The organism is Salinivibrio sp. KP-1 (assembly GCF_000968645.1).
Taxonomy (GTDB): Bacteria; Pseudomonadota; Gammaproteobacteria; order Enterobacterales; family Vibrionaceae; genus Salinivibrio; species Salinivibrio siamensis.
On sequence record NZ_LAQR01000038.1, the window covers coordinates 1 to 115,343 of the forward strand.

The 115,343-nt window shown below is 51.3% G+C and carries 108 protein-coding genes, 1 tRNA gene and 2 pseudogenes (1 of these 111 running past the window's edge); 20 read left to right on the forward strand and 91 right to left on the reverse strand.

Annotated features, from left to right (window positions below; all coding sequences use genetic code 11):
* From WN56_RS16570 to fabB, 4 genes are all read right to left on the reverse strand, one after another.
* A partial coding sequence (locus tag WN56_RS16570; RefSeq protein WP_304413463.1) for a FimV/HubP family polar landmark protein occupies positions 1–2,605 on the reverse strand: 2,605 nt, incomplete at its 3' end.
* 283 nt (positions 2,606–2,888) lie between these two features.
* Positions 2,889–3,902: an aspartate-semialdehyde dehydrogenase gene (locus WN56_RS10185; RefSeq protein ID WP_046074897.1), complete on the reverse strand. Its 1,014-nt coding sequence runs from the start codon at positions 3,900–3,902 to the stop codon at positions 2,889–2,891.
* Positions 3,899–5,053: a 4-phosphoerythronate dehydrogenase gene (locus tag WN56_RS10190; RefSeq protein ID WP_046074898.1), complete on the reverse strand. Its 1,155-nt coding sequence runs from the start codon at positions 5,051–5,053 to the stop codon at positions 3,899–3,901. Before WN56_RS10190 ends, WN56_RS10185 begins: the two co-directional genes overlap by 4 nt.
* A gap of 253 nt (positions 5,054–5,306) precedes the next feature.
* A complete protein-coding gene (gene fabB / locus WN56_RS10195) occupies positions 5,307–6,521 on the reverse strand; it encodes a beta-ketoacyl-ACP synthase I (RefSeq protein WP_046074899.1) in 1,215 nt (404 codons plus the stop codon).
* Between the two features lie 118 nt (positions 6,522–6,639).
* Here fabB and mnmC point away from each other — a divergent pair, with 118 nt between their 5' ends.
* A complete protein-coding gene (mnmC, locus tag WN56_RS10200; protein ID WP_046074900.1) occupies positions 6,640–8,640 on the forward strand; it encodes a bifunctional tRNA (5-methylaminomethyl-2-thiouridine)(34)-methyltransferase MnmD/FAD-dependent 5-carboxymethylaminomethyl-2-thiouridine(34) oxidoreductase MnmC in 2,001 nt (666 codons plus the stop codon).
* Positions 8,641–8,746: 106 nt separating this feature from the next.
* Here the strand turns inward: mnmC and WN56_RS10205 are convergent, their stop codons facing one another.
* Both WN56_RS10205 and WN56_RS10210 read right to left on the reverse strand, forming a co-directional pair.
* Positions 8,747–9,025, reverse strand: coding sequence for a YfcL family protein (locus WN56_RS10205; protein WP_046074901.1), 279 nt, complete (start codon positions 9,023–9,025; stop codon positions 8,747–8,749).
* 4 nt (positions 9,026–9,029) lie between these two features.
* A complete protein-coding gene (locus tag WN56_RS10210; RefSeq protein ID WP_046074902.1) occupies positions 9,030–9,581 on the reverse strand; it encodes an elongation factor P hydroxylase in 552 nt (183 codons plus the stop codon).
* Positions 9,582–9,782: 201 nt separating this feature from the next.
* On the opposite strand from WN56_RS10210, the gene WN56_RS10215 reads away from it, so the two are divergent.
* A complete protein-coding gene (locus tag WN56_RS10215) occupies positions 9,783–10,406 on the forward strand; it encodes a trimeric intracellular cation channel family protein (protein WP_046074903.1) in 624 nt (207 codons plus the stop codon).
* 57 nt (positions 10,407–10,463) lie between these two features.
* Here the strand turns inward: WN56_RS10215 and aroC are convergent, their stop codons facing one another.
* Together aroC and prmB are read right to left on the reverse strand one after the other, a co-directional pair.
* Entirely contained in the window at positions 10,464–11,537 is a 1,074-nt protein-coding gene (gene aroC / locus WN56_RS10220; protein WP_046074904.1) for a chorismate synthase, read from the reverse strand.
* Between the two features lie 176 nt (positions 11,538–11,713).
* Positions 11,714–12,646: a 50S ribosomal protein L3 N(5)-glutamine methyltransferase gene (gene prmB, locus WN56_RS10225; protein WP_046075040.1), complete on the reverse strand. Its 933-nt coding sequence runs from the start codon at positions 12,644–12,646 to the stop codon at positions 11,714–11,716.
* 120 nt (positions 12,647–12,766) lie between these two features.
* Between prmB and smrB the strand changes: the two genes are divergently transcribed.
* Positions 12,767–13,297 carry an endonuclease SmrB gene (gene smrB / locus WN56_RS10230; RefSeq protein ID WP_046074905.1) on the forward strand — a complete coding sequence of 177 codons (531 nt, stop codon included), beginning with the start codon at positions 12,767–12,769 and terminating at the stop codon, positions 13,295–13,297.
* A 48-nt stretch (positions 13,298–13,345) separates the two neighbouring features.
* On the opposite strand, the gene sixA is transcribed toward smrB, so the two are convergent.
* Positions 13,346–13,834 carry a phosphohistidine phosphatase SixA gene (gene sixA / locus WN56_RS10235; RefSeq protein WP_046074906.1) on the reverse strand — a complete coding sequence of 163 codons (489 nt, stop codon included), beginning with the start codon at positions 13,832–13,834 and terminating at the stop codon, positions 13,346–13,348.
* 142 nt (positions 13,835–13,976) lie between these two features.
* On the opposite strand from sixA, the gene WN56_RS10240 reads away from it, so the two are divergent.
* Positions 13,977–16,754: an insulinase family protein gene (locus WN56_RS10240; RefSeq protein WP_046075041.1), complete on the forward strand. Its 2,778-nt coding sequence runs from the start codon at positions 13,977–13,979 to the stop codon at positions 16,752–16,754.
* 61 nt (positions 16,755–16,815) lie between these two features.
* Here WN56_RS10240 and fadJ read toward each other — a convergent pair whose 3' ends face one another.
* Together fadJ and fadI are read right to left on the reverse strand one after the other, a co-directional pair.
* A complete protein-coding gene (fadJ, locus tag WN56_RS10245; protein ID WP_046074907.1) occupies positions 16,816–18,951 on the reverse strand; it encodes a fatty acid oxidation complex subunit alpha FadJ in 2,136 nt (711 codons plus the stop codon).
* Positions 18,951–20,261 (reverse strand): acetyl-CoA C-acyltransferase FadI, encoded by a 1,311-nt coding sequence (fadI, locus tag WN56_RS10250; RefSeq protein ID WP_046074908.1) that lies wholly within the window; start codon positions 20,259–20,261, stop codon positions 18,951–18,953. The genes fadJ and fadI overlap by 1 nt, the downstream gene beginning before the upstream one ends.
* Positions 20,262–20,745: 484 nt before the next feature.
* On the opposite strand from fadI, the gene WN56_RS10260 reads away from it, so the two are divergent.
* The 3 genes from WN56_RS10260 to WN56_RS10270 all read left to right on the forward strand — a co-directional run bounded on the left by WN56_RS10260 (position 20,746) and on the right by WN56_RS10270 (position 23,558).
* Complete coding sequence (locus WN56_RS10260; RefSeq protein WP_046074910.1) at positions 20,746–21,264, forward strand: sigma-70 family RNA polymerase sigma factor; 519 nt, start codon at positions 20,746–20,748, stop codon at positions 21,262–21,264.
* Positions 21,251–21,955, forward strand: a complete 705-nt coding sequence (locus tag WN56_RS10265; protein WP_046074911.1) for a DUF3379 family protein — start codon at positions 21,251–21,253, stop codon at positions 21,953–21,955. The genes WN56_RS10260 and WN56_RS10265 overlap by 14 nt, the downstream gene beginning before the upstream one ends.
* 274 nt (positions 21,956–22,229) lie before the next feature.
* The gene (locus WN56_RS10270; RefSeq protein WP_046074912.1) at positions 22,230–23,558 is read left to right on the forward strand and encodes an outer membrane protein transport protein; all 1,329 of its coding nucleotides are present in this window, start codon (positions 22,230–22,232) and stop codon (positions 23,556–23,558) included.
* A gap of 83 nt (positions 23,559–23,641) precedes the next feature.
* Here WN56_RS10270 and WN56_RS10275 read toward each other — a convergent pair whose 3' ends face one another.
* The 10 genes from WN56_RS10275 to ccmA all read right to left on the reverse strand — a co-directional run bounded on the left by WN56_RS10275 (position 23,642) and on the right by ccmA (position 31,492).
* On the reverse strand, positions 23,642–24,400 hold the full coding sequence (locus WN56_RS10275; RefSeq protein WP_046074913.1) for a VacJ family lipoprotein: 759 nt from the start codon (positions 24,398–24,400) through the stop codon (positions 23,642–23,644).
* Between the two features lie 75 nt (positions 24,401–24,475).
* Entirely contained in the window at positions 24,476–25,687 is a 1,212-nt protein-coding gene (gene ccmI, locus WN56_RS10280) for a c-type cytochrome biogenesis protein CcmI (protein ID WP_046074914.1), read from the reverse strand.
* The gene (locus WN56_RS10285; protein WP_046074915.1) at positions 25,684–26,250 is read right to left on the reverse strand and encodes a cytochrome c-type biogenesis protein; all 567 of its coding nucleotides are present in this window, start codon (positions 26,248–26,250) and stop codon (positions 25,684–25,686) included. The genes ccmI and WN56_RS10285 overlap by 4 nt, the downstream gene beginning before the upstream one ends.
* On the reverse strand, positions 26,247–26,798 hold the full coding sequence (locus tag WN56_RS10290) for a DsbE family thiol:disulfide interchange protein (protein WP_046074916.1): 552 nt from the start codon (positions 26,796–26,798) through the stop codon (positions 26,247–26,249). Before WN56_RS10290 ends, WN56_RS10285 begins: the two co-directional genes overlap by 4 nt.
* On the reverse strand, positions 26,795–28,759 hold the full coding sequence (locus WN56_RS10295) for a heme lyase CcmF/NrfE family subunit (protein ID WP_046074917.1): 1,965 nt from the start codon (positions 28,757–28,759) through the stop codon (positions 26,795–26,797). The genes WN56_RS10290 and WN56_RS10295 overlap by 4 nt, the downstream gene beginning before the upstream one ends.
* On the reverse strand, positions 28,756–29,241 hold the full coding sequence (gene ccmE / locus WN56_RS10300) for a cytochrome c maturation protein CcmE (protein WP_046074918.1): 486 nt from the start codon (positions 29,239–29,241) through the stop codon (positions 28,756–28,758). The genes WN56_RS10295 and ccmE overlap by 4 nt, the downstream gene beginning before the upstream one ends.
* Positions 29,238–29,444 carry a heme exporter protein CcmD gene (gene ccmD, locus WN56_RS10305; protein ID WP_046074919.1) on the reverse strand — a complete coding sequence of 69 codons (207 nt, stop codon included), beginning with the start codon at positions 29,442–29,444 and terminating at the stop codon, positions 29,238–29,240. The genes ccmE and ccmD overlap by 4 nt, the downstream gene beginning before the upstream one ends.
* Positions 29,444–30,181 (reverse strand): heme ABC transporter permease, encoded by a 738-nt coding sequence (locus WN56_RS10310; protein WP_046074920.1) that lies wholly within the window; start codon positions 30,179–30,181, stop codon positions 29,444–29,446. The genes ccmD and WN56_RS10310 overlap by 1 nt, the downstream gene beginning before the upstream one ends.
* Before the next feature lie 28 nt (positions 30,182–30,209).
* Positions 30,210–30,878, reverse strand: a complete 669-nt coding sequence (gene ccmB / locus WN56_RS10315; protein ID WP_046074921.1) for a heme exporter protein CcmB — start codon at positions 30,876–30,878, stop codon at positions 30,210–30,212.
* Positions 30,875–31,492, reverse strand: coding sequence for a cytochrome c biogenesis heme-transporting ATPase CcmA (gene ccmA / locus WN56_RS10320; protein ID WP_046074922.1), 618 nt, complete (start codon positions 31,490–31,492; stop codon positions 30,875–30,877). The genes ccmB and ccmA overlap by 4 nt, the downstream gene beginning before the upstream one ends.
* A gap of 120 nt (positions 31,493–31,612) precedes the next feature.
* Between ccmA and WN56_RS10325 the strand changes: the two genes are divergently transcribed.
* Both WN56_RS10325 and WN56_RS10330 read left to right on the forward strand, forming a co-directional pair.
* The gene (locus WN56_RS10325) at positions 31,613–32,422 is read left to right on the forward strand and encodes a hypothetical protein (protein ID WP_046074923.1); all 810 of its coding nucleotides are present in this window, start codon (positions 31,613–31,615) and stop codon (positions 32,420–32,422) included.
* Positions 32,422–32,721 carry an EscU/YscU/HrcU family type III secretion system export apparatus switch protein gene (locus WN56_RS10330; RefSeq protein ID WP_327294534.1) on the forward strand — a complete coding sequence of 100 codons (300 nt, stop codon included), beginning with the start codon at positions 32,422–32,424 and terminating at the stop codon, positions 32,719–32,721. Before WN56_RS10325 ends, WN56_RS10330 begins: the two co-directional genes overlap by 1 nt.
* Before the next feature lie 21 nt (positions 32,722–32,742).
* Here the strand turns inward: WN56_RS10330 and WN56_RS10335 are convergent, their stop codons facing one another.
* From WN56_RS10335 to WN56_RS10510, 37 genes and pseudogenes are all read right to left on the reverse strand, one after another.
* A complete protein-coding gene (locus WN56_RS10335; RefSeq protein WP_046074924.1) occupies positions 32,743–33,177 on the reverse strand; it encodes a DUF2802 domain-containing protein in 435 nt (144 codons plus the stop codon).
* The gene (locus WN56_RS10340; protein WP_046074925.1) at positions 33,177–33,665 is read right to left on the reverse strand and encodes a chemotaxis protein CheW; all 489 of its coding nucleotides are present in this window, start codon (positions 33,663–33,665) and stop codon (positions 33,177–33,179) included. Before WN56_RS10340 ends, WN56_RS10335 begins: the two co-directional genes overlap by 1 nt.
* 34 nt (positions 33,666–33,699) lie before the next feature.
* On the reverse strand, positions 33,700–34,869 hold the full coding sequence (locus WN56_RS10345) for a chemotaxis protein CheW (RefSeq protein ID WP_046074926.1): 1,170 nt from the start codon (positions 34,867–34,869) through the stop codon (positions 33,700–33,702).
* Entirely contained in the window at positions 34,856–35,638 is a 783-nt protein-coding gene (locus tag WN56_RS10350) for a ParA family protein (RefSeq protein WP_046074927.1), read from the reverse strand. The genes WN56_RS10345 and WN56_RS10350 overlap by 14 nt, the downstream gene beginning before the upstream one ends.
* A 10-nt stretch (positions 35,639–35,648) precedes the next feature.
* Positions 35,649–36,785 carry a chemotaxis response regulator protein-glutamate methylesterase gene (locus WN56_RS10355; protein WP_046074928.1) on the reverse strand — a complete coding sequence of 379 codons (1,137 nt, stop codon included), beginning with the start codon at positions 36,783–36,785 and terminating at the stop codon, positions 35,649–35,651.
* Positions 36,786–36,803: 18 nt separating this feature from the next.
* Complete coding sequence (locus tag WN56_RS10360) at positions 36,804–39,038, reverse strand: chemotaxis protein CheA (protein WP_046074929.1); 2,235 nt, start codon at positions 39,036–39,038, stop codon at positions 36,804–36,806.
* 9 nt (positions 39,039–39,047) lie between these two features.
* Positions 39,048–39,782: a protein phosphatase CheZ gene (locus tag WN56_RS10365; protein ID WP_046074930.1), complete on the reverse strand. Its 735-nt coding sequence runs from the start codon at positions 39,780–39,782 to the stop codon at positions 39,048–39,050.
* 30 nt (positions 39,783–39,812) lie between these two features.
* On the reverse strand, positions 39,813–40,181 hold the full coding sequence (gene cheY, locus WN56_RS10370; RefSeq protein ID WP_046074931.1) for a chemotaxis response regulator CheY: 369 nt from the start codon (positions 40,179–40,181) through the stop codon (positions 39,813–39,815).
* 55 nt (positions 40,182–40,236) lie between these two features.
* Complete coding sequence (locus WN56_RS10375; protein ID WP_046074932.1) at positions 40,237–40,962, reverse strand: RNA polymerase sigma factor FliA; 726 nt, start codon at positions 40,960–40,962, stop codon at positions 40,237–40,239.
* A complete protein-coding gene (locus WN56_RS10380) occupies positions 40,955–41,842 on the reverse strand; it encodes a MinD/ParA family protein (RefSeq protein ID WP_046074933.1) in 888 nt (295 codons plus the stop codon). The genes WN56_RS10375 and WN56_RS10380 overlap by 8 nt, the downstream gene beginning before the upstream one ends.
* Complete coding sequence (flhF, locus tag WN56_RS10385; RefSeq protein WP_046074934.1) at positions 41,835–43,385, reverse strand: flagellar biosynthesis protein FlhF; 1,551 nt, start codon at positions 43,383–43,385, stop codon at positions 41,835–41,837. The genes WN56_RS10380 and flhF overlap by 8 nt, the downstream gene beginning before the upstream one ends.
* Positions 43,386–43,410: 25 nt before the next feature.
* On the reverse strand, positions 43,411–45,516 hold the full coding sequence (gene flhA / locus WN56_RS10390) for a flagellar biosynthesis protein FlhA (protein WP_046074935.1): 2,106 nt from the start codon (positions 45,514–45,516) through the stop codon (positions 43,411–43,413).
* Between the two features lie 151 nt (positions 45,517–45,667).
* Complete coding sequence (flhB, locus tag WN56_RS10395) at positions 45,668–46,804, reverse strand: flagellar biosynthesis protein FlhB (protein WP_046074936.1); 1,137 nt, start codon at positions 46,802–46,804, stop codon at positions 45,668–45,670.
* Positions 46,805–46,810: 6 nt separating this feature from the next.
* Positions 46,811–47,593 carry a flagellar biosynthetic protein FliR gene (gene fliR / locus WN56_RS10400; RefSeq protein ID WP_046074937.1) on the reverse strand — a complete coding sequence of 261 codons (783 nt, stop codon included), beginning with the start codon at positions 47,591–47,593 and terminating at the stop codon, positions 46,811–46,813.
* An 11-nt stretch (positions 47,594–47,604) separates the two neighbouring features.
* The gene (gene fliQ / locus WN56_RS10405; protein ID WP_046074938.1) at positions 47,605–47,874 is read right to left on the reverse strand and encodes a flagellar biosynthesis protein FliQ; all 270 of its coding nucleotides are present in this window, start codon (positions 47,872–47,874) and stop codon (positions 47,605–47,607) included.
* Positions 47,875–47,885: 11 nt separating this feature from the next.
* The gene (gene fliP / locus WN56_RS10410) at positions 47,886–48,725 is read right to left on the reverse strand and encodes a flagellar type III secretion system pore protein FliP (protein ID WP_046074939.1); all 840 of its coding nucleotides are present in this window, start codon (positions 48,723–48,725) and stop codon (positions 47,886–47,888) included.
* A complete protein-coding gene (gene fliO / locus WN56_RS10415) occupies positions 48,722–49,105 on the reverse strand; it encodes a flagellar biosynthetic protein FliO (protein ID WP_197075748.1) in 384 nt (127 codons plus the stop codon). Before fliO ends, fliP begins: the two co-directional genes overlap by 4 nt.
* A gap of 8 nt (positions 49,106–49,113) precedes the next feature.
* A complete protein-coding gene (fliN, locus tag WN56_RS10420; protein WP_046074940.1) occupies positions 49,114–49,512 on the reverse strand; it encodes a flagellar motor switch protein FliN in 399 nt (132 codons plus the stop codon).
* A gap of 29 nt (positions 49,513–49,541) precedes the next feature.
* Positions 49,542–50,612, reverse strand: a complete 1,071-nt coding sequence (gene fliM / locus WN56_RS10425; protein ID WP_046074941.1) for a flagellar motor switch protein FliM — start codon at positions 50,610–50,612, stop codon at positions 49,542–49,544.
* 8 nt (positions 50,613–50,620) lie between these two features.
* A complete protein-coding gene (gene fliL / locus WN56_RS10430) occupies positions 50,621–51,112 on the reverse strand; it encodes a flagellar basal body-associated protein FliL (RefSeq protein ID WP_046074942.1) in 492 nt (163 codons plus the stop codon).
* A gap of 22 nt (positions 51,113–51,134) precedes the next feature.
* Entirely contained in the window at positions 51,135–52,763 is a 1,629-nt protein-coding gene (locus tag WN56_RS10435; protein ID WP_046074943.1) for a flagellar hook-length control protein FliK, read from the reverse strand.
* Positions 52,764–52,851: 88 nt separating this feature from the next.
* Positions 52,852–53,307, reverse strand: coding sequence for a flagellar export protein FliJ (fliJ, locus tag WN56_RS10440; RefSeq protein ID WP_046074944.1), 456 nt, complete (start codon positions 53,305–53,307; stop codon positions 52,852–52,854).
* Positions 53,308–53,310: 3 nt separating this feature from the next.
* Positions 53,311–54,630, reverse strand: a complete 1,320-nt coding sequence (fliI, locus tag WN56_RS10445; RefSeq protein WP_046074945.1) for a flagellar protein export ATPase FliI — start codon at positions 54,628–54,630, stop codon at positions 53,311–53,313.
* The gene (locus WN56_RS10450; RefSeq protein WP_046074946.1) at positions 54,630–55,592 is read right to left on the reverse strand and encodes a flagellar assembly protein FliH; all 963 of its coding nucleotides are present in this window, start codon (positions 55,590–55,592) and stop codon (positions 54,630–54,632) included. Before WN56_RS10450 ends, fliI begins: the two co-directional genes overlap by 1 nt.
* A 22-nt stretch (positions 55,593–55,614) precedes the next feature.
* Positions 55,615–56,670, reverse strand: a complete 1,056-nt coding sequence (gene fliG / locus WN56_RS10455) for a flagellar motor switch protein FliG (protein ID WP_046074947.1) — start codon at positions 56,668–56,670, stop codon at positions 55,615–55,617.
* Positions 56,660–58,435 carry a flagellar basal-body MS-ring/collar protein FliF gene (gene fliF / locus WN56_RS10460; protein WP_046074948.1) on the reverse strand — a complete coding sequence of 592 codons (1,776 nt, stop codon included), beginning with the start codon at positions 58,433–58,435 and terminating at the stop codon, positions 56,660–56,662. Before fliF ends, fliG begins: the two co-directional genes overlap by 11 nt.
* A gap of 15 nt (positions 58,436–58,450) precedes the next feature.
* Positions 58,451–58,762, reverse strand: coding sequence for a flagellar hook-basal body complex protein FliE (fliE, locus tag WN56_RS10465; protein ID WP_046074949.1), 312 nt, complete (start codon positions 58,760–58,762; stop codon positions 58,451–58,453).
* A 110-nt stretch (positions 58,763–58,872) separates the two neighbouring features.
* Positions 58,873–59,046, reverse strand: a pseudogene (locus WN56_RS17205) (helix-turn-helix domain-containing protein); the annotation flags it as partial.
* Positions 59,047–59,124: 78 nt separating this feature from the next.
* A pseudogene (locus tag WN56_RS10470) lies at positions 59,125–60,282 on the reverse strand (sigma-54-dependent transcriptional regulator); the annotation flags it as partial.
* Entirely contained in the window at positions 60,279–61,328 is a 1,050-nt protein-coding gene (locus tag WN56_RS10475) for a PAS domain-containing sensor histidine kinase (RefSeq protein WP_046074951.1), read from the reverse strand. The gene WN56_RS10475 and the pseudogene WN56_RS10470, both read right to left, overlap by 4 nt.
* A gap of 138 nt (positions 61,329–61,466) precedes the next feature.
* Positions 61,467–62,951 (reverse strand): sigma-54 dependent transcriptional regulator, encoded by a 1,485-nt coding sequence (locus WN56_RS10480; protein ID WP_046074952.1) that lies wholly within the window; start codon positions 62,949–62,951, stop codon positions 61,467–61,469.
* Between the two features lie 163 nt (positions 62,952–63,114).
* Complete coding sequence (gene fliS / locus WN56_RS10485; protein ID WP_046074953.1) at positions 63,115–63,519, reverse strand: flagellar export chaperone FliS; 405 nt, start codon at positions 63,517–63,519, stop codon at positions 63,115–63,117.
* A gap of 12 nt (positions 63,520–63,531) precedes the next feature.
* The gene (locus WN56_RS10490) at positions 63,532–63,837 is read right to left on the reverse strand and encodes a hypothetical protein (RefSeq protein WP_052708064.1); all 306 of its coding nucleotides are present in this window, start codon (positions 63,835–63,837) and stop codon (positions 63,532–63,534) included.
* Positions 63,837–65,195 carry a flagellar filament capping protein FliD gene (fliD, locus tag WN56_RS10495; protein WP_046074954.1) on the reverse strand — a complete coding sequence of 453 codons (1,359 nt, stop codon included), beginning with the start codon at positions 65,193–65,195 and terminating at the stop codon, positions 63,837–63,839. The genes WN56_RS10490 and fliD overlap by 1 nt, the downstream gene beginning before the upstream one ends.
* Positions 65,196–65,213: 18 nt before the next feature.
* On the reverse strand, positions 65,214–65,642 hold the full coding sequence (locus WN56_RS10500; protein ID WP_046074955.1) for a flagellar protein FlaG: 429 nt from the start codon (positions 65,640–65,642) through the stop codon (positions 65,214–65,216).
* Positions 65,643–65,698: 56 nt separating this feature from the next.
* Positions 65,699–66,823 (reverse strand): flagellin, encoded by a 1,125-nt coding sequence (locus WN56_RS10505; protein WP_046074956.1) that lies wholly within the window; start codon positions 66,821–66,823, stop codon positions 65,699–65,701.
* Between the two features lie 268 nt (positions 66,824–67,091).
* Positions 67,092–68,234 (reverse strand): flagellin, encoded by a 1,143-nt coding sequence (locus WN56_RS10510; RefSeq protein WP_046074957.1) that lies wholly within the window; start codon positions 68,232–68,234, stop codon positions 67,092–67,094.
* Between the two features lie 445 nt (positions 68,235–68,679).
* Between WN56_RS10510 and WN56_RS10515 the strand changes: the two genes are divergently transcribed.
* On the forward strand, positions 68,680–70,782 hold the full coding sequence (locus WN56_RS10515; protein ID WP_046074958.1) for a tetratricopeptide repeat protein: 2,103 nt from the start codon (positions 68,680–68,682) through the stop codon (positions 70,780–70,782).
* A gap of 106 nt (positions 70,783–70,888) precedes the next feature.
* On the opposite strand, the gene flgL is transcribed toward WN56_RS10515, so the two are convergent.
* The 13 genes from flgL to WN56_RS10580 all read right to left on the reverse strand — a co-directional run bounded on the left by flgL (position 70,889) and on the right by WN56_RS10580 (position 83,636).
* Entirely contained in the window at positions 70,889–72,082 is a 1,194-nt protein-coding gene (gene flgL / locus WN56_RS10520; protein ID WP_046074959.1) for a flagellar hook-associated protein FlgL, read from the reverse strand.
* Between the two features lie 11 nt (positions 72,083–72,093).
* Positions 72,094–73,971, reverse strand: a complete 1,878-nt coding sequence (flgK, locus tag WN56_RS10525) for a flagellar hook-associated protein FlgK (protein WP_046074960.1) — start codon at positions 73,969–73,971, stop codon at positions 72,094–72,096.
* A 169-nt stretch (positions 73,972–74,140) separates the two neighbouring features.
* Positions 74,141–75,091, reverse strand: a complete 951-nt coding sequence (gene flgJ, locus WN56_RS10530; RefSeq protein WP_046074961.1) for a flagellar assembly peptidoglycan hydrolase FlgJ — start codon at positions 75,089–75,091, stop codon at positions 74,141–74,143.
* Positions 75,092–75,099: 8 nt separating this feature from the next.
* Entirely contained in the window at positions 75,100–76,155 is a 1,056-nt protein-coding gene (locus WN56_RS10535) for a flagellar basal body P-ring protein FlgI (protein WP_369795706.1), read from the reverse strand.
* Positions 76,156–76,213: 58 nt separating this feature from the next.
* A complete protein-coding gene (locus WN56_RS10540) occupies positions 76,214–77,008 on the reverse strand; it encodes a flagellar basal body L-ring protein FlgH (RefSeq protein ID WP_101494468.1) in 795 nt (264 codons plus the stop codon).
* 20 nt (positions 77,009–77,028) lie between these two features.
* Complete coding sequence (gene flgG, locus WN56_RS10545; RefSeq protein WP_046074963.1) at positions 77,029–77,817, reverse strand: flagellar basal-body rod protein FlgG; 789 nt, start codon at positions 77,815–77,817, stop codon at positions 77,029–77,031.
* Between the two features lie 22 nt (positions 77,818–77,839).
* Positions 77,840–78,589, reverse strand: coding sequence for a flagellar basal-body rod protein FlgF (flgF, locus tag WN56_RS10550; protein ID WP_046074964.1), 750 nt, complete (start codon positions 78,587–78,589; stop codon positions 77,840–77,842).
* Between the two features lie 174 nt (positions 78,590–78,763).
* Positions 78,764–80,077 carry a flagellar hook protein FlgE gene (gene flgE, locus WN56_RS10555; protein ID WP_046074965.1) on the reverse strand — a complete coding sequence of 438 codons (1,314 nt, stop codon included), beginning with the start codon at positions 80,075–80,077 and terminating at the stop codon, positions 78,764–78,766.
* A 24-nt stretch (positions 80,078–80,101) separates the two neighbouring features.
* Positions 80,102–80,845 carry a flagellar hook assembly protein FlgD gene (gene flgD / locus WN56_RS10560; RefSeq protein ID WP_046074966.1) on the reverse strand — a complete coding sequence of 248 codons (744 nt, stop codon included), beginning with the start codon at positions 80,843–80,845 and terminating at the stop codon, positions 80,102–80,104.
* 14 nt (positions 80,846–80,859) lie between these two features.
* Complete coding sequence (gene flgC, locus WN56_RS10565) at positions 80,860–81,273, reverse strand: flagellar basal body rod protein FlgC (protein ID WP_046074967.1); 414 nt, start codon at positions 81,271–81,273, stop codon at positions 80,860–80,862.
* A 3-nt stretch (positions 81,274–81,276) separates the two neighbouring features.
* A complete protein-coding gene (flgB, locus tag WN56_RS10570) occupies positions 81,277–81,672 on the reverse strand; it encodes a flagellar basal body rod protein FlgB (protein ID WP_046074968.1) in 396 nt (131 codons plus the stop codon).
* A gap of 186 nt (positions 81,673–81,858) precedes the next feature.
* Entirely contained in the window at positions 81,859–82,686 is an 828-nt protein-coding gene (locus WN56_RS10575; protein ID WP_046074969.1) for a protein-glutamate O-methyltransferase, read from the reverse strand.
* A 26-nt stretch (positions 82,687–82,712) separates the two neighbouring features.
* On the reverse strand, positions 82,713–83,636 hold the full coding sequence (locus WN56_RS10580) for a chemotaxis protein CheV (protein ID WP_046074970.1): 924 nt from the start codon (positions 83,634–83,636) through the stop codon (positions 82,713–82,715).
* Positions 83,637–83,761: 125 nt separating this feature from the next.
* On the opposite strand from WN56_RS10580, the gene flgA reads away from it, so the two are divergent.
* The 3 genes from flgA to WN56_RS10595 all read left to right on the forward strand — a co-directional run bounded on the left by flgA (position 83,762) and on the right by WN56_RS10595 (position 85,318).
* A complete protein-coding gene (flgA, locus tag WN56_RS10585) occupies positions 83,762–84,454 on the forward strand; it encodes a flagellar basal body P-ring formation chaperone FlgA (RefSeq protein WP_046074971.1) in 693 nt (230 codons plus the stop codon).
* Positions 84,455–84,543: 89 nt separating this feature from the next.
* On the forward strand, positions 84,544–84,867 hold the full coding sequence (gene flgM / locus WN56_RS10590; protein ID WP_046074972.1) for a flagellar biosynthesis anti-sigma factor FlgM: 324 nt from the start codon (positions 84,544–84,546) through the stop codon (positions 84,865–84,867).
* Between the two features lie 16 nt (positions 84,868–84,883).
* On the forward strand, positions 84,884–85,318 hold the full coding sequence (locus WN56_RS10595; RefSeq protein ID WP_046074973.1) for a flagella synthesis protein FlgN: 435 nt from the start codon (positions 84,884–84,886) through the stop codon (positions 85,316–85,318).
* A gap of 302 nt (positions 85,319–85,620) precedes the next feature.
* Here the strand turns inward: WN56_RS10595 and WN56_RS10600 are convergent, their stop codons facing one another.
* Both WN56_RS10600 and WN56_RS10605 read right to left on the reverse strand, forming a co-directional pair.
* Positions 85,621–86,055 (reverse strand): LPP20 family lipoprotein, encoded by a 435-nt coding sequence (locus WN56_RS10600; protein ID WP_046074974.1) that lies wholly within the window; start codon positions 86,053–86,055, stop codon positions 85,621–85,623.
* Positions 86,056–86,079: 24 nt separating this feature from the next.
* On the reverse strand, positions 86,080–86,715 hold the full coding sequence (locus tag WN56_RS10605) for a FlgO family outer membrane protein (RefSeq protein ID WP_046074975.1): 636 nt from the start codon (positions 86,713–86,715) through the stop codon (positions 86,080–86,082).
* A gap of 210 nt (positions 86,716–86,925) precedes the next feature.
* On the opposite strand from WN56_RS10605, the gene WN56_RS10610 reads away from it, so the two are divergent.
* The gene (locus WN56_RS10610) at positions 86,926–88,059 is read left to right on the forward strand and encodes a flagella assembly protein FlgT (RefSeq protein ID WP_046074976.1); all 1,134 of its coding nucleotides are present in this window, start codon (positions 86,926–86,928) and stop codon (positions 88,057–88,059) included.
* Positions 88,060–88,109: 50 nt separating this feature from the next.
* Positions 88,110–88,185 (forward strand) — tRNA-Arg (locus tag WN56_RS10615).
* A 15-nt stretch (positions 88,186–88,200) separates the two neighbouring features.
* Here the strand turns inward: WN56_RS10615 and pgpA are convergent.
* The 9 genes from pgpA to glyA all read right to left on the reverse strand — a co-directional run bounded on the left by pgpA (position 88,201) and on the right by glyA (position 95,597).
* Positions 88,201–88,701, reverse strand: coding sequence for a phosphatidylglycerophosphatase A (gene pgpA / locus WN56_RS10620; RefSeq protein WP_046074977.1), 501 nt, complete (start codon positions 88,699–88,701; stop codon positions 88,201–88,203).
* Complete coding sequence (gene thiL / locus WN56_RS10625) at positions 88,688–89,677, reverse strand: thiamine-phosphate kinase (protein ID WP_046074978.1); 990 nt, start codon at positions 89,675–89,677, stop codon at positions 88,688–88,690. Before thiL ends, pgpA begins: the two co-directional genes overlap by 14 nt.
* 63 nt (positions 89,678–89,740) lie before the next feature.
* Complete coding sequence (nusB, locus tag WN56_RS10630; RefSeq protein ID WP_046074979.1) at positions 89,741–90,205, reverse strand: transcription antitermination factor NusB; 465 nt, start codon at positions 90,203–90,205, stop codon at positions 89,741–89,743.
* Positions 90,206–90,676: a 6,7-dimethyl-8-ribityllumazine synthase gene (ribE, locus tag WN56_RS10635; protein ID WP_046074980.1), complete on the reverse strand. Its 471-nt coding sequence runs from the start codon at positions 90,674–90,676 to the stop codon at positions 90,206–90,208.
* A 123-nt stretch (positions 90,677–90,799) separates the two neighbouring features.
* Positions 90,800–91,909, reverse strand: a complete 1,110-nt coding sequence (ribBA, locus tag WN56_RS10640; RefSeq protein ID WP_046074981.1) for a bifunctional 3,4-dihydroxy-2-butanone-4-phosphate synthase/GTP cyclohydrolase II — start codon at positions 91,907–91,909, stop codon at positions 90,800–90,802.
* 10 nt (positions 91,910–91,919) lie between these two features.
* On the reverse strand, positions 91,920–92,582 hold the full coding sequence (locus WN56_RS10645) for a riboflavin synthase (protein ID WP_046074982.1): 663 nt from the start codon (positions 92,580–92,582) through the stop codon (positions 91,920–91,922).
* 5 nt (positions 92,583–92,587) lie between these two features.
* Positions 92,588–93,718 (reverse strand): bifunctional diaminohydroxyphosphoribosylaminopyrimidine deaminase/5-amino-6-(5-phosphoribosylamino)uracil reductase RibD, encoded by a 1,131-nt coding sequence (ribD, locus tag WN56_RS10650; protein WP_046074983.1) that lies wholly within the window; start codon positions 93,716–93,718, stop codon positions 92,588–92,590.
* Positions 93,715–94,164: a transcriptional regulator NrdR gene (gene nrdR, locus WN56_RS10655; RefSeq protein WP_046074984.1), complete on the reverse strand. Its 450-nt coding sequence runs from the start codon at positions 94,162–94,164 to the stop codon at positions 93,715–93,717. Before nrdR ends, ribD begins: the two co-directional genes overlap by 4 nt.
* A 182-nt stretch (positions 94,165–94,346) precedes the next feature.
* Complete coding sequence (gene glyA / locus WN56_RS10660) at positions 94,347–95,597, reverse strand: serine hydroxymethyltransferase (RefSeq protein ID WP_046074985.1); 1,251 nt, start codon at positions 95,595–95,597, stop codon at positions 94,347–94,349.
* Positions 95,598–96,119: 522 nt separating this feature from the next.
* Between glyA and WN56_RS10665 the strand changes: the two genes are divergently transcribed.
* Positions 96,120–96,737, forward strand: coding sequence for a YitT family protein (locus WN56_RS10665; RefSeq protein ID WP_046074986.1), 618 nt, complete (start codon positions 96,120–96,122; stop codon positions 96,735–96,737).
* Positions 96,738–96,841: 104 nt separating this feature from the next.
* On the opposite strand, the gene glnB is transcribed toward WN56_RS10665, so the two are convergent.
* Both glnB and purL read right to left on the reverse strand, forming a co-directional pair.
* A complete protein-coding gene (glnB, locus tag WN56_RS10670; protein WP_046074987.1) occupies positions 96,842–97,180 on the reverse strand; it encodes a nitrogen regulatory protein P-II in 339 nt (112 codons plus the stop codon).
* A 150-nt stretch (positions 97,181–97,330) separates the two neighbouring features.
* Entirely contained in the window at positions 97,331–101,221 is a 3,891-nt protein-coding gene (gene purL / locus WN56_RS10675; RefSeq protein ID WP_046074988.1) for a phosphoribosylformylglycinamidine synthase, read from the reverse strand.
* Positions 101,222–101,623: 402 nt separating this feature from the next.
* Between purL and mltF the strand changes: the two genes are divergently transcribed.
* The gene (gene mltF / locus WN56_RS10680; protein ID WP_046075046.1) at positions 101,624–103,144 is read left to right on the forward strand and encodes a membrane-bound lytic murein transglycosylase MltF; all 1,521 of its coding nucleotides are present in this window, start codon (positions 101,624–101,626) and stop codon (positions 103,142–103,144) included.
* Positions 103,145–103,151: 7 nt separating this feature from the next.
* Positions 103,152–103,313, forward strand: a complete 162-nt coding sequence (locus tag WN56_RS16960) for a hypothetical protein (RefSeq protein WP_167369481.1) — start codon at positions 103,152–103,154, stop codon at positions 103,311–103,313.
* Here the strand turns inward: WN56_RS16960 and tadA are convergent.
* Entirely contained in the window at positions 103,310–103,852 is a 543-nt protein-coding gene (gene tadA, locus WN56_RS10685) for a tRNA adenosine(34) deaminase TadA (protein WP_046074989.1), read from the reverse strand. The genes WN56_RS16960 and tadA overlap by 4 nt on opposite strands.
* A gap of 98 nt (positions 103,853–103,950) precedes the next feature.
* On the reverse strand, positions 103,951–105,465 hold the full coding sequence (locus WN56_RS10690) for an AbgT family transporter (protein WP_046075047.1): 1,515 nt from the start codon (positions 105,463–105,465) through the stop codon (positions 103,951–103,953).
* Positions 105,466–105,814: 349 nt separating this feature from the next.
* Here WN56_RS10690 and WN56_RS10695 point away from each other — a divergent pair, with 349 nt between their 5' ends.
* A complete protein-coding gene (locus WN56_RS10695; protein ID WP_046074990.1) occupies positions 105,815–106,675 on the forward strand; it encodes a pirin family protein in 861 nt (286 codons plus the stop codon).
* A gap of 82 nt (positions 106,676–106,757) precedes the next feature.
* Here the strand turns inward: WN56_RS10695 and WN56_RS10700 are convergent, their stop codons facing one another.
* The 5 genes from WN56_RS10700 to guaB form a co-directional block, all read right to left on the reverse strand.
* Positions 106,758–107,591, reverse strand: a complete 834-nt coding sequence (locus WN56_RS10700) for a nucleotidyl transferase AbiEii/AbiGii toxin family protein (RefSeq protein WP_052708065.1) — start codon at positions 107,589–107,591, stop codon at positions 106,758–106,760.
* Positions 107,545–108,543: a type IV toxin-antitoxin system AbiEi family antitoxin gene (locus WN56_RS10705; protein WP_046074991.1), complete on the reverse strand. Its 999-nt coding sequence runs from the start codon at positions 108,541–108,543 to the stop codon at positions 107,545–107,547. Before WN56_RS10705 ends, WN56_RS10700 begins: the two co-directional genes overlap by 47 nt.
* Before the next feature lie 601 nt (positions 108,544–109,144).
* Positions 109,145–111,118, reverse strand: a complete 1,974-nt coding sequence (locus tag WN56_RS10710; protein ID WP_156146671.1) for a tetratricopeptide repeat protein — start codon at positions 111,116–111,118, stop codon at positions 109,145–109,147.
* Between the two features lie 392 nt (positions 111,119–111,510).
* Positions 111,511–113,088, reverse strand: coding sequence for a glutamine-hydrolyzing GMP synthase (gene guaA, locus WN56_RS10715; protein ID WP_046074992.1), 1,578 nt, complete (start codon positions 113,086–113,088; stop codon positions 111,511–111,513).
* 75 nt (positions 113,089–113,163) lie between these two features.
* Complete coding sequence (gene guaB / locus WN56_RS10720; protein ID WP_046074993.1) at positions 113,164–114,627, reverse strand: IMP dehydrogenase; 1,464 nt, start codon at positions 114,625–114,627, stop codon at positions 113,164–113,166.
* A 214-nt stretch (positions 114,628–114,841) separates the two neighbouring features.
* Between guaB and xseA the strand changes: the two genes are divergently transcribed.
* Positions 114,842–115,343: the 5' portion of an exodeoxyribonuclease VII large subunit gene (gene xseA, locus WN56_RS10725; RefSeq protein ID WP_156146672.1), read on the forward strand. 887 nt of this gene lie beyond the right edge of the window; the window shows 502 of its 1,389 coding nt (coding positions 1–502); the start codon lies at positions 114,842–114,844; its stop codon lies off the right edge, out of view.

The window sequence follows — 115,343 nt, forward strand, 5'->3', positions numbered from 1 at the left end:
CGTCCTCGTCAGTCGTTTCATCTTCCTCGCCGCTAACTTCTGGCGTGCCCGATTCGTCCGCCGGTGCGTCGTCTTCGTTTAGCTCGGCTTGCGGTTCGTCGTCAGCGTCCTCGTCAGCCGTTTCATCTGCCTCGCTAGTCGCTTCTGGTGCAGCTGGCTCGTTCGCCGGTGCGTCGTCTTCGTTTAACTCAGCTTGCGGTTCGTCGTCAGCGTCCTCGTCAGCCGTTTCATCTACCTCGCCGGTAGCTTCTGGCTCAGCTGGCTCGTCCGCTGGAGCATCGTCTTCACTTAACTCGGCTTGCGGCTCGTCGTCATCGTCCTCGTCAGTCGTTTCATCTTCCTCGCCGCTAACTTCTGGCGTGCCCGATTCGTCCGCCGGTGCGTCGTCTTCGTTTAGCTCGGCTTGCGGTTCGTCGTCAGCGTCCTCGTCAGCCGTTTCATCTGCCTCGCTAGTCGCTTCTGGTGCAGCTGGCTCGTCCGCCGGTGCGTCATCTTCATTTAACTGTGCTTGCGGCTCGTCGTCGGCATCGTTGTCTTGCTCGACGCGCGTCTCTGAGCCTTGATCACTTGTAGGTGTTTCTTCTGCTTGCTCATCCGACGCGTAAAGAAGTTGCTCGAGCTCCGCTTCGTTCGGATCACTGTCATCTTCTTCTCCCCACAGTGCCGGATCGTCCTCATCAGCGAGTGGGTCTGGTTCATCGTCATCCCCCAACACTTCTTCTAGTAAAGCGTCAGAATCTTCTAGATGAGGATCATCATCTTTGTCTAAGACTTCATCCAGTAATGCATCACTACTTTCATCGAATTCGTCCTCGGTATCATCCCCTTCATTTAGCCAGCTGTCCTCGTCTTCTTCATCGCCGACAAGTTCATCAAGCAACTCTGTCGTGTTATCGAGAGAAACGGCATCGTCATCGTTATCATCATCTGATAAGTCAATATCTTGGCTTAAATCCAGCTCAGGCTCATCGTCCAGCACCGAGTCAAACAAGGCGTCATTAGGCGCTTGCTCGTCATTGTCTTCGCTCTCTTGTGAAGCCTGTTCTTTGGTCTCGGTATTTTCGTCCTCAGGCTCATCAGCAGCGGATACCTCATCGGCAGTCGTGTCTTCACCCGTTTCGCCTGCCAACAAGGCATCGATATCGTCGACATCACTGTCATTGCCTTCTTCGAGCGCTTTGGCCCACTCTGCGGCAAGTGCTTCATCAGCACTCATTTCCTCTTCAGGTTGCTCTGTCTCGCCCGTTTCTAATTCGCTGTCATCGTCGGATGATGTGTCATCGGCGGCGCTTTCCGTATCAGCCGGCGGCGCATCTGCCAACTCATCCAATGCGCGCTCCATGTCTTCAAGACCGATAGCATCATCGCTGGTGGGCGCGACACTCGATTCATTGCCAGCCATGTCATCGAGTTCGTCATCAAGATCCAGATCGTCCAGGTCGGTATCATCGCCAAACGCGACATCCTCGTATCCCTTACCGTCATCGGTGATTTCTAGCTCATCGTCATCTTGCGGATCGTCAACATCGCTTTCATCGTCATCCGGATCGGGCACCATGACCACAGGCATATCGTCCATATCATCATGATCCAGCGCCGCAGGCTCTTCCGCGTCTTCCTCTTGCTTTCTACGACGTGCGAGGAAGAAGAATATCGCGCCTGCAATCAAGGCCCCAGGAATGATGGCCAACATGGCAAGCAATAATGGGCTATCAAGTAAAGACTCAACCGCGGATGGGGGTTGGGTATCCTTTGCCACCTGTTGCTGACGCTGGGTTTCTAAAAATGCTCGGATCTCTTTATTAAGCTCGGCATCACCACTTACCTGTTCTTTTAACGCGCTCAACTCGTGCTGCACTTCAGACAGACGGACCTTGAGCACATGATTGCTCTCAACCAGGCGAGTCATCTCTTGATCAGAGGCTTGCAGCTGAGACTGTAGGTTTTGTACCACTTGTGGCTCTGGGGCGCTCGCTGTCGAGCTCTCACCACTAGGTTGGGCGTCTGACGCGTCTTCGCTATTTGGTGCTGGTTGGGTCTGCGCAGCTTGGTTATTATCGGCTTGTGCTGACTGTGGTTGTGGGCTCGGTTGCTCAACCTGTTCGCTCAGGGGCGTGGTATTTTGGGCTTGCTTACGCGCTTCATCAATTTCAAGCCGATTGATAACGTCTTGGGTGCTTTCTCGCTCAATTTGCGTCAGCGTCGGCATCACTAAGGTGCTACCCGGCTGCAAGCTATGAATATTGTTGTTGGTGAATGCGTCGGTATTAAGACGAAAAATCGCACCGAGCGTCTGATACACACTTACTTGCGTATTAGGACGCATTTGAGTCGCAATCGACCACAAGGTTTCGTTGGCCCCAGTTGGGCCATATTGTTGTGCCGATGCAACCGCTGGCGTCGGTTGGGGCGAGGCGGTTTCGGCCGCCATTTCATCTTGCGGACCAAGAATGCGTATTGCCGCTTCGACCGGCACCGTTGAAACACTGACAAGCGCAACCGCCAATACCCCTGCGACGGCAATGAGATGCCGCTTAACGCGATGCGGGGTTTTGGTCAATCGAGTTTGAGAAGAAGACTGTTCACTTTGCTGTGCGTTGGACACACCCGCACTCCCTTATGGCAAAAATGGCCTCACTAAATATCTAACTATATCGGAAGCCATGCTAAAAACTGTAGTTTGGTGATATAAAAGTGTGTTGCGCGATCAAACTGTGGGCGCTCTGCCTCAGTTTTGACTCGATGATAGCATCGTCACACGTCGCGTATCGTCCATCTTTGCAAATTTAATGCCTAAAAAAATACCCCATCAACGGATGGGGTATCAATCAACCTAGTGTGGTGATGGGCGGGCTATCACGCTCTTTTACGGATCATAGGCTTGTTGATTAAAGGTAATCGCGAACCAGTACTTCAGCAATTTGCACTGAGTTCGTCGCTGCGCCTTTACGCACATTGTCTGCCACCACCCAGAGGTTGAGTCCATTAGGGTGGCTGATATCATTGCGAATACGCCCGACGAGCACTTTATCTGAGCCAGTGCCTTCTTTCACCTGGGTGGGATAGTCTTCCCCTTCAAAGACCTCGATATGTTCATGCTGACTCAAGATTGCCACCGCTTCCGTCGCGTCAATCGGTTGACGGCACTCAAGGTGCACAGCTTCAGCATGACCGTAAAACACGGGCACTCTCACACAAGTAGGGTTAACCCCTATCATCTCATCGGCAAGAATTTTCTGGGTTTCCCACACCATTTTCATTTCTTCTTTGGTGTAGCCATTTTCCATAAACTGATCAATCTGGGGCAAACAATTAAAGGCAATTTGCTTGCTGTATAGTGCAGGCTCCGCATCTTGGCTATTAAGCAATTTAACCGTCTGTCCGGCAAGCTCATCGACGCCTGCTTTCCCTGACCCAGAGACCGATTGGTAGGTAGACACATTTAAGCGTTCGATACCGACGGCATCGTAAATAGGTTTTAATGCCACCAGCATCTGAATCGTCGAGCAATTTGGGTTAGCAATAATATTACGGTTACGAAAGTCACCAATCGCGGCGGCGTTCACCTCAGGCACCACCAAGGGTACGTCGAAGTCATAGCGGAACTGCGACGTGTTATCGATAACGACGACGCCCGCATCTGCTGCAATCGGCGCCCAGTGCGCAGAAGCCTGTGCGCCCGCCGAGAACAAGCCAAGCTGAACCTGTGTCCAATCAAACTTGTCGACATTTTGCACACGCAAGCTCTCACCTTTGAAGCTAATGGTTTCACCTGCACTTCGCTCACTGGCGAGGAGGTGTAGCGTGCCAATGGGAAAATCGCGCTCTTCTAAAATCTCGATCATGGTGCGCCCTACCGCACCGGTTGCGCCCAAAATGGCAACGTCAAATGCTTGTGTCATGCATGCTCCTCAATACTAAAGCCCAGCTTAGCCAGCGACTGTAACCCGAAATCAGCCTGTCCGGCTACCGTGATCGCACTGTACTCGCGTCGATCCCAGTAATTTTTTCGCAATTGGTCAAAGGCTGTACGCTGAGCCTGTTTGTCATCACCTGCGGTATGCATGGCACGACGAAAATCACTGTCATCTCGGCGAATATCGTAGACCAATTGGGTCAGTGCCATCAGATCGCTTTGTTGCCACGGCTGTGCCAAGGCAACCTGTGGAATCGGCGCCGTGGGCAGCAGCTCACTGGCATGCACACGATGAGGCAGGTCAAGGTGTTCACACAGTGCGTTAAAGACCATGGTGGTACCGCGGGCTTTTCCTTCCAGACCATAGCCTGCAATATGAGGTGTGGCAAACGTGAGCTGGTCCATAAGGGCAAGGTCGACCTCAGGCTCATGTTCATAAACATCCAACACCGCATCAATGTCGCCTCGTGCTAACCGCGCTTTAAGTGCATGGTTGTCAACAATCGGACCACGCGCAGCATTTATCAAAATGCTGCCTGACGCGAGCGCCTCTAACCGAGCTTGATTCATGAGGTGGTAAGTGGGGTGCTCACCAGTCGTGGTCAAAGGCGTATGGAAAGTGACCACGTCCGATTTTGCGATCAGAGTGTCAATGTCCACCATGTCAGCAAGGTTCTCTCGAGCCTGACGAGGTGGGTCGCAAAGTAAGGTTTTAATCCCAAGTGCCGCAAGCCGCGCAGCCAAGTAGTCCCCCACATGACCCACGCCAATAATACCGACTGTGCGGTCGGTCAATTTAAACCCTTGCTGTTGTGCCAATACCAATAAAGCACTGATCACATACTCCGCGACCCCAACCTTATTACAACCTGGCGCTGCCGTGCCATGGATGCCTTGTGCGTGCAAGGCGTTAAAATCAAGATGATCTTCACCAGCGGTGGCTGAACCGACAAAACGCAGACGGGTGGCACCGTCAATCAGCGCATGGTTCACTTGCGTGACGCTTCTCACCATTAATGCATCAGCATCGATTAAATCCGCGGCACGGATTGCGCGCCCGGGTAATGCAACCACCTCACCCAATTGACTAAACAAGGTTTGGGCATAAGGCATGTTTTCGTCTACGACAATTTTCACGTTCAACGTCCTATGTGAGTCGGTGCATCGCTTATCGGATGCTAAATGCGAGAAGGTTATTGTATCTGTCTCACGGTAAGAAAACACCCTTCAGCTGAGCGGGTTACCCCGCTTACCGGGTGGCCTCAGGCATAAAAAAACCCGGCCGAAGCCGGGTAAATCCAGGACCTGAAAAGACCATTAACGGCTCTCAACGATAATGATCCGTGTCTGATGGCAGAGTCTCTCTGCAAACCTGGAAACAGGCGCGGGATCAGCCGCGATACTTTTCAATCACCAAGGTGGCGTTGGTACCACCGAACCCAAAGCTGTTCGACATCACGCGCGTCAGTGCTTGCTCTCGCGGTTGGGTCACAATATCTAACCCTTCAGCCGCGGGATCCAAGTTCTCCACATTGATACTTGGCGCGACAAAGCCTTGTTCAAGCATCAAGGTTGAATAGATGGCTTCGTGCACACCAGCAGCACCGAGCGCGTGACCTGTCATTGACTTAGTCGCAGAAATGGCTGGGCTCTTACCGCCAAACACTTCTTGAATTGCGCCTAGCTCTTTCACATCACCCACAGGCGTTGATGTACCATGCGTATTGATGTAATCAACCTCACCATCCACATCTTGCATCGCCATATTCATACAGCGCACAGCGCCTTCACCCGACGGTGCCACCATGTCATACCCGTCAGACGTTGCACCGTAACCGACAATTTCACCGTAGATGGTCGCACCACGCGCCAACGCATGCTCCAGCTCTTCCACGACCAGCATGCCGCCGCCACCTGAAATGACGAAACCGTCCCGGTCCGCGTCATAGGTGCGTGATGCCTTTTGCGGATCATCATTGTATTTGGTTGAAAGGGCTCCCATCGCGTCAAACATCATGGTAAGCGACCAATCCAGCTCTTCACCGCCACCGGCAAACACCACATCTTGTTTACCCAGTTGAATCAGCTCTAGGGCATGGCCAATACAATGTGCCGAAGTCGCACATGCAGAGCTCATGGTGTAGTTCACCCCTTTGATTTGGAACGGAGTCGCCAAACACGCTGAAACAGTTGATGACATGGTGCGCGGCACCATGTAAGGGCCAACACGTTTAACCCCTTTCTCGCGCAATGTATCAACGGCGGTAACTTGGTTAACGGATGACGCGCCCCCCGACCCGGCAACTAAACCAGTTCGTGGGTTAGAAACCTGCTCAGGGGCTAAGCCCGAGTCTTCGATTGCCTGTTCCATCGCTAGGTAGGCAAAACCCGCCGCGTCACCCATAAAGCGCATTCTTTTGCGATCAATATGGTCGGCGGGGTTGAGTTTGAGATCACCCCAAACATTGCTGCGCAGCTTCATATCTGCAAACTGCTGAGAAAAGTTAATGCCAGATTTTCCCGCTTTGAGCGACTCCAGCACTTCTTTGACGTTGTTACCAATACTGGAAACAATCCCCATGCCTGTAATGACAGCTCGTTTCATGATTCTTTCCTAGACGTTAATTTCGCAGTGGATGATAGCGTTTTTAAAGCTGATAAGTGGTCAGCTTTCCTTAGAGCCAGTACAATTTGCTTTTTCCTTTCCTGTGTAAGAGGCATTTGTGAGCACTCCCTCGATCGACCACGCAAAAATCAGCTGGAATGATACGGGCACCCCCGTCGCGGAACAGTTTGATGACGTCTACTTTTCCAATCACGACGGTTTGGCCGAGACCCGCTATGTGTTCATCGAACAAAACCAACTTCCCGCACGTTGGCAAACCGCCACATCGTCCCGGTTTGTGATTGCGGAAACCGGCTTTGGCACTGGGCTCAACTTTCTGGCTACTTGGGCAGCTTTCGAGCAGTTCCGTCAAACCCATCCAAATGCACCTGTGACCCAGCTTCACTTTATCAGTTTTGAGAAGTACCCCCTGACAGTAGAGGATCTCGCCCGTGCACATCAAGCTTGGCCAGAGCTGGCAAGCTATGCTGAGCAATTACGTGCCTATTACCCCGTCCCGCTCTCGGGTTGTCAACGTATCGTCTTGGCTCAAGGTCAGATTACACTCGATTTGTGGTTTGGTGATATTAAAGATTGGTTACCACAAGTGCCAACGGGCCCTGAAGGGATCGTGGATGCTTGGTATTTAGACGGCTTTGCCCCAAGCAAAAACCCAGAGATGTGGAATCAAGCCTTGTTTAATGGCATGGCACGACTTGCGCGCGAGCAATGTACCTGCGCCACCTTCACAGCGGCGGGATTTGTGCGCCGTGGCCTTATCGAGGCCGGTTTTGAGATGAAAAAAGTAAAAGGCTTCGGCTTCAAACGCGACATGTTGTCCGGCACATTACCTGCTCGCCAAGCCGCTGCAAGCTACTCACCTTGGTATGCACGCTCCCCCGCCTCAACAGCGGACGACATCGCCATTATTGGCGGTGGCATTGCCAGTGCCGCCTTAATCACCGCATTGCTTCAACGGGGCAAGCAAGTCACGCTGTATTGCCAAGACCCGCGCCCTGCGGCTGGCGCATCTGGGAACCATCAAGGCGCCATTTATCCGCTTTTAAATGGCAATAACGATAATTTAAGCCAGTTTTTTGCCCCCGCCTTTTTGTTTTCTCGCCAATTTATCGATCAGCAACGCACGCGAGGTATCCCATTTGAACACGACTGGTGTGGCGTCACGCAACTCGGCTACGACGAAAAAAGTGCCGCTAAGCTCGCTAAGATGGTCGATGGTGCCTTTCCTGAAGCATTGGTCACACCGTTAAATGTCGATGGCGTGAGCGAGAAAGTCGGTTTAGAAACCGGACATGCCGGCGTGTTTTATCCGCTTGGCGGCTGGATGAGCCCGCAACAGTTTACCGCGGGCGTGATTGATGCAGCGATAGCCAGCGGGCAGCTTGATGCTTATTTTGGTTGTCATGTGAATGCGCTGACGCAATCGGACAATGGTTGGACACTCGATACCAGCATGGGTGAGGTTTGTCATCAAAATGTGGTGATCGCCAATGGCCACCAAGCAGATAGCTTCAGCCAAACACAGCCTATTCCGGTTTACCCCGTGCGCGGTCAAGTCAGCCATGTGCCCACCAATACCGAACTCAGTAAGCTCAACACTGTATTGTGTTTCGAGGGCTATTTAACACCGGCTAATCAGGGGGAGGAACATTGTCTAGGCGCCAGCTATCGTCGCAATAATGCTGACTTAGCGTTCCAAGCTGCCGATCAGCTAGAAAATCAACAACGCTTAACCGATTGTATCGACACTGAGTGGGCACGCGCGGTGCCACTGGCGGAAGAAGGACGCGTTGGGGTGCGCTGCGCCAGTCGCGACCATTTACCCTTTGTGGGCAACGTCTGTGATTACGACGCCTTGGTTTCCACCTACCAAACCTTGCAAAAAGACAAAGAAAAGGCGGACGCCGTTCCCGTTTACCCAGGACTATTTTGCTTACTGGGGCTCGGCTCTCGCGGCCTCACCTCAGCGCCATTGGCGGCAGAAGTGCTAGCAGCACAGCTGTGTGACGAGCCTTTACCTTTACCTCAGTCGGTCCTAGACACTCTGCATCCAGGGCGAATGTGGGTTCGTAAGCTGCTAAAAGGTAAAGCACTGTAGCCCCCTCGGATAAGGTCAACAAAAAAGCCATCGTCGAGGCGATGGCTTTCTTTTTTCAAGACGTATCGTTTGTGATACCGCTTAATGTTCCATTCAAAACAGCACGTTACGCGTCTTTTTCCACTTGCTGCTGCAATAGATCCCACAGCGCTCCGACGAGACGTTGGTCGCCGGGTGACAGCTCACTGGCATTGTCATTGAGACTGGCATCGACGCGCGCTTTCAATGCTGGCACCTCATCAACGCCTTCCAACTCACAGTCCGCTGCCGCTAAAGAAACGTGGCCACGTAAATAGCCACTGGCAAACAATTCATCGTCTGAGGCGGTTTCTACCATCTCATCGATTAACGCTAGAATGCGTGCTTCGTAGTCTTGAACTTTCATCTTTTTAACCTTGGCTTGGCAACGTAAAGGTATCTGGCGTCAACGGTGCAACACCATAAAAGTCTCGCAAGGTATCAGAAAACTGCTTGGCGCGCACGGGCAAAGCGGCGCTTGTCGATGCATCCGAGACATATTGTACGACTTGTTGCCGAACTTTATCAGTAAACGCGTGGCGATCGGGCTCAACACCACTTAAATTGTCGCAGCTCACTTGAAAGCGAAACCCACAGCTTGCAGAGAGGATCCATTCAATCGCTTGCGGCTTCACTTCGACCACCTCGAAGGCCGCTTGCGTGTCAGCGTCACGGCCATCCGGATGATACCAATAGCCATAGTCTTCCCATTGACGGCGCTGCTCACCGGCAATGGTCCAGTGTGCAATTTCGTGTAAGGCAGAGGCAAAAAATCCGCGGGCAAAGATCACGCGGTGATGCGGGTGCACCGCATCCGCAGGTAGGTAAATAGGTTCATCCCCGCCACGCACCAGCTCAGTATTGAAAGAGGCAAGAAAGGTTTGGTTAAAAAGTTGGATCAAGTCGTGATAATCGTGGGTCATACTGCTCTTTAATAAGATCAAATATCAATAAGAAAACAAAAACACGCTCTTAGCGATAAAAAGCCGCACATACCTCGGCTAAACCTTTCAATATACACATTCTTTTTAATGTATTTTTTACTACAAATTTGATTGTGAAAGGCAAATAAGGCCACTACAATGCGCGTCAATTTCTAATCTCAATGTAAGGTGTCGGGTTGTATGTTGTTATTGACGCTTTATGTCATAGGCATTACCGCGGAAGCCATGACAGGCGCGCTCAGTGCCGGGCGAAAACACATGGACTGGTTTGGGGTGATGTTTGTCGCTAGTGCCACCGCTATCGGAGGCGGGACAGTCCGCGATATTCTTTTTGGCCACTACCCTCTAACCTGGGTCGCTAACCCACACTTTCTCGTGATCACCTGCCTCGCCGGCTTGATCACGCCATGGATTGCCAGTTGGGTTGCTCGCAATTATAAACTCTTTGTTACCCTAGATGCACTGGGCCTTGCCGCTTTTAGTATTATCGGTTGCCGTGTGGCGATGGATATGGGGTTACACCCGTTAATTTGCATGGTTTCATCCTTGATTACCGGTATTTTTGGTGGGCTATTGCGCGACTTGATCTGTCGTCAATCGCCTATGGTATTGCACAAAGAGCTGTATGCCTTGGTCGCTTTTGTCACCGGTGCGCTCTACTTTAGTTTGATTCGACTTGATGTCGGTGAACTGATTGCAACCGTCGCCAGTTTAGTGATTGGTTTTGGATTCCGAATGGCGGCTGTTCGCTTTAGCTGGTCGTTACCGGTTTTCCGCTTTGAAGCCCCTTCCTCTCTACACTGATAAAAAAACCGCACAACGTAGTGCGGTTTTTGTCTGTCGCGTGAGAAGAACGCGCTGTTAAGTGCTGGGGTTTTCGCCCATTTGTCCACGATGACGCAGCAAGTGGTCCATCAACACAATCGCCACCATCGCTTCGGCAATCGGCACGGCACGGATACCCACACACGGGTCATGACGACCACGCGTCACCACATCCGCGGATTCACCGTGAACATCAATACTCTTGCCCGGCACGGTAATGCTCGAGGTGGGTTTGAGCGCTAAATGTGCCACCAATGGCTGGCCTGAAGAGATCCCACCGAGAATGCCACCAGCATGGTTTGAGGCAAACCCTTCAGGGTGAATTTCATCGCGATGTTCACTGCCACGCTGCTGCACCACATCAAAACCATCACCAATTTCGACCCCTTTTACCGCATTGATCCCCATTAGCGCATGGGCAATATCTGCATCTAAGCGATCAAATACCGGCTCACCTAGGCCTACCGGCAGATTCTCCGCCACCACGGTCAGTTTGGCACCAATTGAGTCGCCGTCTTTTTTGAGCTGACGGATAAGTGCATCTAACTCCTCGAGCTTATTTGCGTCCGGGCAGAAGAAGGGGTTTTGCTCGACTTGCGCCCAATCGACCGTGTCTATGGTCACCTCTCCCATCTGCGCCAAGTAAGCACGCACTTGAATGCCATGCACTTGCGCGAGGTATTTTTTAGCCACCGCGCCTGCAGCCACGCGCATCGCCGTTTCACGCGCTGACGAGCGACCACCGCCGCGGTAGTCGCGGATGCCGTATTTATGATGATAGGTAAAATCCGCATGACCGGGACGAAACACATCTTTGATTTTGGAGTAGTCTTTCGAGCGCTGGTCGGTGTTTTCGATCATCAACCCGATCGATGTCCCCGTGGTTTGGCCCTCAAAGACCCCAGAAAGGATTTTCACCGCATCCGGTTCACGGCGCTGTGTGGTGTATTTCGACGTGCCGGGACGACGGCGATCGAGATCATGCTGCATATCCGCTTCGCTCAGTGCTAACCCCGGCGGGCAGCCGTCAATAATCGCCCCCAACGCAACGCCGTGGCTTTCTCCAAAGGTCGTGACGCGAAATATCTGTCCTATCGTGTTGCCTGCCATGCCTTCCTCTATTTGCCTGTTCGGCATTGTTGTATTTTTGCGTACTTTGTTAGCAATTAACCATAAAGCAACCAAAGACGCAAAAAAAATCCAGGCGCATGAGGCAACGCTTGTCAGTGATAGAGAATAAAAAAGCCAGCTCGAGGCTGGCTTTATATCGAAAAGACGCCTTGCCGCTAATCGCGATAAAGCGCAAATTCATCGGCACACGCAACGAGGTCTTGGCGGCTGATCATAAACACGCCATGACCGCCGTTTTCGAACTCAATCCAGTGCAAAGGCAAATGACCATACTGCTCTTGCATATGCACGATCGAGTTGCCGACTTCACAGACCAATACGCCCTCTTCTGTGAGATAATCGGGGGCATTAGCAAGCATACGCCGTACTAACTTTAAGCCATCCGTGCCGGCGGCAAGCCCCAGCTCAGGTTCATGGCGAAACTCATCCGGTAAGTCGTCCATATCCTCCGCGTCAACATACGGTGGGTTGCTCACAATTAAGTCGTATTTATCGTGCGGGACATCTTTTAGTAAATCCGATCGCATCGGGATCACTTGTTCTTCCAAGCCATGATCCTGAATATTGATTTCAGCCACATCCAGCGCGTCGGTGGAAATATCCACCGCATCGATCTCTGCCTCTGGGAACGCATAAGCACACGCGATAGCGATACAACCACTGCCCGTGCACAAATCCATAATCCGGCGAGGCGGGTGAGGCAAGATGCCAGCGAATTCTTGCTGGATAAGCTCACCAATCGGTGAACGTGGAACGAGCACGCGCTCGTCGACAAAAAACTCTAAGCCACAGAAATACGCTTTGTTGGTCAGATAGGCAACCGGTGTTTTATCATTGATACGTGCAATGACACGCTCAACAATACGATGCTTTTCACTGGTGGTCAGACGCGAAAAGCGCGTTTCTGAGGGCACATCGATCGGCAAGTAGAGTGTCGGTAAGACCAGCTGTACCGCCTCATCCCACGCGTTATCGGTGCCGTGGCCATAAAACAAGCCTGCCGCATTGAAACGACTGACGGTCCAGCGCAGCATGTCTTGCAGCGTATGTAACTCGCTGACCACCTCTTCAGTAAAAATCGTATCCACATTGGCCTCCATCGGCTTCATGCAATTGGGGGTCGCCCTTTGACGCGAGGTCAGTACAATAAGCAGCATTTTGAGCTGGCTGAATGTACAATTCAGGTCATCACCTCGGGGACAGTTTTTATGAGCAAAAAACCATCGATGACGGAAGAGGACTTGGCGCTATTCCGTGATGCCGTCAAAGGCGCAAAAAAGTTGAAGCAGGATACCATAAACCCGCCACAACGCCAGACGACCAAAACGCGCAAACAACGTCAGTTTGAGCGACAGAGTAGCGATCATGCGTTTTACTTTTCCGATGAGTTCGAGCCGCTGCTCAGTGAATCGGGTCCGATGCAGTACGCTCGCCAGGATGTCTCTAAATACGAGGTCAAGCGGCTTCGCCGTGGTGTGTATGTGCCCGATATCTATCTCGATTTACACGGGATGACCCAAACAGAAGCCAAACGAGAGCTGGGGGCGATGCTCGCGGCCTGTGTGAAAGACGGTATTCGTTGCGCCAGCGTAATGCACGGGATTGGTAAACGCGTACTCAAAGACAAAATTCCACTGTGGCTAGCACAACACCCCAATGTGATGGCGTTTCACCAAGCCCCACGTGAGTTTGGTGGGGATGCCGCCTTGCTGGTGTTGATTGAAGTGCCTGAGCGCTAAAGCAACCTGTCGCTAAAGAAACAGGTCAGCATCAAGCCGCTTTATCTATTAACGATTCAAAAGCTGTCGTGGTGACATATGCGCACTCAGCGACGCCTGATGGGTCGTGACATCCACTTCTATCATGGCCATGGCTGAGGTTGCAAACATTGGCGGTTGCCCCTCTTGCACCCACTCGTTAGTGAGGTATCCGACTAAGGGCAGATGAGAGACCACCAAGACCACGTCGAGCGTCTCAACCTCTATCATTGCATTGACATAATCATAGACACGATCACTTTGCCCATAAGGGGTGATCTCTTCTTCCGTGATCACCTCTTTTGCATCGGGTAATAAAGGCGCACATACCTGCCATGTCTGTTGCGCACGTAAGTAAGGGCTCACCAACACTTTATCAATCATTTTTCCATCTAATTGCTGGTTCAGCCACGTCGCCATCTGTTTACTTTGTTGTTCACCATTGGCAGTTAGCGCGCGGTCGCTATCACTGGCCGCAAATGCTTGCGCTTCGCCATGACGCATTATGATTACTTTCATCGCCTTAATACCCACATTCATATGCCAAGATTGGCTGCATGCTATCAAGATGAACCGCAAAAGACCAAATAAGTGGTTTGCGACTCTGGTCACTGGTAGTCATACTTACTACTAACTTATTTACTCTGATAGTGAGATGCTTGTGCACGTTAGCCCTAACGACCATAAACACTACCGTTATATCACGCTTCCTAACGCATTACGTGTCTTATTGGTGAATGACCCATATGCGCATCGTAGTGCCGCAGCATTGTCAGTGAATGTCGGTCACTTCCACGATCCAGACGAGCGACAAGGGCTGGCCCACTTTCTTGAGCATATGCTTTTTTTGGGGACTGAGCAGTACCCCGTCATCGGTGACTTTCAGCGCTTTATTAGCCAGCATGGTGGCCACAATAACGCGTGGACAGGCACAGAACACACTACCTTCTTTTTCGATATTCGCCCCCGCCAGTTCGCCGCGAGCTTAGATCGCTTCAGCGCATTTTTCATTTCACCGCGTTTTGATGCTGATGCCGTGGATAAAGAGCGCCAATCGGTCGACGCCGAGTATCGCATGAAGCTCAATGACGACGTGCGACGTATCTATCAAGTTCATAAAGAAACCATCAACCCCAACCATCCATTTGCCAAGTTCTCCGTTGGCAGTGTCGAGACGCTCGCGGACCGCGATGATTCCAATGTGCGTGATGATCTCATCGCCTTTTACCAAGCTAACTACAGCGCCAATCTTATGACACTGGCATTGACCGGGCCACAGTCATTGGATGAGCTTGAGCGCTTCGCGAAACAATATTTTTCCGCCATTGCCAACCATCACTACCCCGAACTTGCCATCAATGCGCCCTTGGTCACCAAAAATGAGCAGCATCAATGGGTGAGTATTGAACCTTTAAAAGACGTTCGTAAGCTCACCTTGGCGTTTTCTGTCCCTGAAAGTCCCGAGCAATACCGCACTAAGCCTTTGTCTTACATTGCCCATTTATTGGGGTATGAGGGGCCAGGGAGTTTAATGTCACTATTAAAAAATAAGGGCTATATCAACACCTTGTCTGCAGGTGGTGGGATCAGCGGGCGAGATTTTCGTGAATTTACCCTCGGCTTTTCGTTGACGCCATTAGGGCTTAGCCATCTCGACGACATTATTGCCTATGTTTTTCAAGCCATTGCCCTCATTCGGCGCGATGGATTACAACCTTGGCGTTATCAAGAAAAACGACAAGTCCAAGAGCTGGCATTTCATTACCAAGACCCGCACCGACCCATTGATACCGTCAGTCATTTGGTGATGAACATGCAGCATTATGCGCCAGCCGATCTTCTGTATGGCGACTACATGATGACAGGGTTTGATCGCCACCAGATTCAAGCCATGCTACAACATATGAGCGTCGATAATCTTCGCGTGATGCTGGTTGCCAAAGGGCTAAGTTACGATCAGTGCGCCGATTGGTATCACACGCCCTACGCGGTGAAACGCTTTTCTACGCAACAAATTGCCAAATGGAAAACCGATTACATTTCACCGGCACTGACACTGCCTGACCCCAACCCTTATATTGCCGATGCCCTGCATCCACTGGCTATCGAGCAAGATGCCAGCGAGGTACCAAGCTTAATTGAAGCGCTACCTGGTTTCCGCCTTTGGCATGGCCAAGAACCCCACTTTCGCGTGCCTAAAGGCCACATCTATATCGCCATCGATAGCCCACATGCCGTGGCGACGGTGAAAAACATTGTCATGACCCGTTTAAGTGTTGAAATGTTGCTCGAAGCCCTAAATGAGCAAGCCTATCAGGCTGAAATTGCGGGAATAAATTACAATTTATACGCGCACCAAGGTGGGGTAACGCTGACACTCAGTGGCTTCAATGACAAGCAGCCGCTATTGCTCGAACTTATCTTGAAAACCTTCTCTCAGCGCAGTTTCAACCCTGAGCGCTTCGAGACCATAAAAGCGCAGCTGCAACGCAGCTGGGAAAACGCAGAAAAGAACAAGCCGTTGAGCCAATTATATAACAGCATGACCGGGCTGCTTCAGCCTAATAATCCACCGTATCACGCCCTTTTAGCGGCATTGGAAACGGTGACCCTGAGTGACTTACCTGACTTTGTCGATGCCATGCTCGCCACCTTGCATGTCGATATGTTTATGTATGGTAATTGGCACCGCCATCATGCCAAGGCCTTAGCAGAAACTGTCAAAGACAGTTTGCGCGTGAAAGGACAAGCGTATCAGGAGTCTGTGCGTCCGTTGACCTTACTCGAGGGCGTCGGTACCGTTAGTTTTGAGCGCCCTCTTGCGCATGCTGAGTCAGCGCTTTTAGTGTATTACCAAAGCCCATCGACCGACCCTCAAGCCGTGGCGACCTACACCTTGGCCAACCACCTGATGTCGGCGACTTTTTTCAACGAACTGCGCACAAAACAGCAATTAGGTTATATGGTTGGTGCTAATAACTTACCGCTAAACCGCCACCCTGGACTGATTTTTTATGTGCAGTCCCCCATGGCAGGCCCCAACCAGTTAATGGCAGCGATTGACGACTTTCTCAATGCTTTTTTCATGGTGCTGTTAGAAATGACGGAGGCAAGCTGGCAAAGCAGCAAGCAAAGCTTATTGGCACAAGTGAGAGAGCCGGATAATAACCTACGAGCTCGCGCTCAACGTTACTGGATCAGTATTGGCAACAAAGACTATCAATACCAACGTCGCGAGCAGGTTGCAGAGGCGATGGCGACACTCAGTCGCGCGGATATGGTGCGGTTTGTGGTCAATACACTCAAGCCGAGAACCGCAGATAGGTTAGTCATGCACAGTTGCGGGACAGAACATCAACAAGATGCACACCTAGACGGTGCCTATCCGATTGCGGATATCGCTGCCTTCCGCGCTTTATGTCAGCGTAGTGAGGACTAATCTCCCAATCAATAGAAAGGGCAGCCACTGGCTGCCCTTTCTATCATTGGCTGGCTAACGGTTAGCTTTCGGGGTAAAACACCTGCCCTTCTTTGGCCATCACGGTTAAGCGCTCACAAGGAGCAAATCGTTCACCGTAACGATTTTGATGCTCGTTGAGCAAGTTGACCACACGGTCAATGCCGATATGGTCCATATAGCGGAAAGGTCCGCCCAAGAACGGCGGGAAGCCGATACCAAAGATCGCACCGATGTCACCGTCACGTGCAGAACGAATCACGCCCTCATCGAGGCATCGTGCCGCTTCATTGAGCATCATCAATACGCAGCGCTGCGCCACCTCATGACCGGACAACTGGGCGTTAAGGGTAATATTGAGCAAGCTGTAGACTTTCTTGTCGGCCTGCTTAGCCTTGCTGCCTTTTTTGCTGGCATCGTAGCGATAGAAGCCCTTACCTGTTTTACGCCCTTTGCGGTCGTCATTCAGCAGCACATCGAAAACATCCGGCGCTTCAAAACGCTCCCCAAGCTCTTGCGTCAGGATAGGCGCTATCTTAGCGCCAATATCAATGCCCACCTCATCAAGTAAGGTGATAGGCCCAACAGGGAAGCCAAAGTCCAATAGCGCGGTGTCGATATGCTCAATGCTTTCTCCAGCCAACAACACGCGCGCGGCCTCATTCATATAAGGGGCAAGGATCCGGTTGACGTAAAAGCCTGCGCTATCACCGACCACAATCGGCGTTTTACCTTGCTGGCGCGCCAGCTTAACTACAGTCGAAATCGTCTTATCACTGGTGTTTTTATGGGGGATCACCTCCACCAGTGGCATTTTTTCTACCGGGCTAAAGTAGTGCAAGCCCACAATGTTTTCCGGGCGCTGGCTGCCTTCAGCGATTTGGTGGATAGGCAATGACGAGGTATTGGTAGCAAAAATCGCGTCCTTCTCGGTGATGGACTCCATCTCTTCCACCATGCGGTGTTTAAGCGATAAATCTTCAAATACCGCTTCGATCACCACATCCGAGTTAGAGAGGGTCGTCGCCTGTGTATCGCCCGATAGCTGCATCATCGTCGCTTGCAGCTCGGCCTTACTGAGCTGTTTACGCTTGCGTTTTTTGTCCAGCAGTTGGTAGCTATACCGCAGAGCATTCAAAATGCCATCTTCGCTCACATCTTTCACGCGTACGGGATAACCCGCTTTTGCGACCGAAACATGCGCAATTCCCGCGCCCATCAAGCCACCGCCAAGCACGCCAATACGACTGATATCGCTGGGCTCAGCATCGGCACCGTTTTCTTTTTTCATCGCGGTGGTCGCGAAGAAAATGCTACGAAGTGCTTTAGACTCCGACGTCATCACCAGCTCACCAAACTGGCGCGCTTCTTCCTCAAAGCCGGCTTTCAAACCTTTATCGAGGCCCTTTTTCACCACGGATAAAATGGCATCGGCGGCAGGGTAATTACCACGGGTTTTCGCTCGCGCTTTTTTGCCTGCTTGATCAAAGACGATGTTACGCCCAACCGCATTCCCACTCAGCATCCAGCTTTGCCAGCTGCGGTTGCGTTTTGGTTTCGATTTCTGCGCCAGCTGTTCGGCCACGTCGAGCAAAACGGTATCTGGCACACAGTCATCCACCACACCAAGCTTTTTCGCTTTTTTGGCGCGTAACTGTTTGCCCGTTAGCATCATATCGAGTGCGTCAGGCACACCGATAAGGCGAGGGAGTCGCTGTGTACCGCCCGAGCCTGGCAACAAGCCTAGTTGTACTTCTGGCAGGCCAAGGCGCGTTTTATCCCAATCTGTGGCCACACGGCTGTGACAGGCAAGCGCGAGCTCCAGCCCACCACCTAGGCAAGGGCCATGAATGGCTGCCACCACGTGAAATGGAAGCTTTTCAATGCGTGAAAACAGAGCCTGACCTTGCGCGGCAATATCGCGGGCTTCCTCGGCGCTGTCACAGGCTTCGAGCATGCGCACGTCTGCACCGGCCACAAAGTTATCTGGCTTACCCGAGTGAATCACTAGCCCTTTCACGCTTTTATCGTTTTCGAGTTGGTCTAATACCGCGGAAACGCCCTCAACAAAGCTTGCCTGCAGCGTATTCATGCTCTCGCCCGGCACATCAATGGTCAGCCAGGCTATTTGGTTATCAGCAACCGTTAAATGAAAGGCTTGATGGGTTTCTGTGGTCATTATTCTGCCTCCAAGATCATTGCTGCGCCTAGGCCACCTGCTGCACAGGCTGTGTTCAATGCTAAACCGCCGCCACGACGTTTTAATTCACGTAAGGTTTGGGTGATCATCCGCGCGCCTGTCGCGGCAAATGGATGGCCGTAGGCGATTGACCCCCCTAACACGTTGAATTTATCCATATCGATGTCACCAATCGCGCGGTCACGATTTAAATGCTCACGAGCAAAGGCGTCAGAGGCAAACATTTTAACATTGGATAAGGTTTGCGCAGCGAACGCCTCGTGCATATCAATCAAGGTTAAGTCCGTAAGAGAAATCCCCGCACGGTCAAGCGCAAGTGGTGTGGCGTAAGAAGGGCCCATTAGCATGTCTTTTTCCACCCCGATGGCGGAGAACGCATACGAGCGAATGTAACCGAGCACCTCAAGACCCAATGCTTTCGCGCGACTTTCTGGCATCATCAATACCGCAGCCGCACCATCAGTCAGCGGCGTGCTATTGGCCGCTGTGACCGAGCCATGCTTACGGTCGAATGCAGGACGCAACTTAGCGTAGTCCTCCAGCGTGGAGTCGGGGCGCAGGTTATTATCTTGTGCAATCCATGTTTTGTAAGGTTCGGGATAGGCCGTCATCACTTCATCGCTGAGCAAGCCTTCATCCCAAGCTTTGCTCGCCAGTTGATGGGAGCGCAGCGCTAGCGCATCTTGCTCTTTGCGTGGGATCTGATGCGACTTTGCCATTTGCTCGGCCGTTTGCCCCATGCTCAGCCCCGTCGAATATTCAGCCACGGCGGGCGGAACCGGTGCCAGATCTTTCACTGAAAGCTTACTGAGCAACTTTAATCGCTTGCTCATGGTTTTCGCCTTGCTCAAGTCTAGTAATGTCCGCGCCAGTTTTTTGCTAACGCCGATGGGCAGTACGGATGATGAATCTGCCCCGCCGGCAATACCCACTTGAATAGTGCCTGCAACCATACTCTCTGCCACATTGGCGACCGCCTGAAAGCTGGTGGCACAGGCACGCGTAACACTGTAGGCATCGGTGTGAATATCCATGCCAGTACCTAGCACGATTTCGCGAGCAATGTTTGGCGCTTCAGGCATTTGCACCACCTGACCAAACACCACTTGATCAATGTCTTTCGGGGAAATACTGCTTCGGTTGAGCATCTCTTGTACCACCATTTTGCCGAGATCAACCGCTGGCACGTCAGTATAAGCGGTTGATTGGCGGGCAAAGGGTGTGCGTAGCCCAGACACAATAGCAATGCGATCACCATTGCTGGTTTTGAGGTGTTGCTGAGACGTCATCACTGCTCCTTAGGATGTTCTACAGGTCTGACCACAAGTGTAACCAAATTGTTACCAGCTTAAAACATCCGTTTTAATTGATTGGTAAGATTGCCAACAGGCGCACAGATCCGCTACCAGTGTCACCACAATGGTTCATGGTAAACAAACGAAAAAGCAAAAAGAAAAATAAAAAAAGGGGCCTTGCGCGAACGCAGGCCCCAAAAATATTGGAAAGCAAAACGATAATCTGGGAAGTGTGCAGTGCTTTTCCCGCACCCAGATCCGAACAGAAAGTCATATCATTCAAAAAGGAAACGCCGTTCACTCAACCTCACGAGTGTCGACACATGGCCGATAACGACAGGAGTCACTTTACCGACTTGTCGGGTTCTAATATTGAAACAGATCAAACTTGTACCGATTTTTCACCTAAGATGAAATAAAATGACAAATCACTCGGTCTTTATAGGCTGACTAATCCTTGGATAAAGGCTCATCCGGTATGACCCGACAAGCACGATACGAGGCATTGGTGCGCGCATGGCATCGTGACCTCTACCGCTATGCCTACTGGTTAGCAAAAGACCCGCATATCGCGGAAGACTTGGTGCAAGAAACCTGCTTACGCGCTTGGCGCTCGTTAGACAGCTTGCAAGATGACAAGGCAGCCAAAGCCTGGCTAATCACCATTTTGCGCCGAGAGAATGCGAGGCGCTTCGAACGGAAGCAGTTTGACCATGTGGACATTGACGATGGCGAATTGGAAGACAAAACGCGACCCAGCGAAGAAGCGTCCATGGAACAACGCTGGCTACACCGGCAGATTGCCGCTTTATCACCGGAATATCGCGAGCCCTTGGTCTTACAGGTAATTGCCGGTTTTAGCGGCGACGAAATCGCCCAAATCTTGGATTTGAACAAAAACACAGTGATGACTCGTCTTTTTCGCGCTCGCGCCCAACTTAAAGAAGCACTGGATACCGCCGCAACCTCAGGAGGCCAACAGTATGGACGATCTTGAATTTCGCCGCCGCCTACTTGCAGACCCTTATGATACCGATCCTGAGTTGCAAGCTGCCAAAACTGAGTCCACCCACCATCAGCGTTATGCGGACGATATCGCGGAGTTGGACAGCAAAATCGACCAGGCACTTCGCGTTGAGGTGCCTGAAGATTTGCCCGATAAAATTTTGTTTTCACAAACCACCGATGTGGCGCAACAGGTAAAACGTCCTCGCTGGCACCTTGCCATCGCGGCCTCTATTGCGTTTGTGTTTGGCATCGCGCTCGGTCAATTTAACTGGGGCAGTGCCACGCTGGATCTTAATCAAACGGCATTGGCGCACTATTATCACGAGCATGCTTTTATCGAAGGCATTAACGAGGGGGCGACCATTGAGCAAGTCAATGCGAAGTTACAACCGTTTGGCAAGGCCTTTAATGCGCTACCAGGCCAAGTCACTTACATCAACCATTGTAGTTTCGGTGATCACCATGCGTTGCACATGGTGATGGAAACGGATGGACAAGCGTATACGGTGTTTGTGGTGCCGTCTGCCAGTCAGGCACCCGCGCAGAAAAATGATGGCAAAATGCAAGCCATCAGCCGTCCAGTGCAATCGGCGAGCGTGATCGTGGTCGGCGAGGCAACAAGCGCTGCCGCCCCCATTGCCGAGCAACTGCAACAACAACTCACCCCCAGAGCGATCTAATCGCGCATTGTACGCCCTCTCGGCAGGCAGAGAGGGCGCATGCTGTGATTTTCCCTTCCGCGCCAACGACTTTTCGCCTCCTAATGTGTAACAGGTGTGCGCTGAGTTCATCCTTCGTCGCTTAAATCCCCGCCAACACAGCAGATAAAAACACTAAAAACTCGTTTTTTGTTGTTTCATTATTTTGTTTTTACCCTTTATCGTAGCGATAAATTGATTTACGCACGCGAGCTTTTACTCTAGGCCTCCCTTTATACAGCGAACAAGTAAGCAGATGAAAAATAATAAGATCGTTTATCTTGCCGTCGCCACCGCGCTCGGCTCTCTTTCCACGACCGCACACAGTGCCGGTTTTCAGCTCGCAGAAACCTCAGCAACCGGCCTTGGCCGCGCTTTCGCAGGGGAAGCAGCAATGGCGGATAACGCCAGTGCGCAATTTCGTAACCCTGCGCTATTAAGCTACCTTGCCGACACGCAAGTATCAGCCGGTGGCATCTACGTGAACCCTAACGTTGATATTGATGGGACAAACACAAACATCTCGAATGATAAAAAGACTGCAACGTCAACCGATGATGTTGCCCATGATGCCGTGATCCCTAATTTCTATTTTGCCCATCAAATCGACGATCGCTTTACCGCGGGCTTAGCTCTGGCGACCAACTTTGGCATGGAAACCGATTTGGGCAATGACTTTACTGGGACCCAGTTTGGTAACGAAGCGGCGGTGACTACCTTTGAAATCAACCCTAATATCGCTTGGAAAGCCACCGAGCAATTACGCCTCGGCGCCGGTCTTCGTTATGTGCTGGGGGAAGGCAGTATTGGCGCGAAAACAAACACTGACGGCACTATGATTACCAAGCAGGGAAACCTACCCGTTAATGAAGGAACAACCCTTAAATACATGGAAGGCGATGACCGCGCATGGGGTTGGCAATTGGGTGCTGTGTACGACATCAATGACAAGCACCGGATCGGCGTTAACTATCGCTCAGAAGTTGACCTTACACTTGAGGGGCATGCCGAAGGGTTAAGCTACAACGCACAAGATCCTACACGTCACTATTCTGGAAGCATGGATCTCACCTTACCCGCGACCGCCGAGCTCTCTTCGTTGCATCAATTGACTGAACAGTGGGCAGTACACACCAGCATTAACTGGACCGAGTGGAGCAGCTTTGACAAACTCGAGGCGAACATTCCCTCCCTTTCTAGCGATCCAAAGATGGTGAAAGTAGAAAACTGGGAGGATAACTATCGCTTTGCCATCGGCACCACTTATCAGTGGGATCAACAGCTGACGTTGCGCTCAGGCGTTGCCTATGACACGTCGGCGGTAAGCGATAAAAACCGCACCCTGACCATCCCAGAAACTGACCGTACCTGGTTAAGCGTGGGTGCCGGCTATGACGTGACCCCCAAGCTCACGCTGGATGCGGCGTTTACCTATGTGTTTGCCAAAGATGCCCCGGTGAAAGAGCCGCGTGATGGAATTGACTCGCTATCCGAAGATGCAGCCGCCCAAGCTTTTGGAAGTTTTGAAGGCGAAACCACCGGTAATGTGTGGTTAGTCGGCGTGCAAGCCAGCTATCGTTTCTAAGCATCACGCCTTATCTAACAAAAACACCACGGCTTTGGCCGTGGTGTTTTTTATCGCGTTTTACCTAACTCGCTTACGCTGATTTACGGAGCGGCATCGATATCATCGATAAAATCATCGAGAAACTCATCATCCAAAGCAGGTTGTTGCTCAAGCGCTTCATCCCCTTTGGCGCGATAGCGGCGGTTTTGCAGGTAAGCCTCACGGGCAAACGCGTAAGGGTCCGGTGAGTTATCCAATTGCGACTCCTGAGACACTAACGCGGCGCGCGACTCCATCCCATCAAACATCCATTTTAAAACCGACTGCGGCAGCGTAAGTAACGCAAGCGGCGGATACAGGCCATCAACGACTTCGCCCGCGCCCTCTCTTACCGAGGTGGGGCCATAGCCAGGCAGCATAATGTACGCGCCCGTTCCCACATCATAGTGTCCGATCGCATCACCAAATTCGCGCTGATCATATTTTTGAATATCAGCCGCTGACGCGATATCAATCAAGCCACCCAAGCCAAAAAGAGTATTTATCCAAAAGCGGTTAAAGTGGGTCGCGGCTTTCTCACCTTCCAGCATGATCAAACTATTCAAAAAACTGGCAGGCTCTTCGAGGTTGCCCAAAAAGTTAGAAATCCCGGTACGCACGGGGCTCGGCACATAATCGACATATGCAATCGAGACGGGGCGCGCGACATAGGGATCCAAGTAATCGTAATTGACCGTCCACATCGCACGGTTAAAGCCTTCTAGCGGGTCTTCAGGGTGCGGCTCTGCCCCTGGTGGACGTGATACACAACCGGTTAGCAGGCCAAGTACCGCCACCATCAAACACAGACGTTTCCACATTAAATGGCATTCCTCTACATAATGAAAGGCTGGGAATGCCCAGCCTTGCTAACAATGATGACTATTCTGTCTTGGTTATTGCTGTTTGTCGATAACCAGTTCAGCCTGGCTGCCCACGCTTACCTCAGAACTCTGCCCAATCCAATCACCTTGCTTGGTGGCCACATTGCCGTCTTGGTCAATCCGCGCCCGAATCACCACCTTATCATACGAGGATAACGCCTGATTAGGATTTAAGCTGTCAGTGTCTGCTAAATCTACAGACAAGGGAAACTTCGATAAAGGCAGGCGCTTGGCCGCGATTGGCATCGGTGAGTTTGCCAATGCATGCGCGGAAATAATCACCACGCCGTCCTGGGGTAACTGCACTTGCTGACCCAGTGCCACTGTTACCGCGACTTTCGCACCATCGGCGCTGTTAAGCGCTAGCTTCGCACGTGCGATCGACTGATCTAAAGTCTGGTTACGCGGATCGTCACTGCCTATCAAGGTTTTCATCGCCTTCCACGTGGCAATGGCATCTTGATATCGCCCTTGCTCGAACGCTTGATAAGCGAGCAACGACATCGCCTGCAGATTAAAGGGATCCGCTTTCACCACGGATTTTAATAAATTCTGTGCCCGCACACTGTCTGCCTCATCACCGGCAAACAACAAGGCTTGCGCCAGCCCGACTTGAACATCAGGTTGTGAAGGCGCCAAAGCATAGGCTTTTTCCATTGCGCCTTTGGCTGTTTCACCGTCTCGATTAGCAAGGCCAATACGACCCAACAACAGCCACCCTGTACTATCGGTCGGCTCATGCTGCAAGCGTGTGCGCAGCGCCAAGGTTAAGTCTTGCATCTCTTGTTGCGTCAGCGGCTGTTCATTGTCCAGTAGACGCTTGGACAATGACGGTAACTGTTGGGCAGTTTGTTGCCACTGTGCCACTTGGTTGGCACTGCCCTCAATGCCATACAAGCCGAAGCTGACCACCGCTAGTACGACTAAGCCTGGCACCCACTGCATCGGCGTCAGGCGCAAATGACGCGCTTGTTTGGCTTTCTCCTTTTCTGGGATATCGTCCAGCAATGACTGCTGCAGATCCTGCCTCAGATCGCGTGCATTATCGATTAAGCCTTCAGCACTTTCCGCTTCAATTTCTTCCACACGGTCAAAGTAAAAGGCTTTATTGAGTGCATCACGGCTCCCCTGATGATCGTGCTCACTTTTTTGCCAAAGGGGCCACAAAAACATCACTGCGCCAAGGACAAAAAACACCAAGGTCGCGCCCCAAAACTCAATCATTTTGGCTCCTTATTTTGCTGGGTTGACGCATGCTCAGATGACGCCGGTTGTTCCGCTTGTCCATCGACGCTCGTTGCTGACGAGCCGTTTGACGACGCATCGGTTTCTTCTGTCGATGACAACAGCGCATCGAGCCGTTGCTGCTCCTCATCGCTCAACGCGTGATTGATGGTCTGCTTGGCACGTCGGCTGCGCACTATCATCACCCCCACGCCAGACATCAGCACCAGCGCAGGCGCCAGCCATAGAATTACAGTTGATGCGGTGACGGGCGGATTGTAAGTCACAAAGTTGCCGTAACGCGCGACCATAAAGCTGCGAATTTCCTCATCCGTCCGACCTTGCTGTAACATTTGGTGCACTTTTTGGCGTAAATCCTGCGCAAGCTCAGCGTTAGAATCGGCAATGCTGTTATTTTGACACTTGGGACAGCGTAACTCACTGGTGAGGGCACGAAACCGAGCCTCTTGCTCGGCCGAGTCGAATTGGTACACGTCAATCGCATTCGCTAACGCCAAGGTCGCGCTCAGCCACAGCACGCTGAGTAGGATCAGTCGCTTCATCCGTCAACCTCCTTCAATGCGTCGAACTTCGGCTTGAGGGTCTCCTGCCAATTACGAGCGTTCACATCACCCACGTGCCGGTACTGAATCACGCCGTTAGCATCAATCAAAAACGTTTCAGGCGCACCGTACACACCCAAATCAAGCCCTAACATCCCATCACCGTCGTACAAACTAATCTGATAGGGGTTGCCCAGGTTGTTCAGCCATTTGACCGCTTTTTGCCTATCATCTTTGTAATTAAGCCCAATGATTTTTACCCCTTGCGCCGCCAGTTTATTCAAAAACTGGTGTTCGGCATAACAGGTCGGGCACCAGGTGGCCCATACGTTCAGCAGCAGTGGCTCGCCCGTGAAAATGGCTTGGTCATACTCCTTGCTCGGGGTTTGTAGATCCTCAAGGTGAAAAGCGGGCACAGGCTTGCCCACTAATACTGACTCTAACTTGGTCGGATCATCCCCTTTGGCGTTGTTGTCGAGTTGAGCGACAAAAAAGCCCGCCAGTGCCGCAAACGCCAATAATGGCAAAAACCAAAGTAACTTCTTCATACGCTGGCCTCCTGCTTCGGTGCCTGCTTGCGACGAAACCGGTAGCGCTTATCGCTGATCGCTAACGCACCACCTAATGCCATGACAATGGCACCGAACCAAATCCAGCGCACAAAGGGTTTGTAGTAAAGTCGCATTGCCCATGAGCCATCAGGCAGCTCTTCACCCATGGCAATATAGAGATCACGGGTGAAGCCGCGATCAATCGTGGCTTCTGTCATCATCGAGCGCTGCACGGAATAGAACCGCTTTTCGGCATCCAAATGGTTGATAAAGGTATCACCACGGTATACATCAAACGAGGCCACGTAACCCTGGTAGTTAGGTCCTTGCTTGTCTGATAAGTCCGTAAACTTAAAGGTATAACCTTGCAAAGTGACGCTGCTGCCCGGCGCCATTTTGACATCACGCTCAATGTCATAATTCTCGACCATTGCCACCCCAATAATGGTGATCGCAAGGCCGATATGACCCAGCACCATGGCCCAATGGCTGCGCCCCAGTTTTTTAATCCCTACCGTAAAGGCATGACGATGGGTAGCACGCAAGTGAAGCTCATAGCCATGTAGGAAGGTGATCCACAGCGCCATGGTTACGCCCATTGCCGCCATCGCTTTGAAACTGTCCGCTAAGGTTGCGATGGCACCGACACCTAGAACAACAGCCGCAATACCACTCACGAGCATCGGTTTGGCTAAGGTTGACAGCTTGTCACGCTTCCAGCGAATCAAAGGTCCAATGCCGAGGAAAAAGGCAAACGGTAGCATCAGCCACGCAAACAGGAAGTTAAAGAAGGGCTCGCCAATCGACACCGAGCCAAGACCCAACTGCTTGTGCACAAGCGGCAATAAGGTGCCAATGAGGACGATGACAAGCGCTGTCATTAACAAGGTATTGTTAACCAGCAAGGCATTTTCTCGTGAAATGAACGACACCTTTGTGCTCCCTTTGATCTCAGAGGCGCGCATCGCATAAAGCAGCAATGAACCGCCAATCACCACCACAAGAAAGCCAAGAATAAACAAGCCACGCGCCGGATCGGAGGCAAACGAATGCACTGATACCAGCACCCCGGAGCGCACCAAGAATGTCCCCAATAAGCTAAGTGAGAACGCAGAAATGGCGAGTAATACCGTCCACGCTTTAAAGGTGCCACGCTTTTCTGTCACCGCTAAAGAGTGCATCAAAGCGGTTCCCGCCAGCCAAGGCATAAATGAGGCGTTTTCGACCGGATCCCAGAACCACCAGCCGCCCCAGCCAAGCTCGTAATAGGCCCACCAAGAGCCGAGCGCGATGCCCAAGGTTAAAAATAACCATGCGGCGGTGGTCCAAGGACGCGACCAGCGCGCCCACGCGGTGTCCAAACGTCCCGCGAGCAGTGAACCAATAGCAAACGCAAAGGCGACCGAAAAACCTACATACCCCATGTACAAAATAGGAGGGTGCACAATGAGTCCCGGATCTTGCAACAATGGGTTGAGGTCACGCCCGTCGACGGGGAAATAAGGCAAGGTGCGGTCAAACGGGTTCGAGGTAAGAATAATAAACAACAAGAAACCGACCGAAATCATTCCCATCACGGCCAATACCCGTGCGACCGAAGACAACGGCATGCCGCGGCTAAATACCGCCACCGCCACGGTCCAAAGTGCCTGAATCAGCACCCAAAGTAACAGTGACCCCTCGTGCGCCCCCCAAACTGCGGTTAAGCGATAGTACCAAGGCAAGGCGCTGTTGGAGTTGCTCGCGACATAGGCCACCGTAAAGTCGTTGGTATAAAATGCCCAACTCAACGCGATAAAAGAAAACAGCAACATGGCAAACATCCCCAAAGAGAGAGGACGCGCCATTTTCATCATCCCTTCATGGCCCTGATTGGCGCCATACAGCGGATAGAAACTCAATAACAGCGCCAGTCCCAACGACAGGATTAACGCATAATGCCCGAGCTCAACAATCATAACTGACTACCTTGTTTTTGCTCCTCTGTGTATTCAAGCGGCTGATGATTCTTTTCCATCGCCTCGGCTATCTCAGGCGGCATATACTCTTCATCATGCTTAGCCAACACCTCACTCGCTTTCACAGTGCGTGAGTTAACCAGCACGCCTTGGGCGACAATACCTTGCCCCTCCCGAAAAAGGTCCGGCAAAATACCTTCATACGTCACGGTGACGGCGGGACCCACATCGGCAACGTCAAACTGAATTTGCAACGATTCCTGATCGCGCTTCACTGAACCTTCCACCACCATGCCGCCAATTCTTAAGCGCTGGCCCACCTCGGGCTTGCTTCCATCCGGCTTGCCTTGCACGATTTCAGTCGGTGTGTAGAACAGATCCATATTTTGGTTCAAGGCATACAAAACCAAACCGATAGTGGTCGAAACACCAATTAGCAACGCTAACGTGATCCACAACCGTTTTTTACGTCGGGGCGTCATAATGTGTTCTCCAGTGCTTGTGCATCTTTTATTCGCTGCTCACGGGCAATTTGCTGTTTGACCGCTTGCAGGCGTTTTTTATGTGTCCATCGATAACCAAGGATGAGTGCCAGCATCGCAGCCGCCGTGATACCAAATGCGCTCCAGACATAAGCGGCATAGCCTCCCATCGCTAAAAACGCACTAAAACTCTCAAAATGCATTATTTCCCCTCCGCCAGTGCACGTACCCAAGGCCGGTGAGACTCTCTTAATAAAATTTGATTACGCAGTCCCATCAAGGTCAAGGCGACAAAAAAGCAGGCAAAGCCTAATAAACAAACAAGTAACGGCCAAAGCATCCCAGGGTCGATCGAGGGGCGGGCAAACTTAGTGATCGTGGCGCCTTGATGCAGCGTGTTCCACCATTCAACCGAAAAGTGGATAATAGGCAGGTTAATCACCCCCACCATCGCCAAGATCCCCGCCGCTTGCGAGGCCGTGCGTGCATCGTCAAACGCGTTATACAAAGCCATGACACCAATGTAGAGGAACAATAGAATTAACTCAGACGTGAGGCGTGCATCCCACACCCACCACGCGCCCCACATGGGCTTGCCCCAAATGGCCCCAGTAACTAAGGCGATAAAGGTGAACACGGCCCCCACTGGTGCAATAGCACCCACCGCCCAATCCGCCATTTTTAACTGCCAAACACGACCAATAAACGCCGCGATGGCCATCGACATATAGGCGCCCATCGACCAAATAGCGGCAGGGACATGAATATAGATAATGCGAAAACTATCGCCTTGTTGGTAGTCTGCTGGCGCGAAGGCTAAGCCCCAAACCATGCCCACAACCAAGCTCAAGCCTGCCAACACAGCAAACCAAGGGAGAAGTTTTCCACACAGCCGGTAGCTCACTTCCGGCTTTGCGTAAGGGTGAAGCCACTTCCACATGACAATTGCTCTACTTCCTGATTAATAATTAGTTCACGCTCACACGCAACGCGGCGGCGATAGCAAAGGGGGCCAGGGTGACGGACCCGGCCAACATGGCGCCAAGGATCGCCAGCTGTCCATTGATGTCTGCACCGAATCCCGCCATATCAATTGCTGAGGTGGCAAAAATCAGTACAGGAATATAAAGCGGGAGGATCAGCAAGCTCAGAAGAACACCTCCCTTGCGAAGACCCACTGTTAAGGCAACCCCGATCGCGCCAACAAAACTCAATGTGGGCGTGCCCAACAATAGGGTCATCACCACCGCTTGATACTGGATCCCATCTAGCGATAGCAATAACGCCAACACTGGGCTGACTAATAACAAGGGCAAGCCGGTCAATAACCAGTGGGCAATGACTTTAGCAATCACTAACAGCGGCAAGGGGACGGGCATCAACATCATTTGCTCAAGCGACCCATCAAGGTAGTCATCACGGAACAAACGCTCAAGTGACAGCAGTGCAGACAGTAATGCCGCGACCCAGATAATGCCGGGGGCGATGGTCTGCAGTAACTGAGGGCCAGGCCCAACACCGAGCGGGAATAAGGTGATCACAATAATAAAAAACCACAAAGGGTTTAGACTATCAGCCGGCTGACGAAAAGCGACTTTTAACTCTCGGCGAATAATCAACCACATCGCTTTGATCATTGCGCCCCCAAACGAATACGACGCAATAGCGGGTGACCCACAAACATGTCCTGGTGAGTGGTAAATAGCACCATTCCGCCTTGTTGCACATGCCGCTCAAAAACAGCTTCAAGCACTTTCACCCCTTGTTTATCAATCGCCGTCAGCGGCTCATCGAGAATCCACAATCTCCGGTCACTTAACCAAAGCCGTGCGAGGGCAACGCGCCGGTTTTGTCCCGCAGACAGCTGTCCCGCGGGGATATCCTCACGCCCCGCCAAACCGACCTTGGCAAGTGCTTGCCAAATTGCATCATGATCACACCGTCCATGCATCTGCATGTAATAGGCCAGATTTTCAAACGCGGTGAGTTCGCGCTTGACCCCTGTGGTGTGACCTAAAAAAAGAAGATCGCGATAAAAGGCATCGCGTTGTTGGGTGATCGCCTGCTGCTGCCAACAGACCTCGCCACTGTCCGCCACCCCAAGGCCAGCGATGATACGCAATAATGTGGTTTTGCCTGCTCCATTTGGGCCTTCTACTTGTACGAGATCACCAGGAGCCAGAGAGAATGTCAGCGCATCAAACAACACTCGGTCATCACGAACACAGCAAAGCTGTTTCACTTCCAACATGACAAATGTTGCATCCTGCTTGTGTTACAAAAGTGGACGCATAGTACCACAATGGTCAAAATGACTGTTAGTTACCACAGGGTTGCAAAGTGTGACTCGCGTAAATAATTGTGAGAAACCATGAAGATTGCACCAACCAATCTACAGCATTTGATGGTAAAACCCGCAGCCATCGCCTCACCGTCCTTGCCATCAATCGATGGCCGCGCGCTGTCGCAGGCACAATTTACCCTAATTCATACCGCGGCCAGCACAGGGTTGGCCGATGTGTTAGCCCAGTTACATTTGTTACCTGCACTGACTGCCACCATGAGACAACAACCGGCATCAACCCAAGCGTTAATGCAATCACTACTTACCGCTTGGACGCTTCCCACTCCCGGCCATCAACAGGGAACCAGTTCAGACACCATTGTCCAGTGGCTCACACAACGCCCTGCCGATAAGTTGCTTGCCACACTACTCAAGCAATGGCTCTCGCCCCAGTCAGAGGGCGATAATCTTACGGGTGCATTAAGACTGATGGCCGAGCAAAGAGTGGCTGAGTCATCACGCCCTGGCGAATGGCAATGGGTATTACCTTTTTCCGATCTCCAGCGGCCGCCCGTTCGTGTCACGGCAAAAAAACAAGGTGAACAAACGTCTCCCTCCACTGAGGAAACGGTTCAGTGGCACGTTCGCCTATATCTTCCCGTTAGGCACCAATTTGTCCGTGCCGACTTAACTTTGTCCAAGCACGAAAGAGCACTCACACTGACCGCACCGACAACGACACTCAAACACCGCATTCATCAAACGCTTGACTGGCTCAGTGAGCGGTTTGCGCATCAAGCGATTGCCTTAGATATAGCGATCAGTGAAGAGATCGATGAAACCGAACCAGAATCAGAGAGTGATGTGCCAGCCGCTGGCATTTCCATGAGGGTTTAATGATGAAAGATAAAAAACGAGCAGTGGCTCTCGGGTATGACGGCTACCATGCCCCAAAAGTCAAAGCAAAAGCCACGGATAAACTCGCACTGGAGCTGATTGAGGCCTTGAGTGAACAAGGCGCACTCATTCATCAAGATGCTCATTTACTCGCCTGGCTAGACCGATTAGATAAAGATGATGAGATTCCACCTGAGCTCTATCGAGTGATTGCCGAATTGATTGCGTACGCTTGGGTACTGGAAGGAAAGACCCCGCCAGGTTGGCAGGGACATACACCGATAGACACCTTGGTATAGGGTATCGGAGAGCTTGGGTGGTTAGCGCTGCTGATTGGCAGCTTGTCGTTTACGCAGATTAAGCAACAATTCGGCCTCTGCTTTGGGGAGATCACACTCTTGCATTAACTCGTCAACATCCGCGCCCAAATCAACCATTTTACTGGCTCGACTATAGAGACGGCTTTCCGAATCCTGCATTTCAAGCTCAACATGCTTTTCTAACAACTCATCCACATTGGCAGATAAATCGGCAAGCTTCTGCCCCATCCCCATGCTACCTGCCCGCAATTCATTAAATTGCTTCGCTAAGCTGTCATGGCGTTGACGCGCACTCTTGAGCACGGTTTCCATGGCCTGCAGCTTATTCTCTAGTCGCTGCCTGGCACGCTTTTCTGCGCGAAGGCGCCATAAAGCAACGATGGCAAACACCACCGTCACAGCAACAGGCGACCACGTCAGCACAAGCTCCATCATTACAGCATTGCCATCTCATTCCATTCTTCGTCGGTCAACAGCTTGTTGAGATCAACCAAGATAAGAAGCTCGCCATTGCGGTTGCTCACGCCTTGAATAAACTTAGCGCTTTCTTCAGTGCCAACACTTGGCGTGGTATCGATTTCTGATGTTTTCAGATACACCACTTCCGCGACGCTATCAACCATAATACCAATCACCTGGGTCTCGGCTTCGATAACGATCACGCGGGTATTATCCGTCACTTCGGTAGAGGCTAAGCCAAAACGTGAACGCGTGTCGATCACGGTAACGACGTTGCCGCGCAAGTTGATAATACCCAATACATAGTCAGGGGCGCCCGGTACGGGTGCAATTTCGGTGTAACGCAGCACTTCACGCACCTGCATCACATTAATGCCGTAGGTCTCTTCTTCAAGCTGAAAAGTAACCCACTGCAACACCTCGTCATTGACGCCTTCTTTTTGAACTTCAGCTACCTGAGACATTGATTTTCCTCTTTACGCGCTGTGTAACTAGTTATTACGCCATCGCCTTGGCGTCAATCCCCTGATTTAACATAGCAATAAATGCTTGAACATGGATCAGAGCACACATTTTTTCTTTTACCATGCCCGCTAGCCAAGGCCGCTTTCCCGCTTGTTTTCGCCAGCGAATCGCTTTGCCACTGAGCGCCTGGGTGCCGAGTAACTGATCACACGCCAGCCCCCACTTACTATCGCCCAGAATCACAATATAATTATAGTCGTCCCTGTGCTGATTATCTGCCAGTTTTTCTGGCATCACCCAGCGAGCGGTATCGACAACATCAAGCTGTTGTTGCTTTTCTGTCTGTAATCCTAGATACCAATCAGGCCGACCGATAAGGCGATTGCACTCGCCCAATTGATGAATACCGCCAAGTTCGGCTAAAGGGACCGCGTAGGTCACGCCCATGCTTTCAAAGAATAATACCTGAAACTCTGCTTCCGTTTCAGCATTTTCCCATTGAGTAGGAGGAAGATCTTCTCCCGCTTGGGTGTCAACCTCCACCGTTTCCTGCGTGTGAGCTGCTTGCTCAACCTCTTCAGTCACCCCGATATCGGCTTCGGGGGCAACGGCGTCGGCCTCTACGCTGACCTCTTCCTCGGTCTCGGTCTCGGTCTCGGTCTCGGTCTCGGTCTCGGTCTCGGTCTCGGTCTCGGTCTCGGTCTCGGTCTCGGTCTCGGTCTCGGTCTCGGTCTCGGTCTCTACCTCAGGAACCGTCTCGTCTACCTGCTCCTCAACATCAAGTCCCCAATCGGCCATGGTATAGGTTTCAAGGGTTTGCTCTTGTGCCTCTTCCACAACAGGATCGACAACCTGCTCGGCCGTCTCTTGGGCAACGTCTTCCTCAGTTTGGGTCGCCGTTTTCGCTTCCAGCTCCGCCTCTTCATCGACTTTGAGCTGGGCAAGTAACCGCTCAACTTCCGCCAAGTCACGCTCTGGTTCAGCATACGCGACCGGTTCTGGTGTTACTGCCTCCGTGACAGGTTGTGGCTGAAGCCGTGGAGAAGCATCACCGAGGTACGATGCAGACGACACCTCCGGCGTGGCACGAGCGGGCTCTACAGGCTGTTTGCCTGGTTGGGCTACCTCACCTAAGTCATCCAGCAGGGCCTCAAAGTAATCGTCGAGCGCTTGACCACTGGATAGGGCATTATGCTTGTTCATCCTGCTCCAGTCGCTCCAAATAGGTTAATAGAGTTTTGTAGGCAAATACACCGCGGCAATTTTTCGCATAGAAAGACGCTGGCATATGCTTTAAGCTTGCATCTCGAAACTTAGTATCGATAGGCACGGCTGAGGCCCAGACCTGATCGCTATAGCGAATTTTAAGCTCCTGTAGGGTTTCCAGCGATGCCCGCGTACGCTTGTCGTACATGGTTGGAATGATAGTGAGATTAAAGTTAGAGCTACGAGACTTTTGCATGATCTGCAACGTGCGCATCATACGTTCCAACCCTTTCATCGCCAAAAACTCGGTCTGAACCGGGATCAATACACGATGACTGGCCGCCAACGCGTTGACCATCATCACGCCCAAAATCGGTGGGCAATCAATCAACACATAGTCATATTCGTCAGCCAATGCATCCAGTGCTTTTTTTAGCACCAACCCCATGCCACCCCGGTTCCCCATCACACGGTCTAACGTCGCCAGCGACATGTGTGCAGGAATTAAGTCCATATTCTCAAACTGTGTTTTGACAATGAGCGGCTTCACCGTCTCTTTATTGACAGTTTGTAGTTGAAACAAATCAAACAAGCTCGCTGGCAGCTGCTCTGAATCAAAATTCAAATAGGTCGAGAGAGAAGCGTGTGGATCCGTATCCACTAGCAGGACACGTTTCTTACGTTCACTGATCAATCCTGCCAATGTCACCGTGGTGGTTGTCTTACCAACACCGCCCTTTTGGTTGGCGATACTCCAGACTATCAAGCCCCACTCCTTATTTTAAATTCAGCTCAACCATGATGCGTTCGGCGATCCTCTCCAGCGGTAAGTCTTCCGACGAGATACCCGCTTTCGCCACTGCTTGCGGCATGCCATAAACGACACAGCTTTCCTCGTCCTGTGCCCAGATAGTTGCCCCCGCGCTTTTTAGCATACGTGCGCCCTCTCGACCATCTGCGCCCATACCGGTGAGCACCATCGACAGAACCTTATCGCCATATATTTTAGCGGCGGAGCCAAAGGTAACATCCACACAAGGCTTGTAATTCATCCGCTCGCCGCCGTCGAGAATTTTTAGACGTGCCGCGCCTGGTCTGCCATCAATCATCATTTGCATCCCCCCCGGCGCCAGGTAGGCGTGCCCAGGTTTGAGCGTGTCCCCATCTTTCGCTTCAACTACAGTGATTTTGCTCAGTCCATTCAGGCGCTGCGCAAACGCCGATGTGAATGTGGCAGGCATATGTTGAATCAAAACAATCGGCAGCGGAAAGTTTGCAGGTAGCTTGGTCAGTACTTTTTGCAGCGCAACGGGACCACCGGTCGACGTACCAATCGCCATCAATTGGTAACGTTTACCTGTGGCGGTAAATCGCGCTGGCGCCTTGGACGGCGCACTCGTCCCTACCGCAGGGCGGGACGCTGGGCGCGCAGGCGTGCGCACACCGCCCGATGGCGAAGCCGTTTGCCCGGTACTGCCTGGGGAAGATGGGCGCGTCGCACGTCGAAGTACCGGCCGTTTACGCGCAATTTCGAGTACGCGCTGTTGCAGTAAACTGGTCGCTTCTTCGCGATTGCGAGCGATGTCCTCAAACTTTTTAGGAAGAAAGTCGAGCGCCCCAGCTTCAAGTGCATCTAACGTGGCTTTCGCCCCATCATGCGTCAACGATGAAAACATCAAAATTGGTGTGGGCGTTTGCGCCATGATCTGGCGCACCGCCGAGATACCATCAAGTACTGGCATCTCCACATCCATAGTGACAACGTCAGGCTTGAGTTGGGCGGTTTTTTCCACCGCTTCCTTGCCATTCACTGCACTATCAATGACCTCCATTCTCGGATCGGCATTGATGATTTCACTAACACGGCGACGGAAGAAACTGGAGTCATCTACCACCAATACTTTTACTGCCATGGGCGTCCTTTTCTCAAATTAACCTGCGTAATGTTTCAACAGGTTGGGCACATCCAAGATCAGAGCAATATGACCATCACTGGTGATGGTTGCCCCTGCCATTCCCGGCGTCCCTTGAAGTAGTTCGTCAAGTGGCTTAATGACCACCTCCTCTTGACCAAACAAGGTGTCTACCACAAACGCGATGCGTTGATGCGCGATTTGCACGATCACCACATGCCCCTTGGTTTTATCGATATCAGTTGATCCTTTACACAACCAATCTTGCAAGAAGAACAGTGGGATCGCTTTATCGCGTACGATTAAGGTTAGCTGGCCATCAACCGTATTGGTTCTGGACATATCCAAACTGATAATTTCACTGACATTCGACAGAGGGAACGCAAACGGGTTATCACCGACGCCGACCATGAGGGTTGGCAATATCGCCAGTGTCAATGGTACCTTGATTTCCAGAACCGTCCCTCGGCCGAGTTCAGAGTCGATATTAATCGAGCCATTAAGCTTGGTGATGCCGGTTTTCACCACATCCATCCCCACACCACGACCAGAAATATCGGAAATCTCGGTTTTGGTTGAAAAGCCAGGTGCAAAAATCAGGTTGTACGCTTCACTATTACTTAAGCGAGCCGCCGCTTCTGCATCAAGGACACCACGGTCAACCGCAATGCTCTTCAGCTTTTCAGCATCCATACCGCCACCGTCATCAGCAATGGTCAGGAGAATATGATCCCCTTCTTGTGACGCTTTGAGGGTGATGGTACCGACACGAGGTTTACCCGCTTTTTCACGCTCATCAGGCATTTCAATACCGTGATCCACCGAGTTACGTACCAAGTGGACCATAGGGTCAGCCAGTGCTTCGACCAGGTTTTTATCCAGATCGGTTTCTTCGCCCTGCATTTCCAGGACGATTTCTTTTTTCAAGCTACGTGCTAAGTCACGGACAACGCGGGGGAAGCGGCCAAATACTTTTTTAATTGGCTGCATACGCGTTTTCATCACCGCGCCTTGCAAGTCGGCAGTGACCACATCTAGGTTGGTAACCGCCTTGGCCATGCTTTCATCGTTGCTGCTTTGGCCCAGACTCACTAAGCGGTTACGCACCAACACCAGCTCACCGACCATATTCATAATGCCGTCGAGCGTGGAGGTATTAACTCGTACCGTTTGCTCTTGTTGAGGGGCGGCCGGTGGCTTCTTCTCAGGTGCCTTTTCTGCCGCAGCAGGTGCTTTAGCACCCGCGCCGGCACTTTTCGGTGTGCTTTCTTTCGCGGGCTCAGGCTTGCTCGCTTTTTGTGCGGGCGCAGGCTCGGACTTTGGCTGAGGTTTGGCTTGCGCATCCACCTTATCGGCATCCGCTTTCGCTTTCTCCGCTTCGGCGGCGGGGCCTTTGCCTTTACCATGCAACTCGTCTAAGAGCTTTTCAAACTCGTCGTCATCGATTAGCTCATCACCACCAGATGGGGACGACGCCGAAGCGGGCTTATCCGATGGCGCTGATGGACTTTCATTGCTGGTGTCGCTTGCCCCTCCAGCAGGGCCTTTACCTGCACCGTGCAAATCATCAAGCAGTTTTTCGAACTCGTCGTCGGTAATATCGCCGCTATCCGCCTCAGTGCTTTCCACCACCTCAGGCTTTTCGGATGCTGAATCAGACGCCGTGGGTGCTTTTCCCTCACCATGTAGCTGATCGAGCAACTTGTCGAATTCATCTTGGGTGATCTCATCCACTGAGTCGCCACTGATCGCACTGTCGTCCTGGCTTGATGCGTCACTTTCAGACGCCTCAGGTTCGGGTTCGGGTTCTGGCTCGGGGTCTGGTTCAGGTGCAGGCTCTTCCGCCACAGCCTCATCTTCACTCGCGGGTTTCGCATAGCGGTGCAGTGCTTCGAGCAAGGCACCATCGGCTGGCACTGGCTCTTCGCGGTTTTGTACCGCGGCGAATTGATCATTGACGGTGTCCAGCGCCTGCAAAATGGTATCCATCACATCCGATGTCAACTCACGCCCGTGATTACGCAAGTTATCAAAGACGTTTTCAGCACCGTGGCACGTATCGACCAGCGCATTTAAGCCAAGAAAGCCCGCGCCACCTTTTACCGTGTGGAAGCCACGGAAAATACTGTTTAGTAAGTCTGCATCATCAGGGGCACGCTCCAAATCGACCAGCTGCTCAGACATCTGCTCGAGGATCTCTCCCGCTTCAATCAAAAAGTCCTGAAGGATTTCTTCATCCATCTCAAAGCTCATAGCGCACCTCTAAAAACCCAAACTCGATAATAAATCGTCAACATCATCTTGGCTGTGAACCACGTCATCGCGCTCTTCAGGGTGAATCACAGGACCCTCAGGGGCTGACTTATCGGTGGTATCATCTGCTTTTTTCGCCGGTGCTGCGTCAATCGCAGCGCTATCCATGCCAAAGGCGGTAAGTATTTCTACCAGCTGTTGCTCAACTTCTTGCACCAATTCAATCACGCGCCGAATCACTTGGCCGGTTAAGTCTTGAAAGTCTTGTGCCATGAGGATTTCAGTCAGGTGCGCGTGCAATTCTGTCGCGCCCCCTTCTACTTGAGTTAAGAGTTCGTCAATGTTGTGACACAACGACTTGAACTCATCCAAGGCAATCTCACCGCGCATCAGGCTGTTCCAGTTGGGACGAACAGCTTGCAAGTTGTCTTGCAGCTCGCTTGCTATCGGCATGGTTCGTTCAACCGAATCCATGGTTTTGTTGGCGGCCAATTCGGTTTTCTGCATGACATACGTGAGCCTGTCGCGAGCGTCAGGGATGTCCACGTTGGCCAAATCACTCACTCTAGGATCCAAACGAAAGTCAGTAATTGAGTCATGTAATTGGCGGGTGAGCTTCCCCACTTCATTAAACAGTGGGTCACGCGCTTCTTTCGCTATTTCGGTAAGAAGCGTATTAGCGTTATCTTGCTCTCCGTTTTCAAGATACGCGACCAATTGTTTCGCTTGGTCCAGATTGATCATGGCGGTTCCTTCTTACTGTGCGCTTGCGAATTACATACGCTCGAAAATCTTATCGAGCTTTTCTTTCAACGTAGCGGCAGTAAAAGGTTTAACAATGTAACCGTTCACCCCTGCTTGCGCGGCTTCTACAATTTGCTCGCGCTTCGCCTCAGCGGTGATCATCAATACAGGCAGGTGCTTAAGATCGCCGTCCTTACGGATTTCTTTAAGCAAGTCAATCCCCTGCATACCAGGCATATTCCAATCGGTCACGACAAAATCAATACCGCCTTTTTTGAGGATTGGCAGCGCGGTTAAGCCGTCATCCGCTTCAACGGTATTGTTGAAACCTAAGTCACGAAGAAGATTCTTTACGATACGGCGCATTGTTGAAAAATCATCAACAACGAGAATTTTCATGTTTTTATCCAAGGTTGCCTCCGGTGAGGTCTCGTTTTATTGTCGAAACAGTTACTTACTCACTATGCCAAGCGGATAGCTTAGCTCTCAAACGTTGCGTAGCCTGACTTTGAATCTGACAGACCCGGGATTCACTGACCCCTATCACTGCTCCTATCTCTTTGAGGTTTAATTCCTCATCATAATAAAGAGATAGCACCAGCGCCTCTCTTTCAGGAAGACTTTTGATCGCCGCCGCTAATGCGGCTTTGAAACTGTCTTCCGCAACACCCTGAAAGGGAGTGTTGTCATTACGGCGACTCTCTGTTGTGAATGCATCTTCAGAGACGCCCAGATCATCCATCCCGATCAAACGCCCACAGTTTACATCGTTAAGCGCCTGATGGTACTGCTCTAAGCTCATATCAAGCTTTTCTGCAACCTCCACGTCGGTTGGATCCCGACCTAACGCTTTTTCTAGCGATGCGATAGCATCACTGATTGAACGACTCGCCTTGTGGACAGACCGTGGCACCCAGTCACCGCGGCGCATATCATCCAGCATAGCACCGCGAATTCTAATACCGGCATAAGTTTCAAAACTCGCCCCTTTGGCGGGGTCATAATTTTGCTGTGCCTCAAGGAGGCCGACCATACCAGCTTGGATCAAATCTTCTACTTGAACACTCGGTGGCAAGCGCCCCATCAAGTGATGCGCGATGCGCTTGACCAAACTCGAATAACGCTCAAGTACCGCTTGGCGATCTGCCCCTGTGCGGCTATACGTGAGCGCTCTATTCACGAACTAACTCTCCTGCGTCATCATTTTTGATAAGCAACCGCTCAACAAAAAACTCCAGATGGCCTCCCGGATTTCGCGGCACCGGCCAAGTCAGCGCTTTGTTCGCCAGCGCATTCATTGCCAATGATGCGGGCGAGCGAGGAAATGCGTCAATGACAACTTTTTGTTTTCTCACTGCTTGCCTCACCCTTTCGTCAACGGGAACACATGCTACTAATTCTAGATTAGCATTGAGAAACCTTTCAGTGACTCGCGTTAATTTTGTGAACAAGTCTCGTCCTTCACGGTAGCTTCTGACCATATTTGCAACAACTTTAAAGCGTGTCACACCATGTTCACGGCTGAGTACTTTAATCAATGCATACGCATCAGTAATTGATGTAGGTTCATCACAGACCACAATGACGACATCTTGTGCGGCGCGCGAGAAACTCAGTACCATGTCTGAAATCCCCGCGGCAGTATCCACCAAGAGTACATCAACCTCTTCTTCGAGTGTACCAAAAGCGCGAATTAAACCAGCATGTTGCGCCGGTGTGAGCTCCGTCATACCTTGAAGACCAGACGATGCTGGTACGATTTTCATACCGTGCGGACCTTCGAGAATAATATCTTTCAGATCACAGACACCTTGAAGCACATGAGACAGATTCTTGCCCGCTCTTAGGCCAAGTAACACATCCACATTGGCGAGGCCAAGGTCGGCATCCAATACCATGACTTTTTTCCCTTGGCGAGCCATAGACGCGGCCATTCCCAGCGTGACATTGGTTTTTCCTACGCCACCTTTTCCCCCGGTTACGGTAATAACCTTGGTGCGTGACGGATTGGTTAAACGGCGCAGGCCGCTTGCTTGATCTTGCATGCTTGTCTCAATCATAAAAGTCCGCCCCATTCGACTCTGGGACATCACTGTTCCAGAAGTGATTGTGCTGATCCGCACCTGACTCCAACATTTCACTGGCTTTGCCAACCAGGAACTGTCCCGTGGCTTGGCGGATATCTTCCGGCACACGTTGCCCGTCGGCTAAGTAGGCCACAGGCAGGGCATTTTCGATGGTGACACACAACAGTTCACCGAGGCTGAGCGATTCATCGAGTTTGGTCAGAACACATCCCGATAACGGGATGCGGCGAAAATGTTCAATGGTTTCTTGCAATACGCGGCGTTGTGATGTCGCCGGTAATACCAGTAGGCTACGAATATGCGAGCCACTATTTTGCATCAGGGTATCGAGCTGTTCCGACAAGCGAAGATCACGCTGCCCCATCCCGGCGGTATCTAGCAATATCAAGCGTCTATGACGCAGCTGATAAAGGATGTCGGCAAGCTCATCGGCATCTTTAGCCACTTTAACGGGGCAACCAAGAATACGGCCGTACGTGGCTAACTGTTCATGGGCACCGATACGGAATGTATCTGTGGTCACCAAGGCAATATCTTCCGGGCCAAATTCCATCGCGGCTCGCGCCGCCAGCTTAGCAATCGTGGTGGTTTTCCCGACCCCTGTCGGACCAAGAAGTGCAATCACGCCGCCGGTTTCTAGCATATTCTCGTCAACCGTGATCACCTGATCCGCAACCAGGTCAAGGAGCGCTTGCCACGCCTCATTCGGTGGTGTCTCTTCCGGGATATAACAGGCCAGTTGATCCGCTAGCTCAGAAGACAGTCCCATACGCTCTAAGCGTTTGATGAGCATGGCGCGTAACGGCTCTCGCCGCTCTACCTCTTGCCACATAAGCCCCGACAATTGGTGTTCTAATAAGCTTCGAATTGATGCCATTTCCTGACGCATTGCATCAATTTCTTGATGAGAAGCCTGAGATTGACGTGCCTCAAACCGGGATGGATCTAGCTTAGGCTTGGACGTTGACGGAGATGCATGCGGACCGCTCGACTTATTGGCAGCCGTTTGCCAGCCAGAACGACTGCTACTTTTAAGTTGCCGACGAGGCTCATAACCGCGTCCTAGCGCGGCGGGCCGCTCGTCAGCCCCTGATGGCGATGGGCTCCGTGCTGGCTGCTTTTGTTGGCGTTGTAGCAACGCGCTCAACGAATCAGCTTCTGTTTCTGATTCCGCGGGCTGAGATTGGTCACGGTACTCATCCAACATGGCAGAAAAACGAGGTGGGCGCTTAGTATGACCGTTTTGACGACCACCTGCCTGTTGCCGTTGACGCAGTTGCACTTGATCATCCGCAAGTTGGCGGTGAGCCTGAGAATAAGCCTGAGCAGATTGTTGCTGCGCTTTTGGTGCGGGCTTATCAGGCATTGGCTCTGTATCCGCATCAACCGCCGCGACAATTTCTACGCCGCCTGTCACTTTTTTGTTAGACATGATCACCGCATCAGCGCCAAGTTCTTCTTTAACTTGGCTTAACGCTGCTCTCATATCCTTTGCAAAAAAACGTTTTATTTTCAAAGCACTGCCCTACTCATAAACGATGTTAATTGTTGCCAACCGCATTGACGATACGAATTTGTTTTTCATCAGGCACTTCTTGATAAGACAAGACGCGTAGCGTCGGTATTGTGTTTTTAACAAATTTCGCCAATGTCGCTCGTAGCACGCCAGACGTTAGCAATACGGCCGGCTCTCCTTGCAACTCTTGTTGTTGCGTCGCTTCTGCCAACGAAGACTGCAACCGCTCAGCCAGACCCGGCTCAATCCCTGTCGACTCGCCACCGGATGCCTGCATAGTTTTATGCAACATCTGTTCCAGTTCAGGAACAAGGGTAATGACTGGCAGTTCAGGGGCGCTGCCATTGATTTCTTGAACGATCAGACGACGCAATGCAATCCTGACTGCTGCGGTTAAAATGTCAGGATCTTGACTCTTACCGGTATACTCAGCCATGGTTTGCACGATAGTGCGAATATCACGAATAGGGATCGCTTCACTCAGTAAGTTTTGCAGCACTTTGACTAGCACACTGAGCGGAATTTGATCCGGGATCAGTCCTTCAACCAAGCGCGGTACTTGCTTACCTAACATATCGACCAGATTTTGCGCTTCCTCATGACCCAATAAACGCTCGGCGTTGTTGGTCAACATCTGGCTAAGGTGGGTGGCCAACACAGTGGCAGAGTCAACCACGGTGTAACCGAGCGCTTGGGCATGCTCTCGTTGGCTTGGCTCAATCCAAACCGCCTCAAGGCCGAAAGCCGGATCTTGGGTTGGCTCGCCGTCGATAGGGCCAAAAACTTGACCTGGGTTGATCGCGAGTTCATGTTGAGGGTGGACTTCGGCTTCTCCGACAGCGACCCCCATTAAGGTGATGCGATAGTTATGGGGTGGCAGTTCAAGGTTGTCGCGAATATGTACCGGTGGGATCAAAAAGCCAAAATCTTGCGACAGCTTTTTACGTACGCCTTTGACTCGGTCGAGCAGCTCTCCGCCCTGATCACGATCGACCATGGCAATCAGACGATATCCAACCTCCAGTCCGATAACATCCACCGGCTGCACATCGTCCCACGATAACTCTTTCGGTTTAGCGGGCGCGGCTTCGGGAAGATCGGTTTGCTCCGGCGCTTGCTGTGCTTTTTGATATTGCTTGTATTTCCAGTACGCCAGGCCACCACAAATCACTGCCAGCAGCAAGAAAGGCACATGAGGCATCCCCGGTACTAGCCCCATCACCGTCAAAATACCGGTGGCAATCATCAACGCACGCGGGTTATCAAACAGCTGGAATACCACCTGTTGTCCCATGTCTTCTTCGGTGTTTTGTCGCGTCACCATGATGGCGGCGCCTATCGACAGCAGCAACGACGGTATTTGTGCAACCAGACCATCACCAATGGTCAGTAAGGTATATACCTCCAACGCCTCGGAAAAACCCAAGCCATGTTGGCCCATCCCGATAGACAAGCCACCCACAATGTTGATGAAAAGGATCAAAATACCGGCGATGGCATCGCCTTTAACGAATTTAGACGCACCGTCCATTGAGCCATAAAAGTCCGCTTCTTGCGTGACTTCTTGGCGTCGTGACCGTGCTTGTTCTTGGTCGATAAGCCCTGCGTTCAAGTCGGCATCGATCGCCATTTGTTTACCCGGCAATGCATCCAAGGTAAAACGCGCGGTCACTTCTGAAATCCGGCCCGCACCTTTGGTGACGACCATGAAGTTAATGATCATCAGGATAAGAAAGACCACCAAGCCCACGGCATAGTTACCGCCAATGACCACCGAGCCAAAGGCACCAATCACTTGGCCTGCTGCATCCGGGCCCTCGTGCCCATAAAGCAAAACCACACGCGTGGAAGCAACGTTAAGCGCCAGCCGCATTAACGTTGCAATCAAAAGCACCGCTGGGAAAGCCGCAAACTCAAGTGGGCGCCGTGTATAAATGGTGACCAGCAAGACCACGAGCGACAATGCAATGTTAAATGAGAACATCAAGTCGAGTAGCATCGGTGGGACAGGCAGAACCACCATCGCTAAGGTCGCTAATACCAGTGCTGGCGCGCCGATAGCCGGCATCGCTCCTAACCTGTGGTAAGGCACTTTGTCAGAAAATGGCAATCGCCAGTTGGCTTTTAACATGTTAAGCGTTCAAATCCATGATTGGTGAACGCGGGCCTGGTGCCGCGTATAATCAAAACGGGAATGCAGAGGAAGCAAGTTTTACGCCAAAAAAAGACAATAAAGTGTCAGCATTTTGGCACTGCGCTGACATTGCCGCGTTCGGCAACGCTTAGTCATGTTGCAAGTCGGAAGGGATAGGTAAATAAGCGTCATCAGGACGAGTGGGTCGTCGATCCCGTCCTTTTTTGTATTGCTTAAGCTGGAAGACATACGCCAAGACCTGCGCGACGGCGGTAAACAAACCGTCAGGGATCTGTTGCTCAAGCTCCGTGCTAAAATACAATGCCCTCGCCAGAGGGGGAGCGGGGACAATGGCAATGTCATATTCAGCCGCAATTTCTCGTATTTTCAATGCAGTAAAGTCCGAGCCTTTGGCTATCACGACGGGCGCACTATCGATATCACTGTTGTAGCGCAGCGCCACGGAGTAGTGTTCGGGGTTAGTCACGACCACATCGGCTTGAGGAACGTCCGCCATCATCCGGCGTTGCGCCATCTCACGCTGTAACATTCGGATACGCCCTTTCACTTCTGGGCTACCCTCAGTTTCTTTGTGCTCGTCTTTTACCTCTTGCTTGGTCATTTTAAGCTGCTCATTGTGTTGCCAAATTTGAAACGGCACATCAATGACCACCACAACCAACAGTGAGCAACACACGAGCAATACGAAGTTCAGTAAAATGTCGAGCGCGTGATAGAGATTACTGGGAAAGGTATCAATGGTCAGCTCAAAGAAGTCTTCAAGGTTCACATAAACCAGATAGGCTGCCACGCCCGCGACCAACAGCACTTTGAGGACAGACTTCAATAGCTCGACCAAGCCTTGGGTACCAAACATACGCTTGAACCCAGAAAGCGGACTCATTTTCGACAGCTTAGGCCGTGCGGCTTCCCAAGAGAAACTCACACCACCGAGCCCGGCTGCCCCCACGAGGCCGGAGATAAATAGCACAATCAAGATCAGCCCAAGTGGCAGAATCAAATGCAGTAGCTCACCGACCACCACCAGCATCAGCTCTGAGCTATCAAAGATCTCTGCACGTGACAAGGAGAATAGGCGCGTCATCAATGCCATTAGGGCTTCACCCAGCGCTTGCCCGAACCACATCAAACTGATCGCCCCGACCACTAACACTGCCACGGAAGCCAGTTCTCTTGAGCGCGGTACTTGGCCCTTTTCCCGCGCCTGCTCCTGCCTTCGGGGCGTGGCGTATTCTGTTCTTTCCTGACCGTCGCTCTCTGCCATCAGCTTCTATCCACAGTTAATTCGAATCAGCGAACAAACTTGGTTCAACCCTGTTTCCCAATGATTGTTGTAATGCGTCAACATACCGAACAGCAAATACCAGCTGATCAGCAACCCCATTAACAATGCAAAAGCGAAGCCAAGAGAGAAAATGTTTAGCTGCGGCGCAGCCCGCGTCATCACACCAAAAGACAAGTTAACCACCAACAAGGCGATAACGCCTGCTAGGGAAATACTGAGGGCAACTTTAAACATGATGCCAAACCACTGTGCCAAACTACGGTAGTCGGCGGCACCAATCATTTCGCCAATCGGTAAGGTGTCAAAACTCATCACTACCAGGTTAAGCATTTTTAGATGCCCATCCGTGGCGAGAAACAACATCACGGCCAAAAACAAGTAAAACTGCCCTAGCAAAGGGGTATTCTGACCATTAGCCGGGTCGACCATGGATGCGAAACCCAAGCTCGACTGCATCCCCAAAATTTGCCCTAACACCACAAAGGTTTGGGTGATAAATTGGGTGACCATCCCCATCGCCACACCAATGATCACTTGCTGGGCAAGCACGGTAAACCCCGCAAAAGAGACCAGCTCGATATTCTCGGGGGCGGCCGGTAACGCGGGCATCACAGCAAAGGTAATCGCTAAAGAGAGGTAGAGGCGGATCCTCACTGGCACAAACCGCGCGCCAAAGAAGGTCATCGCCATCATCATTGACGAAATACGGGTAAAGGGCCAAAAGTAGTTAGCCATCCAAGATAAAATCACCGAGGCTGGATATTCCATGGCTTGCCTCGTCAGTAGAGAATGTTGGGGATGTGATCAATCAAGCGATAGAAATACTCCATCAGCATTCGCGTCATCCAGTGGCCAAAAAACATCAGCGCAATAAAGGTCGCAATCAAACGCGGTAAAAAGCTCAGCGTTTGCTCGTTAATCGAGGTTGCCGCTTGAAAGATGGCGACAATCAGGCCAACCAACAAACCAGGCACCACAATCGCTGAGACGAGGAGTAACACCAAATAGAGCGCATCTTGGAAAAGCTCGACAAACGCTTCTGGGGCCATCGCTGCCTCCTTTAGCCGAAACTGGCGGCTAAGGTGGAGAGGATCAAGTTCCACCCGTCAACCAGAACAAATAGCATCAACTTAAAGGGTAACGACACTATCATGGGCGATAGCATCATCATACCCATTGCCATCAATACCGACGCCACGACCAAATCAATCACCAAAAACGGCAAGAACAGCATAAAGCCAATTTGGAACGCGGTTTTGAGCTCAGACGTTACAAACGCGGGGATCAGCACCGTCATCGGGACTTGTTCAGGCTCATCGACTTGCGACCCAGACATATTGACGAAGGTTTCCAAATCTTTAACCCGCGTTTGCCGGAGCATAAACTCACGCAGCGGCACCTGTACCCGATCAAAGGCTTCCCTTGCTGTGACTTGTTCATTGATATAAGGCTGAATCGCCTCTGTGTTCATTCGGTCAATCACAGGTGACATAATAAATAAGGTCAAAAACATCGCGATGCCAATGATCACTTGGTTCGATGGCGTTTGCTGTAACCCCATGGCTTGACGCAAAATGGCCATCACCACCACGATCCGAGTGAACGACGTCATTAAAATGACAACCGCTGGCAAAAAGCCCAGCGCGGTCATTATTGCCAGAATTTGCAACGTGACGGAGTAGTCTTCACTACCATCCGGGTTGACACGCATCGTGACCGCTGGGATCCCGCCTCCCGTATTGCGACCCACTTCTAAACGTGCCGCCTCACCGCTTTCGCTAATCGATTCGGTGGTGATGCTTTCTTGTGCTGGCGCGGCTTCTTGTTCGGCAGCAGCAAACGGTGTAAATAAGGTAGCTGCCACCCAGACCCAAGCGGCCAATAACATTCGTATCGTCATTTTCGATTCAACAGTTGGCTAAGCTGATTGGCAAAGCGAGAAGGCTTGTCAGACGCTGGCGTCGCCGTTGGAATGGGGTTATCCAGTGTTTTTAACACGTTCACGCTGGTTGCCGTTACGCCGATAACCAGCTGCTCGCCGTGGATATCGACCACCAGAATGCGCTCCTTTTGACCCACTGCCAATTGGCTGACGATCGTGATTCCGTCACTTTGCTGTGCCAGCCCCGGCACTTTTAATCGTCGCAGCAACCAGGCCAGAGCAAAGATAAGCCCAAGCACCAACCCCAGCGACAACAGCATTGTCACTATACTGACCTCGGGCGCCGCCGCCCACACGGGCATTGGCACCAAGAGTACACCCCAAACGCGTCGGTTCACCGTCATCCCTATCGTAGTTTCTTAATCCGTTCAGTTTGGCTAATCACATCCGTGAGGCGGATACCAAACTTGTCGTTAACGACCACCACTTCACCGTGTGCGATAAGCGTGCCATTGACCAGCACATCGAGCGACTCCCCGGCCAACCTATCTAACTCAACCACCGAGCCTTGGTTGAGCTGAAGCAGGTTACGGATGTTAATTTGCGTATGCCCCACTTCCATAGAAATGGTCACTGGAATATCGAGGATCGCGTCCAGTTTGCGCTGTTCATCCGCCCCCATTTTTTGCTCGCTGTCATCAGTGAGCTCTTCAAGTGGTGCCGCTTGTACATCATCAGAGCCCTCGGCATCAGATTGCTCAGCCAGGGCTGCAGCCCAATCATCGTCTACATCATTTTGATCCATGACGTCTCACCCTTGTTTACAGATTCTGATCACTGAGCATTACCTTGTTTATCATCGATGGGTAAATCTTCCTCGAGATCATCGAGTAGCTCAGGTTTATCCTGCAACAACGAAATATCCGATTTCGCCATTTCAGGACGCTTAAGTTTTTCCACAATTTTCAGTGCCAGCTTATCGTTAGATTGTCCCATCTTCGCGCGATAGGTGGGCAAGTCTTCCACGAACACCGTACACGCATCCGGCATATCAACCGGAATCACATCGCCTTTTTGCAGCTCCATCAGGTCGCGCAAGGATAAAGTGACATCTAAAAGCTTGGCACTCAATTCAACATTCACATCCAAGATTTCATCCCGTAGCGCTTTACTCCAGCGCACATCGGTATCCATCTTGTCACTTTGTACCCCTGCATCAAGTAGCTCGCGAATCGGCTCCAGCATTGAGTAGGGCATGACCATATGAATGTCACCGCCACCACCATCAAGCTCGATATGGAATGAGCTCACCACAATCACTTCTGAAGGGCTGACAATGTTGGCCATTGCCGGATTAACCTCTGAGTCTAAATACTCAAAAGCCACTTCCATCACGGGCGCCCACGCGTCTTTGTAATCCTCAAACATCAACTTCAGCAGCATCTGGATCACACGCCGCTCTGTCGGGGTAAACTCCCGCCCTTCAATGCGAGCATGAAAGCGCCCATCGCCACCAAAAAAGTTTTCCACCAATATGAACACCAGACGGGCTTCCATGGTGATCAAGCTGGTACCTTTTAATGGGCGAAAACGCACCATATTCAAACTGGTCGGCACGTACAAGGTGTTTTGATACTCGCCAAACTTCATCATCTGCACGCCGTTGATCGACACTTCGGCGGTTTTACGCAGCATGTTAAACAAGCTAATGCGCATATGACGGGCAAAGCGCTCATTAATAAGCTCGAGCGTCGGCATCCGCCCACGCACAATGCGATCTTGTGACGAGAAATCAAAGGAGACGGCACCCTCTTTATCCGCTTCGGGCTCGTTATCCTCCTCTTCAACGTCATCAACACCGTGAAGCAGCGCATCAATCTCGTCTTGGCTGAGTAAGTCAGTCACGTCATCACCTATTGCATCACAAAGCCAGTGAAGAGCACACGCTCTACCACCGGCTCGCCCGTTACTTTGATTAAGGCCGCGCGCACATTCTCTGCCGATTGGCGGCGAATTTCGAGCTGCCCCTGCGGTGTACGCAGTTGCTCCACCGTGGCCGCACCAAACGTATTAAGAAGCGCGTGCTCAATCAGCGGTAAGTTTTCTTTGGCCAAGGCTTCCATTTCACTGCCACGCACTAACAACTGGGTATTGACTTGCACCAGTCGTTGTTGCTCATCACCGGTGACATTAAAAACAAACGGTTTAGGCAAGGTGACATAAATCGCGGGCAGGGCATTGTTTTGTTCCTCGAGGACAATGTCTTCTTGGCTGCCGTCATCACCAGATAGAAAAAAGAACGCCGCACCGCCTACCGCCGCGAGCAATACAACGGCGGCGACAATGATAATGAGCAGCTTTTTCTTGCTCCCACCTTGCTCTGGGGTTGCGTTATCATCTGCCATGGCTGGTCTTGCTCCTTGTTATTTAAGCGTAGTAATCGACGGCGCGATCACTGTGTGAGACGTTCAGCGTTTGCCCGGCTAGCATGGCATCATCGCCATCATCCGGCCCTGTCGTGCCACGTGGTGCCCCACCTGCAGTGCCAGCACCATCGCCATGCTGGCCAGAGGCCATCTGTTGTGCACCACTGTCTTGCTGTTGAACCGACCCCTGGGCTAACTGTAGCCCTTGTTGCTGCAACATATCGCGCAATCTTGGCATCGCTTGCTCGACAGCATCACGCGCTTGCTGGTTCGCCACCGTGATATGCACAGAGGCTTGGTCGTTGTTTATCCCCAACTTAATTTGCATGCGTCCAAGCTCGGGTGGGTCGAGACGAATATCCACTTGCTTGAGGTTTTTAGACAACATGACATTGATTCGCTCAGTCAGTGCCGCGCCCGCGTCGCTAGGTGTTTGCCCCAAAGGTAGCGGGGCCTGCGCAGTTTGAGCGACCTGAATATCTTGCCGTGCTGTCGCTGCGTTTGCGCTTGGTGTGCCTAGACTGCTTGCCAATTGCTGGGCCAAGCTCTCGCCTCGTGAGGCCCCTTCCGCCGCGCTTGCAGCGCTGCCTGCAGCTAATGCGGCGTCAGTTTGAACCGCCTGTTCTGCCATCGCTTTCAATGCCGCTTTACTGACATTGTCTGACCGTTCATTTTGCCCGGCTAACATAGAAGCGGCATTCGGGTTGCCTGTTGCGCTACCTTTTACGTCAGGGTTTGCCATATTTTGTTGTAGGCCAGTCGCCTGTCGCAGCTTGTCAGCCAGCTCGTTCGTTTTCGTCGTCGCCCCTTCTTTGGCTAACAAATCTTTGAGCGCAGACTCTTTATTGACTGACGCAGCATCGCCTAAGGCAGACTCACCGGGCGCCATCTTAGCGGCGGCAGCCCCATGTTGACTCTCCTGCTGCGCCTTCATGGCCGCCCATTTGATCGCCGACCCATCCACTGGGAGAGATTGCCCCCCTTTAGGCATCTCACCACTGCTATCAAGCGCCACTTGGCGCCCAGCACCTTGTTCCAATGCGGCGCCACGATCTTGCGTGGCTTTAACCTGGGCGACTAACGCGGCGAGTTGTTCGGGCGATAACTGCGCCAATACCTCCTCCGCGGAAACCTCATCCGGTAGCGCTTTAGAGAGTTCGGCAAGCAGTGCTTGTTTGTCTACTTCACCCTCTTGACCCTGTAGGTCTACTCGCGCGTTACTGTCAGCGTCGCTCATCGGTAATGCATCGGCAGATAATGCCGTGGTATCCCCACCGGCAGGCAAGGTTTTGCCAGTAAGCATGTCCGCCGCTTGATTCAAACGCATTAATAAAGATTGGCTTTCTTCCATTGCCGTCATATCGGCAATTTTTTCCATCTCCGCCTCGCTGAAAACACCGTCAGCCAGCATGGCTTCCGCATCAATGGCCTGACCATCGACGAGTAAGGTTTTGCCATCAGGGGTTAGCTTGATAGACTCCCCTTGTCCTTCACTTCCATCGAGGGATTGATGCAAAGCGGACAAAAAGCCGGCACTTTGCTCTCCTTTCACCTCGCTGGACGCGCCCTCACTCGGCGCAGACAGGGTTTTACTCGAAACATTGGAAAGTGTCAGCATTGACTGCGTCATAAGTGTCTCATCATTACCTATGGTTACCTATGCGTCAGCTTGGCATCAGCTGGCGCGTCGGTAATGAGAAAGCAATTATCGCGCCATTTTATTGTGAAGAGAAGGGCGAGGGGCGTCGACGTGCGATAATCGCTGCCATTTCATCCATTTGTCGTTGTTCTTGGTAACGAGCACGCTCTGCTTCCTCACGTTCTCGTTTTTCTATCAGCCACTCTAGTGATTGCCGGTGCTGGCGGGTTTGTTGCCATGTCTGACGGCACTGCTCTAAATGATCTTTAAATTGATGCTCTGCATCTCTTTGTTTTGCCAAGGTTTCATCAAGCTGAACAATGAATTTATTTAAATGGCCAAAGGCGCTGGCCGATAAGCCTGACTGACCACGCTCAGACATCTGACGGCAATACTCAAGCCGGTACTGTTCAATTTGCTCCAACTGGCGATAGTAATCATCAAGTGATTGCTGAGCCGCGCTCACACTGAGCTGAGCCTGCTTTTCATCCTCTTGGGCTTTGTCTAACAGCAACTGAAGTGCGTGATCGGCCATCGGTTACCCCTGTAAGGTTGAACGCAACATGTTGACACACATATCAAAAGGAACCACTTCTTTGATCCCTTGCTGCAGATAATTGTCGAGCTTGGGCTTCAAACTAAACGCCTGATCAACCGCCGCATCACTGCCAGGTTTGTAGGCGCCTATCGAGACCAGATCTTGATTTTTACGGCACACGGACAACACTTGCCGCACCGCTTTCGACATCAGAATTTGCTCATCGCTGGTAATATTGGGCATCACTCGACTCACTGAACGCTCAACATCAATGGCAGGATAATGACCGCTATCTGCTAACTCGCGCGATAGCACAATATGACCATCGAGTATCGCTCGTGCTGCATCGGCAATGGGGTCTTGTAAATCATCCCCCTCGGTCAGCACGGTAAAAAAGGCCGTGATCGACCCCTGTCCAACGGCACCGTTCCCCGCGCGCTCAACCAGTGAGGGTAAGCGCGCAAACACCGAAGGCGGATACCCTTTGGTCGCGGGTGGCTCGCCCACTGACAACGCAATTTCGCGCTGAGCCTGCGCAAACCGCGTTAACGAGTCCATCAATAAGAGAACATCAAGACCCAGATCGCGAAAATACTCAGCAATGGTCAACGCCGTTTGGCAGCCTTTTAACCGCACCAGCGGTGAGGCGTCGGCAGGCGCGGCAACCACTACCGCTCGGGCACGGCCTTCTTCTCCGAGGATATCATCGATAAACTCTTTCACTTCTCGGCCACGCTCACCAATCAACCCCACGACCACCACTTGTGCAGTGGTACCGCGTGTCATCATCCCTAAGGTGACAGATTTACCCACCCCAGAGCCGGCAAACAAGCCGATACGCTGCCCTTTCCCCACCGTCAAAAGACCATTGATCGCTTTGATGCCAACATCAAGCGGCTCACGGATGGGTTGACGTGATAAGGGGTTAATGGGCATGCCCTCCAAGCTCGCCTGTTTATCCGTGTAGATGTCGCCTTTACCGTCCAGTGGATTACCCATGCCATCAATAACACGTCCCAACAGCTCCATACCCACCGAGAGTTGACTGCGTTCAGACAAAGGCGTCACTCTTGCACCTGGTAACACACCTGATACTTGCTCGTTGGGCATCAGATATAAAAGTTCGTCGGCAAATCCCACGACTTCGGCTTCAATGGTGCCATTAAGGGTTTCAACCGAACAAACAGACCCAATGGGCGCGCGACAGCCTATCGCTTCAAGTGTCAGCCCAACCATACGCACCAATTTGCCCGACGCCACTGGCTTGGGGGCTAAATTATCAAGCTGACATTGTTTTAACCGCTCAGCGAGTTGGCTCATTATGATTGCCCTGGATCCTCAGTCGATGTGGGTTCATCTTGCGTCGTGGCCGTGGCGTCTTGCTCAACGGGTTCGTCACTCGACGGCTCGCGCTCAGCGGTCGCTGATTCGTTGGCATAGGCGCCGGTATCAACAGGCTCTACCGTTGCGCCGTCTGATGGCGTGGATTGCCGGGGTTGATTCTGCCCTTGAAACTCTCTTAATAACGCGTCCACGCGGTCAGCATAGCGATAGTCGACCACTGAATCTTTGGCTTTTACATGGACGTCTCCACGCGAGAGTGCGGGCTCTGATTGCAAAGTCCAGTCGCGGGCAGCCAGCATATCGTCGTCATACGCATCGGTGACAATGGCATAGTCATCTGGATGCAAAGCAGCAGTAACCGGGTGGTCAGCCACTGGCAAAGCGGCAATGGCGGCCCGTAAGGTGTGTAGAATCACCTGAGGATTAGTGTCTAGCTCCACGCCTGTCAATGATTTCGTCAAGGTCTGGACCATCATCAACAGTTGTTGCTCGACATCGATATCCAGCTTTTCTAATGGATGACTTAGCTGATTGAGAATACTGTCAAGCTGCTGGCAACGCGCTTCAATTAGCGCTTGTCCATCGGCAAGGCCTTGCTCAAACCCCGCCTTTTTTCCTTCTTCATGGCCTTTCTCATGCCCTTGTTCTAAACCGGCTTCGAGCCCCTCAGCATGCCCCAGCTGCTTGCCTTCTTCATACCCTTCGTCATAGCCCTGCTGGCGAATAGCATCGAGGGCATCGGCGGTTAAAGGTTCGGGGGCTGGCTCGTTTTCCTCCGGCTCCACCTCAACGTCCGGCTCCCAACTGGGGTCGTAATTGAGTGCGGTCTCTTTGGGCAGGTTTTCGCCTTCGTTGTAAGGGGGCAGTGCCCACCTATCAATGCTTTCGGCATCGGACTCATCGACGCGGATATAGCCACGGCGTTTTTCTAAACTCATCGTTGCCCCTTACAAAAACGACTTAGACGAATTCATCGCCGCCGCCTCCGGTAAGCATGATTTCACCTGCATCAGCGAGACGGCGTGCGACAGATAGAATCTCTTTCTGCGCCCCTTCCACGTCTGAAACCCGGATTGGCCCCATGGCTTCGATATCATCTTGCAACATTTCTGCTGCACGTTTAGACATGTTGCGATAGATTTTCTCGCGCAAGTTATCTTCCGCCCCTTTGAGCGCTTTTTGCAGCACTTCTTGTGGTACATCACGTAGCAAGGTTTGTACGCCGCGATCGTCCACATCAATCAAGTTATCAAACACGAACATCAAGTCTTGGATTTGTGAGGCCATCTCTTCGTCTTGATCGCGAATCGAGTCCATCAACACCCCTTCGACGCTGTTGTCCATGTAGTTCATGATTTCCGCTGCCGCTTTCAAGCCACCAATTTTGGCCGCTTGTGCCCCTGCTTGACCTGCAAACTGTTTCTCCATGATCTCATTCAGCTCATGGAGCGCGGCTGGTTGCACTTCTTCAAGGTTGGCAATCCGCATCATTAAATCGAGACGGTCACGCTCTACAAATTGCGAGAGGATCTCTGCCGAGTGCTCGGGATCCAAATAGGATAAGACGATAGTTTGGATTTGCGGGTGCTCGTTGATAATAATGCTGGCTACTTGGCGCGGATCCATCCATTTCAGTGAGTCTAAGCCTTTCGAGCCGCTACCCAACAAGATCTGATCGACCAAGTTATTCGCTTTGTCCTCACCCAAGGCTGCCACCAGGGCGTTGCGCACAAAGTCTTCACTCCCCATCCCAATCGAGGTGTATTTTTGGATTTCCTCCAAAAAAGCACGATGGACCGCAGCCACTTTGTCCGAATTAAGGTCAGTCATCGAGGTCATGGCCGCGCCCACCCGTTGAACCTGTTTCGGCTCAAGGTGGCGAATGATACTTGCGGCGTCTTGTTCACTTAAACTGAGCAGCAAAATGGCGGCTTTTTCAATCCCACTCAACGAGCTGATATCGAAGTTTGAGCCAGCTTGCTCATCACCGCCTGTGGTTGCGACTTCATTTGCCATCTTCGGTTACCCAATTTTTCACCGCTTGTGCGGCCAAGTCTGGCTCATTGGCCACCAGCGCCCGCACCGCTTTTAACAAGTCTTCATCTTTATGTAAGTTTGGCAGCTCCACATCCGACGCTGACATCGCAAAGTTGCTAGAACCGTCAAGCTCAGAGCCTATCAAGCCAACATCATCCCCATCTGGGGTGATAGGTAAGCCATCTGGGCCAAGGATTTCGCCATTGGGCCCCACGGTATTGCCATCTTCGTCGGTATTTGGATAAAGCAGCTTTTTCATCGCTGGACGCACCAACACCACGATAATGACAATGATTACCAAGGCGGCCGCTAACCAACGTACCCAGTCATTAAAGTTGGGATGATCCCAAATCGGCACATCTTGCTCTGCCGCTTGCTCTGGCTCAACAAACGGGACGGCGATGACTTCAAGTACATCCCCGCGTTGTTCGCTAAAGCCCACCCCGCCCATTAAGAGACGGCGGATTTTGGCCAGTTCATCGTCTGACAACGGCTGCTTGACCGTATCCCCGGTTTCAGGATCGACACTTTGTTTAAAGTTCACCGCCACAGAAACAGTTTGCCGATCAATAACGCCTGACTGTGCGCGTCGGTGGCGAATGGTGGTGTCGAGTTCAAAGTTGCGGGTGGCTTCACGGCTCACTGAGCCGGTACCGCCTGCACCATTTTTAAGATCCCTGACGTCTTCCGGAATGGAGGCATCGGCCGGCGGTTGGTTGCTTAACGCCCCTGGAACACCCGCTACACGATCCGAGCCATTATAATCTTCGCGCGTATATTCGCTGCGTGTTGCCGGTGTGTTAGGGTTAAACTGACGCTGCGTTTCTTCTAGCGAACTGAAATCCAGTGACACGTCGACTTGCGAGGTATAGTTGCCCAGCCCTAGTACGGGGATCAGTATTGAGTCGATTTTTTCGCGCAATTGACGTTCTTGTTTACGTTCCAATTCGTACTCTTTGCGTCGCGCCGCTGACGCAGGATCTTCACTGCCAGAATTTAGCAAGCGACCATGTTGGTCGGTAACGGTGACGCGCGTGGGTTTTAGCGAGGGGACGGCAGAGGCGACCATATCAACAATGGAGTCCACTTCCTCTTGACCCAAGGTGTTCGTCCCTCCCAAGGTTAAGAATACCGTGGCCGACGCCTCTTGATTGTGGCGCACAAAGACACTCTGTTTGGGCATCGCTAACAAGACACGTGCTTTTCGCACTTGCCGCACTTCTTCAATCGCGGCGGCGAGCTGTCGCTCACGGCTAAGTTTTAAACGTTCTTGCTCGAGTTTTTGCGAGACGCCAAAACCCATGTCATTGAGCAAAATTTCATCGCCTTCGGCCGTGCTGGTATTCAGCCCTACCCGGGTTAAACCGAGACGAATCGAGGAATAATCGCTTGAGGGGACACGGATGGTATTACCATCCAACTGGTATTCTACTTTGTTTTGGTCAAGGTGATCCAAAACAGGGATCAGCTCTTCTGTTTCGTACGTACCCAGTGGCCGCATTTCGGGTTCCTGCACCCAAAAAAACAGCATCATGATCAGCGCGACACAAATCGCAACCGCTAACACCAAGATCAATTGGCGCACCATGTCGAGATCGCCAAATATCGAGTTTGACGATGCTGACTGCTCTGATGCGTCCGGATCTTGCGTGCTTTGCTCTGCGTCTAATGCCGCATCGGTTGATGGCAGTGCTGCTGCGCCATCTGAAACCGCCAGATCGGTGTTTTGGTTCTCTTCAGCCACTGATTAATTCCTACATTAAACAGGCATATTCATGAGTTCTTTATACGCCTCAACTAACTTGTTGCGCGTTTGCACGGTGGCATCAAACGCCACACTCGACTTGTTTCGAGCAATCATGACATCCGATAAGCTTACGTTGCGGTCACCTTCATCGAACCGTGTGGCAAGCTCACCCGACGTCTTTTGCAATCCATTTACATGGTTAATCGCACTGGCAAGCATATCGCCAAATTCTTGGCTGACTTGTTGACCGGTTGCAGGCTGAGAGACATTCTTCGCCGCTGCCGCCATGGCTTGCATCTCTTGCGTCAAGGCATTCGCTTTCATCGTCGATCCTTCCTGTGTCAATATTTTGTCAATTCAGTCAGATTTTCATCAGTCATCTTACCATGTGCAACTTTGAGACCACTTTCGCAAAGGCTGACGACTTTGGGTGATTACTGGGGAATATCAATCCCGGCGTCGCGCATTTTGGCGAGCTTATAGCGCAGTGTCCTGGGGCTGATCCCTAAGCGCTCTGCCACATCTTTACGCCGCCCCTCACAGGCTCGAATGGTCTCCAGTATGATGGAAAACTCCTGATCGCGTAATTCATTGCCTAACCCTGCACCATTAGACTGCGCTTCCATCGCATCATGACTCGGTACTGAGGATGACGTTGTCGCCGAAACGGTTGATTGGCTATCCATCACCTTACTTTGTAAACTCGAGGCATCTTGCCAGTCTTGCCCTTCAAGTAAAATATCTGTCGCTTGAATATGAGATTGGGTTGCCAGTATCAAGGCACGCTGCATCACGTTATCAAGCTCCCTGACATTGCCCGGCCAGGTGTAATTCAACAACTTTTGCTCAGCGTCAGGCTGTATGCTTGGGCAAGGGAGACCTTGTTTTTGACAATGCCGTGATAATAAATAGTTTGCCAGCGGGATGATGTCACCTGGGCGTTCATATAACGCGGGCCACGTGATGGGAAACACATTCAGACGGTAATATAAGTCTTCACGAAAGTGCCCTTGGGCAACATAGTCTTTTAGATCGCGGTTGCTAGTGGCAAGCACGCGCAAGTCAAGCTGAATGCTTTTGCGACCCCCGAGACGTTCCACCTCTCGCTCTTGTAACACACGGAGCAGCTTGGCTTGTAGCCCCAAATCCATCTCACTGATTTCATCCAATAAGATAGTGCCACCTTGGGCTTGCTCAAATTTTCCCGGACACGCTTGCACAGCACCGGTAAACGCCCCTTTTTCATAGCCAAAAAGGGTTGCTTCCAGCATGTTTTCTGGAATCGCGGCACAGTTAATCGCGACAAACGGGGCACTCGCGCGGGTGGAATGGTCATGGATATAGCGCGCCATCACTTCTTTACCCGACCCTGAGGGTCCAAGGATCATCACGTTGGCATCAGTGTTGGCAACCTTATCGGCCAAGGCTAACAAGGCGACGCTTTTAGGATCCTCTGCAATGGCATCCGAGTCGTCACTTTTAACCGGGGCGTAGCGACTGACCATATTAAGTAGCACTTCAGGCGCAAAGGGTTTGGCCATATAGTCGATCGCCCCCTCTTTCATGGCGGCGACCGCATCCTCAATGTTGGCATAAGCCGTCATGAGCAAAACGGGTAAATTCGGCATATGTGTTTTGATTGAGCGCAAAAGCGCCAAGCCATCCATACCCGCCATCTGTACATCTGAAACAACAATATCAATCGGCTCGGCTTTGAGTGTCACTAGGGCTTGCTCTGCACTGTCCGCCTCACGCCAATGGTATCCCGCCAAGGCTAGGGTATCGACCAGCGCCTCGCGCAAACCTTCATCATCTTCAACGATTAGCACTGTGGTTTGGCTCATTGTGTTTCTCCTACGCTCTTACCCTGCTCTGCCGCTACACCCTTGGCGAGCGGCAAACACAATGTAAAACAGGCCCCTTTTTCAGGCTCCGATTGTAAGGTGAGCTTGCCATCATGGGCATGACACACCATTTGCACAACGGCGAGGCCAAGACCTGTACCTTGCTGTCGTGTAGTAAAAAAAGGCTCTAAAACTTTCGCTTGCAGTTCAGGCGCAATCCCAGGACCATTGTCCGCAACAGACAGCAATAAATTATCGCCTTGTTGGCGCGAATCAACCACAACTTGGCAGCCCTTGCCTGCCACTTGAACGGCATTGACGACCAAGTTACTCAGCGCGCTGGCCAATGCATTGGGGTTACCGAGCAACGCAAGACTCTCATCATCACTGTTGATGGCAAAGTCAACATCGTGACCTTGAATCACCGCATCCACCATCGGCTCGAACTCGTTAAACAATTGCTCAACGGTAAACACTTTAACCACTTTGTTGTCGCCACCCTTCGCAAACAACAACATATCATTCACTTGCTTTTCCAAGTCATGTAGCCGGTCTAACAGTTTGAATTGAAACCGCTGCCGTGTCGCATCGTTGAGGTTGGGCGCGCCAAGATTCGACGCATATAAAATCGCGCTAGATAGCGGCGTACGCACTTGGTGCGCCAGCGACGCCACCATTTTCCCCAACGACGATAGCCGTTGCAGATCACTGACGCGCGACTGCAATAAACGGGTTTCTGTCATGTCGGTGATCAAGATAAGTTGCCCTGAATCGGACGCAGAAATGGCAAGCTTCACCCGACGACCATCTTTGAGAGAGACTTCGTGTCCATCATCATCTCGCGGCGAGAATGCGCGTTGAATCACATCAAACCATCGCTGCTGAGTAAGCGGTTCCCCAAGAAGGCGATGCGCCTCTGGATTGGCTTCAGCGACACGGCCATTCGCATCAAGCAAAATAACGCCTGCTGGCATCACATCGAGAACTTGCTTATACCGAGTGACTTGTTGATCCACTGATCCCAGTGGCGAAGATTGGGTTTCCATTTAGGCAACACACATTTCGATCAAGGTTTTACTCACTTAAGCAGAGATTGTGCCATAAAAATAACTAATATTATCAGCTAATTGAAGACAAAAAAGCGAAGTCATTTTTTTGACTCCGCTTTTTGACGCCTCGTCGTTCTAGATTAATTCTTCCTTATTCAATCCGTACTTTCGCATCTTTTCTACCAGTGTCGTTCGCCGCATACTCAGCATGTCAGCCGCCCTAGCAACCACACCAGACTGCGCCTCTAACGCCTGCTTAATCAAATCAATCTCAACCTCGGCGAGGGTTTCTTTCAAGTTAACCCCCTCAGGCGGCAAGCTTGTGAGCCCTGGGCTATCTGCAAAGCCTGGCATATCCTCTTCGAAAGCAGGTTCGTCCGGCTCATGAAACATCGCCGTTAGCGCATCACGCTCCGCCATTTCAGTATCTTCGACCGAATAGGCCTCAGGCTGGAATTCAGGGATATCACTGTAGCGATATTTAGCTGGCAAATGGTTCACATCGACCATTTGCCCGGGATACAAGATAACCAAACGTTCGATGAGATTAGCCAGCTCGCGCACATTGCCTGGCCACTCATGCTCCATCAGCGAATTAATCGCGCGAGGTGAAATATGGATCCGACCATTACCTTCCACATCAAGACGAGACATGAGCTCATGGATCAATAGCGGAATATCATCAATTCGCTCGCGCAGCGCTGGCATTTCGATAGGAAAGACATTGAGTCGATAATACAAATCTTCTCGAAACTCACCTTCTTTGATCATGGTTTCTAGCGTACGGTGGGTCGCGGCAACGACGCGAACATTGGCGCGAATGCTTTTGTTGCCTCCCACTCGCTCAAACGTGCGTTCTTGCAACACACGTAACAATTTGACTTGCATTGGCATCGGCATGTCGCCGATTTCATCCAAAAACAGCGTTCCGCCTTCCGCCAGTTCGAAGCGCCCTTTACGCGCTGAAATCGCGCCCGTAAAGGCACCTTTCTCGTGACCGAAGAGTTCGCTTTCTAACAGCTCTCCTGGAATCGCCCCACAATTGACGGGCACAAAGGGGCCAGACGCGCGCGATGAGGCATGGTGAATATGACGCGCCACCACTTCTTTTCCGGTACCGGATTCACCGAGGATCAAAACACTGGCTTCGGTAAAAGCGACCTGTTCAATAAGATGACGGACCTGTTCGATGGCATCGCTTTTGCCCACCATATTATGAAAGGCGGTATTATCGCCAGACAACTGTGGAATACTGAAAGCCTGTTTACCGGCAAACTCGCGGCAATGATGGAGTGCATCGAATAATTGCGGGTAGTTCAAAGGTAGCCCAAGTTCACCCACATAGTTAGGTAACCCTGAAAGCTCACGATCGTGGCGTCGAATCGCAATCACAGGCACGTGATGATAGGTAGCAAGCTGCTCAAGTACTTTTTCAAGTAACGGTGTCGAGCGGACGTGGCCAAGAAAACATGCGCCCCAGTTTTGCTCCCAAAGTGCATCACTGACATCTGTGGTCGAGTGAAGCGCGTAACGCTCGCCGATAAAGTCGAGTATCACGCCGAGATCGTGACGAAACTGGTCATCGTCATCGATAACGAGGATCTTTGCTAAATCTTGCATGTGTGAGATACGTCTGCCCTGATAACTTTTTATAATTGTGTCGCTTTTAAGCAACAACAATCTCAATTTTAATCAAGACATTGTAATAGAGAACGCGCATAAGGCAACCGGAGACACAGTAAACCTGTGACTCCAGTGCCATGTCAGTGGTTTGATAGGCAGTTTAACTGGTCGCTTGAGTCATATTATGGTATTCGGAAGGGATCTGGTCCCAAGCGGATTTTATCTCTCTTAACAGCTCAATCACATCGTCGATGGGTTCCGGTTTGTTTTCCAAATTCGCGGTACTCACCTGACGAATCATAAAGTCATAGATGGCGTCTAAGTTATCAGCAATATCGCCGCCATCATCCATTGATAGACATGCACGTAGATTAATAATGATATCTAACGCTTTACCTAACCGCTCACCTTTGACGGATAAGTCGCCTTGTGCCATGGCAGCTTTGCCTTGAATTAAGCGCTCAATCGCGCCGGCCATCAGCATTTGGATAACCTTATGAGGCGACGCAGCGCTTAATTGACTGTCAACCGAGACCTTCTTGTAGGCCTGTAGTGAGCCTCTCATAGTCTTCCTCACTTATTGAAATTTCTTATACAGCTGCACAGACTGCTTCCCCTTGCGCTGCTGTAACAAGCGCTTGGCAGCATCGGCTTTCTGCCCCTCGAGTGCATCAATGAGCGTTTCTGTTCTTGCTAACGCCTGAGACCATTGCTGTTGATTCGGCGCTTGTGGCGACGCTGCAATCTGCTCAAGCAACGCTTGTCTGTCATGCAATTGCTGAGCCAGTTTTTCTGAATCAATGTCACTCATGCTCAATTGCTGCGCAATTGCTTCATCAATCTGCTCGAGTGCATCGAGCCATTCGGACACCTGGGTCATCATTAACCCGGCATAATGTTTTGCATAGCTTGTAACTGTGAACGCATTTGCGAGGTGGCTTCTTCCATCGCAGAAAAGCGCTGCATAGTACGCGACTCTAAGTTTTCCATGCGGCGGTCTAACTCTCGTTGGTCATCACGAAGGCGAAGTTTTTGCTCTGACAATGTGCTTTCACGATTACTGATCGCACCACCCGCGCCGGTAAAGCCGCCAACGACTTGTTCAAGCTGACGCGCAAAGCCATCATTACCACCAAAAAAACCTTCCAATGCGTTAAAGTTTTGACGCAGTTGCCGATCAAGCACCTTGTTGTCGACTTCTAGACGACCGTCCATAGTGGTAGTGACACCAAGCTCGCTCAGGGTTTTCATTCCCTCCGGGGCTTGCTCAATCGGTGACGAGAAAAGATTGCGCAATCGACTGGTTGCCGTTCGAATGACACTTTCCCCCACCAAAGGGCCACCTTGCTGGGTCTCAGGGTCATACTTACTGACCGCTTGCGAGACACGGAAAAACGCATTGTAATTATCGACGAACGACGTAATGGTCGAACGTACAGACTCTCGGTCATGTTCAACGGCGAGTGCCAACGGCTTATCACTGGTTTGCGCGACTTCCAGTGATACGCCTTCGATGGCATTATCAAAGGTGTTCGTGGCACTGGAGACTGATGCGATACCATCAATCAGTATCTTGGCATCTTGTGCAGCTTGCATTTGTGCCATGCCGTTATTAGCTTGTCCCGCTTTGAAGCCTAACTGATGAAGCGCACTCCCCACTTGCGCATCAACACTGACTTCCACCTGATTATCCGCGCCCGTTTTATTGCCATTCAACACCATGCGTGCGCCGCTATCATCTTGGATAAGCGACGCTTGTACACCGGGATTTTTCGGATCGCTATTAATCGCACGCACGATGTCTGCCAAGCTGTCTTTGCCTTGGGGAACATCAATCACGCTGGTGCGATTACCCATGGTAATAGTGAGCTTGCCACTACCTAAAGACGCATCAGCATCAACGCCCGGTGACACAAGCTTGTGTGCACCCGCGAGTTGCTGAACATCGATTTGATAACGACCGGGGATGGCATCTGGCGTCGCGCTGGCGCCAAGTGCGTCTGGATTGCTAACTGATGTGGTTCTCGCCGCAAAACCTTCATTGCGACGAAAATCGTACATTTGGGTTTTGAGTTTATCGAGAGATTCTTTTAAGCGGCCAAACGCACTGATGTCGGTTTCGACATCATTCATGCGTTTGACGATACGCTCTTGTTTGGGTGCACGCTCAGCATCCACGATTTTAGTGACCATGGAGTTGATATCCATGCCACCGCCCATGCCTGCTGCCTTAACACTCATAACGACTCTCTCACCTCGTTATACCTTTTCTGTGACAAGCCCTCGCGCGTGTTGCGACAATTGCTTAGCAAGCTCTAACATTTCCTGTTCTGGGATCTGACGGATGATGTCACCACTGTTCATTTCATAAACGGTGATCACACTGCGTCCTGTGTCTTCATCCAAACGGAATGCGAGCCCCTTGTTAAAGTCGGACATAAACTCATCGAGCCGCTCTACCAACTTCTCCAGTTGTTTGCGTTGTAGCTGACGATTTTCCTCAATGCGCTGTGACTGCTCTACACGGCGTTGTTGCATTGACTCTCTCGCCTCACGACGCTCTGCCTGCTGGTGCTGGCTGACCGGATCTGGGCGTACTTTTCCAACTCTTACATCTCTAGCAACCTTTGTGCCATCAGAGTGTACTGAGTGCGGCAGGGATGAATTTGTAACGGATGAAATGTCCATCGTTATTCACCTCCCAAAACGTAGCGGCGGCGATTAGGCCGCCACTCGTGAATGGTTTAACCGAGCAAGCTCAGTGCGGCTTGTGGTGCCTGCTTGGCTTGCGCCAAAATAGAGGTACCAGATTGCTGCAAGATTTGTGACTTGGTCAAGTTGGTTGTTTCTTTGGCAAAGTCAACATCACGGATACGGCTGTTAGAGGCCGAGACGTTTTCATTAACGTTATCCAAGTTGGCAATGGTGTGGCTCAAGCGGTTTTGCTTCGCACCCAATTCTGCACGGTGAGAGTCGATAAACTGCATTGCATTATCAATCATACCCACGGCTTTTTGCGCACCACCCATAGACGAAACATCAACATCTTTAATGGTTTCATCCACTTTGGTACCCATCGCTAGCGATGTTGCCAGTGCACCGGTAAAGGTCGCATCTGACCCAGCACCGGTTACGATTTGCAGCTCGCCATCTTCAGTCACAGACGCACTCAGTTTATCTTGAGCTTGACCATTGATATAAGTAGCGATCTCTTCAATATCATCTCCACCCTTGGCCGTCACGTTGATAGACGTAGACGTGCCGTCAGCGTTAGTGATATTGATTGCCATGGTGGCACCGGCAGTCGCCGTCCAACCTGCTGATTTTGCGTTAGCCGCCGTAAAGCTTGCCCCACCCATTTCACTGTGGTCTGCACGGATGTTTTTAAACTCCATCATCACAGCTTCACCAGCGTCTGCACCCACTTGGAAAGAGCGCGTACCGAAGGTACCGTTAAGCAGTTTCGCCCCACCAAACGAGGTGGTTTCTGCGATACGGTTCAGTTCGTCTTTCAGCGCAACAACCTCTTCTTGGATTGCAGCACGTTCAGAGTCACCGTTCGCACCGTTAGCTGATTGCAGTGACAAGTCACGCATCCGTTGCAAGATGTTGCTTGACTCTTCCATCGCACCTTCAGCGGTTTGCGCCATTGAGATGCCGTCATTCGCATTTCGTACAGCCACGCCCAAACCACTGCTTTGTGCCATCAAACGGTTAGAAATCTGAAGGCCTGCCGCGTCGTCTTTAGCACTGTTAATGCGAGAACCGGATGACAAACGCTCCATCGAGTTGTTCAGCGCATCCGTTGAGTTATTCAAATAACGCTGAGCAGTCATCGCAGGGACGTTAGTGTTAACAGTAATAGCCATAACTATTCTCCTTTGGTTCTAGGTCCGGCTTCGCCCAGCTGACCAGGGAAAACCAGTATCAAAATTGTTCACAACCCATTTAGCGGCGCACGTTGAGAAAGCTTTAGCTTTTTTTGTCGGTGCTTGGCGGTGCATTTACACCACTGCCGTAAGGCGCTATGGAGGTTAACGCCCAAAGGAGAAATATCTTTAGCAAGATTTTGCGAAAAAATGGCACAAAAAAAAGCGGCAACCCATTGCCGCTTTTAGTGTGTTGATATGAAGAGAATTATTGCAGAAGGTTCAGTGCCGCTTGTGGCATCTGTTTCGCTTGCGCCAACATGGAGGTGCCCGCCTGCTGCAAGATCTGCCCTTTGGTCATTGCCGTGGTCTCTCGGGCAAAGTCGGTATCGCGGATCCGGCTATTCGATGCCGCCACGTTTTCCTGAATATTCGACAAGTTGCTAATGGTGTGGCTGAGTCGGTTTTGCTTGGCACCCAAGTCCGCACGTTGGCTGTCAATATAGCGCATAGCCGAATCAATCACCCCAACGGCCATTTGCGCGCCACCAACATCCGACACATCGAGGTCGGCGGCGGTGACCAAATCACCATTGCCAGACACCATCCCCAACGAGGTCGCCAGTCCGCCACCAAAGGTCACCGCACCTTCAACTTTGTGCTCTTCGATAAAGACTTGAAGTTGACCCTCTTCATCGACTGAGGCGGTTAACATTTCGCCAGACTGACCATTAATGTAACTGGCCAGCTCCTCGACATCATCACCCGCTTTCGCGGCGATGGCCATGCTCACGTTTTGGCCATCTTTAGTAGTAAACTGCAGCTGCAACGTTGCCGCCGCAGGATCGACTTCCCACCCTGCCGATTTTGGCTGAGTACCCGTGAACTCGACCCCACCCATGCGGAAATCATCAGCGCGAATACTCGATAGTCCCATGATGATCGCCTCACCGGCATCCGCACCAATTTGGAACGATGCTTCACCAAACGAGCCATTAAGCAATCGACGGCCACCAAACGCCGTGGTTTCAGCAATCCGGTTAAGCTCATCTTTCAGTGCTTCTACCTCTTCTTGGATAGCGACACGCTCAGATTTACCATTGGCACCGTTTGCAGACTGGAGGGAAAGATCCCGCATACGCTGCAAAATGTTAGTCGATTCCTGCATTGCCCCTTCGGCAGTCTGCGCAATAGAAATACCATCATTGGCGTTTCGCATTGCCACATCAAGGCCTCGTGTTTGGGCAACCAAACGGTTAGAGATCTGCAAACCCGCCGCGTCGTCTTTAGCACTGTTAATTCGGCTACCTGACGACAGACGTTCCATTGAATTATTCAACTCATCGGTCGCTTTATTCAGGTAACGCTGCGCAGTCATCGCAGACACGTTGGTGTTAACTGTTACACCCATTTTGCTCTCCTTTGACTTTCGCTTGCTTTGCGAAACAGCCTACCCGCGACGTGTTGCACTGTGTTTGGCGGTGCTGCGGGAACAGCTTGTTAATCAGTTTCAAAATCAGCCCGTTCAAAAACTGGCCGCTTGTTCGAATAAATACAATATGTGTGCCAACTTTTATAAATCATTAAAAATCATAATGTTAAATGCTTTTCGTTGTACTAACAGCCAAAATTGATTCAAAAAACGCTGCCGCTTTTCTGTGCTTGGCGGCAAGGTGCGGCAATGCCTCGCCTAGCTTTTTGCCGTCTATGTGAGCGTTAGCCTGCAAGTTAGCGGCCAACTTCGCTCAACAGCCGGACGCGAGGCATATTTTTTGCTAAATTATTGGCTTATCGATGCTCGCCAGCCTCTTGCGGTAATACGCGAGGCTCTCACGGATAACAGGACGATGTAACCGATGACGCAAGACAATGACGGCCACACTAATATGACGCTGGATGACGCCTTCCAGCTCGGGATTCGTCTTTACCAAGAAGGGAAGAAAACCGACGCGCGGCAAGTATTCGAGCAAATACTGAGCCACGCACCCGATACCGTGCAAGTGCGGCAAGTGCTGGCCGTATTGGATGCGGAAGCGGGGCAACACGCGCAAGCAATGGCTCACCTTGACCACGCGCTTGAGCATGCCCCTGACGATCTGTCTTTGTTGTTCGATAAGGCACAGTTATTGACGCAACAAGGGCATAATCACGCGGCCATGGAACTTGTTGAGACATTGTTTGCCGCCGCTCCGACGAACCAAGACATCCTTAATTTGCGTGAGCAGTTAACAGCCAAGCTCGGCCTACAGGGAGAAAGTCGTCGAACGCATGCTTTGCGTGACGAGCTCCACCAGCTAAAAAACCAAGGGCTGGCCGATGAAATTAACAAAACCTTGTCAGTGGCGGCTGATTTGGTCGCTGATGGGCATAGTGACCAAGCTGAGCAGCTTTACCAAACCATACTCACGCTGGAGCCGGATTACCCACCGGCGCTGATGGCATTGGCGCAACAAGCATTGGATCAGAAAGCGTTCGGCAAAGCACAACAATTGCTACTACGTGGCAGTGAAAAAGCACAGGCTCATCCAGTTTGGCAACTGCTACTCATCCGCGCAGAAGCCGGACTGGGGGAGTATGCCAGCGCGCGCCAGCGCTGTTTAACGACCTATAAGCAAACGCAAGACACGGCATTTTTGCGTCAACTCCTGGTGGTTTATCTCAATGAAGCTAACTGGCTAGAAGCAAGTAAACTGGCCAAACAATGTTTGCGTGATGAACCTGAGCGCGGTGAATTACATTATGCCTATGCCCGTGCGACCTTCGAACTACTCAAGCAGCACCACCAATTTACCCAAAATAAATTAACCGATTGCTACCAGATCCACCTCAAGGCGCTCAATCATGTCAAGGATAAGCAAGCCAATACGTTACAAGCACAACTGGGCGAGCTTGATTGGTATATGGGCGATATTGAGCAAGCACAGCATCGTCTAGAAGCATTGCTATCGGCGCAGCCGGATGATCAGGCACTGCGATTTAACCTGGCGTTTGTCTATCGTACGCAAATGGCCTGGGAGAAATTCTACCAAGCCAATGAAGCTGGGATTGAATGCGGTCGCCGCCTCAAATATCACGGCAACTTACCCCGTTGGGATTTATCTCGGCCAAAAACCGATGCCGTGCTTATCATGCCCGAGCAAGGGGTTGGGGATGAACTGGCTTATTTTCACAATGTTGCCATGGTGGTTGAACGCGCTCGGAAAGTTTATGTCGGCTGTGATCCCCGCTTAGAGCCCCTACTACGCCAAGCTTTCCCCAGCACTGAAATTGTGCCCATTTCTCGTACTGACGGGAAAGACATTTTTGTGCCAGAGCATGTCCTAGCCGATATTGATAGTTGGATTGCCGGTGGGTCGTTGGCGGGCCTGTGCTACCAACACTTTGGGCGCCATTTGTATCACCAAACCTACATTGTCCCAGATGTCGCCGCCGATGCGCCTTGGATCGCCCCGTTAGCCGAGCTACATCAACACGGGCCCGTGTTTGGCGTGTGTTGGCGAAGTGGCCTCGCCGCCGCCACCCGTAATATTCACTATTTGGTCGCGGATGAATTGGCTGGCTGGATAAAAACCATGCGCCAGCTTTGCCCCAATGCCCAATTTGTCAATTTGCAATATGGCGAGTGTGATAAAGAACTCAGTAAAATTAAAAAACAAACGGGGATCGAGATCGTCTCCTTGCCGGGACTGGATCTTAAAAATGACTTTATGGGGACGGCGCACACAATCAAACAATTGTCTGGTGTGTTTACCGCAGGGACAGCGGTACACAGGCTGACCGTCGCCGTTGGCACCCCATGTTATGTGTTTTTTGCCGGCCATCAGCACAGTGATATGCAAACCCCTGACGCGATGCCGGGGAACCATGAGTACGCGTTCAGTTATCCGCCCATGCTCAAAGATAAGCAACCCCTGCTCGATGCCATGGCACACCGTATGGTGAGTGACCTCTGCCCCTAAAGGATGAGACTGCAAGTCTAAACGGATACAAAACGGGGCCGCTGATGCGACCCCGTTTTTCTCTTATCCTCGGCATCTTGTGGCCACCAAAGGCTTACGCTTTGGGTTAGATATAATTAAACAGCGAGAGATCTTTCGTTTTGGCAAAGGCCTGTTGGGACGCTTGCAGCGCGAGCATGTCCTCGTTCATATCGATGGCCGCCTGGGTATAGTCCAAGTCTTCCATGGTGCCCAGTGAGCGGTTGAGTACCAACTTGAAGTCTTTGTGCATACTTTCTTGCCGATCTAAGGTGGTCAGTCGTGTTCCCACTTCTGAACGAGCCTTGTTCAAATGCTTGAAGGCTGCTGCAAACTGTTCGGTCACTTGGTGGAGTTCTGCTGTGGCAGACGCATCGTCAATATCGGCATAAGACAGCGCGGCACCATTTTTAAACGAATCAAAAACGTTAAAACTGTCTTGCCTTTCAAGATTAATGGTATCACCTGGCTTCATCTCACCCTCGAAAGTCATTTTCAACGTGTTCCACTCAACGCCGTTTTGAGGATCATAGAGCCCGGCACTGACCTCAGTACCATCTTGCATCAACGAGTAGGTGGTGTCCCCACTCGCATTAACGTCAAAAGACACCGAATAGTTAGAGGTATCCGCATCATTGGTGTTTTCCGCTTTCGCCATCAGCAGTAAAGACCCGTCTTCAAGATCGTATTCAGGCTGATAATCACCAAAAGGGTTATCAATTTCCATAAACAGTTTATCGCCTGGATCAGACGTCGGCACTTCCACCGCTGGGGCTACTTGGGCCGTACGAAAGTAACTATCCCCCGCATAACGCACGTTGCCTTGGCTATCACGATAAAAAGGCTGCGTACTGGTTTGGGTACCAGAAAACAAGAAATTGCCTGACTCATCCTTGGTGTTCACCAAGTCCATAAAGTTATCAAACATCCCTTGCAAATCTTGCCGATGCGCGGTGCGGTCTTCCACCGATAACGAGCCGTTGATCATCGCCATCACTTTGCGTTTCGCGCCGTCCATGAGCTGTTCGGACTCATCAATCGCGATTTCTTCGCGGGTTTGTCGGTTTCGCGCTAACGTTATCGAGTCAATAAATTGGTCAATCTGCTCATCTTGCTGGCGAAAGTTTTGAATGTAGATAGACGACACCGGATCATCACCGGATGTAATAACACGTTTCCCCGTCGCCATCTGCTCTTGGTTATCCTGCACCTTCACATTCTGACGCATAATGTCGTTGGAGACCGACTGGTAATTGTGAAAGCTGGCAATACGACTAATCATACTGTCCTACCTTATCGCGTTGCATTGAGCAGAGAGTCAAATGTTTCGTTAGCGGCGGTCATAATCCGTGACGCCGCCATGTACGCGCGCTGAAACTTCATCATATTGGCCGCTTCTTCATCCAGGTTCACCCCAGACACTTCCGCCACACGACTTTCTGCGGCATCGTGTTCAACCATACTCACATCTTGCAGACGCTCATAAGAGGCTTTTTGCACCCCAAGATCGGTACTTAGGCCCTCATAGACATCGAGCACCGTCGAGCGACCGTTATCCATTAGTTTTTCCGTTTGCAGCTCCTGCATACGGATAAGATTACTATTGTCACCATCAGCCGGGATAAGGCTGATAGCCAGCACATCATCCGGTGCCGCTTTATCGTTGACCTCAATGATGGTGCCATTGACATCAACCGGCCCACCCGGTGGGTAGGCCTGTGGCGCGACCAAGACTTGCCCCTTAGGGTCGGTCACCGCAAATTGGCTACCATCGGGGGAGATCCGCACTTGAAACTCTTTTTGTCCACCGGCTTGTAGAATTCGCACATCACCGTCGCCATGGCTCACCGAGCTTGCACTGACATAACTTTGCGCCGCGATATCTGCCGGATCCTCCATGGTCACACGCATTTGCCCTGCCGCTGAGCGAGCGGGACGAATCAATACGCGTTCATTGGCCGCCAAGCCGGCATCCACTTGCACTCGCATTCCATCGACATTAAAACTAGGCGGGGTGCCACTCGGCGTCACCGTCGATTGCTTTCCATCCGGTGATGTCAGGGTATATTGGGTGCCATCAAATTTCAGTTGATAATCGCCCCGTTTGAGCTGCTGAAGATCATCGATATAGACTTTTAAGTCAGCGGTAGAGTCGCCGTTTTGGATCACTCGGGCGCTGGCAATACGGTCATTGTTAAAGTCAGTGAAAATATTCTTTCCCACTTCCCCATTTAGATCAAAACCCTGACTCTGTAAGTCATTGAGGGATTGGGAAAAGCCAATGGCCATCCGACCTAATTCGTCTCGCGCTTGTCCTAAGGTATCATCACGATATTCAAACAATGCCCCGAGTTTGCCGCGGATGTCTTGATTAGAAATCGCTTTCACTGTCTTCCCTTCCACCAACGCCAAACGACGCTCTTGATGGTCAGGCTTACCCGGCAAGGTGGTCAATTCACTGCTATTCATGCCAGACACCAACATATGGCCACTGCCGATAATCACGTTGAATAGCCCATCTTCTCGCGCGTTTACGCTCACTTGGGTATATTCAGAGAGCTCTCGGATCAGCTTGTCATGCCGGTCTAGCAAGTCATTGGCTTCGGCGGGCGTTTTCAGTATGGCTTTATGCACATCCACCAACTCTTGACCAATGTCATTCATTCGTTTGACGGTGGCATCAATTTGCGAGGACGTATCAATTGATTGCTGCTGCAACACACCATAAACATCGTTCATACCAGAAGCGACCATACGCGCTTTCTCGAGCACGACTTTACGAGCGCCCATGTCGCTGGGGCTATCTGCCAGCCCTTTGACCGCCCCATAAAATTCGTTCATATTCTCGGGTATTTTTTTGGCCGAATGCGCCATCATATCGTCAAGCCGCCCAAGCTGTTCATTGCGGGCAGCAGCATGAGAAAGGTTTGACGTCGAGACATTTAACTCGTTGACCGCAAACTTGTCATAGTTGCGGCGTATTGCCGCGGCATGGACACCGGTGCCGTAGTTATTGCCGCCCCAAAACTGGACATCATTGGTTTTTTGCTCAACCGACTGACGACTATATCCCTCCGTATTCACGTTAGAGATATTGTGACCTGTTGTATTCAGCTGTCGCTGCGCAGTCAGTACGCCTTGCGACCCAAGGGAAAGCAGGTCCAAGCCCATTGTGCCTCCAAATAACCCGGCAATTAAAACGAGATACTAGGGGTTAAGCAAAAATTGAGCCAAGGAATGAATTTGAGTTATTGTCTAATTAAAACAATGCATTAAGGAGTTCAAGAGTACAATTGAAGCAAGATGAAGTAAAAACGGCAAGCTCTTGCCTGCCTCCGCCTTAGTCCATCATGCCACGCACTTGGTCGAGCACACGAATGACTTTATCGGCATATTCCGGATCGGTGGCATATCCGGCTTGATGAAGCGCCCGAATAAACTGTTCAGGTTGCGCAGATTGCGATAAAGCTTGCTCATAGCGCGGGTTGTCACGCAAAAATGAGACGAAATCGTCAAAACTCTCTTGATAGGAGGGGTACGACCGAAAGCTTGCCGTTTCTTTGACCGGGATCCCGTCATACACTTCCAGGGTTTGTGTGGCGACTTTATCGCCTCCCCAACGTTGATCCGCTTTTATATTAAACAAGTTATGACTGTTATCGCGGGCATTGGCGATAACCTTTTTCCCCCAACCGGTTTCTAGTGCTGCTTGAGCAAGAATAATCGCCGGATCCGTACCTAACGCGCGAGCCGCGCGACGAGCATGCGGTGCCAGCGTGTTCACAAAGGAATCAGGCGAATCGAAGCCTTCTGAACGTTGGGGCGCAGGGGTGCTAGCGACTGGCGGCGCGATAGACTGACTATCGAGCGCCGCAATCGCTTTTTCTGCTGCCTCTCGACTACGGTTTTGATCCAACGGCAAAGATTGCGCCGACGCGCGAGCCGCTTCATTCATATCTGGCTGGCTGTCGCCTTGCGCTTTGCCTAATTGTTCAACAATCATATCCGCGAGGCCCAGTGAGCCCTCTCGGCTTAGTTCACTGGCCATTTGTTCATCGGCCATCTGCTCATAAAACTTCGAGGTACGATCGTCGATTAAGTCAGACTCAAACGCCTCATTGGCATCACGCATTGACTTGAACAGCATCTGGGTAAATAAGGACTCGAACTGCTCGGCGGCTGAACGCAACGCCGCTTGCTCATCCCCTTCTTCCCCTTTCACGGCTTGGCGACGTAGTGAGTCGAGCTGGCTTATATCGTGTACAAATTGACTATCAACAGGAGATTTCATGCGTTGCCCTATATCACTATCAATTGGCCATCAATGGCCCCAGCTTGTTTCAGTGCTTGCAGAATCGCCATGAGATCGGAGGGTGCAGCACCAACGCCATTCACGGCGCGGACTAAGTCGTCTAATGTCACGCCAGGTTTAAAGTGGAACATCCGCCCTTGCTCTTCCTCAACATTGATCTCGGTATCAGGCGTGACCACAGCTTCACCGCCACCTAATGGATTAGGCTGATCAACATTGAAGTCTTCTTGGATCGAGACCGTCATGCCGCCATGGGTGATCGCCGCAGGGCGAAGGCGCACATTTTGCCCGACCACAATCGTGCCAGTGCGAGAATTAACGATTATTTTCGCTGCCGCATCACCCGGCTGAAACTCAATATTTTCAACCGTTGATAAGAAAGCCACACGCTGGCTAACATCACGCGGCGCTCTGACTCTCACTGAGGTTGCATCCATAGCTGATGCGGTTGACGGACCAAGAAAGCGATTAACCGCATCCGCCATACGCTGTGCGGTAGTAAAGTCGGATTGGAATAAGTTGAAAGTCAGGTAATCACCACGACCAAAAGGATTAGGAACTTCCCGCTCAACGGACGCGCCATTAGTGATCCGTCCAACGGTTGGGGTGTTGCCCACCAACTGAGAGCCATCAGCACCGGTGGCGCTAAAACCGCCTACAATCAAGTTTCCTTGTGCGGTCGCATAGACATTACCATCCAAGCCTTTGAGAAAAGTTTGTAACAAGGTGCCACCACGTAAGCTCTCTGCCGAACCAATCGACGACACGGTAACGTCAAGTTTTTGACCTTGTTTTGCAAACGCGGGCAAGTCAGCGGTGACGGCAACGGCGGCAATGTTAGCTGATTGAGGATTGATATCTGGCGGCAATTGGATGCCAAAGTTTTCCAGCATCGACTTAAAGCTTTGATCGGTAAAGGGCGTGCTTTCACCTGTACCGGGTAACCCCACCACCAAGCCATAGCCGGTTAGGGTGTTACTGCGTACCCCTGCGACCTCCGCCACATCTTTGATGCGTGCGGCGAGGCTTGGCATCGCCACCATCAGCAAGACTATCGATAACAACCACTTTTTCACGTCAACTCTCCGACACATTGTAGGGCTACAAGGTGACATTAAAGAATCGTGCCAACCAGCCTTGCTCTTGGGTATCTTGTCGCTCACCTGTCCCTGAATACTGAATTCTAGCGTTGGAAATACGGGTCGAAGCAATGGTGTTGTCAGGGCCAATATCGGCCGGGCGAATTGTACCGCTGAGGCGGATATATTCATCCCCTGAATTCAAGGTAAGCCACTTTTCACCGCGTACCATCAAATTCCCATTCGCGAGTACATCCACCACCTGTACAGAGATAGAGCCTTGCAGGCTGTTGCTCTGATCCGCCGAGGTGGAGCCGGTTACCGAGTTGTCGTTACTGACCTCGTACGACAGTGTTCGCTCGCCAATGGTGATCTCCTCACCGCCTAGTGATAAGGGATCCATACTGAGATCATTGGATTTAGCCAAGTCAGAACTGGCACTTTTTTGCGCTTGGGTGTTTTCTTCCAGCATCACGGTCACAATGTCACCCAGACTACGTGGTTTTGAACCATCGTACAGGTCACGCTGGTCATTCACGTTGAATAAGGATCCTGTCGCCGTGGCGTAATGCTCGGGCGCTTGTTGCGGCCGGATTGGCGACCACGCTGGGTCATCCGCTTTGGGGTCTTCACGTTGACGCAATAAGCCAATCAAGCCTTCGCTGTCCGGTGTGGTGTCCCCTTCGACCGCGTCGGTGGTCGAGGTCGCTTGGTCAAGATCACTGCCTGTGTCTTGTTGCCCCGGCAATGAACAGCCACCTAGCCCCAACAAGGTGGCAAGGAAAAGGCCTGGGATTAATATACGTTGCACCGTCATCATTGCCTCCTTAACCCTTATTACAGCTGCTGATTGACGTAGCTGAGCATCTGGTCGACCGACGAGATCACTTTGGAGTTCATTTCGTAGACGCGCTGAGCCTCAATCATATTCACCAGCTCTTCGGTGACATTCACGTTAGAGGTTTCCAGCATCGATTGCTTCACTTCACCGAACCCATCGAGTCCAGGCACCCCCTCTTGAGGATCACCACTCGCACCAGTGGGCAGGTAAATATTCTGGCCGATAGGCTCCAACCCACCTGGGTTAATAAAATCAACTGTGGTTATTTGCCCGAGTACTTGGTTCTCTTGTTGACCACGTAATCGTACAGACACTTCACCATCCGTTCCGACCGTAATTTGTACCGCGTCTTCAGGAACAGTAATTTCTGGCTCTAGCGTATAGCCCGCACCTGATGTCACTATCGTGCCTTCGTCATTCAGGGTAAATTGGCCGTTACGCTGATAGCCGATGTTGCCATCAGGCAGTAATACTTGGAAAAAGCCATCCCCTTCAATCATCATGTCAAGGGCATTGTCTGTGGTTTGCACATTACCATTGGTGTGCACGCGCTGAGTGGCAACCACTTTTGAACCAGCACCGAGCATCAACCCACTGGGCAACTCAGTGTTCTGTGAGGATTGCCCACCTGGTTGGTTGATGTTCTGGTAGAAGAGATCTTCAAACACCGCGCGTGATTTTTTAAACCCGACCGTGGATGCGTTGGCTAGGTTATTCGAAATCGTCGAGATATTGGTCTGCTGCGCATCAAGTCCGGTTTTACTGACCCATAATGCTGGATGCATAATTACTTCCTCTTAATAAACCTTAGCCAAGCCGTAATAACGATGAAGACGACTCGTCCATTTTTTCCGCGGTTTTCATTAACTTCACTTGCATTTCAAAATGACGTTGCAAGTCGATTAACCCAGTCATCTCACCCACAGCGTTGACATTACTGCCTTCTAACGCGCCCGTTTGCAACGTCACACCCGCATCGGCCGGAAACACAGTGCCGGGCTCTTTGGGTTTGAACACGCCGTCTTTGTCTTTAAAGAGATCTTGATTATCTGGGCGAACCAGTTTGATTCTATCCACCACTTCCATCGCATCAGCTGGCGCACCTTGGGGGAGTACAGAGACACCGCCGTCTTTGCCCACTTCAATTTTGGCTGCAGGGAGGGGAATAAATATCGGGCCCCCACTCTCTCCGACAATGAGGTTACCATTACTGTTTTGGAGTAAGCCGGTTTGATCCACTTTGAGATGGCCCGCACGGGTATAGCCTTCTTGCCCTTGGCTGTCTAGCACTGACATCCAGCCTTCACCTTGCACCGCCACATCGAGGTTTCGGCCAGTGGTGATCGTCGAGCCTTGTTCAAAGCTGTATCCAGGTCGCTCAGTCATGTTAAACACACGGCTGGGTAGTCCTTCACCATAGGCCTGCATGGAGCGAGATTGCTCTAAATCTGCTCGAAAGCCTGTGGTGCTGACATTGGCCAGGTTATTGGCGCGCAGTTGCATGGCCTGCATATCTTGCTTTGCGCCACTCATGGCTAGGTATAACGAGCGATCCATAATTGGTTGCCTCCACAATCGTTCTACAGAGAAGAAAGCAAAGAGCGTGCCAGTAATTTAAATCGTTCAATATCAGCACTTTAACAGGGATGTGGTGTGGTTAAAAAGAAAGAAAAAAGGGGGAGAATGGAAAAGCCTTGCCGCCCTATGACTAAGCGGCAAGGCGTATCATCGCTAGCGGATCTGTAGGATATTTTGTTGCATCTGGTTGCTCACTTCCAAGGCACGCGAGTTCGCTTGGAAATTTCGCTGCGCGGTGATCAAATCAACCAACTCTTGGGTCATATCGATATTGGACTGTTCGATCGTGCCACTTTTTACCTGCCCGAAGGCGCCTTGCATGGCTTCACCAAAAATGGGGTCACCCGAGTCTTGCGTCACATCCCATTGCGTATTGCCCACTTGTGCCAAGCCTTGCTGGTTGGCAACACGCACCATCGCCACTCGTCCTAGCGCGACATTTTCACCGTTACTGTATGTCGCCATGATAGTGCCTTTAGGATCAATGTCGACTTTGGTGAGATACCCCGTGGTTGCGCCATCATCGGTGAATTTTCGCATCTCAAACGGTGCCGCATACTGGGTCGGATTATCGAAGTTGAGCGTAAGCTGCTGATCACCATTCGCGCCGTTCATTTCCAATCCCGCCCCCGCAGGCCCTAGGGCATCGGTCACGATCGGGTTACCACCATTGATATTGTTCACTGAGCCATCAGAGTTAAAGTCGATGGTGTGGCCAACCTGTCCAGCGGCATTGGTTGAATTACCCCCTTGGATATTCACCGGCTTCTCGCCTTCAGGATCTGTCATGGTGTAGTACACTGACCAGCTGTTCGGGTTCGCCGGATCGTTGCCTTTTACATAGTACGTCGACAACTTATATGGCTGACCGAGGGAGTCATAGACTGTGGCAGAGGTTTGCTTATTGTAAGTTTCTGGATCTTCAAAATTGAACTGCGCGGGATCTTTCTCTTCCCCGCCGGCAGGCAAGTTCAAGCCAATATCAACATTTTGTGACGCACGAGGCTGGCCAAACTGATCCGGGACGTTGAGCGACTGCGGCTCATACGACGAAACCTGCTGAGTATCAGGGTCGACATTATAACCGAGCAGATACTGGCCTTCAGAGTTGATAATGTCGTTATTTTTATCAAGGTGGAAGGCACCGTTGCGCGTTAAGTGGTAATCGTTGTTTTGCAGCTTGTCATTTGACACGCCGAAAAAACCATTACCGCTAATCCGCAAATCAAGCGGGTTGTTGGTGTAGATACTCGAGCCTTCGTGGAACTGTTGTGCCACGGTCGACGTTTGTACACCGGTCCCGTTCGTGGTCTTCGAATTAGAGAAGATGGAGGTTGAGTAGACATCACCAAACTCAGCACGTGACTCCTTAAAGCCATACGTATTGGCATTCGAGATGTTGTTACTGGTGGTGTTCATGTCTTTCTGGGCCGCACCAAGGCCACTTAACGCAATATTAAAACCCATTGCTTTTCACTCCTAATAAATCGGTTAGCCTTTCGTCACATTTCCGACGTCGGCATTACCGACCTCTAGCACTTCAGCAAGCTTAAACGGTGAGGAGAAGCCGGCAAGATTTAGCATCACGTTGCCATCGCCATTCCCCAGCAAGACACTGTTTACATTGGCATAGGTCGACACATCAAACTCTTGAGTTTGGCCATCAACCAAGCCGCTAACTTTGAGCTTATAGGTCCCTTCCGGCATAGGATTGCCGTTATCGTCGAGCCCATCCCATTCCACACGGTGATCGCCCGGCGGTTTGGCACCCATACTGAACGTTCGTAATAGCTGTCCTTGTTCGTTTTCAACTCGGACACTGACGTTATCGAGCGCACGCGGCAACTTCACCATACCAGCCACACCGCCAGTCTCTCCTTTAACACCTGTCGATCCAGGCACAAGGACATCACGTCCGACCAAGGATGACGCTTGCAATGCTTGGTTGGAAGTAATCGACTCGTTGAACGTATCAAACTGATTGTTCATTTTGCCGATGCCTTCTACCGTCGCAAAAGACGCCATCTGCGAGATCATCTTGTCATTATCGACAGGTTTGAACGGATCCTGTTGTGACAGCTGTTTGGTGAGCAGAGAAAGAAAGTCTTCTTGCTTGAGTGCCTGTTTGCCTGTTGTACTATCTTGGCTCTCTTGCAGTTTTTTCTCTTGCTGCGCCTTTAGCTGGTCAATGTAGGACAGTCCGTTACTCGAACCTGTACCGTCGATTCCGGCCATCTTCGCCTCCTACATTACTGCCCCATCTGAAGCGTACGCATCAGCATTTGTTTACTGGCATCGGCAACCTGCACGTTGGTCTGGTAGGCCCGCGATGCCGAAATCATGTTCGCCATTTCTTCCATGACATTCACGTTCGGTTTGAAGATATACCCTTCTTCATTCGACATTGGATGATCAGGGTTATATTCCGCCCGTAATGGCTTTTGGCTTTCCACAATACCGTCAATGTTGACCGGCACACTTTCCCCTTGCTGTTTGAAGCGATTAAGCTCCGCAGAGAAAATCGGATGCCGAGCTCGATACGTTTCTTCCGCAGAACTGCTCACCGAGTTGGCATTGGCCAGGTTGCTTGATGTGGTGTTCAATCGTACTGACTCGGCACTCATCGCCGATCCCGACACGTTAAAAATATTAAACAAACTCATCGATTATTTCCCATTCAATGCCTTCTTCATGTTCTTGAACTTAGAGCCAAGAAAGTCCAGTGAGGCTTGGTATTCTAGTGCGTTCTGCATGAACAAATTCTTTTCTAATTGCGCATCAACCGTGTTGCCATCGCCAGTGTCTGGTTGCGTGGGGATACGGTATTTCTTTTCCCCCATCACCTGGCTAGAGGCAGCAATGTGCCGCTCATTGGTGCGGCTTAGGCCAATACTTGCCTCGGATGTTGCCGCTTTTAAGGCGCGTTGAAAGTCGATGTCTTGCGCCTTGTAACCTGGCGTGTTGGCATTCGCAATGTTGCTAGACAGGGTTTCTGCCCGCTTGCCTCTAACGCCAACTGTGTGCTGGTGCACACCAAGTGCATTGTCAAATGTGATCGCCATGGACAACCTCCGAGTTCTTACTGCATGTAATCAAGCAAACAGGGTGCCAAGTTTTCAACAAGGCCTTGTTTTTGTCTTCAGCTCAGGTGGGACGCGGGGTGAGAGACAGGAATGTCTATCGATAAAATGTGAGAGAGCGGCAGAGAGATGTAAAAAGCGGCAAACCATGTGCCGCTTTGCCGCCTGCTATTTAAGCTTATAGATAATGCCGGGGTTACAGCGGATCATTTCAAACTTGTCGGTTAACCCCGTGAGTGACTCCGACGCGCCCAAGATCAAGTAACCGCCAGGATTCAATGCCCCCGCCATCTGATTCAACACTTTGGCTTTCATATCAGGTGAAAAGTAGATCAGTACATTACGACAAAAAATGATGTCGAATTTGCCTAACAGACTATAGCTTTCCATCAAGTTTTGCGGGCGGAACGTCACCATGCGCTTGATATTTTCTTTCACCCGCATTTTGCCATCTCCCACGTCCTCGAAAAAGGTACGTCGACGTTCCGGCGACAGTCCGCGTCCCAGTGCCAAGTTGTCGTATATCCCCTGGCGACACGCCTCCAGCATGGATGTCGATATATCAGTCGCGGTGATACTCACGCTTCCAAGCATGCCAGGTTTGCGTTGCTGGGTTTCCGCCACTGTCATGGCAATGGAGTAGGGCTCCTGCCCTGAGGAGCTTGCTGAAGACCAGATTTTTATCGGCTTACGAGATTTGGCTAGCTCGGGTAACAAACGATGTGCCAGCACTTCATACGGATAAGTATCGCGAAACCATAAGGTTTCATTGGTGGTCATCGCATCTATCGCAGCGACTGCCAGCTCGCGATTACGTCCAGTGGTGACTGACTTTATCAACTCTGACAGCGACCCCAAGCCAAATTTATTCACCAGCGGGCTCAAGCGGCTACGTACCAGGTACTGCTTGCTATCTCCTAGTACGATCCCACACTTGGCTTCGAGATGTTTGCAAAAGTCTCGATATTCTTGGTCACTGATTGCTACATTTGTCATTAATTAACTCAATCGCTCTGGTTGGGTTACGACTTAACCGCCTCGAGTACGGCAGAGCCCAATTCATCAGGGTCGAACTTCGCAATAAACGAGTTAGCCCCGACACGCTGAACCATGGCCTCGTTAAATACCCCACTCAATGATGAATGCAATACTACATGAAGATCCTTGAGACTCGAATCTTTTCTAATCTCGGTTGTGAGGGTATACCCATCCATTTCAGGCATTTCGATATCGGATATCACCAAGGCAAGTTGACTGTAGATGCTTCCCTCGGCGGCCATTTCTTTCAGTTTTTCTAACGCTTCTTTGCCATCTTGTACCAAGATAACGTCATACCCGACGCTTTCAACCGCGCGCTTCACCTGACGGCGTGCGACGCTGGAGTCATCGGCCACTAACACCTGGCTAGGCGCACTTTCTTCCCGCTCTTGCCGTTTCGAGAGTACTTCCTCACTCACATCTTCATTCACAGGCGCGATTTCATTGAGAATTTTTTCAACGTCGAGCACTTCCACCAACTCGTTATCAATTTCGGTGACCGCGGTGAGGTAGTGCGATCGCCCTGTCCCTTGCGGGGGAGGAAGAATTTTTTCCCAGTTCATATTGACGATACGCTCGACCGAGCCGACTAAAAAGCCCTGCATGGAACGGTTAAACTCGGCAATAATCACAAAGCGGTTCTCTGGATCGGGAATAGCTGGCCCGCCAGTTGCTAGGCTCATGTCGATGACAGAGACGGTTTGACCGCGGATGTGGGCCACTCCTTTCACCAAAGGATGCAAATTTGCCATTGCGGTGAGCCGTGGGCACTGCAACACTTCTTTGACTTTAAAAACATTAATGCCAAAGCGCTGTTTTCTCATCAGGCGGAAAGTCAACAGCTCTAACCGGTTTTGTCCTACCAGCTGTGTACGCTGGTTGACCGAATCAAGAACACCACCTGTCATAAGATAAACTCCATATTGCCCCGTTTTTTTTGTAGAGTAGCATGGTAATCATAGTGGGTAATCACATGACTCTCGAGAAAAGAAGGGATTTTTTTTCTTAACGTCCGCTACTGATGGATTGAACTATGTCCAAGATATTACGTTTATTTATCGTCGTTTGGCTTACAAGCTTTAGCCTAAGTATAGCTGCTGCGACAGTAAGTCAAATTGAAGCGGTGCAAGAAGCCGCGGAGGCGCATGTCGCCAGTATTATTTCGCTGCCTGAAAATGGCGAACTCAACATCGCGGCGGGGAACCTTGATTCGCGCATGCGCCTAACCGATTGCCCCGTGCCACTCGATACCAAAGTGCCAGGCCGTCAACAGATTAATACCTCGGTCACCGTAATGGTGTCTTGTGATCGAGACAACTGGCAAGTGTATATTCCGGTTAAAATCGAGTTGATGACCCCCTCGGTTGTCGCAAAGCGACCACTCAATCGTGGCATGACTATTGCTTCGAATGATCTAGCCGTTCAAATGGTAAATAGTCGGTTTCAACGCGGGCATACCTATACGCAACCCGCGCGTTTAATTGGCTCTAAAGTCAAACGAACCGTGGGAATAGGTGAACCGATCAGCAGTAACGATGTCTGCGCCGTGTGTCGAAATGATGACGTTTTGATCACTGCGCAAGGAAACGGACTGAACATTGTTGCAAAAGGCACGGCATTAAGTGATGGCGCTCTAGGTGAGCAAATAAAAGTGAAGAACAATAAATCTAACCGGATTGTCGATGCTACAATCTCAGCGGTCGGCGAAGTAACGGTTAATTTCTAACTTTTTACGTCACAATGCTAAAGTAACAGCAAGGTATGCCGATATGCTGAGCAACGGACTCAAAAAGCGACTGACAGTAAGGCGATGTTATGGCGAGTATTGACCAACTACGTGGTAATCAGCAACCCCTGACCACAACTCGTAATACGAGTAACCAGACCAAAACACAAGAAACGCAAAGCGGCTCAGTCCGTGAACAGCAAGGGGTAAAACCCCAAGACGACGCTGTTTCACTCAGCCAACAAAGCCAAGTGATCGATAAAATGAATCAGAAAATGGCATCTGAGCCCTACTTTGATAGCGCCAAGGTTGATCAAATCAAGCAAGCGATATCAAACGGCTCTTACAAAGTAGATCCTGATAAGCTCGCCGCAAACATGATGCGTTTCGAGAACGATCTCAACGACAGCTAAGCTGATTGGAGTGGTTATGACCCCTACTGCGCCTTTAACAACCTTGGTTGAACAGCAACTCGAGCGAGTCCAAGCGCTACAAAGCGTGCTCGAGCAAGAAGCCGGTGTCATTGCCAGCCGCTCCTCTGAAGATATCGAAGCAATAGCCAAGCAAAAACAGTCGCTTATCAACGAAATTCAACGTAATGATGCGCAAATTAGTCGTCACCCAGAACGCGATTTACTTAACCATGATGAAACGTTAAGTGAACACGTGAATGCCATTCAAGCCACCCTCTCAGCCTGCAAACAGCAAAATGAAACCAATGGCATCGCGCTTCAGCGCGCGAGTCTGAGTATTCATCGCCTGCGCAACCTGTTCCAAGAAAGCGGTGGTAAGTCAGAATTGACCTATAATCAAGACGGCAATGCGTCGGGGAGAAAAACCCTAGGCACTAACGTTAAAGCATAACGTCTTTCCTACGAACAACGACCACGCTCCAAGCCACCACACCGGCCACCTATTTGTCTCGCTTTTCTTGCCTATCTTATCGGAGCACAATCGTCTGCCTGTTTTTTGTCGACTCTGGCTTGCTCCCTAAGATGGCCTAACGCGCTATCGCGCCACGGTGGTGCCTGACTCAAGCACAAAAAAAGCGAGCATAGTGCTCGCTCTCCATCTAAAGGCATACGTCGTTTTTACACCCTGCCTGCTTAAGTGCCAAGATGTTGGCGTCATCCTTCTCATTTGATCAAAGCAAGACGCCCTAGTGGCTAGAAAATAATATTATTGTTATTCGGTACAGGCTGCGATTCGCCATAGCGTTTCATTTTCTGCATGGTATCGAGATCGAGTTCGAGTTCAGTGACGTAACTGTCACCCACTTTATAACTGGCCACCACTTCTGCGCCGCGAATAATACCATCCACCGCGCCCTGGGTCGTGTCGCGGCCTAAACTTTGATCATCAACGCGTGCACGGCTGCTAACCCGCAAGCCATATACTTGTTCACTCAATTCTTTGTACGCATCCACTTTAGAGGCACGCATGGCCCGGGTTTCTTTTTCTTCTTGGGTTGCGCCTTGTTGTGCACTAATTGACGCCATTCCCACCGCCGAGATGATGTTTTCTTCTTTCATCTTAGTTAATGGCTGACAGGCTGACAGCATCAGCAAGATTGCGATGACAAATCCGTGTTTCGTAAACATTTATCTACCTTACTCTTTCCTGTACTAAGGTTTTAGCACCACTGTCTCTCGCTTCACGCGGTTTTGATCGTCTCGAATAATCACGCCATCGCGTTTGCGAACCTTGTATAAACTATCAATATCACGCCCAATACGATCGGCCGGCAAGAAGCCTTGCGCCGAGGCAACCACCACGCGAGATTCCATACCGATTACCCGGGCATTAACTAATACCCCGCCGCCTTGACGCAACATAGTCCCCGTCAATACATAATCGATTTGTTGTTCAGGGTTAAGTTCTTTCCAGTCTCGGCTAATGGTAAAATCACCATCTTCCGTCACCCGAATCGCGCCCGTCGATTTAAAGTCAATCACCGTAAAGCCGCGGCGCTGCATTTGATAAATCAGTCCCTCGGTGACGGTATTACCTAACCAGTTGGTCTCATCCATTTTTTGCAAATCAACAAACGAAGTGACCGCCAGGGGCGTTCGCGCTGTCAAATACGCATTGGTGGCTAACAGCTCATCGGCCATACTGTTTAGAAAGTAATCAAGCGTGTGACGTGGCCGCTGCTTAAGGAAAAACTCACTGCCCGAATACGGCTCTTTGCCGTTATAAATTGGCGTGTAAGCACAGCCTGTTACCAATAGCGCTACTATCGCCACTATCCACTTTTTCATCGTATCATGCTCCGCGCTCAGTCATCGATGTGAGACAAGTGTGTCATTAAGGGTATCGGTTGATTTGATGAAACCTTTACCTTTGATTGCTGGCTCTATTTAGGTACACAACTTGCATCAGCGTCTTTGCGTCATCTTTTTGGTAGGGCTTAACCCTACGCTCTAATAGATTGAAAGCAATTTCCATACCCACTAAGTGAGATCTTGACTATGAAAACCCTTTTGGCGCGGTTAACGCTCATTGTCAGCCTGAGTGTCGCTCCTTGGACACACGCGGCGTGGTATGAAGTATCGGCCAGTTCCCCCATACTCGAAAGCCAGCAAGCCGCCCGTGTTCGGGCACTTGAAGCCGCGACCTTTGATGCCATGCGCTTTGCCGGTGCCGATGTAGGCAGCTTGCAGCAACTCAAGCGTTTTTACTCGCAAGCTAAACCTGGTTATCAGTTTAGCGGCAATGCGGTACGCGAGGTACAAGTGTTAGAAGAAGGCACTCAAGGCGGCAATTATGTTGTCAATCTGCGCTTAGATATCTATCCATCGGCAAACGCTTGCCACAAAACCCAGTATAAAAAAGGCATGGTGTTAACACGTTTTCCGATTGTTTCACCCCAACAAGCCGCGTTAGGGGGCATTTATCAATTTGGCGATGACTTTTCGGTACTCCTCAACCGTGAGATAAAACAACACGCACAGAGCTTTGTCGGGCGTGGTATCGCCAATGTTGATGTCTCTCCTAATGCGCCCCGCACGGTGGCCATGTTAGCTGAAGACAAAGACGCTCAGTTTGTGATCACCGGCGCAATCACTGATCTGTCTGCCACGACGGACGCCAGTGGCTTTGGTGAGGCACAAAATAACCGCCAATTGGCCGTCAATGTCCAGGCAATGGACAGTGAGAGTGGTGAAGTCATATTTCAACGCCGCTATCGCGATGTTGCCCAATGGCCGTTTGAACGCCATAGCCAAGTCGATACCCAGACCGCGCGCTTTTGGCAATCCCCTTATGGGCAAATGGCACGCCGAATGAGTCGAAATATATTGTTAGACTTGGAGTCATCACTGTCTTGTCGCGCCAGTAAGCCAGAAATCGTCGCCCTCAAAGACAATATTGCACAAATAAATGTCGGGCGTATCAATGGGGTTAAACAAGGCGATCAACTGAACCTGTGGCACATTGCCTCGTTCACCGATGATTTAGGTATCGTACGTACTCAACGTCGAAAAAGCGGCATCACACTGACCGTTGCACGCGTTTATGAAAGCAGCGCGGAAGCCGTGGTTCAGCCCAATAACCTCAGCGGCAGCATACAAATCGGCGACATAGTGACCAAAGGGGTAAATTAAATGAAAACAGGCGCTTAAATCGCGCCTGTTTTTACGTATAATGTCGACACGCTCTCATAGCTCAACAGGATAGAGCAGTCGCCTCCTAAGCGATCGATCGGGGTTCGAGTCCCTGTGGGAGCGCCATTCCTTTCTGTATGGCTAAAACCAAGTCAAGGCCTGTGTATAGGTTGCCAGTAGCCAGAGGCTGGCCATCGCCATCACACCAGCGACAATATCATCCAGCATGATCCCTAAGCCACCGTGAACATGTTTATCCAGCCAGCTTATCGGCCATGGCTTAACCATATCGAAGAGGCGGAATAACACAAAGCCTGCTAAAACGGTTTGCCAGTCGGTGGTAGGCACCAACGCCATTGTCAGCCAAAAACCAACAAACTCATCCCAAACAATCGCTCCATGATCATGCACTTGCATGTCTTTCGATGCCCGACCACAGATAGCAATGCCCGCTAAGCTACCGACAATAATCGCCAACCACAGTGCAAGCGTTCCCCCAACGTTCACCAGCACCAGGTAGAATGGCACCGCAAACAAGGTACCGACGGTCCCCGGCACTATCGGTGATAAGCCACTGCCAAAGCCAAGTGCCAATAAATGATATGGATTGGTCAAGGATAAACGATGCTTAGGATCTGTCACGACGTGGCTCCTTAAAATGATCCCATCCAGACAGCACCCAATCGAGAGGCTGACTGTCTGCCACAAGTTCAAGGCGGTGGTTGCCGGTTATTTGCCCGATGCATTGCACATTGACTCCGCTGTGCTTAAGCGTTGTATCTAGCATCCCCCGATACATTTCCGGTACCGTAAAACAAAGCTCGTACTCCTCGCCACTGGTGAGGGCGAGTTTTTGTGCCTGCTCAGTATCGCCGACCTCCGCTAACAAAGACTCAGAAAGCGGCAGTTGCGTCACATCAACTTTTGCACCGACACCACTAGCGGTGAGGATGTGGGTTAAGTCTGCGTGTAAACCATCAGAAATATCAATCGCCGCTGACGCGATACCTCGCAATGCCTGTCCAGCGGTCACTCGTGGCTGAGCCCGATAATGACGATTGATCAATGTGGTTGCGCGGGCCTTATCAACCACTGGCTTGCCGAGAATATAATCGAGCCCGGCTTGGCTCTCACCCAGTGTGCCGGTCACAAAAAGCCAGTCTCCCGGCTTGGCGCCCGCACGAGTCAGCGCCTGCCCTTTAGGAACATGACCATGTAAGGTAATGGTGATGCTTTTGGGCCCACGTGTGGTATCGCCGCCAATGAGTTGGACTTGAAAATGCTCGGCAAGGGCGGTAAAGCCTTGGCAAAACCCTGCCACCCAAGCATCATCGGGCTCTGGTAATGTGAGCGCCAGAGAACACCACGCTGGCATTGCGCCCATTGCAGCCAGATCGCTTAAGTTAGAGGCTAACGCTTTATGCGCCACATCAGAGGCACTCGCAGTCGGAAGAAAATGGGTGCCCTCCACCAGCGTATCTGTGGTCACCACTAGCTGACAGCCTTCAGGGACCTCGACCAACGCACAGTCATCACCAATACCTAAAGCGACATCACGACGCTTGACCGGCTGACGAGCGAAGTAGTCGCGAATCAAATCAAATTCGTTGCGTGTCATAACTCGTATGTGTTGGATAAGAATAATAAAAAGGCCAGCAGTGCTGGCCTAGTCAGGAAGGGATTAGCGCAGCCGAGGGTACGCTTTATCCAAGACGCCATTAACAAACTTATGGCTGTCTTCTGCGCCAAAGCGTTTGGCCAGTTCCACGGCCTCATTGATAACCACTTTGTAGGGGACATCGTCGCACTTCATCAGCTCATACATTGCAAGGCGTAGTAAGGCGTGCTCCATATCATCTAAATCCTGCAAAGGACGGGATAGGTACGGGCGCATCTTACTATCAAGCTCTTGATGGCTAAGCGCTACACCGCTAAACAGATTACGAAAATAAGCAACATCCGTTTCTGGTTCACGTAGAAGCGGCTCTGTTTTCTGATGCTCGTCTTCTTCTTCGTATTTATCTGCGGCAAGAAACGCGGCTTCAATATCAGCGACATTGCCTTGCGCTAGCTGCCATGAATAGATGGCTTGCAATGCAAACTGACGTGCATTACGTCGTGCGGCTGGTTTCACTTTAACCCCCATTTAGGATTCAATTTGGGACAGAACATTCACCATTTCAAGCGCGCTCAGTGCAGCCTCTGCCCCTTTGTTACCAGCCTTGGTACCTGCGCGTTCGATCGCTTGCTCAATGGTGTCTACCGTCAGCACACCAAAGGCGACTGGGGTTTCAAACTCCAGTGCAACTTGTGCTAACCCTTTATTACATTCTCCGGCGACATAGTCAAAATGCGGTGTGCCACCACGGATCACCGATCCGAGTGCCACAATCGCGTCATAGCGACCGCTCTTGGCGAGCTTTTGGGTCACCACAGGCAACTCGTAGGCACCTGGGCAACGCACCACGGTGATATTATCGTCGTTGACTTGGCCTTGGCGCTTCAGTGCGTCAACCGCACCATCCAGCAAACTCTCGTTGATAAAGCTATTAAAGCGAGAGATAACAATAGCAACCTGCGCGTTGGGCGCGGCAAATGCCCCTTCGATTACGTTCATGAGCCTTCCTGTGACTTGCTTTCCGGAATGAGAAACCGCGCGATTCTACCACATTTTTATCCGATGGCACCATGTTCCGTGCCAGTCGATGATGGTGCTAATCGCGCGCCCCGTTTGTCTATCTTATTCGGTGACGTATTCCACCACGTTCAGGCCAAAGCCTGACAAGGCATGATAACGCTTGGTCGACGACGACAGCAGGCGCATTTGCTTGACACCAAGATCCGCCAATATTTGCGACCCAATCCCCACTCGGCGAGAGGTCCCCTGCCATTTAGCGCCGGCGGGTTTCTCACCTTTATCTTGCGCTTCAAACGCTTTCACTTTGTTGATAATGGCATCGCTGGTTTCTTCTTTACCCAGAATCACCAACACCCCGCCTTCATCGCTAACCCTTTGCATCGCGCGGGTCAGACTCCAGCTGCGCTCAGCCGTCCGATCAGATTGGAGCACATCGGTAAAAGTGTCTTGCAGATGCACACGCACCAGGGTGGGATCGGCGGTCACCTCGCCTTTACACATCGCATAATGGATTTGGTTATCAATGGTGTCGCGGTAGGTGACTAAATCAAACTCACCAAATTCCGTCGGCAATTTACAAGACGCCACCCGTTCAATGGTCGTCTCGTTGAGATTACGGTATTCAATCAAATCGGCAATGGTGCCCAGCTTGATGCCGTGTTTGTCACAGAATACTTCCAAGTCTGGGCGACGCGCCATGGTGCCGTCTTCATTTAAGATCTCAACGATCACGGAAGCAGGACTATAGCCACCTAAACGGGCCAGATCGCACCCCGCTTCGGTGTGGCCAGCACGGGTGAGCACCCCTCCTTCTTGCGCCATCAAGGGGAAGACGTGGCCCGGCTGCACCAAGTCAGCCGCTTTAGCGTCGGGAGTAACCGCGGCTTGCACGGTGCGTGCGCGGTCGGCCGCCGATATCCCGGTGGTAACACCCTCTGCCGCTTCAATCGACACGGTAAACGCGGTGGAAAATTGCGCATTATTGTCCGACACCATCAAAGGCAACCCAAGTTGCTGGCAGCGCTGCTGGGTCAGCGTCAAACAAATCAACCCTCGGCCATGCGTGGCCATAAAGTTGATCGCTTCTGGGGTCACTGCTTCTGCCGCGATGATCAAATCACCTTCATTCTCGCGATCTTCGTCATCCATCAACACCACCATTTTGCCTTGGCGGATATCGTCAATGATTTCTTGAGCGCTACTAATTGCCATCTTGGGATCCTTATTTCAAAAAGCCGGAACGGGCCAATGTGTCTAGACTGACACCCGTTGATTGTATCGGTTCAGCGGCCTTGTCACCGAGCATCAATCGCTCAAGGTAACGGGCAATGACATCGACTTCGATGTTTACCTTACGCCCAGGCGCAAAGTGCTGAATAGTGGTTTTCTCAGCCGTGTGCGGCACGATGGTGAGTTTAAACGCACTGCCGTTCACCTCGTTCACCGTCAAACTGATTCCATCCACCGTGATAGAGCCTTTCAATGCCACATACTTGGCGAGTTCAGTCGGTAGTGCAATCCAGTACTCCCAGGCGCGGCCAGTTTGGCTAACGGAGGTTACTTCTCCCAAGCCATCAACATGCCCCGAAACCATATGGCCGCCAAAACGGGTGGTAGGTAGCATGGCTTTTTCAAGGTTAACGCTATCTCCTACCGACAAGGCGCCCAGCGATGAACGCGCCAAGGTTTCGGAGGAGACATCCGCGCTATAGCCCGTTGCGGTCAATGCGACGACAGTCAAGCACACCCCGTTGGTGGCAATGCTGTCACCCAGGTTGACGTCCGAGAGATCAAGCGCACCGCTGTCGATCGTCAGAGTAACGTCTTGTCCCCGACGACTCAGGGTTTGTACGCGCCCTATCGCTTCAATAATTCCAGTAAACATTGTTCTTAATACTCTTGCGTAATTACGGCATGCTCAGAGAGGCTCGCCCGTAAGCGGACATCGTCACCGACAGTCTTTACCTGGTTAAAGTGGAAACGTGGCGCGTCATCCATCGACTCTAATCCGCCTAATGCGACCAAAGGACGGCTATCGGCCCCTAATAATACCGGCGCTTGGTAGACAATCAGCTCATCCACCAAGGATTCACTCAGCAGCTGGCTTGCCAGCCTCGCGCCTGCTTCCACCCATATTTTGTCAATATCATGTTCCGCCAATGCGCGAAGGATAGTGATGAGCGATGCATCGGGCATCACCCATTCTTGCACGTTATCTGGCCACGCTTTATTACTCGGCGTATCAACAATACGGATCACGTTGCCCTCAAGTTGATAGACACTCGCTTCCGGCACGGTTTGGTTGTGTTTATCCAAGATCACACGTGTCGGTTGGCGTCGCGTCGATTGAGGATAATGGTCGAGGACAGCACGAGGAAGTTGGTTGTCACGGATATTGAGGCTCGGGTTATCCGCAATCACCGTGGCACTGGTCGATAGAATCGCACTCGCTTGCGCGCGAAATGCTTGCACATCGGCGCGCGCGGGTTCCCCAGTGATCCATTTACTGTGCCCATTCGCCAAGGCGGTGCGCCCATCGAGGCTCCCTGCCAGTTTGAGCTGCACATAGGGCATTTTAGTTTGCATACGTTTGATAAAACCGGGGTTCAGCGCGTTGGCGCGCTCGGCCATCACGCCCACAACCACCTCAATGCCGGCTTCTTGTAACCGTGTGATACCACGTCCAGCTACTTGCGGGTTTGGGTCTTGCATCGCGCACACGACGCGGCTAACGTTGGCAGCAATCAACGCATCGCAACACGGCGGCGTGCGACCATAGTGAGAGCAAGGCTCTAAGGTGACGTAAGCTGTCGCCCCTTGTGCGCGTGCTCCCGCAGCCTTTAATGCATGTACTTCAGCGTGCGGGCCGCCGGGGGCAATATGAAACCCTTCACCGACCACTTCGTCGCCCTGTGCAATCACACAACCGACATTAGGATTAGGCGTGGTGGTATAACAGCCTTGGGCCGCGAGCGCTAACGCGCGCATCATCATGGTTGTATCCCGATCGCTTTGACTCATTTTTGCAACCGTGCGATTTCTTCGCCAAATTCACGAATGTCCTCAAAACTGTGATACACAGAGGCAAAGCGAATATAAGCCACTTTATCGAGCTCCTTGAGCGCTTCCATGACCAAGTTCCCTACCATGGCAGAGCCAATTTCGCGCTCTCCGGTGGCACGCAAACGTGACTTTATACTGTTGATCGCTTTTTCAATATCATCCGCGCTCACTGGACGCTTTTCTAATGCGCGTTGAATGCCGCCACGCAGTTTCTCTTCGTCAAACGGCTCTCGGTTACCGTTGGTCTTAATCACCCGTGGCATCACTAATTCCGCCGTTTCGAACGTGGTATAACGCTCTGCGCACGCCAAACACTGGCGGCGACGGCGAACTTGGTGACCATCAGCCACAAGACGAGAATCGATCACTTTGGTGTCGGTAGCACCACAGAATGGACAGTGCATGAGTGTCGCCTCCTCAATATCGTCTTGCTAGTGTAACCGATTTGTAGCGATGAAAAAGCCTATCGAAGAGGACTTTATGGTGGTTTTGTGTGCTAAACAAAGCCAGTGAGGCACATCGTGTCGATAAAAACAAAAAAGACGCCCGAAGGCGCCTTATAACCTATTCATTTCCGTGTCATTAATTAGGCATACACAGGCAGGCGACGGCAAATCGCTTGGACTTTTTCTTTGGTCTCGGCAATCACTTGCTCATTATCGATATTATCCAAGACATCACACATCCAATGCGCAAGCTGCTCAGCATCTTGCTCAGTAAAGCCACGACGTGTAATGGCTGGGGTGCCCACACGAATACCAGAGGTGACAAACGGGCTGCGTGGGTCGTTCGGCACACTGTTTTTGTTCACAGTGATATTAGCCGCGCCCAGTGCTGCGTCTGCTTCTTTTCCGGTAATGTCTTTATCGATAAGATCAACCAGCAACAAATGATTATCGGTTGAGCCTGATACTATTTTGTAGCCACGCGCTTGGAAGCCTTTGACCATCGCGCGAGCATTATCAATCACACGCGCTTGGTAAGCCTTAAACTCAGGCTCCATCGCCTCTTTAAACGCCACCGCTTTACCCGCAATCACATGCATCAAAGGGCCACCCTGGCCACCTGGGAACACGGCGGAGTTGAGCTTTTTATAAAGGTCTTCACCCGCATTCGACAGGATCAAACCACCACGAGGGCCCGCAAGCGTTTTGTGGGTAGTGGTCGTCACCACATGCGCGTGTGGCAATGGATCTGGATATACGCCTGCCGCAATTAAACCCGCGACGTGCGCCATATCGACCAACAGCCATGCGCCCACTTTATCGGCGATTTCACGCATGCGCTTCCAATCCACCACTTGTGAATAAGCTGAAAAGCCACCGATGAGCATTTTGGGCTTGTGCTCCAGCGCAAGCTGTTCCATTTGCTCATAGTCAATTTTACCCGCTTCATCGATACCGTAAGGGATGACATGGTAATGCTTACCAGAAAAGTTGACCGGCGAGCCATGAGTCAGGTGACCACCATGCGCCAAGCTCATTCCCAGAACCGTATCTCCGGGGTTGAGCAGGGCCATATATACCGCGCTATTTGCTTGTGAACCTGAGTGAGGCTGCACATTCGCATACTCACAACCAAACAGCTCACACGCGCGCTCAATCGCCAGCGCTTCAGCTTTATCGACATACTCACACCCACCGTAATAGCGCTTGCCGGGATAGCCTTCCGCGTACTTGTTGGTCAGTTGAGAGCCTTGCGCTTCCATGACGCGTGGGCTGGTGTAGTTTTCTGATGCGATCAGCTCAATGTGTTCTTCCTGACGTGCCGTTTCTTCTTCAATGGCGGCGAACAGGGCGGGATCGTAATCCGCAATCTTCATGTCACGCTTTAGCATTTGTCTCTCCTGACTTAACATTGGCGGGCAATTACCCATAAAGCAAACGCTAGGGCTTTTTCAGCTCACCTAGCAAAAACCGGCGCAGTGGCGATGGCTTAGATCACGCCTTGGCTTAGTCGCCTTAAGATGACAAATCAAAGCGATTAAGCCAAGGAAAATCGTTCGCCACACCAGCACTACGCAAACGTTTTCGTTACCGCTATGACTGCGTTTGCTATTCTACAAAAAATCCAACCTATCAGGTAGCCTGCGTCACAATTTTTTATTGCTCATGGCAATCGTAATGGTCGGGCGTCAACGAACATAGTCGGTGTAAAGGTTTTACAGCTGAGTATCATAATGCTGACATTCTACATTCAAGTGATTTACCTCCCCGCCTTTCTCTTCGTCCTAATTGGCGATAAAATCCGCGCCCGATTATCCCATTAACTTTTTACCGCCAGCCCTTTGGGTTTTGGCGGGCTTTTTGTTGTTATCACGTTTTTGTTGTTGTCACGCTAATAAGTAGGGAGAAGCCGTGTGAGTCAGTATCAACACAGCTTTAAAGAAGACATTATTGCTATCGCCTCTGGCGCGTTCTTAGTCGCCCAAGGGGTGTTTTTCTTGCAACAAGCCGGACTTTTAACGGGCGGAACCACAGGGCTGGCTCTGTTGGTCAGCCAATTTACAGACTTGTCCTTCGGTACCCTGTACTTTCTGTGTAATTGCCCGTTTTATTTGATGGCATGGTTTCGCATGAGTCCACGCTTCGCACTGCGCAGCTTACTTGCGGGGGGCGCGGTATCGGTGATGGCTGACCATATTGCCTATTTCTTTGAAATTACCTGGCTGGCACCTGCGTACTGTGCCGTCATTGGTGGGTTGCTAATGGGCGTCGGCATGTTGATGATCTTCCGTCACAACGCCAGCTTGGGCGGCTTTAACGTCTTGGTGCTCTATTGTCAGGACAAGTTTGGGATCTCGGCAGGAAAGCTACAAATGGGCATCGACTGCACCATCCTCGCGTTATCTTTCTTCCTTATCGACCTCAACCTCTTGATGTGGTCGGTGGTTGGCGCGATTGTGCTCAACTTAGTCTTGGCGATGAATCATAAGCCCGGGCGCTATCAGGCGCATCCTGCTAACCCCGGGGCTTGAGCGCCCTCTCAACGCTAATCAATCCGACAGCACGGCGCAAAACAACAAAGCCAAGCATGATGCTTGGCTTTTTACTACTGATCGTATTCGCTTATAGCGCGTGATTAAATCGCTTCTTCGTCTTCTTCACCGGTACGGATGCGCACCACGCGCTCAACATCAAAGACAAAGATTTTGCCATCACCGATTTTACCGGTTTGTGCGGTATCAATAATGGTATCCACACACTGCTCAGCCACATCGTTACTGACGATCACTTCAAGCTTCACTTTCGGTAAAAAATCGACCATATATTCGGCGCCGCGATAAAGCTCAGTGTGGCCTTTTTGACGACCAAAGCCTTTTACCTCTGAGACGGTCATCCCCGTAATCCCCACGTCGGCGAGCGCTTCGCGTACGTCATCGAGTTTAAATGGCTTGATGATGGCTTCAATTTTTTTCATTCTGTTATCCCTCTCGTTGGCCGCTGGCCGGTCCTGATGGATCAAGTGTTTAGCTCAAATTGTATCGCAGCAGGATAAAAAATCATCCATCGATTCACGCATAACACGAAAAAGCCGCCAAACGATGGCGGCTTGTATCACATTTAAGGGTTACCCCAAGGTCACCCGCGCACTGCGGAACATACGCATCCACGCACTGTCTTCGCCCCAATCATCAGGGTGCCAAGAGTTAGCGACCGTACGGAATACCCGCTCAGGGTGGGGCATCATAATGGTTACACGGCCCGACTCAGTGGTCAGCGCGGTAATGCCACTTGGTGAGCCATTCGGGTTGGCCGGATACGCTTGTGTTGGCTGGCCGTGATTATCGGTGTAACGTAGCGCCACCGTGCCGGACGCTTCAATCGCCGCCAAATGCTCAGCATCGCGCACCTCCACGCGTCCCTCACCATGCGATACAGCTATGGGCATCCGTGACCCTGCCATCCCGGCAAAGAAGGCGGAGGGGCTTGATTGCACTTCCACCATGCTAAAGCGGGCTTCAAAGCGCTCCGACTCGTTACGAACAAATCGTGGCCAGTGTGCGGCCCCTGGGATCAATTCATGCAGGTTCGAAAGCATCTGACAGCCATTACACACACCAAGTGCTAAGGTGTCTTCACGCGTAAAGAAGGCACTAAATTGATCGCGCGCGCGGCTGTTAAACAATATTGATTTTGCCCAACCTTCACCGGCGCCCAACACGTCACCGTAAGAGAAGCCGCCACAGGCCACCAGCCCTTGGAAGCCGTCCAAACTGACACGTCCTGAGAGAATGTCACTCATGTGAACGTCCACGGCGTTAAATCCAGCGCGATCGAAGGCGGCTGCCATTTCCACATGCGAGTTCACGCCTTGCTCTCGCAAAATAGCCATGGTCGGTTGTTGACCGGTGGCGATATACGGCGCAGCGATGTCTTCGTGCACATCAAAGCTCAGGCTAGCGTGTAAACCAGGATCGACCGACTGCTTAGCGTCAAATTCTTGGCGAGCACAGTTAGGATTATCGCGACGCGCTTGCATCTGATACGTGGTTTCAGCCCAAATCTGACGTAAGTGCTGGCGACTGGCTTGATAGATAGGTACCTCACCGTGACGTAAGATAATCTCATCGCTATCACTTAGGCCGCCAATCAAGTGACTGCATGCGGTTAATTGATGTTCATCCAACACCGCATTAACACGCTCAAGATCTTGCGCCGCCACTTGGATCACCGCGCCCAGTTCTTCATTAAACAGTACCGACAAGGCATCGTCGCCTAAACGGGCGATATCCACGTCAATACCGGTATGACCGGCAAACGCCATTTCCGCCAAGGTAACGAACAGTCCGCCATCGGCTCGGTCGTGATACGCCAGTAGCTTTTGCTCTGCTACCAAGGTTTGCATCGCATGGAAAAAGCCTTTTAGGCGGGCGCTGCTGGTGACATCGGCAGGCTTATCGCCCAATTGATGATAAACCTGAGCCAACGCGGTTGCGCCCAGACGCTGCGCCCCTTCACCGAGGTCAATTACGATCAAGTGGCTATCACCTTTGTCGGTACGCAATTGTGGGGTTACAGTACGACGCACATCCTCCACGCGCCCAAAGGCGGTGATGATCAGCGACATCGGCGCGGTCACGGTTTTGTTTTCACCGTCTTGCTGCCACTGGGTTTTCATCGACATTGAGTCTTTACCCACTGGAATGGTCAGTGACAGCTCAGGACACAGCTCCTCACCCACGGCCTTGACCGCTTCGTACAAGCCAGCATCCTCACCTGGGTGCCCCGCCGCGGACATCCAGTTCGCAGACAGTTTAATGTTGGTCAGGCTACCAATATCGGCACAGGCGATATTGGTGAGTGCTTCTCCCACCGCCATACGGGCAGAGGCAGCAAAATCGAGTAAGGCGGCTGGGGTACGCTCACCCATCGCCATCGCTTCGCCGTGGTAACTGTCATAACTGGCCGCCGTCACCGCACAGTTGGCGACCGGTACCTGCCACGGGCCGACCATTTGGTCACGCGCAACCAACCCGGTCACCGAACGGTCACCGATAGTGATCAAGAAGGTTTTCTCCGCCACCGCCGGCAAGCGTAAAACACGCTCACAGGCATCCTTCAGCTCAATGCCTTGGGTGTTAAGCGCGGCACCTGTCACTTGCTGACGCGTCACATCCCGATGCATTTTGGGCGCTTTACCCAGCAAGATGTCCATCGGCATGTCGATGGGGGTATTGTCGAAGTGGTTATCTTCAAGCGACAAGTGACGCGCATCGGAGGCCTCACCAATCACCGCGTACGGCGCCCGTTCACGCTCGCACAAGGCTTCAAAACGCGCCATATTTTCGGGTTTGACCGCCAAGACATAACGCTCTTGTGACTCGTTACACCAAATGGCAAGCGGGCTCATTCCCGGCTCGTCATTAGGAATATCACGCAAATTAAAGCGTCCACCGCGGCCGCCATCATCGACCAGCTCTGGCATGGCATTGGACAAGCCACCCGCGCCCACATCGTGGATAAAGGCAATCGGGTTGTTGTCGCCAAGTTGCCAGCAACGATCAATCACTTCTTGGCAGCGACGCTCCATTTCTGGGTTCTCACGCTGTACCGAGGCAAAGTCTAAGTCTTCCGCCGACTGGCCTGATGCCATCGACGATGCCGCCCCGCCGCCAAGGCCGATGTTCATCGCCGGGCCACCTAACACAATCAGTTTGGCGCCCACATCTATCTCGCCTTTTTGCACATGGCCGTCGCGGATGTTACCCATTCCACCGGCGATCATGATGGGTTTGTGATAGCCACGCACTTCCTCACCGGCATGCGAGGTCACCCATTGCTCATAGGTACGGAAGTAGCCCAGCAAGTTAGGGCGACCGAATTCGTTGTTAAACGCCGCGCCGCCCAACGGGCCTTCCAGCATAATATCGAGCGCAGTGGCAATGCGCTCAGGCTTGCCATAATCGCGCTCCCACGGCTGAATAAAGCCCGGAATTTTAAGGTTAGAGACAGAAAAACCGACCAATCCCGCCTTAGGTTTGCCCCCGACACCGGTCGCCCCCTCGTCACGAATTTCACCGCCAGAGCCGGTCGCTGCGCCTGGCCACGGTGAAATCGCGGTGGGATGGTTATGGGTTTCCACCTTCATCAAAATATGAGCCGGCTCATGATGATATTGATAAGTGTGGCTCTCTGGAGTAGGGAAAAAGCGTCCAACGTTTGAGCCAGTCATCACGGCTGCGTTGTCTTTATACGCCGACAGCACGTTATCTGGGGTTTGCTCATAGGTGTTTTTGATCATCTTAAACAGCGATTTAGGCTGCTTTTCACCATCAATAGTCCAGTCGGCGTTAAAGATCTTGTGTCGGCAATGCTCTGAGTTAGCTTGCGCAAACATCATCAGTTCGATGTCGTTTGGGTTACGCCCCAGCTGGGTGAAGTTCTCGACCAGATAGTCAATTTCGTCTTCTGCCAGTGCCAACCCTAAGGCTTGGTTCGCCTCAACTAAGGCGGCTCGGCCACCGGAGAGAATGTCTACGCTATGCATCGGCGCAGGTTCCGCTTGCTCAAACAGCACCGCGGCGGCCTCAAGCTCATCGAACACAGCTTCCATCATCCGATCGTGCAACAATCCGACTAAGGTCGCGTGTTGCTCATTGGTCAAAGGTGCAGATAACTGAATATAGTACGCCGTCCCGCGCTCCAAGCGTTTGACCGCATCCAAGCCGCAGTTATGGGCAATATCGGTTGCCTTGGAGGACCACGGCGACAAGGTACCGGGGCGAGGCGTCACGAGAAACAATATGCCTTCCGGCGCGTGCGGCGATAAGGTTGGTCCATAAGTCAGCAGCTTTTCGAGCTTTTCGCGACTCGCGCTATCCAAAGGATGATACAAGTCGGCGAAATGAATAAACTCAGCATACAGTGCCGTGACAGGTAACTGGTGTGCTTGGCAGCTCGCCAGTAATTTGTTGACACGAAACTCAGACAGTGCGGGGGAACCACGCAAAATATCCATGTGCGTACGTCTCTCGTTAGCGGTAAATGAAAGGGGTATACCCAAGTTATCGCATCTTGGCACCATAACTTGGGTATCACCACCGGCATTGCCGCAATGGTTGCTCTCTCCGTTATCGTTAACGCTGACTCCCAGGGCAGTCCTCCCACGTTGCTCGGAGGTGTCGCCACGCCACACGCGCTTTAAGACTGGCGTTTTGCCTAAGCGGCCGCCATTATAGGGGAAAACTGTCACCGACAACACACCTGACGCAACCGTTTGCGCAAAAAATTTTCCCTCTATCGGTCTGACGTCTATTCACGTAGAATGGCGCGTCTATCGATCATCGCTAGCCGTTTGATGCTGGCATGCAACAGTGAGCGACAGCCTTTGACACAGCGTGACTTTTCTTTGCGATCATGGATGATTAGCCTAACGGTGCTTGTGCTTAGCCTCACCGTCACAGGCTGTGATTGGACGTTCGACGATCGTACCGTTCTAGAAAAAATTCGAGACCGTGGTGTCTTAAGAGTCGGGACACTCAACAACGAACTCTCATACTACATCGGCCCCGACGGCCCTACCGGACTAGATTACGAGCTCGCCGCTCGGTTTGCTGACAAGCTCGGGGTCAAGCTAGAAATGGTGCCCACTTATACGCTTTCCGGCCTCTTTCCAGCCCTTGAACGCGGCGATGTGGATCTGATTGCGGCAGGCCTCACTATTACCGACCAACGTTTAGCCCAGTTTCGCCCTGGCCCTGCCTACTACTTTGTCAGCCAACAAGTGGTCTATAAAAAAGGGCATTGGCGCCCGCGGGATGTTGATGATTTTAATCGTGAAGATGCCATCATGGCGGTGGTGGAAGACTCTAGCCACGACCTCACCTTGCAAGCGTTAAAACAAGATCACCCTGATCTCAGCTGGAAAGTCGTGCAGGACGCCGACGATGATGAGCTGCTTAAACAAGTCGCAGACGGTGAGATTGACTTTACCATTGCCGACTCGGTCGATATTGCCTTGATGCAACGCACCCACCCAGATATTGCCGTCGCCATGGCCCTCAGTGAGGACGAACCCGTGGCCTGGTTTATGAAAAAACAAGGCGACAGCAGCGCCTATGCCTTAATGGTCAACTTCTTTGGTGAGATAAACCAAACTGGCGAATTAGCTATTTTAGAAGAGAAGTATTTTGGTCACGTCGACCAATTCGATTACGTCGATACCCGCGCCTTTTTACGGGCATTGGAGAGCAAGTTGCCTAAGTGGGAGCCGCTTTTCAAAAAGCACGCGAACGATTTTGATTGGCGCTTACTGGCGGCCCTATCGTATCAAGAGTCACATTGGAACCCACGGGCGATCTCCCCCACTGGGGTGCGCGGCATGATGATGCTCACCCTGCCGACGGCCAAATCCGTGGGCGTGCGCAATCGCCTCGACCCCGAGCAAAGCATTAAAGGCGGCTCGCTCTACCTGCAACGCGTACTTGACCGTGTGCCTGATAGTGTTAATCCACACGAGCGCATTTGGTTTGCTCTCGCGTCTTACAATATTGGTTTTGGCCATATGATGGATGCGCGCCGACTGACGGAGGCGCAAGGCGCCGATCCTAACTCTTGGAGTGATGTAAAACAGCGGCTGCCATTGTTAGCCAAGCGCCAGTATTACACCCAAACACGCTACGGTTACGCGCGTGGCTACGAAGCGCTTAGCTACGTCGAAAATATTCGCCGCTATTACCAAAGTATTCTAGGCTATGAGAAAGCGCACATAGAGTCACTCGACAGCCAACAAGTTGAAGATCTCGGTGGTCTGCAGACGATCGTCGCCCCTGACGAGCCGTCGGAAAATGCCCCCGAGCAAACAACCGAGCAAGCGCCTGACCCGGCGTTATCACAGTCAGAGGAAAACTCGACACCGCAATCAGACACGCAACCGCAATGAGGACAGCATGGTTCCAAGAAAACGGCTGGTGAAACAAAGCTTTCGCAAAAACAACATTTCATCCGCTAACCGGCGTAAGCGTATGCGCCAAAATATGCACAAGAAGGTACTTTGGCGACAACGTGCCTTTGCGATTCGTGAATTTGCGGCCTTTGATGACGCGTTTTAGGACACCTTGCCTGAGTCAGGTAAGCAAGATTGAGATTGACAGGCTGCTTTTTTAGCGGCCTTTTTTTCGGCACGACGACGGCGGAAAAAGGCTTGCAGTTGCGCACGGCATTCCGCTTCTAACACTCCTCCCTCACTTTGCACATGATGATTAACACCGTCATAGCTGAGTAAGTTCATTACCGAGCCAGCGGCCCCGGTTTTGGGATCAGGCGCGCCAAAGAAAACCTTTCTGACACGGCCATGCACCATCGCCGCCGCACACATGGGACAAGGCTCTAATGTCACATAAAGATCCGCGTCTAATAAACGATAATTACCCAGCACTTGGCCGGCTTGGCGTAATGCCATCACTTCGGCATGGGCCGTCGCATCATGCTGGGTAATGGTTCGGTTCCACCCCGTGCCCACAACCTCACCTTGATACACCACGACAGCGCCGACAGGCACTTCACCCTCTTGCTCCGCTTTGTCTGCTAGCTGGATCGCGTGGCGCATATAAACGTCGTGCTCGCTACCCGACGCGTGTGGATCTTTCATCCCAACCTCTGTGACTAACAACCTAATACGCCCTCAGTATACGATACAAATAAGCCGGCTCGAAGGCCGGCTTAAGACACTCAACGCACAACAGCGTATTACTGCACTAAGTATTGGTAACTGGCTTGAATGCCCAGAGGCAATCCTAGCGCCCAGTAGGCGAGCAAGAATAAGGTCCAGCCCACCAGCATGGTCAGAGAATAAGGGATCATCATTGAAGCCACGGTACCAATCCCCGTGGTTTTCACGTAACGCTGGCAGTACACCACCACCAACGGGAAGAACACCATCAATGGCGAGATAATGTTCGACACGGAATCACCCACACGATAAGCCGCTTGCGACAATTCAGGGGAAATGCCCACGACCATTAACATCGGCACGAGAATCGGCCCGATCAGCCCCCATTTCGCCGACGCGGAACCAATCAATAAGTTCACCATTGCCGTCAGCAAAATCATCCCCACAATCGTCATCTCACCTGGCAGGTTCATTGACTGCAACAGCTCCGCGCCGTTGAGCGCCAACAAAGTACCAATGTTTGATTGGGTAAATGCGGCTAAGAATTGCGCGCAGAAAAACGCCATCACCATATAAGCGCCCATGGTCGCCATGGTGTCAGACATGGATTTGATCACGTCTTGGCTGGTTTTAAAGGTACCCGCGGTTTTGCCATAAACAATGCCTGGAATAATAAACAGCACGAAAATCAGCGGCACGATCGATTGCATAATCGGTGCATCAAACGCGGTCAGCTCGCCCGCCGGTGAGCGAAGCGGTGACGTTTCCGGCCATGAGGCCGCCACCAGCGCGGCAATTCCTAGCAGCATCGCCAGCCCAGCTCGATTAAACGCCTTCCCTTCAATTGCCGTAAAAGAGCCTAAATCTGGTGCGTCTTCTGCGTCCTCATCAATCGGCGTGCGATTTAGACGTGGCTCGACTATTTTCTCAGTCACAAACCAGCCCAGCGCCACAATCAAAATCGATGACAGACCAGTGAAATACAGGTTCGCAAGCGGGTTTACCTGATAGCTATCGTCCAACACATGCGCGGCAGATTCAGTAAAACCGGCCAGCAAAGGGTCAATCCCTGACGGAATAAAGTTCGCGGAGAAGCCGCCGGATACCCCGGCAAAGGCGGCAGCAATACCGGCCAACGGATGACGACCCGCGGCGTGGAAGATAATCCCGCCCAGCGGGATCACCAGCACATAGCCTGCATCTGCGGCGGTATGAGAAACGATCGCCACCAGAATCAGCATCGGCGTAAGCGCTTGCTTTGGCGTCACACTCAGCATTTTCTTAAGGCCGGTGGTAATAAAGCCGGACTGGTCAGCCACCCCCACACCGAGCATAGCCACCAAAACAATCCCCAGCGGCGCAAATCCAGTAAAGGTGTCAACCATATTGGCTAAAAAGTGGGCGAGCGCACTACCGGTGAGCAGGTTTTTAACTTGGACAGCGTCACCGGTCAAAGGGTGGACTGAATCAAAAGAGACCTGAGAGAGAATGGCTGATAATACCCACACGGTGATCAGCCCCCAAAAAAACAATAGCGCGGGATCCGGAATTCGGTTCCCTGCCCGCTCTATCATGTTCAAAAACCGATCCATGCCGCGCGGCTGGCCAGCATCGGTTGAGTCGCTTATGTGTTGGCTCACTGTTTACTCCATTTTTCGATGTTGTGTCTTTGCTTACCTGATCCACCAGGCTTTAGTGACATTAAAATGACAAACCATCGCCAGTAAAGCAAAAAACAGCATAGTTAGCCATAAGAAAGCCAGTTAACCAAATGTTAAATTGATTTGTAGTTAGAAAAGCAGCACAAAAAACGGATGCTTACTGAGGACACTGAAACATTTAGAAACAAAAAACCTATATGGCGTGGAAGTCGTGTTTTAACCCCTAGCAATCTATGTCATCAAATATATGATGGAGGTAAACCCACTAGAGGAGATCACCATGAAATCCATTTCGCGTGTCATAAAAGCCCCTGCACCGCACTGGGTCGGTAATGGTTTCCCCGCCCGCTCGCTGTTTTCCTACCACAATCAAGCGGCGGAGATGAGTCCCTTTTTACTGCTGGACTATGCTGGCCCAATGCACTTTCCGGCGGATGGCGTGAAGCGAGGCGTGGGTGAGCATCCCCATCGCGGCTTTGAAACCGTGACCATTGTGTATCAAGGTGAAGTGGCGCATCGTGACTCCACCGGTAAAGGCGGCGTGATTGGCCCCGGGGATGTGCAGTGGATGACCGCAGGCAGCGGCATTATGCACGAGGAGTTTCATTCCAGGGCGTTCAGCCACACTGGCGGCGAGCTGCAAATGGCGCAACTGTGGGTTAACCTCCCCAAAAAAGACAAAATGACCGACCCGAGCTATCAAGGCATTCGCAAAGCCGATATTCCCGATGTTCCCTTGGCCGATAAGGCAGGCACATTACGGCTCATTGCCGGTGAGTTTGAGGGGCATCAAGGGCCGGCCAAGACCTTTAGTCCCATGCAGGTTTGGGATATACGGTTAAACGCAGGCGGGAAAGTGCAGCTCACTCTGCCACAAGGCTGGACCACCGCGGTGGTGGTGCTGGAGGGCAACGTCAGCATCAACGCCGCCGACCCCATTGGCGACGCCGATATAGCACTGCTTAGCCGCCAAGGCCGCGAGGTCGCATTGCACGCCTCACAAGATAGCGTAATTTTGCTACTCAGTGGCGAGCCCATCACCGATCCCATCGTCGGTCATGGCCCTTTTGTAATGAATACTAAGCAAGAGATTTTGCAAGCGTTCAACGATCTGCAAGCAGGCAAGTTCGGACAGTTATAGCGACTGAGCCGGGACCGCCGTTATCCGCGAATACCAATAGAAAAGTCCGACATTTGGCGGGCTTTGTTTTTTGAAACTGTTCTTACAACGCTAGCCCTGCCCAAAAGTCATTTTGCAGCTGCTCTATCCTCTCATAACTACAAAAGTTCTGACTTCTGAACTGAGCCCTGACCAGTCCATCAATATCAGCTGCCAATGTGGTAATACGGCTGATAGTCTCCGGATTGGTAGCAGGCTCAGACAAAATCATTTTCAAATCATATCCAAGCAAGAAGGCCCCTTGCCGCTCGGTATCATACTCTAAGTGCTCTGCCGGGATATAAGGCTCCCATAGACGATCCGCCTGAACATACTGATACTCAAGAAGAATGGTTAGAAAGTCAGATGCGTCTTTACTGCTCTCGTCACCCCGCTCCTGCCAAGCAATCAGTTTTAGCAAAGTCAGCCCAGCCAAAGACGCAACTTTGATGGTATCGCCTTGCCCTAGTTCTATTGATAGAGCGGCATCGTAAGCTTCCTGAAACCCAGCTACCGTCATGGTGACAGCATGCTCGGGTGGCCATTGTATTTCACCTGCGTCATCGGCGATGGCACCAAAGGGAATAATATCAATTGGCAAACCACTGTCAGGATCTTTAAGCCGATGCGCTTTATTGGTTGCGCTTAATCCGGCATCCAGCAAAGCCTGCTTTACACTGGCAAACGCGTCCCAATCCGGTATCAGAATGCCAGTATCAATATCCCGAGTCTGACGGCCGGGATCACGGCCAAACACATGATACAAAACGAGATCTCTTGCCGTTGCCCCAGCAACAAAAAATGGTACGCCAGTTTGCTGAGTTGTGCGGGTGATCAGTGTCAGTACAGGCTCAAACCCGGGGTTCAGGGAGTGTTTTAAGCTGTAGATATTGCTCATTGATAAGTTCGGCAACCTCCTTGTTTCGGCTATCTCTGCTTGCAAGTAGCTCAGCGACAGCCAGCAATGCCTTGGCATTGATATTAATATCCAGCGCCTTTCCCCAGAATGCAGGCACCAACCAGAGCCTGCCCGAAGCGTCTGGCTTTGCTTTGAGCAGCGCAAGCTTTTTTTGCAGTGGCTCAAAGGTAAAGAGCTGTAACTCATAAGGCTGCAAATAGCGTGTTAGTTCATCGGCAGCGACTTCTCCTCCCCAGCAATCCATGGATGTTAAAGGGATGTCTCGCCAATCATTCGGCGCAACTAATTTTAGCCCTCCGAGCTTTGGCCTTAGCACGGTACGATAGTGTTCAATCCAGATCTGATAAAGGGCCTCTTTATCCAGAATGCGACGGGTACGACCAAGACTGACAAGCTTCTCGGCTTCTAAATATTTAAACCCCTTACTCACCATACCTAATGAGATATTCGCCATCTCGGCTATGGTTCGAAACGGCAGATGTAACACATCTTCTTGAGCCAACAAAGCAAACAACAGCTTCATAAAACCTAACCCCGGCTTTGCCGGCTGTGGAATTGCAAGGTGGTTTTCAGTAAGATTTTTGCCCTCAACCCATAGGTTTAGCCCGTTAAAGCTCACGCGAGCATTACCAGCCTCATCAATAAAATTGATCGCGTTCTTGGTGCAAAAATCGGCGAGATGAGCCGTTAGTCTATTGCATACCAACAGAGTATCTGAACGAGCAAGGCCTAGTAATGCTGATAAGCTCTCTTTACGGTGGATACGCTTTATCTCAGCGCTAAACGAGTAGCATTGGCCGTGCACTGCCAGAGTCACCTCAGCATCGGTGTAAGGCTCACCATCCGGCTTAGGATCGAAAGAGTACTCCCCTTGAATATGCGAAGGCAGATTATCCAAAGCTAGCTTTAGTAGTATCGCGTTCTCGTTCACACCAAATACCGTTCATGAATCATGAACAAATAATAGCCGTGAACATTGAATTCTGCAAGAGGGGCGGAGAGTTTGCATGAAGCAGGCACCAGGTAACATGACACGCGACTGACACTAAGCGATTACTATGCATAAGTTGGCGAAGCATTAGCCAACGTGAAAACGATGAACAAAGCCATAAGACTCGGTATGCCTGTTAGTTACCGCGTTGAACTTTAGGAATAATCACATTGAGATCAGTGTGTTAATCCGCTTATTTGATCAACAACGCCGTCAGTAGATAAAGCAGAATAGTCGACTCAAACTATCGGACACCAAGAAAGAAATGCTGGTACTCAAGCGGTCAGAGTTCAGCCAGACCGAAATTGGCAAATGAATACTGAACGCTAAGCAGCAGCCATGACGCGCCAAGCCGCGCCTCAAAAATTGGCGTCAGTTCGAAAGGAGTTCATGCTAGGAACCTAGAAAGCTATCAAGAGAAATTTTAGCCGCTAAAATGCGGGGCTTAAAACCGACCTCCTTTACCATACCCGACTTACGACACCAAATTCCTAATGCTAAACAGGTAAACCAACAACATCAAAATCAAGTTTTCATGCTGCTAGTCGATATCCCGAGGAAAGAACTGCGGAAAATCGCGTTGAAGTTTGGCAGTAAGCTCATGATCTGGAAAACGCTCAATCGCCCTTCTCCAAATATCCAAAGCCTCGACTATGCTCCCTCTATTCCAATAGACACCACCTAGATTGAACATCGCCAAGTCGTATTCTGGATCAAGATTTAACGCTTTCTCATAGGATTTAATAGCTTGCTCTGATTGGCCAAGGTCACCGTACGCTGCGCCAAGCTGAAACCAGCTCATTGCATCAGGCTGGATATGCTCTGCCTGTTCAAGCAGGATCGGCAAACTATCTTCAAACCTTCCAAGAAAGTTAAGAGCGGTTCCTAGACAGTATCCGTAGTGCCCTCCTGCGAGATCGTAGGCCATCCGAAAACAGCGCTCCGCTTCTAGCCAGTTGCCCTCATCCTGTGCCCAATGTCCAAGGCGATCCCACAAAAACGCGACTTCTTCCGTATTATCAATGTGCTTTATATGCCTAACAAACTTATCCAGAAACTCCATGTAGGTTTGGCCTATATCTTGGCCTTCCGCCCGTAAATATAAGGTAGCCAATAACATCTCGCGACGACCTCCAGATGTATCAGGATGAGCGTCTACATAGCGATGCCAGAATCCTTGCGCCTGACGCGCATTTTCAGCCGTAGCCCGACCGAAACTAGCTACTAGCCGCGCAAAAAACGGCCAAACCCATGGCTCGCGGTCGGCCTGGACAAGAACATTGTTAATTTCGCGGAACGCAGCAATACCCTCACCCATGTTGAAAAGAACGTTAGCTCGCCAACCCGCAACTCCAGCTGCTTTAGCATATATAGGATCTGTGAAGACGGCCTGATCCAGATGCTCAAGAGCGCTCTTCCACTCGCCCTTACGCACGTAGAATTGGGCTAAGGCATAATGGGCTTCAGGAAGGAGAGGATTCATTCGCAAGGCTTCACGATAGTGGTTAACTGCTTGCACCTCATCTCCGAGCCGCTCAAAGCTCGTCCCGAGATTCTTATGGCCTTGGGATGCCAGACTTGACGAATTTGCGAATGCAGGTTCGAGCAACGCTGCCTTATAAGCCTCTGTGGCGCAATCCTCCCGGCCAAGCGCCGAGTAGGCATTACCGATTGTGTAATGCAGGCTTCCCTGCTCGTAGCGCCCACTACTAAGCTGCCTCTTAAAATGGATCACTGCTGCTTCGATCCGATCAGGAAACCGGCTTCTCTCAGACATGCCCAAGTTAATTTCTGACATATAAGCGCAGCCCATGGCATCGTCTTCTGGTCCAAGCACGGCCATGAATCGGTCAAAGGCTGCACTAATTTCCTCATCAGCATCTTGGTCATATAAGTGTTCCAAGAGTTGTCGAGCTGAGTCTGGATCATCAGGAACATGAACCTCCGGTACAGCTCGGCGAAGGAGACCAATCAAATCTCCTGGTGCTACCCGGGACTGTTCGACGCGACGATTACGTGCCGATCGAGTTGCAGAACTGGACGATTCAGCAAGTCGGCCCAACCGCTCTGTCGTCAGATCTTCCGTGAAGTTAACTGTAAGTGATTGCTGCTGGGTCCAGTTCTTTCCAGCATGCTCATATTTACGGAGAACGGTCTCAGCGAGGCAGATGCATAGCGTCGCCGTTGGGACGTGGTAGGCAGCATAAAAGCTATGCGGATGCATCAGTAGATAATTCAGGTTTGTGCGACTAATTTCAACGCTTAGAGAGCCGTCCGCATTCAGTGCACGCTCAGTGCCCTTAAGCTGAACGTGAATCCTAATGTTGGTGGCTCTCCCATCCTCGACAACTTCGATCTCGCAGTCTGTACCATAGTCCTTTCGGTCAGCACGCTGAAGGATAAAAAGACCACTCTCTGTTAGGCATTTCTGAAATGCCGTCTCTGCCTTCTCCTCCGTGACATGATTGGAGGCTCGCTCTGGAAGGTCATCAAAGCATTCCATATCGTCAGCCATTTCTTTTTTGTCCTCAACAGTGTCAAATTCCGATACTGAAAATTACCGGTTCATTTCTTCAACATATTTTAAGCATGTGCACAAGTATCTATGTGTTTAGCTAAATAGATTTACGGGCACCTCAAGTAGTCTATCCATCAATCATATTGACCTAGTCCCTCAACATAACTGTACTCTTCTGTAAAGGTGACCACACAGGATAAAGCGGCACGTTATCGGCTTTCACTCATAGCATCATGTATCGACGATAATACCACCTGGCTACTACTCTCAAGCAGTGCTTACCGCTGCCATCAGTTGCCAAATACTATCTGACATAAAAAAAGCCCATGAAGACATGGGCTTAAGTGTCATTAGGTACCAGTTAGTACCAGCTATTACCTAACGCGTGATTACTCCCACTCAATTGTCGCTGGCGGTTTGCCGGAGACGTCGTAAACCACGCGCGAGATGCCGTCGACTTCGTTGATGATGCGGTTTGATACCTTACCCAGAAAATCGTATGGCAGGTGTGCCCAATGTGCGGTCATAAAGTCGATGGTTTCAACAGCACGCAGGGCAATGATCCAATCGTATTTACGGCCATCGCCCATCACGCCTACCGAACGAACCGGTAGGAATACCGCAAAGGCTTGCGAGACTTTCTCGTAGAGATCGGCGTTGCGCAGCTCTTCGATAAAGATCGCATCGGCGCGACGAAGCAGATCGCAGTATTCTTTTTGAATCTCGCCCAGCACGCGCACACCAAGGCCTGGCCCTGGGAAGGGGTGGCGATAAAGCATGTGGTACGGTAAGCCTAGCTCAAGGCCAATTTTACGCACTTCGTCTTTGAACAACTCTTTGAGTGGCTCAACCAGACCCATTTCCATCTCTTCCGGCAAACCACCGACGTTGTGGTGTGATTTGATCACATGCGCTTTACCGGTTTTCGAGGCTGCTGACTCAATTACATCCGGGTAGATAGTGCCTTGTGCCAGCCACTTGGCATTTTTCATTTTGCTCGCTTGCTCATCGAATACCTCGACAAACACGCGGCCAATGATTTTACGCTTGGCTTCCGGATCCGCTTCGCCTTTAAGGGCATCGAGGAAACGGTCTTCGGCGTTGACATGGACGATGTTCAAACCAAAGTGGTCACCGAACATTTCCAGTACTTGCTCACCTTCATTAAGACGCAATAGGCCGTTATCGACGAATACACACGTGAGCTTATCGCCAATTGCACGGTGAACCAGCATGGCGACCACAGAAGAGTCGACGCCGCCAGACAGGCCAAGGATCACTTCATCATCCCCAACTTGCTCACGAATACGCTCAATCGCATCGTCAATAATGGTGGCAGGTGTCCACAAGCGCTCGCATTGGCAGATTTGCATCACAAACTGCTCCAACATACGTTGGCCTTGGCGCGTGTGAGTGACTTCTGGATGGAATTGCACGCCATAAAAACGTTTGTCTTCATTGGCCATGGCCGCGAAGGGGCAAGTGTCCGTCTCGGCCACTTTGACAAAATCTTCTGGAATGGCGACCACTTTATCACCATGGCTCATCCATACATCGAGGAGCGCATGCCCGTCATCGGCGATGGCATCTTCAATGCCATCAAACAGTGCACTTTGCCCAACGCGCTTCACTTGCGCATAGCCAAACTCACGGTGCTCAGAGCCGGCCACCTTACCACCAAGCTGCTCGGCCATGGTCTGCATACCATAACAAACCCCTAACACAGGTACGCCGGCATTAAAGACATACTGCGGTGCACGCGGCGAGTTCTCCTCTGCCACGCTCTCTGGGCCACCGGATAGGATGATGCCGTTGGGCGCAAAATCACGAATGTCTTGCTCATCCACATCCCAGCTCCAAAGCTCACAATACACACCGATTTCACGGACACGGCGCGCAATCAGTTGGGTGTACTGGGAGCCAAAATCAAGGATCAAAATACGTTGAGCATGAATGTTCTGGGTCATTATCTGGCTTTCTCAATTAAGTGGAACAAAGGGGAGCCGCGCTCCCCTCTCAAATGCATCGCGGTGGTGATGTCTTTAGCCGAGACGGTAGTTCGGCGCTTCTTTAGTAATGGTGACATCATGCGCGTGTGACTCTTTCATGCCCGCGCCAGTGACGCGAACAAACTGCGCTTGGGTACGCATCTCTTCAATGGTGGCAGAGCCGGTGAGGCCCATGCTGGAGCGCAGGCCACCCATTTGCTGATGAATGATCTCTTTCATCATGCCTTTGTAATCGACACGCCCTTCAATCCCTTCAGGTACCAGCTTGTCTGCGGCGTTGTCGCTTTGGAAATAACGGTCAGACGAGCCTTTTGACATCGCGCCCACCGAGCCCATACCGCGATATGATTTATATGCACGGCCTTGGTAAAGTTCGACTTCACCCGGAGACTCTTCGGTACCAGCAAGCATTGAGCCCACCATCACGCACGACGCGCCCGCTGCAATCGCTTTACACAAATCCCCTGAGAAGCGGATACCGCCATCGGCAATCACGGGAATGCCGTACTCTTGCGCTACAGCGGCTGCATCACTGATCGCAGTGATCTGCGGGACGCCTACGCCGGTAACGATACGCGTGGTACAAATCGAGCCTGGGCCAATTCCAACCTTGACGGCATCGACACCGGCTTCAATCAGGGCGCGTGCGCCTTCAGCGGTGGCGACATTGCCTCCCACAATCTGCAGGTTCGGATACGCGGCACGTGCATCACGAATACGTTGCAGAACCCCTTCAGAGTGGCCATGTGATGAGTCAATCAGCAGCACATCCACGCCCGCTTCAACCAAGGCGGCAATGCGCTCCTCGTTGCCCGCACCGGCACCAACCGCGCCGCCGACACGCAAGCGACCTTGTTCGTCTTTACAGGCATTAGGCTTGCTTTCCGCTTTTTGGAAATCTTTGGCGGTGATCATACCGGTGAGATGATGACTTGGGTTGACCACCAAAATCTTCTCGACGCGGTGCTGTTGCATGAGCTGTTGTACCTGCTCACGTTCTGCGCCTTCTTGCACAGTGGCGAGGCGAGATTTTGGTGTCATCACGTCTTCGACGCGCTTGCTTAAGTCAGACACAAAACGCACGTCACGGCCTGTGATGATCCCCACCAGCTCTTTTTGTGCATTGACAACAGGGTAACCGGCAAAGCCGTTACGCTCAGTCAGTGCCTTCACGTCAGCAATGGTCATTTCTGGGGTCACAGTCACTGGATTGGTGACCATGCCTGCTTCATAGATTTTGACCAAGCGTACTTGTTCTGCTTGTTGCTCGATAGTCATGTTCTTATGGATAAAGCCAAGACCACCTTCTTGCGCCAAGGCAATCGCCAAACGGGCTTCGGTCACCGTGTCCATCGCGGCGGATAGAACAGGAATGTTTAAGCTGATCGAGCGTGTCAGTTTTGTACGCAGATCGGCATGGTTAGGAAGAACATTTGAGTGGGCAGGGACGAGGAGTACATCGTCAAAGGTTAGCGCTTCTTTCGCGATTCTCAGCATTGCAATATCTCACACCAAAATTTGTGAAGGGGAACAAAATATTGCCGCAGCATTATACGGGCAGCGCAAACGTTTGGCTATCGATTTTTATTAAGAATCGCTGTTTGGTGGGCAACGGATTTTTAGTCGGTTGATTTATCACCAGATATCAACGCGACTTTTTCGCAACCGATTGCTCAAGGTCTATTTGGCATACTGGGGTGCGGCAGGTAGTATGCCCTCAGGCTTATTGAAAGGATCCGTGATCGTGACCGCTAACAACCGAAACATTCTTTCCGTCTCTCGCTTAAATGCCGAAGTGCGTCTTTGCTTGGAGAAAAACATCGGTATCGTCTGGCTCACGGGTGAAATCTCTAATTTTACCGCTGCGACATCCGGTCACTGGTATTTATCGTTGAAAGATAACCAAAGCCAAGTTAAATGTGCGATGTTCCGTGGTAACAATCGCCGCGTGATGTTCAAACCTAAAAACGGCGATCAAGTGTTGGTACGTGCGCGTGTCTCTATGTACGAGCCTCGCGGCGACTATCAACTGATCTTAGAAAGCATGCAGCCCGAAGGCGATGGACGACTGCAACAGGCGTTTGAGCAACGCAAACAAGCGTTAGCCGCTGAAGGCTTATTCGCACAAAGCGCCAAACAGGCCTTGCCCGACCAACCCAAACGCGTTGGCATAATCACCTCCAAAACAGGCGCTGCCTTGCACGATATTCTAA

Coding starts and splice junctions, on each gene's coding strand:
- WN56_RS10695 (WP_046074990.1), top strand. CDS start 105,815: ATGAAATCCATTTCGCGTGTCATAAAAGCCCCTGCACCGCACTGGGTC.
- ccmA (WP_046074922.1), bottom strand. CDS start 31,492: ATGTTGGAAGTGAAACAGCTTTGCTGTGTTCGTGATGACCGAGTGTTG.
- WN56_RS10450 (WP_046074946.1), bottom strand. CDS start 55,592: ATGAGTTTAGAAAAACGCCGTGGCTATATCCGCGTCGATGAGTCCGAT.
- fadJ (WP_046074907.1), bottom strand. CDS start 18,951: ATGACCACAGAAACCCATCAAGCCTTTCATTTAACGGTTGCTGATAAC.
- fliR (WP_046074937.1), bottom strand. CDS start 47,593: ATGGAATATCCAGCCTCGGTGATTTTATCTTGGATGGCTAACTACTTT.
- WN56_RS10380 (WP_046074933.1), bottom strand. CDS start 41,842: ATGATTGAGACAAGCATGCAAGATCAAGCAAGCGGCCTGCGCCGTTTA.
- WN56_RS10490 (WP_052708064.1), bottom strand. CDS start 63,837: ATGATGACCCAGGTGTCCGAATGGCTCGATGCACTCGAGCAGATTGAT.
- WN56_RS10360 (WP_046074929.1), bottom strand. CDS start 39,038: ATGAGCTTTGAGATGGATGAAGAAATCCTTCAGGACTTTTTGATTGAA.
- WN56_RS10275 (WP_046074913.1), bottom strand. CDS start 24,400: ATGTGGAAACGTCTGTGTTTGATGGTGGCGGTACTTGGCCTGCTAACC.
- ccmB (WP_046074921.1), bottom strand. CDS start 30,878: ATGATCAAAGCGATGTGGTTGATTATTCGCCGAGAGTTAAAAGTCGCT.
- WN56_RS10500 (WP_046074955.1), bottom strand. CDS start 65,642: ATGGACATTTCATCCGTTACAAATTCATCCCTGCCGCACTCAGTACAC.
- WN56_RS10285 (WP_046074915.1), bottom strand. CDS start 26,250: ATGAAGCGACTGATCCTACTCAGCGTGCTGTGGCTGAGCGCGACCTTG.
- ccmI (WP_046074914.1), bottom strand. CDS start 25,687: ATGATTGAGTTTTGGGGCGCGACCTTGGTGTTTTTTGTCCTTGGCGCA.
- WN56_RS10325 (WP_046074923.1), top strand. CDS start 31,613: ATGAAGATTGCACCAACCAATCTACAGCATTTGATGGTAAAACCCGCA.
- fadI (WP_046074908.1), bottom strand. CDS start 20,261: ATGACGTCTCAGCAACACCTCAAAACCAGCAATGGTGATCGCATTGCT.
- flgC (WP_046074967.1), bottom strand. CDS start 81,273: ATGAGTTTGTTTAATATTTTTAACGTGTCGGGATCGGCGATGAGTGCC.
- purL (WP_046074988.1), bottom strand. CDS start 101,221: ATGGATATTTTGCGTGGTTCCCCCGCACTGTCTGAGTTTCGTGTCAAC.
- WN56_RS16960 (WP_167369481.1), top strand. CDS start 103,152: ATGGTTCCAAGAAAACGGCTGGTGAAACAAAGCTTTCGCAAAAACAAC.
- flgL (WP_046074959.1), bottom strand. CDS start 72,082: ATGATTAGTCGTATTGCCAGCTTTCACAATTACCAGTCGGTCTCCAAC.
- WN56_RS10510 (WP_046074957.1), bottom strand. CDS start 68,234: ATGGGTGTAACAGTTAACACCAACGTGTCTGCGATGACTGCGCAGCGT.
- WN56_RS10690 (WP_046075047.1), bottom strand. CDS start 105,465: ATGGATCGGTTTTTGAACATGATAGAGCGGGCAGGGAACCGAATTCCG.
- fliN (WP_046074940.1), bottom strand. CDS start 49,512: ATGGATCAAAATGATGTAGACGATGATTGGGCTGCAGCCCTGGCTGAG.
- WN56_RS10210 (WP_046074902.1), bottom strand. CDS start 9,581: ATGACCCACGATTATCACGACTTGATCCAACTTTTTAACCAAACCTTT.
- WN56_RS10595 (WP_046074973.1), top strand. CDS start 84,884: ATGACCCCTACTGCGCCTTTAACAACCTTGGTTGAACAGCAACTCGAG.
- fliP (WP_046074939.1), bottom strand. CDS start 48,725: ATGACGATACGAATGTTATTGGCCGCTTGGGTCTGGGTGGCAGCTACC.
- smrB (WP_046074905.1), top strand. CDS start 12,767: ATGAGCAAAAAACCATCGATGACGGAAGAGGACTTGGCGCTATTCCGT.
- WN56_RS10480 (WP_046074952.1), bottom strand. CDS start 62,951: ATGCAAGATTTAGCAAAGATCCTCGTTATCGATGACGATGACCAGTTT.
- WN56_RS10710 (WP_156146671.1), bottom strand. CDS start 111,118: ATGGCTGACGATATGGAATGCTTTGATGACCTTCCAGAGCGAGCCTCC.
- WN56_RS10600 (WP_046074974.1), bottom strand. CDS start 86,055: ATGTTTACGAAACACGGATTTGTCATCGCAATCTTGCTGATGCTGTCA.
- WN56_RS10340 (WP_046074925.1), bottom strand. CDS start 33,665: ATGTCTCAGGTAGCTGAAGTTCAAAAAGAAGGCGTCAATGACGAGGTG.
- WN56_RS10580 (WP_046074970.1), bottom strand. CDS start 83,636: ATGACAGGTGGTGTTCTTGATTCGGTCAACCAGCGTACACAGCTGGTA.
- fliS (WP_046074953.1), bottom strand. CDS start 63,519: ATGAGAGGCTCACTACAGGCCTACAAGAAGGTCTCGGTTGACAGTCAA.
- fliG (WP_046074947.1), bottom strand. CDS start 56,670: ATGGCAAATGAAGTCGCAACCACAGGCGGTGATGAGCAAGCTGGCTCA.
- WN56_RS10270 (WP_046074912.1), top strand. CDS start 22,230: ATGAAAAATAATAAGATCGTTTATCTTGCCGTCGCCACCGCGCTCGGC.
- WN56_RS10435 (WP_046074943.1), bottom strand. CDS start 52,763: ATGACGCAGTCAATGCTGACACTTTCCAATGTTTCGAGTAAAACCCTG.
- fliD (WP_046074954.1), bottom strand. CDS start 65,195: ATGAGTGTTAAGGCAGCAGGCATGGGCGGTGGCATGGATATCAACTCC.
- WN56_RS10310 (WP_046074920.1), bottom strand. CDS start 30,181: ATGTGGAAGTGGCTTCACCCTTACGCAAAGCCGGAAGTGAGCTACCGG.
- WN56_RS10700 (WP_052708065.1), bottom strand. CDS start 107,591: ATGAGCAATATCTACAGCTTAAAACACTCCCTGAACCCCGGGTTTGAG.
- flgF (WP_046074964.1), bottom strand. CDS start 78,589: ATGGATCGCTCGTTATACCTAGCCATGAGTGGCGCAAAGCAAGATATG.
- flgB (WP_046074968.1), bottom strand. CDS start 81,672: ATGGCGATCACATTTGACAATGCACTTGGTGTGCACCAGCACACAGTT.
- WN56_RS10505 (WP_046074956.1), bottom strand. CDS start 66,823: ATGGCTATTACTGTTAACACTAACGTCCCTGCGATGACTGCTCAGCGT.
- WN56_RS10610 (WP_046074976.1), top strand. CDS start 86,926: ATGAAAACCCTTTTGGCGCGGTTAACGCTCATTGTCAGCCTGAGTGTC.
- fliJ (WP_046074944.1), bottom strand. CDS start 53,307: ATGGCCGATCACGCACTTCAGTTGCTGTTAGACAAAGCCCAAGAGGAT.
- glyA (WP_046074985.1), bottom strand. CDS start 95,597: ATGCTAAAGCGTGACATGAAGATTGCGGATTACGATCCCGCCCTGTTC.
- fliE (WP_046074949.1), bottom strand. CDS start 58,762: ATGAAAGCGAATGCCTTGACGCAAGAGATGCAAGCCATGGCGGCAGCG.
- WN56_RS10295 (WP_046074917.1), bottom strand. CDS start 28,759: ATGATTGTTGAGCTCGGGCATTATGCGTTAATCCTGTCGTTGGGACTG.
- WN56_RS10215 (WP_046074903.1), top strand. CDS start 9,783: ATGTTGTTATTGACGCTTTATGTCATAGGCATTACCGCGGAAGCCATG.
- fliI (WP_046074945.1), bottom strand. CDS start 54,630: ATGAGCCAACTCGCTGAGCGGTTAAAACAATGTCAGCTTGATAATTTA.
- glnB (WP_046074987.1), bottom strand. CDS start 97,180: ATGAAAAAAATTGAAGCCATCATCAAGCCATTTAAACTCGATGACGTA.
- flhA (WP_046074935.1), bottom strand. CDS start 45,516: ATGTTAAAAGCCAACTGGCGATTGCCATTTTCTGACAAAGTGCCTTAC.
- guaA (WP_046074992.1), bottom strand. CDS start 113,088: ATGACCCAGAACATTCATGCTCAACGTATTTTGATCCTTGATTTTGGC.
- ccmD (WP_046074919.1), bottom strand. CDS start 29,444: ATGCATTTTGAGAGTTTTAGTGCGTTTTTAGCGATGGGAGGCTATGCC.
- guaB (WP_046074993.1), bottom strand. CDS start 114,627: ATGCTGAGAATCGCGAAAGAAGCGCTAACCTTTGACGATGTACTCCTC.
- WN56_RS10535 (WP_369795706.1), bottom strand. CDS start 76,155: ATGGTGGCGATGCCAAGCCTCGCCGCACGCATCAAAGATGTGGCGGAG.
- WN56_RS10330 (WP_327294534.1), top strand. CDS start 32,422: ATGATGAAAGATAAAAAACGAGCAGTGGCTCTCGGGTATGACGGCTAC.
- WN56_RS10575 (WP_046074969.1), bottom strand. CDS start 82,686: ATGACAAATGTAGCAATCAGTGACCAAGAATATCGAGACTTTTGCAAA.
- WN56_RS10205 (WP_046074901.1), bottom strand. CDS start 9,025: ATGAAAGTTCAAGACTACGAAGCACGCATTCTAGCGTTAATCGATGAG.
- WN56_RS10515 (WP_046074958.1), top strand. CDS start 68,680: ATGACGCAAGACAATGACGGCCACACTAATATGACGCTGGATGACGCC.
- WN56_RS10260 (WP_046074910.1), top strand. CDS start 20,746: ATGACCCGACAAGCACGATACGAGGCATTGGTGCGCGCATGGCATCGT.
- tadA (WP_046074989.1), bottom strand. CDS start 103,852: ATGAAAGATCCACACGCGTCGGGTAGCGAGCACGACGTTTATATGCGC.
- ribE (WP_046074980.1), bottom strand. CDS start 90,676: ATGAACGTAATCGAAGGGGCATTTGCCGCGCCCAACGCGCAGGTTGCT.
- WN56_RS10345 (WP_046074926.1), bottom strand. CDS start 34,869: ATGAACAAGCATAATGCCCTATCCAGTGGTCAAGCGCTCGACGATTAC.
- WN56_RS10365 (WP_046074930.1), bottom strand. CDS start 39,782: ATGATCAATCTGGACCAAGCGAAACAATTGGTCGCGTATCTTGAAAAC.
- flgM (WP_046074972.1), top strand. CDS start 84,544: ATGGCGAGTATTGACCAACTACGTGGTAATCAGCAACCCCTGACCACA.
- WN56_RS10605 (WP_046074975.1), bottom strand. CDS start 86,715: ATGAAAAAGTGGATAGTGGCGATAGTAGCGCTATTGGTAACAGGCTGT.
- WN56_RS10645 (WP_046074982.1), bottom strand. CDS start 92,582: ATGTTTACTGGAATTATTGAAGCGATAGGGCGCGTACAAACCCTGAGT.
- WN56_RS10540 (WP_101494468.1), bottom strand. CDS start 77,008: ATGACGGTGCAACGTATATTAATCCCAGGCCTTTTCCTTGCCACCTTG.
- ccmE (WP_046074918.1), bottom strand. CDS start 29,241: ATGACGCCCCGACGTAAAAAACGGTTGTGGATCACGTTAGCGTTGCTA.
- aroC (WP_046074904.1), bottom strand. CDS start 11,537: ATGGCAGGCAACACGATAGGACAGATATTTCGCGTCACGACCTTTGGA.
- WN56_RS10355 (WP_046074928.1), bottom strand. CDS start 36,785: ATGGCAGTAAAAGTATTGGTGGTAGATGACTCCAGTTTCTTCCGTCGC.
- WN56_RS10475 (WP_046074951.1), bottom strand. CDS start 61,328: ATGGAAACCCAATCTTCGCCACTGGGATCAGTGGATCAACAAGTCACT.
- WN56_RS10265 (WP_046074911.1), top strand. CDS start 21,251: ATGGACGATCTTGAATTTCGCCGCCGCCTACTTGCAGACCCTTATGAT.
- fabB (WP_046074899.1), bottom strand. CDS start 6,521: ATGAAACGAGCTGTCATTACAGGCATGGGGATTGTTTCCAGTATTGGT.
- ribBA (WP_046074981.1), bottom strand. CDS start 91,909: ATGGCAATTAGTAGCGCTCAAGAAATCATTGACGATATCCGCCAAGGC.
- flgK (WP_046074960.1), bottom strand. CDS start 73,971: ATGGGCTTGGACCTGCTTTCCCTTGGGTCGCAAGGCGTACTGACTGCG.
- nrdR (WP_046074984.1), bottom strand. CDS start 94,164: ATGCACTGTCCATTCTGTGGTGCTACCGACACCAAAGTGATCGATTCT.
- fliL (WP_046074942.1), bottom strand. CDS start 51,112: ATGGCAGATGATAACGCAACCCCAGAGCAAGGTGGGAGCAAGAAAAAG.
- flgE (WP_046074965.1), bottom strand. CDS start 80,077: ATGGGTTTTAATATTGCGTTAAGTGGCCTTGGTGCGGCCCAGAAAGAC.
- flgG (WP_046074963.1), bottom strand. CDS start 77,817: ATGCATCCAGCATTATGGGTCAGTAAAACCGGACTTGATGCGCAGCAG.
- sixA (WP_046074906.1), bottom strand. CDS start 13,834: ATGAAAGTAATCATAATGCGTCATGGCGAAGCGCAAGCATTTGCGGCC.
- flgD (WP_046074966.1), bottom strand. CDS start 80,845: ATGGCCGGAATCGACGGTACAGGTTCGAGTAACGGACTGTCCTACATT.
- thiL (WP_046074978.1), bottom strand. CDS start 89,677: ATGACACGCAACGAATTTGATTTGATTCGCGACTACTTCGCTCGTCAG.
- WN56_RS10290 (WP_046074916.1), bottom strand. CDS start 26,798: ATGAAGAAGTTACTTTGGTTTTTGCCATTATTGGCGTTTGCGGCACTG.
- mltF (WP_046075046.1), top strand. CDS start 101,624: ATGATTAGCCTAACGGTGCTTGTGCTTAGCCTCACCGTCACAGGCTGT.
- flgJ (WP_046074961.1), bottom strand. CDS start 75,091: ATGAAATCTCCTGTTGATAGTCAATTTGTACACGATATAAGCCAGCTC.
- ribD (WP_046074983.1), bottom strand. CDS start 93,718: ATGAGTCAAAGCGATCGGGATACAACCATGATGATGCGCGCGTTAGCG.
- cheY (WP_046074931.1), bottom strand. CDS start 40,181: ATGAAAATTCTCGTTGTTGATGATTTTTCAACAATGCGCCGTATCGTA.
- WN56_RS10335 (WP_046074924.1), bottom strand. CDS start 33,177: ATGATGGAGCTTGTGCTGACGTGGTCGCCTGTTGCTGTGACGGTGGTG.
- fliQ (WP_046074938.1), bottom strand. CDS start 47,874: ATGGCCCCAGAAGCGTTTGTCGAGCTTTTCCAAGATGCGCTCTATTTG.
- flgA (WP_046074971.1), top strand. CDS start 83,762: ATGTCCAAGATATTACGTTTATTTATCGTCGTTTGGCTTACAAGCTTT.
- WN56_RS10185 (WP_046074897.1), bottom strand. CDS start 3,902: ATGACACAAGCATTTGACGTTGCCATTTTGGGCGCAACCGGTGCGGTA.
- flhB (WP_046074936.1), bottom strand. CDS start 46,804: ATGGCAGAGAGCGACGGTCAGGAAAGAACAGAATACGCCACGCCCCGA.
- nusB (WP_046074979.1), bottom strand. CDS start 90,205: ATGGGGGTTAAAGTGAAACCAGCCGCACGACGTAATGCACGTCAGTTT.